Here is a 113,654-nt window from a genome sequence, read left to right as displayed (position 1 = left end):
TGATGCGCACGGTATCGCTGTCGTAAGTGAGGTAATAGGCGTCGGTCAGGTTCTGCACGGCCAGCGAAATCTCGCCGATCCCGGTGCGGTAACCGACATAGGCATCGACCAGCGTGTAGCCCTCGAAATCATTCGCCGGCGGCAAACTGTTGAACGTCCGCTGCAAATAGAACCGTCCCTGCACCCGCGCGCTCAGCGGGCCGCGGCGATAGTCCGCCGCCAGGTTGAGCCGATCGGGTGAGATATTGGCACCGTCGAGATCGTCGTCCACGCGGCCATCGCCATCGTCGTCGGTCTGACCGGTGAGGTGGCTGTAGGCCGTGCTGATGACGAGGCCCGGCACCGGCGTCTGCGCGGCGAGACTGACTTCCAGGCCCTCGATGTCGATCGGCTGGCGCGCAACGTCGAAAATGCCGTCCGAATTGAGAACCAGCAGCGAGCCGAGCTTGCTCGACGACCAGTAATAGCTGGCGCTGATTTCGAACGGGCCGCGGCGCATTTCGACGCCGACCTCGCGATTGTTCGAGATCACGGGCTCGAGCGACAGGAAATCGTCGATATCCACGCCGGGCTGGGTAATGCCGCGCAGGATGCGCCCGACATCGGCGATCGTGTAACCCTCGGCATAGCTGCCATAAGCGCGAATGCCCTCGATCGGCTCGACGATCACGCCGCCGTTCCACAAGACCTTGTCGAACGAGGGGCTGCCGCCCGAGACATCGACGGGACCGTAGTTGTAAAGCGTGCTGAAATCGCCGACCTTGAGCTTCACGTTTTCGTAGCGTGCCCCGCCGGCCAACCGCAGCGCGCCGCCCAGCAATGCGAGATTGCCCTGAGCGAAGGGCGCAAGACTGCGGAAATCCGTTTCGGGGACCCAGGCCCGACCGGTCTGGACGAGGGTTTGTTCCGTGCGATCGAACAGTGCGTCGAAGCCTACCGTGACAATCAGGTCCTCCAATCCCGGAACCGCCCGTTCGTAACTGAACTTGCCGCCCAGTTTGCGCGAGCGGTTGGCCGACTGATCGAACAGGGTTCCGGTCGGATCGATGCGCGGATCCTGAAACGTGGAGAACACGCCTCCACCGAAGACGTCGCGCGTGCGCGAGAAGAATCCCTGCAGCGAGAGCGTGCCTCCGGCGAGATCGCTTTCTACGAGCGAGGCGGACAGCAGTTCGGCCCGGTTCGAAGGCGGATCGCCGGGAGTCTCGCCCTTGACGCTCGTCGCCGGAACGCCCGTCGCACGGTTGCCCGGCACGATGACGTAGTTCGCGTTTCCCTTGAGCTCGAACCGATTGGCGATGAGTTCGAAGCGCGCGGTGTCGCTGAGCTGATAGCCGAGCCGGGCGAAGACGGACCAGCTGTCGCTGTCCTGGATCTCGCCTTGCGTGCCATCCACGCCGATGCGATTGCCGTGCCCATCGATGAAGGCGCCGCGCCGCTCGAATGCGGCGCCCACGGTCGCATCGAAAGCCGCGGCGCGATAGCCCAGATATCCGGCGACTTTGCCGCCGAGCGCCTCACCGTCGAAACCGTCGGCGGCACTTCCCTGCACGAGAAAGCGGCCGCCCAGGCCATCCGCTTGCGGAGCCCCCACCGTCACCTGATTGACCACACCGCCGGTCGCGCCGATCCCCTGGAGCGCGTTCGATCCGTAGATGACTTCCACTCTGTCGATGAAGAACGGATCGATGGTGTACCCGTCGCGCGACCCATCACGAACCGGGGTCGATTGCGGGATGCCGTTGATCGCGTAGAGCGGCGATCTGCCGCGCAGCGACTCCCCTGAACCGCTCAACTTCTCGCGTGTCGGTGAGAATGCGGGATAGCGCGCCGACACGGCATCGACAGTGGAGCCCGAAATCGAGATCTGTTCCTGCAGATCCTTCCCGCCCAGCACGTCGATGGTGAGCGGAAGCGCGCTTGCCGGCAATTCGCTGCGGGCTGCCGAGACGATGATCTCGTCGAAATCATCGAACTGTCGCGCCCCCGCGATATCTTGTGCAGCCACCGGCGTGGCCAATCCAAGACCGACGGCCAGCCCCAGGCTGGCAAGGCTCGCGGTCGACTGCAGGCGTTCGCGCAAATTCAATGCTTCCTCCCATGTTCGGGAGGCCCTAAGCATTAATGCGAATGCGTTGCAATAGCCAAGGTGCATAGACGGGTGGTTTCTGCGACCTGGGAGCGCGGTAAAATCCCGCGCGCGCCGCAGCGCACGCTATCTGAACCCACCGGCCTCTCGATAACGATAGCATCAAGGTATCAGAACGACGCCCACAAGGACTTAGAACTGTACTGCAATGTTGAATACAGTTCGATAAAGAAATATGAATCACAAAAAAATGGTGAAGAGGGGGATTAGGATGACGAAGGTGAAAAGCGCGCTGTTGAGAAGCTCAATTCTGGCGGCGGTGTTCGCCGCGCAGCCGGCGCATGGGCAAAATCTCGAGCAGTTGGGCGATTCCGAGGCCGGTCAATCCGCATCCTCAGGTCCGATTGTTGTGACCGGCACCCGCATTGGATCCTTCGATGCGCCGACCCCGGTCATTGCGGTTTCCGAAGTCGCACTCGATGAAAAGGCGGTTCGCTCCGTTTCGGAATTGATGGACGATGTCCCCGCATTGCGCACCAACCAGAACACCGGCCAGTCGAGCGAACCCGTGGGCGCCAGCAATCTCGATCTTCGTGCTCTGGGCCCTTCGCGTACGCTCGTGCTGCTGGACGGACGCCGCGTCGCCGCGACCGATCCGACAGGCGCGTTCGATACCAACGTGATTCCGGCGGTTCTCATCAAAAAGGTCGAAATCGTGACCGGCGGCGCATCGGCAGCCTACGGTTCCGACGCGGTCTCTGGCGTGGTGCAGATCTTTCTCGACGATCGTCTGGAAGGTCTGAAAGGCGATCTCCAGAAGGGCATTTCGACCTACGGCGATGTCGCCACGACTGGCGCGTCGCTGGCTGCCGGACATGGCTTTGCCGATGGGCGTTTTCACGTCGTGGGCGCCGTCGACTATTTCAAGAATGAAGGCCAGTTGTTCCAGTCCTCGCGCCCCTGGGGCCGGGACGACTACGCGCTGGTTTCCAATCCCGGCGAGGGCCCGGCGCGGCTCACGGCCGCGGACGCGCGCTTCTCGCAGCTAACGTATGGCGGCGTCACGGCGCTGAACAGCATTCCCGCGCTGCGCGGCATCCAATTCGGGCCGGGCGGCACCGTTCTGCCGTTCGAATATGGCACGGCCGTTGGAACGACCTTTATGATCGGAGGCGATGGCGACTCCCTTGCATCGCAGGCCAACATCTTTCCGGAGATCGAGCGTGTTACCGGCTTCGGCAAAGCCACATTCGACATTACCGAGACGACCAGCCTCTATGCCGATGTCCTGATCTCGCAGATCGACATCTTCTCCGACGGCACGAATGCAACGGATCGCGGCAACCTGACCATCCGGCGCGATAACGCGTTCCTGCCCCAAGAAATCTACGACATCCTCGTCGCCGAAAACCAGACGTCGTTCCGCATCGGACGTATCGGCGGAGAAGAAGGTGCCTTCACCAACTCGGTCGATAGCACGATGCGCCGCTATGGCTTCGGCGCGCGCGGTGAATTGGGAGGCAAGTTCAACTGGGACATCGGCGCGCAGTTCTTCCGCAACGACTACCATCGCGAAGATGGCAACAACCGGATCGTGCGTCGATACGCGCTAGGAGTCGACTCGATCCTGGTGAATGGCTCGCCGGTCTGCCGCGCAACCGCGGCCAATCCAAACAGCACCGATCCCGACATCGCCAATTGCGTTCCCATCAACGTGTTCGGTGCCGGATCGATCAGTCAGGAGGCGCTGGATTACTACGTCGGAACCGCAATCCTCGATTCCAAACAGAAAATGGACAATTACTACTTCAATTTCAGCGGTTCGCTGTTCGAAACGTGGGCGGGGCCGGTGGATTTCGCGGTCGGCGCGGAATATCGGAAGGATTCGATCGACGCGTCCTCCGATCCGATATCGCAAGACAGTGGCTTCATCACCGTAAACCCCAAACCGCTGAGCGGTTCGGTCGAGGTGAAAGAGGCCTATGCCGAAGTCGTCGTCCCGCTGCTGGACGACCAGCCGCTCGGTTATCTGCTCGACCTCAACGGTGCGGTGCGGTTCACCGATTATTCGACGAGCGGATCGGTCACCACCTGGAAGGTCGGAGCGAACTACTCACCGTTCCAGGATCTGCGCCTTCGCGCCACGTATTCCCGAGACATCCGCGCGCCCAGCGTGAACGAGCTGTTTTCCGGACAGAACCAGCTGATCCGCAATCTGATCGACCCGCGCGACGTGCCTCCCGAAATCAAGAACCCCACGGTTACCGAATTGACCGGCGGCAATCCTGACCTCACTCCGGAAACTTCGACCGCGTGGACGGCCGGTTTTGTCTATTCTCCCAACTGGGCGCCCACACTCAGGGCCTCATTCGATTACTATTCGTTCGATATCGAGGACGCCATCGTCTCGCTGTCGGGCGCGCAGATCGTCGATGGGTGCTACCTGCAGGGACAGACCAATCTCTGCGATGCGATTACCCTTGGCGATCAGAACCAGATCACGCGCGTTGCGGCCACCTTGGTCAACGCAGGCGCCTTGCAGACCGAGGGCTTCGACATAGCGCTGGAATACTCGCTGCCCCTCGGTAACGGGCAACTGCTCTTCACCAGCCTGGTGAACTACATCTCGAAGCTCGACATCGACGGGGAGGATTTCGCCGGACAAGTCGGCCGTTCGGGCGGGGTGCCGCACTGGCGCGGCAATCTCGGCGTGCGGTATCGCAGTGACGTGTTCGGAGCAGGTGTTCTGCTGCGCTACGTCGACAGCGGCACCTACCAGAACAACTACGTCGAAGGCGTCGATATCGACGACAACTCCATACCGTCGCGCACCTATGTCGATCTGAACTTGAGCGCCAAGGTCGGCGGCGGCTTCGAATTGTATGGCAAGGTCAACAACCTCTTCAACCTCGATCCGCCTCTGGCGCCGCTGCCGATCACCTCGCCATCCTATAACGGCTCCCCATTCCACGATCGAATTGGTCGCTATTTCAAAGCGGGCGTCCGCTTCGACTTCTGACGCACCGCGCGTTTTCGTAACCACCCTCTGGCCCCGCTTCACTACGAAGCGGGGCCCTTTTGGCGTCAGGCCTGTTTCGCACGTACCAGATCGGGGTAATGCCGCTGCGCGACATCCGGGTGGGACCGCAGGCGCGCCTTGAGGTGGTTGGCGCCAACTTCACGCAGCATCGGATTGTCGGGATCGGTGCTGACGCCGCGCGCAGACCGCTTCAGGTCTTCGGGCAGTTCGATCACGGGCACGGTTCCGTCGTGGCTGGCGCCCAGGAAGAACGGGATCGAGAAACGCTGCGTCCCTTCCGGCGGAACGTCGGCGGCATGCACATCGGCGCGAACGAAGCCGTCGGTCGCCATTTCGAGCAGTTCGCCGGTATTGACGATGAAGCTGCCGGCAACCGGCGGAGCCGGGATCCAGACACCATCATGACGCTGCACCCGCAACCCGGGCAGACCCTGAAGCAGGATCGTAATCAGACCGCCATCCTTGTGTGCGCCCACGCCTTGCGAAGAGGCCGTTTGCGTCAGCCCCGGATAGCGTAGGATCTTCATATGCTGACGCGGCCCCGACGAGAACATCGGGTCGAAGAAATCCTCGTCCTGACCGAGCGCCAGGGCGATCGCGCGGAGGAGATCGAGCGAGACGCGCGTCATCTCCTCCTGATACCGCGTGACGACATCGCGCAATTCGGGCATGGCCGAAGGCCACTGGTTCGGCCCCATCGTCCGCATCCATGCCGGTGAATCCGGCCCGATTTCCGGAGCCTCTTCCTCGCGATCAAAATCGACTTGTTCGCGCCAGTCCTGCTGCCCACCGGTCAATTCCATTCCGACCCGGTTGTAACCGCGGAACCGAGCGGACGAGATCATCGCGATCTCCATCTTGTCCTCTTCCGGCAAGGCGAAGAACTTGCGCGTCGCGGCGACCATTTCGTCGACCAGCGCCTTGCTGACGCCGTGATCGACCAGATAGAAGAATCCGTGATCATGGAGCGTCACGCGCAACTCGGCGATAAACGCTTCGCGCTCCTCGGCCGAACCGTGCAGCCGATTGAGACGGATCACCGGCAAGCCTTCGTCGGCAAGCTGAAAGACCGTTCTGCGTCCCGCGATCAGCTTTGCAACTTGGTCGGATGGCTGGCACAGTTCCATGATACGTCCTCTCTTCACACGGCGGTGCAGATCACCGCATTTGCGTATGATATTACCGACTTTGGTTCTGTATTGTACCATGAACCTCCCCACGCCACGCGTGGGCGGCTGCCCACTTATCAGCCGGAAATATCGGGGACGGGCATGGTCGGGAGGGTCTCGCGTCGCGCGGCCTGTACTGCGGCACTATCAGGCGAAACTTCCAGCATCCGGCTGACCTGAGGACGCCGCCCTCCGATCTGCAACGTGAGGATCCGTTCCTGCAATTCCATGTCAGCCTGAGTGCGGCGCAGATTATGGCGCGCGTACTCGGTCCATGTCGCCACGCGATAGGTTTCCAACCATGTTTCTGGTGACGCCAGATCGCGATAGAGTTGCCACCGCCGCGCGCCATCGCGCAGGCGCAGTCTACGCCAGTCGCGCATCTCTGCCAGAAACGCCGGGATGTCATCGTGCGCGACTTGGTAGGCGACGGAAACCGCGATCGGGCCGCTGCGCCCTTCGATCGCGATGGCGGGAGACGGCGCGCTCCAGTCCCCCGGGTCGAGATCCACGTCGGCGGCGTCGGCTACGGGCAGGATCCGTGCCGACGCCATGACGAGCAACTGCGCCGCGCTGCTGACAAGCAGAGCCGTGGTCACATCGAAACGCGTCGCAATGATCCCGAACAGGAAACTGCCCAGCGCCATGCCTCCAAAGAACCCGGTCTGCTGGATCGCGATCATCCGGGCGACCACCCAGCGCGGCGAGGCCAGCTGGACCGCCACGTTCATTGTCGACACACCCAGGATCCAGCCCCCGCCCGTGATGGCCAGCGAAACGCAAGTGAGCGCGAGAAATCCACTGGTCGCCGTCACAGCCGCGCCACACGCCACCGCGAGCGATGCCAGAAACAGGATCTGCTCTACGCGAAACCGAGCGCGCAGCCGCGTAACGGTAAAAGCGCCGGCCACGGCCCCTACCCCGAAAGCACCGAGGATGAGGCCATAGACCGTGGCTCCACCACCGAGCAATTCGCGGGCAATGATCGGCATCAGCGCGCCCGTCGCACTGGACGCCAGGCCAAATAGAAGGGAACGCAAGACGGTGCGAAAAATCTGCGGCGACATCGCAAAATAGCGCAACCCGTCGCCCATGCCCTGAAGCACGCCTTCTGCTGGAAGCTTGCGCTCGGGCACCTCACGCTTCCAGCGCAGCAAGACAGCCAGCAGCGCCGTATAGCTGACGGCATTCACCGCGAATGCCGCAGCCGAGCCCGCCGCGGCGACAAGCACGCCGCCGATCGCCGGCCCGCCGCTTCGCGCGACATTGAAGGCGATCGAATTGTAGGCGACGGCGGCGGGCAGGACCGGTTTGGGCACGATATCGCCGACATTCGCCTGCCAGGCCGGGTTGTTGATCGCCATCCCGCAACCGATCGCAAACGTGCAGGCCAGCAGCAACCACGGCGTAATCGCCTCGGCATAGGCGAGCAGGCATAGAACGATAGCCGTCGCGAACATGAAGATCTGCGCCGCGATCAGGATTTTGCGCCGGTCGAAACTGTCAGCCACCGCGCCGGAAAAGAATGCCAGCATCATCATCGGCAAGGTTATCGATGTCTGGACCAGCGCGACCATCTTGGGCGTGGGTGCGATCCGAGTCATCAACCAGGCCGCGCCCACCGACTGGATGACATAGCCAAGGTGCGAGCACAGGTTGGCGATCCAGAACGAACGATAGATCGATATCGAGAATGGAGAGGGCGGTGCCGTATCAGCCAATCCTCGCCCTCCCTGTCAGATCCGGGCCAACCGGCCGACGGCTCCGATCATTTGTCGCCGTACATCTCGTCCCAGTCCTCGTTCGTGCGACGGATCAGGTACGCATGGATCGCCTTGGCATCGGGGACGCTTATGATGTCGGCAAAGCTCGCCATGCCCTTTTCGCGCCGCGATCCCCCGATCACGATGTCCTGGAACTCGGCGTGAGTTTCACGGCTCATCATGCGAAGGTCCTTGACCCCGCCGCGAGCTCGCGCGCCATGGCAGGCGGCACAGTGGTCGGCAAACAGCGTTTCGCCGCGAGCGATGGTGGCGTCATCCACCTTGGTCGGTTCGGGGCGATAGGGCCCTTCATCCTTAGTTTCGACAGGCGGCAGTTTTTCGGTCGCACCGAGCCGGAACACGAGCAGGCGCGGCGATTTCGAGAACGGAAAGCCCAGGGATTCCGCCGTCGTCGAGTGAGCCAGCCCACCGCCCCACCCGGCGTTGACGGCGATATACTGTTCGCCATCGACGGAATAGGAAATGGCCGCCGCGATCGGCACCTGCTGGACCGGCATCTCCCAAACGAGCTTGCCGGCATCGGCGCTATAGGCGGCGAACGTGCCGCGCACCGTTCCCTGAAATACGAGGTTGCCGGCCGTCGCCAGCAGCCCGCCGCTGCCACGCACCGGGTACGGCACGCGCCAGCGCTCCTTTTGCGCCACCGGGTCCCATGCCGTCAGCCACGCCTTGTTGTGCTTTGCGGCATATTCCTGCGCCGCCTTGCGCGTGATGTCGTAGCCGGTGGTCGAAATGCCCAGCTGACTCATTTGACCGGGCGTCTGTTCGAAGTCCGGATTGACCGAGAACGCCATGTACATCTCGGTCACCGGAAAATACGCAAGCCCGGTCTGCGGACTGAAGGCCATGGGGTTCCAGTTATGCCCGCCGCCCGGTCCCGGCGTGACGATTACGGGAACCTCGCCATAACGCGCTTCGGGATTGACGATCGGCTTGCCGTTCGCGTCGATGCCGGTGGACCAGTTCATCGCCACGTAGGGTTCAGCGGAAATCAACTCGCCGGTCGCGCGGTCGATCACATAATAATACCCGTTTTTCGGCGCCTGCATCAGCACCTTGCGCGTCTTACCCTTGATGACGAGGTCGGCGAGGATGAGCGATTGAGTCGCTGTAAAGTCCCACTCGTCCCCAGGGGTCGTCTGGTAGTGCCAGACGTATTCACCTGTATCGCCCTTCAGCGCGACGATGGACGACAGGAACAGGTTATCGCCGCCTTGCGGACTGCGATAGCGCAGCGGCCAAGGCCCGCCGTTGCCGACACCGATATAAACCAGATCGAGATCGGGGTCATAGACGATGGAATCCCAGACGGTGCCGCCGCCGCCGCGTTTCCACCAGTCGCCGGTCCAGGTCTTGGCCGCCATGGCCATCGCATCGGATGTAAAGCCGTCCGCAGGATTGCCGGGGACGGTGTAAAACCGCCAGATTTGCTTGCCCGTTTCCACATCGTAGGCGGTGACATAGCCACGGGCGGCGCCCTCGGCGCCTGCGTTGCCGATCAGCACCTTGCCGTTATAGACGCGCGGCGCGCCCGTGATCGTATAGGGCCACACGGGATCGAAGGTTGCCGTGCTCCAGACCTGCTTGCCGGTTGCCGCATCGATCGCGATGAGCCTGCCGTCCAGAGTGGCGATGATGATCTTGCCGTTCCACGCCGCCAGGCCACGCGTGACGATGTCGCAGCAAGCATGGCGGCCCTTTTCCCGATCCACCTTGGGATCGAAACGCCATAGCTCCTTTCCGGTTTTCGCATCGTAGGCGACCGTGACGTTCCAGGGTTCGATGTTGTAGAGCACACCGTCGACGACAATCGGCGACGCTTCGACGCCGCGATCCACCGGAAGATCCGCGTACCAGGCGAGACCCAGGTTCGAGACGTTGTCCGCGGTTATCTGCGCCAAGGGACTATAGCGCTGCTCGCCATACGTACGGCCCGGCGCCATCCATTCGCCCGGTTCGCGATCGGCCGCGGTTAGGCGATCGTTATCGACCGCCGCAGGGCCGGCAATCGCCGCGGCGTGCAGTACGGCCATGCATGCAACCGCCCCGGTGAATTTCTTGAAACTTGCGAACATTCGATGCCTCATCTCGTTGACGGGCCGCTTGGTCCGGGGCCGCCATTCGGACGGGCAAGCGGAAACACTCGTATCAGCCGGGCGGAGCCAAACTGGGGTCTGCCCGCACTATACGCCGGTGCAGCGCGCGCAGATCCCGCGAATTGGCGACCCCCAACTTGCCGTAGGCGCGCCGGCGGTAGGTAATCACGGTTTCACGAGCGATCCTCTGGCGCTGCGCGATCTCTTCCTGCGTATGACCCAGCATCATCGCCGAAACGACCTGTGCCTCGCGTGCCGACAGGCGGAACGCGCTTCCCGCCAGTTGCCCGGCAAGGTGATCTTCGTCGGAGTAGCCAGCCATGCCGGCGCGCATGGCGCGGTCACGCTCGATCGCGGCGATCAGGATCGGCCCGATCGCCGTAAGGGCATCCGCCGCCTGCCCGCCGAAGCCGTCCCGCCCTTCGAACACGTAGGCATTGATGACGGTGATAGGATCGCGGCCATGCATCAGGCTCAGCCGCTCGGCGACGCCGGCCGTTTCGTAAAGCTCGCGTCGCCAGGATCCGAGCGGCAGATCCCCTGCCCGCCGGCGCACCACGCTGGGCGCGGATAAACCGCAGCTTGCCGCCCGGTTGATGTCTCTATCCGCACGCCAATAATCGCGCGCGTAAGCGAGCGAGGCGCGCATTGCGAACTCCGGCTTGTCAGGATGATCGCCGCATGCGTGCAGCAGGCTGATGCGCGCAGCGCCCGCGCCGCGCGCTGCCTCTCGCAGGAATACCGAAGATAAGTCGGCACCGGTCGTCTCTGCCAGGAGTCCGTGCAGAACCTGCGCGAATCCAGGCGTGCCGATCGCCGCGATCAGGCTGCCGACCGCCGCTGGGGCCAGACGTCCGTTCCGGGCGTCTTGGCAAGTCATCGCGAAAGCAAACCCTTGCGAACGCTCCAGTCGATCACCGTTTCGATGCATTGCGCCAGCAATTCGGGCTGACCCAGGTAGTAGTGCGTTGCCCCGTGCAAGGAGAGATATTCCTTGTCAGGAGTGGCCAGAGCGTTGCGGATGGCCGGGTTGTGCGTGGCCGGCACGGCCTCGTCGGCGGTGTTTTCGATCTGCAGAACCGGGGTCTTGCGGATCTTGGCCGCATTATGGGGCCCCCGCGCGTTCGAAAGATCGTAGCTCCACTGGCTGAGCCAGGAGCGCAGCGTAGAATACCGTGCAAGCCCCACCGGACCGACGTTCACGGCACGGGGATCACCCATGTACGTCCAGTTAGGACGACGTTCCGAAGGATCGATGGTAGGATCCAGCCAGCGAACGTCGCACATCGTCCGGTGCGTGACGAACGCGCGCTCCTGTTCCGGCGTGTCGAGCGCCTGTAGGCGTGCCAAGGTGTCCTGTACCCACTTCGTAATGCGGCGGTTCCGCGCCCGCTGGGCTTCGCGGAAGCGAGCGACGAATTCGGGCGAATAGGGCGGCTGATGCGGGCAGTCGGGCGAATAGATGTCGAACTCAGGATCGCGATCATCGGGATTCAATTCGTCCGTAACCGAAGGGTCGAGCCATTCGGTCAGGGTTTCCGCGCGCGACAAGTGCGCCGCGATGAAGATCACGCCATCCGCCGGCTGCAGGCCCGCCGCCGTCAGGTCGACCGGATCGCCCGCGGGCGTGTGCGTCACGTCGGGGTTTTCCGCTTGCGCCTGGTAGAACAGAGAAAGCGATCCACCGCCCGACCAGCCGACGAGCACCACTTTCTCGTAGCCCAACTCGTCGCGCGCGAAGGCCACCCATTTGCCGAGGTCGATGGCGACCTTCTCGAAAATCAGCGCCGTATCGTTGCGCGGGTAGCGGCTCGCCGCGCACAACACATCGAGCCCGGCATCCGCGAGCGCCGTCGGCATCGGCAGCAAATGCAATACCGACGTCGGGTGCATGAACAGATAGACGGTCTTGGCGCGGACATTCTCCTTGTGGAGGAGTTGCCCTTCCAGATTCACATGGCCGGAATTTCCCGCGAAACCATAAGTCTCCGTGAATTTCGGATTGTCCTTGAAGGATACGATCAGAGGTGTGCGAACCCATTCGGTCTTGTCGATGACAGTGCTCATGATCTGCGTTTCACCTGCCCGGCTCAATCAACGATTGCCGACGCGTCCAGTGGCACCGAGGTGGCGTCGTACTTGAACAGCCATTCGTACCGGTCGACGACCTTGGCGGGATCCCACTGCTCATCGACATAGCGCTGCGCTTGAGTGGCATCCGCGAGCAGCGGATTGTGAAACCTTTCGGTGTTGGCATAGGCCCCGTTCACGGCGGCCGTGGCGCGCGGAATTCGAACCCGCTGATACCTTTCCAGCGCTTCGTCGAGCGTGTCGAACTCATCGAACGCACGGGCCAGGATACAAGCGTCTTCCAGTGCCATGCCAGCGCCCTGGGCCAGAAACGGAAGCGATGGGTGGCACGCATCGCCCAATAACGCCACGCGACCGTTGACCCATTCCTGCATCGGCGGGCGCGCTATCAACGCCCATTTGAAAGGTTGCGGGATAGCCTCGATGTACGTGTGAACCTCTTCGTGCCAGCCCGGATAGTCCGCGTGATATTCGGCGTTGCTGCCAGCGCTTGACCAGGATTCCACCTTCCAGTCCTGTCGTTCGATCACGCTGGTGAAATTCATGAGTTCACCACCCCGGATCGGATAATGGATGACATGCCCCCCCGGCCCGATCCAGTTGGTACCCACCGGCTTGACCAAGTGGTCAGGCAGGTTTTCCGCCGGAATGACACCGCGCCAGGCAACGATGCCGGTAAACTCGACCGGGCCTGATCCGAACAGTTGCTCGCGAATATGCGAATGCACCCCGTCCGCCCCGATGACGACATCGGCGCGCACGGAAGGGTGATCGGCAAATTCGATCGTCACCCCATTGGCGTCCTGCTCGATCCCGGTCGATCGATGCGCGAGATGAACAGTCCCCGGCTTGATCGCTTCCACCGCCTTGAGCAGCGCCTGATGCAGATCGTTGCGATGCACGGTCAGATAGGGATAGCCGTACCGCTCGCGCGAAACGACGCCGAGGTCGAACAGTTTCCAGGTGTCGCCCGTATTCCACAGACGGATTTCCTTGCCCTGCGGCTCGAACGCCATGGCAAGCATTTCCGCTTCGAGACCGAGCGAGAAAAGGATGCGGATCCCGTTGGGGCTGATCTGCAGGCCGGCACCCACTTCCTGCAGTTCGGGTGCTTGTTCAAAGACCGATACGTCGTACCCGCGGCGCAGCAAGGCAAGCGCGGCCGTCAGTCCGCCGATCCCGCCCCCCACGACACCGACATGCACATTCTTATCCAAGTTCGGCCCCTCCGGTGATTCTGCTTTAGGCATAATCATAGCGAATGCTGTTCGTCAATAACATACGATATAAACGAACGGATGCCGACATAAACGAATCGGGAGACTCGCCCGCACTTTGTTCCGCTTGCGAGAAGGCGGAATTTCTGGTCAGAACAGCGCGATGGAGACGGATGTCACGCAGATCGGAGAGAGCAGCCGCAGGGTTCAGTCCATCGAGATGGGCTTCCGGATCCTGCGCGTCCTTCAGGCCAGCCGCACGGCACTGCCCTTGCGCGAAGTGGCAAAGCGCAGCCAGATGCCGCCAAGCAAGGTGCACTTGTACCTCGTCAGCTTTGCACACGATGGCGTGGTTCAGCAAAATCCCAAGACCGGGGCCTACGGGCTCGGATCCTTCGCGATCCAGCTGGGCCTTGCCGCAGTGCGCCAGCTCGATGTCGTCGAACTGGCGCGTGACGTCATGAGCGATCTGCGGACGCGGACGCATTGCGCCGTTTATCTGTCGCTTTGGGGGGAACGCGGTCCCTGCATCGTCAGCAAAGCCGACGGGACGATACAAGGCGCCTTTGCCGTTCGGCTAGGCTATGTCTTGCCGATGACGACGACGGCGACGGGATTGATCTTCCTGACCCACCTGTCTTCGACCGTGACGACACGCGCACTCGCGGCCCAGGCGAGTTTCGAAGGCACGACAGCCGGGCGCAAGCGCGACCTCGAAAAGCAGTGCCAAAAGGTTCGCGACGATGGGTACGCATCCACCATCGGAATGTTGCATCGAAATTTCGCCGGGCTGTCCGTACCCGTCATGGATTACAGCGGAGAGATAGCCGCCGCGCTGACCCTGCTGGCCCCGGCCGATCACATCAACGACACCCTGCACGACCAACTTGTCGGTGAATTGAAAGCGGCCGCCGCCGTCATCTCCAGGCGAATGGGTGCGCCGGCGGAAGATCCTGCAAATTCTGCCGTGGCCTGAACAAGCCCCTTCGGTCGCGACTGAAGCCGGCACCGCCAGGCGGGCCTGAGCGAATGACACTCCTATTCCTCTTGATGATCGCCGCTTCGCACGAAGTCCGGTGCCCGCAGTCCCTTGGCAGCGGCTTCAAGCCGAAAGCGTAAGGCTTCGGCTCTCTTTTCCGGCCCCAACCATGAGCGTTCGTGCCCCCACAAGCTAGGCCCGTCGACACATTCGAACGCTTGCCATGACTCCGGATCGATGGATCGCCCGCCCCACCCATATTCGATCAGGAAGTCCGATGGCGTGCGCATGTAGAAGGACGTCATGAAGTCGTTGGAGTGGCGGCCCAGCGTCACGGCGACGCGTCCTTCCTCCAATTGTGCGAGGTCATAGGCCTGACCGACATCGTCGAGGGAATCCAACTCGACCATCAGATGATGGAAGCCATCCTCGCCTGTCTCGATCATTGCCAGACTGTGGTGCCGGCTGTTGAGATGGAAAAACGCGGCGGCAAATGGCCGACGAGCATGATCGGACAGGCGAAAGCCCAACAGGTCGGTATAGAACGGTGCCACTGCCGCAATATCCGATACGGTCAGCACGGCGTGTCCGAGACCAAGCGGTCCAGTCCGGAAGCCGCTCAGCGAACGCCCCGGGGTAAACGGCGTCTCGGCGCACGCCGCTCCGTGGATCAGTTCGACGCAGGTGCCCGCAGGATCTTTCACACTGGCGATGCCTTCGACCTTGCGGTGGGCCGCCAGATCCCGCGATCCCACCGCCACCGCAAGACCCGATTCTCTCAGCCGATCGCACAGCTCTGCCCATGCAGCCACGTCAGCCATTTCCCAGCCCGTCGCGATCACCGCGTCGCGCTCCCCGGCGCTAACGAAGATGCGCGAGCAGCGTTCGTCCATACGAAGGGACAGCCCGCCGCGCCCATCGTCTTCGGGCTGCATCCCCAGCACCTTCGCCGCGAAATCCCGCCATTTCGCGACATGCTTCGTTTCGACGACAAGATAGGCGAGCGACCTCGGAGCGACACCGCTGCGTCTCATGGACGACAGACCGCTTTTGTCACGGCGACATCACCACGGACAACTCCAGAGGGCGCCGCACCCCAGCGCACTCACCGTCAATCCGAGACCGCTTCTTCTGCGTCGGGCGCGTTGGCCACCGGCGCGAGTGGATCATCCGCCACCACCGCGACACCGCCGCCCCGATCCGAGCGGAAATTCTGGTACTGCCCTGCTTCCTTTAGGCGCCGGCCAAAGCTCGTCACCGGCTCGATATCCGCTTCCGCAATCTCGGGCATGCGCGGCTTTCGGGCGAGCGCGGCTTCGATATAGGGGGCAAGGTCCGCAGCCTTGGCTGCCTCGCGCTCGGCCTCGCCGGCCTGGAGCCGGGGCATGACCTCGGTCCCGAAAAGGTTCAGCGATTCACATATATGGTCGTGATTGGCGGGGCCGGTTTGCTGCACGAAGATGATCTGATCCACTCCGACATCGGCATAGGCTTTGCAGTGCTCGTACACTTGGTCCGGCGTGCCGATGCCGCCATTGCCGTGATTGTCTGAGATCGTGTCTTCGGCCTTGAGAAAGCTTTCCCAGACCTCGGACCGGCCCGGACGCGTCTTGCCGAAGGAGGAGTAGAACCCCAGCGAGTAGCCGAAATACTTGAAGCCTTGCGACCCCCGATCGATCGCCTCCTGTTCGTCCTGGTTGACAGAGAGGGCGGTCACGATGGCGAAGTTGGCGTTTACCGCATGACCGATCGGCACGCATTCGTCGGACTTGATGATGTCGTAGTATTCCTTGACCCATTTGCCGGCCTGCTCGGGCGCGGCAAATCCGAATACGAGCGCCCCCATGCCGTTGCGGGCGGCCGCCAGGATCGTATCCCGCCGCGAACAGGCGACCCATAGCGGCGGATGCGGGCGCTGGATCGGCTTGGGCACGACATTGCGCGTCGGCATCGAGAAGTACTCGCCCTCGAAGCCAGGATAGGGCGTCATGGTCAGCATATTGGCGCATTGCTCGGTCGCCTCGCGCCACATCGCCTTCTTGTCGTCCACGTGGACGCCGAAGCCTTCGAGCTCCATCGCGGTGCCGGATTCGCCGGTCCCCCAGTCGATCCGTCCGCCCGACAGCAGATCGAGCGTCGCGATGCGTTCGGCGACGCGCGCCGGGTGATTGATCGCAGGCGGCATGACGCAAATGCCATGGCCCAAACGCATCTGCTTGGTTCGCTGCGTCAGCGCGGCGAGGAACACTTCCGGCGCGGAAGAATGCGAATATTCCTCCAGGAAGTGATGCTCCACCAACCACGCGTAGTCATAGCCGAGACCATCGGCCAGCTCGAGCTCGTCCAGCGCGCGGTTCATGATGTCCATGTCGCCTTCGGGGGTGAAGGGTGCGGGCGACTGGTGTTCGTAGAAAAGGCCGAATTTCATGATCGTCTCCTCTGAAAATTATGAAAGGTCAGGCGGGTAGATCGCCGCGCGGGACTGGAATGCCGGGGATGGAAAGGCGGATGCGGTGAAGGCTGCGGGCGCCGGTGAAATAGAGCGTGCGCCAGTCGTCATCGCCCCAGTTCAGGTTCGACGTCCGCCCCTCCAGGCAAATCGTGCCGAGATGCTTGCCGCCGGGATCCATGACCCAGATGCCGCCCGGACCGGTGCAATAGACATTGCCCTCGACATCGCACTTCATGCCGTCCGGCCCGCCCGGCAGATCGTGGCCGCGCATGTCGCAGAACAGGCGCGCGCTGCCGAGATCGAGCATCCCGTCCTTCTCGACATCGTAGGCCATGATCAGCATGCGATGGCGATTGCTGTCGTTGACGTAGAGAATGCTTTCGTCCGGCGAGAAGCACAGACCGTTGGGATTGATCAGGTCTCGCACCACCATATTGATCCGTTCGAGATCCGGGGAAACGCGATAGACCCCGGCAACGTCGATTTCCGGCGGATGGTCGACGGGCGTGAACGGAACCTTGGGCGGCGGGTCGGTAAAATAGATCGCACCGTCCGATTTCACCACGACATCGTTGGGCCGGTTGAGCTTCATGCCGCGATAAGTGTCGGCGATGATCGTCACGTTGCCGTCTTCGTCTTCACGATCGACGCAGCGGCTGAAATGGTGACACACGACCAGCCGCCCCTCGCGGTCGCGAGTCTGGCCATTGCCGTTCTGGGTGTTGTCCTTGTCCACGGTAACGCCGTCTGCGGGCGTCCATTTCATCCGGCGCGAGTTGTGAATGTCGCTGAAGAGCAGGTGTCCCTTCTCGGCAATCCACACCGGCCCCTCCGCCGGTCCGGTCGGTCCGCCATACCCTCTGCCCAGCTCCTCGCTGTCGACACCGGGCGCAACTATGGCATCGAACGCGGGCTCCAGCCTCTCGATCGCCAAAATGCCTCTCCTGCTTTTATAAGCCTTGCTGATAACAGCATAGCTGACACATCGAGCGACATTTGTAAAGTCTTATCAGGCAGGCTTACACCTAGGGGGATGGTCGCCAATCGACCAGTTTCATGCAGCTTTCCCCAAGAAGCGCGGCTTTTTCCGCATCGCTGAGCGTTTCGCCATGCAGGATCATATCGCGCGTTTCGCTGTAGAGGCGCCCGCGGTTCCGCAGCGACTCGCCAGTCTTTGCCAGTCGCAGGCGCGTATAGTCGCTGGCCCACATGAGACGTTCGACACCGAATGCCTCGATGAGCTGCCGCAATTTCAGCATCGTATCAGCATGCGGCCACTCTTCTACCGAGAGTAGCGGCAAGCCGCAGATCTTGACGTGGACACGCGGATACTTTGCCAGTACCAGCAGCCCGCCAAGACGGTCCCATGGGTCATCTCGGGGTGGCGATACCGGATGCTGGCTGACGCCAAGGTGATCGATGATGATAGCGAGGTCGGGGTAGCGCTGAAGGACCGGCTCCATGGCCGCCGCTTGCCCGTGCGTGGACAGGAACAGCGGCAGACCGACATCGCTCGCCGCGGCGAAGCCCGCTTCCATCGCCCCTTCGACGAAAGCATCGACCAATTCCAGATTGCGGAAATCGGTGACCATGAACCGCCCGGCCACGATCGCGGGATCATCGGCAGCCGCGCGGATGGCGTGGTCCAGGTCCTCTCCGCATTGTTGAAACACCTGCACTCCGGCAAATCGTCCGGGGTAGCGTGCAACACAGGCGTCGATGTAGGCGTTGTCGGCAACCAGCAGCGCGGCATCGACACCGACGCTGTCCATCGCCTCACGCGCCAGCTCGACGCTCAGCACCAGAGCATTTTCGTCACCGAAACTGTCGGGCAATCCCACTGGCGGCGACGGCTTGTGGATCTGCGCGTCGACAATCGGAAAGTCACCCGGCATGGCGACGACCTACCTTCGCGGTTCCGGGTGCGCGAAAGAGCACGCGTCCGCACTGCCCACAGGCGATGTCCTCTTGCGGCAAGTCGCGTTCGGCCATCCCTTCGTCATGGATAGCGGGATCACCGCCACAGCAGGCGCAGCTCGATGGCACCGTCGCTCGGTCGAGCGCGTCGAGCATGTCGGGTGTCCACGACGCATCGCAGAATGGGCAGGTAGCATCGGGCATCGAGAGTCCTTCGTATCAATGAAGCATGTTGCGACGGCAGATCGTGAAGACCTCGTCGTTGAACCAGAGCCCGCGGTGCTTTTGCAGAACCTTGCGCGTGGCCTCCAGGTAGGCATCGTTGGCCAGAGCGCGGGCAAGTCGGGCGTCGTCGATCTGCGCGACGTAATTGGCCGCGTTCCAAGCCCCGAACAGGGTGGACGTTCCGATGGGATTGGCCTCGTCGATCTCGGACGGCATCGTCCGCACGTTGAAGCGGAAACCGCCCGCCGGATCCTCCGACGAACCGAAATCGTAATTCGCAGCCGCCGGACCGAGCTGCTCTTTCAGCGCATCGACGATGCGGTCACGCCCGTCAACAAAAGGGTTTTCGTCCGGCCAGATGGTGCGGATGATTTCCATGCCCGGGTCATCGCCACGTGCCTGGACGATCATCAGTTTACCATTGGCCCGCAAGGACCTGGCCAGTGGCGCGATCACGCGCTCGATCTTGAACGACAGCGGCGCACGGGCGCGATAGGGCTGGGAGAGCAGCACGAAATCCATATCGGCCGTGGTCTTCCCCGGACGCGGCACGATCGGATCGAGCATGAACGCGTGATCCTTGCGGTACAGCACCAGCGCGCAGGGCGTTCGGTACATCGGGTTGCCCGATGCCGCGATGCGGGTCTGCCAGTGCTGGGTCAGGAAGGGTTCGAGGCTGGATATCTGTTCCTCGAATTCCCCCGCGGAGGTGCCTTCCAGCGGCATCTCCTTCCAGACCATCCGCGCGGCGTCGCGCTCGTCCAGCGGCTGCAGTCGGCCGGCTTCACTGTATTTGAGGTTGGTCAGGACGATGACCGAGGCCGAATGCTCGCGCAGCCGGTCGGGCATCTTTTCCAGAGTCAGCCGGACGTTCTCCATGCTGATTTCCTTAGCGACGACGTAGAAGGGCACCCAGGGATGCCGCCGATGCAGGCCACGCAGCATCCGGGCCAGCGCCGTCCCGTCGCCGGCGCCCGCATCGAGCATGCGAATGGCAGGCGGACTGGGCTGCGTCTTGCAGACTTCTTCCACTGCCCGATCGGCAATCATCTGTTTCTCGTTCGTCGTGTTGACGAACATCAGGTACTTGTGCCGGTTCTGATAGAACCGGAAGTTTTCCGCCAGCTGGGTCCCCGCGCCAAGCCGGCTGAGCCCGGTGCGCAAGTCGGCAACCGTGGCACCGCCCGATTCCTCGATGAAGCGGTGAACCCGTTCCACCGTCTGCAGCGTAACCTTCCCGCCTTGCTGAAGCCGCGTCACCAGCTTGCCATCGTTGACAGCCAGCCGACCAAACGTCGACGGCGCCATCTTCATACGCTGGCAAGCCAGTCCGATCTGCTCGAGAAGCGACTGCGCGTCCACCATGTCGGCAAGGCCAGGCTAGGCGCCCAGCGCGCTCACTTTGCCATAGCCACCGTTGAGATAAATCAGCGGATCGGGCGTTCCCGTCACGCGCACTTCGCTCACTTCGCCGATGACGATCGCGTGGGTCCCGAATTCCACCATGTCGCGGTATTCGCACACGAAACTCGCCTGTGATTCGCGAAGAAGGGGCGTCCCGCAGGCCGCGGAATCCCATTGCCCGAGGCGGAAGCGTTCCTCCCCCTTCGTCGCACCGAAGCAGCTTTGCGAAATTTCGGCCTGATTTGCGCTCAGGATATTCACACAGAAGTTCGATCCGGCCGACAGCGGTCCGTAAAGCGAAGCGGCCTTGTTCACGCAGACCAGCAGCGAGGGCGGATCCATGCTCAATTCGCTCACGGCCGTTGCCGTCATCGCCCAGCGCTGACCGTTGTACAACGCGGTGATGACGACCACGGCCTTGCCAAGCCTGCGCAGCCCGTCTCGCATCTGCTCGGCAATCGGGGCCTCGCAGAACAATTCGCTATTTGCCGTCATCGCTCAACCTCTCCCTTCCCGCAATCCGCAGACCGTATCCTTCGATACCCGACAGGCGCGCTTCGCTATCCGTCAGCAAAGTGATGTCCCGCACGCCAAGGTCGAGCAGGATCTGCGCGCCGACGCCGTAATCCCGGATCCGCTGGTCCCGTGTCGGCAAGGCTCCATTGATCCGCCGTTCCGACACGGCCTGTTTCGAAGGATCGCGGATGAAAACCATCACGCCGGGCTGCTCACTCTTGCCGATACGACTGAGCGCGCGACTGACGAATTCGCGGCGTGCGGTCGGCGGACCGAGCAAGTCGGACACCATGTCCATCCGGTGCATCCGGACCAAGGTGTTGCCTTCCGGCACGATCACACCGCGCACCAGCGCGATATGTTCCATTTCGTCGATCAGCGAGCGGAACACGGCCAGTCGGAAGCCGTCCCCGTAAATCGTCTCGAACGGCTCTTCATGAACCTTCACGATCGAGCGCTCGGTACGGCGGCGATAGCTGATGAGGTCGGCGATCGTGCCGATCGGCAGGCCATGTTCGCGCGCGAACCGGACGAGCTCCGGAAGGCGAGCCATCGTGCCGTCTTCGTTCAGGATCTCGCAAATGACCCCTGCCGGGATCACCCCGGCCAGGCGCGACACATCGACGGCCGCTTCGGTATGTCCGGCGCGGACCAGCACGCCGCCGGCCCTCGCGACGAGCGGAAAGACATGCCCCGGCGAGACGATATCGTCGCACCCTTTCGAGGGATCTATCGCCACGGCGATGGTCTGCGCGCGATCGTGCGCGGAAATACCGGTGGTCACCCCCTCGCGCGCCTCTATCGAAACGGTGAAGGCCGTCCGGTGGCCCGAGCGGTTTTCGGCGACCATCGGGGGCAAGCGCAGTTCCGCCGCGCGCTTGCCGGTCATCGCCAGACAGATCAGGCCGCGGGCATGGCGCGCCATGAAGTTGATCGCCTCGGGTGTGGCGAACTGGGCGGGGATAATCACATCGCCTTCGTTCTCGCGATCTTCCGCATCGACCAGGATATAAGGCTTTCCGTTGCGCGCCGCCTCGATCAGTTCCTCGGTCGGGGCGATCGCTTCGTGCAAGTCTTCCGGGGCCAGATCAGTACGCATTGGCCTCCTCCAGAGCCTGGCGCACGTGACGCCAGCTATCGGATACGGCAGGCAGCCCGTAGTAGACCGCCGCGTGAACCAGGATCTCGCGCAGCTCGTCCTTCGTGACGCCATTGGCCAGCGCGCCGACAACATGGTTCTTCAGCTGGTCGGGCTTGGCCTGGCCGATGATCATCGCGATCGTCAGCATGCTGCGGGTCTTACGATCGAGCCCTTCACGACTCCACACATCGCCGAAGCAGAAACGCGTCACCAGATCCTGCAAGGGTTCGGTGAAATCGTCCGCCGTGTCGATCGTGCGCACGCCGGGTTGGCCGAACATCTCCTCGCGCATGGCGCGGCCGCGTTCGTAAAGTTCGTCTTTTTTCATTATGTCCTCTCCAATCCCCGAGTTCAGGGACGTTTTTGTTGTTTTACCAGCGCCTCGCATGCAGCCTGAAGTTGTTCACGCGCTTCCGGCGAAGTGCCGCAAGCGCGCACGAAGCCGTGGATCATCCCAGGGGCGGTCTGCGTGGTGACCGCGACGCCGGCGCTTTTCAGGACCGACACGAGCCGGCGGCTGTCCGCAGCCAGGGGATCGAGCTCTGCCGCGACGACGTGGGTGGGCGGCAGTTGCGACATCGCCGCGTGCTCGAAAACGCTTCCCATCTCAGCGCCGCCGCCATCGCGAAACATGGTCGTGGTCGCGGCGATCCGATCTCTGGTCAGCAGCGGATCGCCTGTATGCTCATAGTCGATGTCAGCAAGGCCCATTGCATAGGCGCCGTAGAACAGCAGCAACCCCGAGGGGCCTTGGCCGACCGGAGCTTCGAGGGCCGTCAGCAATGCAAGAAACGCACCGACACTGTCACCCGACAGCACGGTCCTATCGGCCGCACAGTCGATCAGGTTGGCGTTGCGGACCATCCATTCGAAGACGCCGCGGCAATCCTCGCGCGTGCCTTCGAAGTCGCTATCGGGCAGACGCCGGTAGTTCGCGCTGACGACGGGAAAGCCGGTCAGTTCGCAAATTCGTGCCGTCGCGACGTCCAGCATGGCGACGCTGCCGAAAGCAAAGCCGCCGCCGTGGAAATAGCAGATAGCGCCCTCGCCCCGCCGCTGCGTGGGCGAGTGGATGCGGACCGGAACATCGTGGCCAGGCAGCGAGACGCTCGTGTCGAAATGTCGACCGCGCGGCGCGCCATCCGGCTCCAGCAAATGCGCACGGAGATCGGAATTCAGGCGCGTGGCCTCCAGCGTGTCGACGGGTGGGCGAGCGCGAAACAGTTCGACATACCGCGCAAGACCGGGGGCCATGCGTGCCGAACCGTCAGAGGCCGCCGCCCGCAGCATCAGCCGACAGCTTCGTACCGCACATCGTCCATCGGAACGTCCGACAATTCGGCGAGGCGCGGTGCGACTTCGCGTGCCATCAGGGTCAGGTTGTCGACCGTGTCCTCGTGATCCAGTTCCCCGGCCTGGCCCATCATGAGCAGATTGCCGAAGCCCCCGGTCTCGGTGTGGAACCGCTCCAGCTGGTCATAGACCTCGTCCGGCGTTCCCACGAACATCAGGCCGGCATCCATGTATTGTTCGATCGTGCCGTCGACCGGCACGGCGACACCGCTTCGCGTTTTGGGACGCATGGCATTGGCATCGGCGCGCAACATCCGCACGTTCGCCTCGACCGGGCTGAACCCGCGTGGATTGCGGTATTGCGGCTCCAGCCGGGCCGCGGTGGTGAAATAGCTCTTCATCTTTTCAGCCCGCCGGAACGCGGTCTCGCGGTCGCTCGCGCAGGCTATCAGAGCAAGGTAGGCCAGCTTGTCGCGATGCGGTTGAACGCCGAACTTTTCGGCATAGGCTTCGCGGTATCCAGCGAAGACCGAGCGAGCCACCGCGCCCGACAGGAAGGTCGCGCAAGTATAGCCCATTGCTCCGTACGTCCGCGAGCTCGAGGCGCTCGATGCGGTCATCCAGATCGGCGGGTGCGGCTGCTGCACCGGGCGCGGCCACATGCTGACCGTGCGATAGTGGAAATGCTCGCCTTCCCAGGAGAAATTGTCGCCTTCGTTGGCAAGGGCCGCCAGGATCAGGTCATGCGCTTCCCAGAACCGGTCCATGAAACCGGTAGGTTGGCGGTTCGACATGAACAGTTCGTAAGACGCGCCTTTGACCAGCCCGACTTCAAGGCGGCCGTTGGACAGCGCGTCGACCAGGGCGATTTCCTCCGCCACGCGCAGCGGGCTGGAACGATTGGCCAGGGGAATGCCGAGCGCTAGTAGACGTGCCTGCTTGGTCTGGCGTGCCAGAATGGCCAGGGTCGTCATGCAGGACGTCGACATGCAGGTCGCAGCGGCGTGATGCTCGTTGACCATGATGTTGAGGCCGAGTTCGTCAGCGAGCAGGTACTCATCGAGATAACGGTTCAACAAGTTGTGCGCGACATCGGGATCGCAGCAGTTCTGCGGCACAGTCACGCGCATCGAACCGGGTGTTTCGAACGCCGGATGATAAGCCTGCTCGGTAAATTGCCAGATTTTCATGCGACGCCCCCGTTCACTTCCTGTCTCGCTTCAACGCCCGCACGTCCGCCGGCGAACTCGCGCACGAGAGCGGCCAGCGCTTCGCTTTGATCGGTATGAATGCAGTGCCCGGCGTCCTCGACGACTTCCACCCGTGCCGACGGCAATGCCGCGGCGAACGTCTTGCGGTAGCCCGCGCGGATCAGCGCGTCGTCCTCGCCCCAGACGATCAGCGTGGGACATGCTATGCGGTGCATGCGCTCCGCGAGCTTTGGATTGCTCATATACGGCGTCCATCCGAAGAGGCTCAGCGCTTCGTCGCGGCGCATTTCGCGGCGCAGTTGGCTTTCGTCCATGTCCTTCGGCGGCAGAGCCTCGATGCTGGCAATCTGGTTGAACTGCTGCCGGGACAGCATGAATAGGTCTTCGACGTTCCGCTCCCGGCGATTCGCCGTCGGCAGGCCCAACGGAGATTCCAGCACCAGCGCTTGAGCGAGTTCGGGGCGCTTGGTCAGCAGTTCGGCGGCCACCCATGCGCCAAAGGACGAACCGACGACGACACACGCGTCGATGCCAAGTAGACCCAGCATATCGAGATAGAGATAGGCGATGTCGTCCACTCGATCGAAACGGGCCGGGCAATCCGACGCGCCGAAACCCGGATGCGAGGGCGCAATCACCGAAAAATTCTTGGCGAGCTCCCGGATGAAAGGAGCCGATCCCTCAATCGCGTCGATCCCGTGAAGATACAGGAGATTCGGGCCGGACCCGGCACGAAACAGCTCGATTTGCGAACCGAGCACGTCGAGGATTTCGCGATCGGCGAAGTCCAGGCCGGTTGGCGGCGCTGCTAACATTTTCCTCTCCATTCGACACTTTACGCTGCCATTCACCGCATTTCGAACCGATAGGTCCAATTCTTTGTATTTGAAGTTTTGATAACCAAACGGTATGCAAAGCGGATGGAACTGCGCCATCTTCGATATTTTCGGGCGATCGGCCGAGAGGAGCATTTCGGTCGCGCCGCGCTGCAGCTTGGCGTGGCCCAACCCGCACTTACGCGGCAGATCAGAGACCTCGAAACCGAACTCGGCGTAGAACTGTTCGAGCGGCTGCCACGCGGTGTGCGATTGTCCGATGCCGGTCGGATATTTCTGGAGGAGACCGAAGAACTCCTCTCCCGCGTCGACCGTGCGGTGGACCGCGCTCGCAGACTGGCAAGCGGTCACCTCGGCACGATCCGCGTTGGCCTCAGCGAAATCATCGCTGCGCATCATTTCATCTCAGAGGGATTGCGCGAATTCCGCGAAGCGGAACCGGCCGTCGAACTGGACATGCGCTCCATGAGTTCGCTGCAGCAGATCATGGCCATCAAGGACGGTCTGCTCGATGCCGGCATCGTCTACGACGTTCATGTCGACGATCGCGACGCGCCCATGCTCGACCTGCACCGTATCGGCGAGGGCAATACGATGGTGGCTGTTTGCGAGGGCCACCGCTTGGCGGATCGGGACGCGATCAGCCTGGCCGAACTCGAGCGGGAATCGGTGCTCTGGCCTATGCGCAAGTCGGCACCGCGGTATTACGAGCGCCTGATGGCGGCGTGTGCGGAAGCCGGCACTGCACCCCGGATCATCCAGGAATGCACCACGAACTCGATCATGCTCAGTCTCGTCGCGACCGGGATGGGCGTCGGGTTCGTAACCGCGACGCCGCCGCTGTCGTCGCTGCACAAGATTCGCCTGATCCCAATCAGCGATCTCAAGGTATCGTTCGAGGTCCTTCTGGTTTGTCGAGCCCGGGACAATTCCGCCGCGCTTCAGCGATTTATCGCCATGTTCGAGCGCCGCGATCGGGAAACAGGCGAAGACGGCCATGCCAGCGACGGACATGTCCCCCCCTTGGGGTGACATGCCGCCCTTTTGAGCGTGGTACATCGGAACGATCCGCGATCGAGCGCATCGATCGCTCGAAATGCTACGAGGATGTCATGCCCGAACCCCGCAAGCTGAAAGGCCTCTATCACTTCGCCTATCCGTGCCGCGACGCGGAAGAGACGCGTCGCTTCTACGAGGACATCCTGGGGCTTCCGCTGGTCAACTGCATGATGTGCGAACGCGTTCCCAGCACCGGGGAGGAACAACCCTACGTGCACTTTTTCTTCGAACTGGGTGACGGTTCCTATATCGCGTTCTTCGATCTTGGCGGCGATGAGCCCCCCGCTCCGTCCCCCAACACCCCCGATTGGGTCCAGCATTTCGCCATCGAGACCGACGATATCGAATCCGTCGACGCGATGCGACAGCGGCTGGAAGACCATGGCGTGAAAGTTACACCGCTGGTCGATCACGGCTTTGTCCGATCGGTCTATTTCTTTGATCCCAATGGTTTGCGGCTGGAAATTGCCGCGAGAACCGAAGAGCCCGGCTTTCTGGCCGAGGCGGCAGGCGAAGCCCACGAGATCCTGGCACAATGGAATCGGAGGAAACATCCCGCCGAAGCCTGATACTTCTATCCCTGCTGCAGCCCCCCGGGCCGTATGGACAAACGGGTGGGCATCCGCTTAGGATCGGGCTTTCTAATCGGGGCACGCTGCAAGTTATGGCGACCAAGGTGCAATCGCGCCGTCGGGTTCAATCGATAGAAGTTGGATTTCGCGTTCTCCGCGTCTTGCGGTTGGCCGATGGCCCCTTGCCGCTGCGCGAGATTGCCCAACGTGCCAGTATGCCGGCCAGCAAGGTCCACCTCTACCTCGTCAGCTTCATCCGCGAAGGCATGGCCTACCAGGATGCCAGGACGGGGTGCTATGGTCTCGGCGCCTTCGCGATCCAGCTTGCCCTCTCGGCGATCGGCCAGGTCGACGTGGTCGCAGGATCACAGCCCGTGCTGCGACGCCTGCGCGACGAGACCGAATGCGCGATCTATCTTTCCGTGTGGGGCGATATGGGGCCGTGCATCGTCGCGAAGGAAGATGGCAGTCATCAGGGCGCTTTCGAAATCCGCATAGGGTCGATCCTGCCCACCCAGACCACCGCCACCGGCCTGGTCTTTCTGGCTTATCTTCCGGCGGAGGAAACCGCGCCGGTCATCAAGGCGGAACGGTCCAGCCGGCCCGACCTCAGCATCCTTTCCGACAAGGAACGCGAGCTCGAGTTGAAGGCGATCCGCAAAGCGCGAATGGCGACCACGATCGGCAAGCTCAACGGCAATTTTTCAGGCGTCTCCGTTCCCGTCCTTGGCAGCGACGACAAGATCGTCGCCGCGCTGACCTTGCTGGGTTCGAACGACTTCGTTTCTGGCGAAAGGCGCGATGCGTTCGCGAAGCTCATGCACGATGCCGGACTGGAACTCAGCGGGTCCGTCCAGCAAAGTGCACTAGCAAGTTCGGATCAGTAGGAAATCGCGACCGACTTCGTTTCGGTATAGGCCTCCAGCCCCTCGCGTCCGTTTTCCCGTCCCCAGCCGGACTGCTTGAAACCTCCGAACGGAAGCGCCGGGTCGAGCCCGCCGCCGTTTACGCGAACGGTGCCTGCCTTCAGCTTGCGCGCAAGGCCGTGGGCTGCCGACAAGTTGCTGGTCCATACGACCGCACCGAGCCCGTAATCGCTGGCGTTCGCCTCTGCCGCAATGGCGTCGAGATCGTCCTCCGAGAAGGACATTGCGCACAAGACCGGACCGAAGATTTCCTCGCGCCGTACGGCCATTTCTGCGCTGGTCCCCGTCAGCACTGTCGGCGGGACGAAATTGCCCGTCCTTTCAAGCCGCTTGCCACCGGTACGAAGCGACGCCCCATCGGCAAGTCCGCCATCGATGTAATCATGGATGCGGTTGCGCTGGGCAGAGGAGATGACCGGTCCCATCTGCGTGTCCGGATCGAGCCCGCCACCCAGCTTGATGCCCTCGGCGATCTTCGCCACGCCGTCGACCACTTCCTCGAAATGGCGCTCATGCACGAAAAGCCGCGACCCGGCGTTGCAGATCTGGCCCGCGTTGGCGAAGATCGACATGGCCGCGCCCATCGTCGCCTTCGACACGTCGGCATCCGGCATGATTATGACCGGAGTCTTCCCGCCCAGTTCCAGCGTGACGCGCTTGAAGTTACCCGCTGCGGCTTTCAGGATATGCCGGCCAACCTCGGTCGAACCGGTGAAGGTCACCTTGTCTACCCCGGGATGCGCCGTCAGCGCGGCGCCGACTTCTTCGCCATATCCTGTGATCAAGTTGAAGACGCCATCGGGAAACCCGATTTCTGCGATGATTTCAGCCAGGCGCAGCGCGGTCAGCGACGTTTCCTCCGCCGGTTTCAGGATCACCGCGCACCCTGCCGCCAGAGCCGGAGCGATCTTCGCGCAGGCCATCGCCAGCGGCGCGTTCCACGGCACGATCTGCGCGACGACGCCGACCGGTTCCTTCAGCGTGAAGGCATGCCAGTTGCCCGGCCCGGACAGGGAGATCGTTTCGCCGGTCAGCTTGGTGGCCCAGCCCGCATTGTAGCGAACCGTCGCGATCGCATGCGGAAGATCGAAATTCCGCGCGTCGCGCAGCGATTTGCCGTTGTCGAGCGATTCCAGCACCCCCAGCTCGTCCATCGCGCTTTCCATGGCGTCGGCGAGCCGCTCCATCAGGCGTGCACGCTGCGCCGGTTTCATGTCGCGCCATGCCGGATCCTCCATCGCCTTGCGTGCAGCGGCGACGGCCCGGTCGACATCCACGTCACTGCCCCGCGGGATTTCGCCCAGCTTTTCGCCGGTTGCGGGATCGCTTGTCGCGAAGCCTTGTCCTTCTGCCGGATCGACCCAGTTACCGCCGATGAACAGCCGGTGTTTACGGCCCGCAAATGCCCTCGCTTCACGCAGCGACGGGATCGTCGGGGCACTCGTGGCGGAGATGGTGTTCATGGAAATCCTCTCAAGCTGGAAAGATGGTCCGAACCGCGTCGAGACGTTTGCGAATATCGAATAGTATTTGACATGACGCAACCCACATCGCACGCTTTTCACGATCAAGGCTCGCATTGTCGCCGGGTTCGATGCATCGTGGGAAGAGGCGGAGGCACGGCCGTGGCCGAGGAATTCGATTATATCGTGGTCGGCGCAGGGTCGGCCGGGTGCGTTCTCGCCAATCGTTTGAGCGAAAGCGGCAAGGATCGCGTCCTGCTCGTCGAAGCCGGCGGCAAGGATGACAGCTGGCTGCTGCGAATGCCACTGGGCTTCATGATGGCAGCCGGCAATCCGGAATTCGACTGGAAATACCAAAGCGAACCCGATGCCAAACTCGCCGGACGTTCGCTGCCCGTGCCGCGGGGACGGGTCTTGGGTGGTTCGTCCTCGGTCAACGGCATGATCTACATGCGCGGGCATTCACGCGATTACGACATCTGGCGCCAAAAGGGCTGCATCGGATGGAGTTACGACGATGTCCTGCCCTATTTTCGCAAGATGGAAACGAGTTGGCGCGGCGAAGGTCCCTATCACGGCGGCACCGGCCCCATGTCGGTCTCTCCGGTCGCCGACGAGCATTTGCAGGCAAGCGCCATCCGGGACGCGGTCAAAGCCGCGGGCTACCCCCTCACCGACGATTTCAGCGGCGAACGACAGGAAGGCTTTTCACGCTGCGAGGTGACGGTCAGCCCGCGCGGCCATCGGGCCAGCACGTCTGCCGCATACCTCAAACCTGCGTTGTCGCGCCCCAACCTGACGGTGATCGATCGTTCGCTTGCGTCGCGCATCCTCTTCGAAGACGATCGCGCCTCTGGCATAGAGGTGCATCGCGACGGCCAGTGCCTGACGTACCTTGCCCGCAAGGAAGTGATCCTGAGCGGAGGCGCCTACAATTCGCCCCAGTTGCTGATGCTGTCCGGAATCGGGCCAGCCGCCGATCTCGCAGAACTCGATATACCGGTTCGCGTCGATCGCCCCGCAGTTGGCCAAAACCTGTCCGAACATCCGCTGGTCTATATGTCTTATGCCGCGAGCGATGCCGACACGTTCCTTTCCGCGCTGAGGATCGACCGTGCGGGTCTGTCGGTCTTGCGTTGGCTACTGTTCGGGAAAGGGCCGTTCGCCAGTCAGATCACCAGCGGCATTCTGATGCTCAAGACTCGGCCCGAGCTGGACAGGCCGGATATCCAGTTGGTCTTCCTTCCGGTGCGGCTGGACGCGAAACTATGGGTGCCGGGACTGGGTAAGCGGCTCGATGATGTCTTTTCGATCATGGTGATGCAGCTTCATCCCGAGAGCCGCGGCACGGTCAGCCTGCGCTCTGCCGATCCCGAAGAGCGCCCGCGCATCGATCTCAACTTGCTCGATAGCGAGCAGGATTTTGCCGACATTCGGGGGGGCATCGCCGCCGTGCGCAAAATTTTTGCGCAACCTCCGCTTGCCGAGATGATCAGCAAGGAACGGTCACCCGGCGCCGAGGCGCAGGATGATGAGGCTCTCGACGAATTCATCCGCCAGAATCTGAAAATCACCCAGCATCCGGCGGGCACCTGCCGCATGGGGGAAGACGCGGAAGCCGTGGTGGACAGCCGGTTGCGGGTGCGCGGCATCAAGCAGCTGCGCGTCGCCGATGCCTCGGTGATGCCGGACATTCCCGGCGCCAATATCAACGCAGCCGTGATCATGCTGGCCGAAAAGGCCGCGGACATGATCCGCGAGGATGCCCAAGTCGGGCCCTAGTCCGGCTGGGCGTCGCGCTTTTTGACGACCTCGAGGAATATGCGCGACGCAGTGATGGACGCCGGCCACGAGGAATAGAACGCGAGATGCAGCAAGGCTTCGCCCATTTCCTCCCGCGTTACGCCGTGATCCAGCGCCAGCCCGATGTGAGCCTCGAGTTGCTGAAACCGGTTCGCCGTCATCAGCGAGGCAACGGTCAGCAGCGACCGGTCGCGCGGGGACAGGCCCTCGCGCTCCCACACTTCGCCATAAAGGACGCGATCGGTTAATTCGGTGAGGCCGGGGACGACTGCGCTGAGTTCGTCCCCCTTGGCTTTGCTCGGTCTCTTCATGATTGCTCGACTTCGCGCCTTTCGTAATGGCCGTGACCAGGCTTGAACGTCTTTTCGTCCAGAAACTGCTTCAAGCCCTGCTCGCGCCCTTTCTCGGGATCGACGAAGGTCGTCTGATCGACTTTGGCCTGCAGATATTCCGATGCCATTTCCCAATCCATCTCGCGCGCCCATTTGACCGCCATGCGGGCCTGACGCAGCACGGTCGGGTTCTTGTCGCGCAGGACCATCGCCAGTTCGCGCGTGCGCTCGCGAAGCTTGTCGGCGGGCACGGCCTCGTTGACCAATCCCAGCTCCTTGGCACGAGTGCCGTCGAACTTCTCGCCGGTCATCACGTAATACATCGCCTCACGGTCACCCATCAGCGTGGTGATGGCCTTGGAAACGACACCGCCGGGAATGATGCCCCAGTTGATTTCGGATAGGCCGAAGGTTGCGTCCTTGTCGGTGATCGCCAGGTCGCAGCAGATCAGCGGCGTGAACGCTCCGCCGAAACACCAGCCGTTCACCATCGCGATCGTCGGCTTCGCGTAATGAATCAGTGTGCGCCACTGCCATGCCCGCGTTTCGCGATAAGCGCGATGGCGGGCAACGTCCGTCACTTTGTCCGTTGCTCGGAAGAAGCCCTGCAGATCCATTCCGGCGGAAAACGCCTCGCCCTTGCCGCTGAGCACGATGACCTTGGCGCGATCGTCGATCTCCAAGGCATCGAACACGGCATTCATTTCGCGCGCCAATTCCACGCTCATCGCATTGCGCTTGTCGGGGCGATTCAAATAGACCCAGGCAATCCCGTCGTCGAATTCGACGAGCACGTCCTTGCCGCCCGGGATGTCATTCGTATCGCTCATCGTGCACTCTCCGTTGCTGTGTTCTGCCGCGTGACGACCAGCGCGTCGAGCGCGGTTGCGCCATGCCCCTCCTGGTGAACGACCAGAGGATTGATCTCGATCTGCTCGATATTGGTTCCGGCGCGGATGGCCGATCCCAGTTTGACGACTGCGTCGGCGATCGCATCGACATCGCGCGCAGCCTTGCCCCGGAATGCGCCGAAGAGGCTCGCTCCGCGCAGAGCCAGGATCTTGGTCTTTGCCTGTTCGTGCGTGGCATCGGCAGGGATCAAGGTAATGGCGGCCAACGCCTCGGTGAGCACGCCGCCCAGCCCCACCATCACCGATGCGCCCCATTCCTCGTCCATGCTTGCGCCAAGGATCATCTCGACGCCAGGCGAACTCATCTTTTCGACCAGCACCCCATCCAATGCCACCGCGCCGATGTTGGCGTGCAGCGTTTTCCAGGCGGCCGTCAGCGCGGCTTCGTCGGCGATGTTGAGTAGCACGCCGCCCACGTCACTCTTGTGCGCCAGCGTCGCGGCCTGCGCCTTGATGACGACGGGATACCCGATGCGTGCAGCAATCGCGTGCGCCTCGTCCACCGTGGTTGCCAACGCGCCTTCGGGCACTGGAATGCCGAGGGTCCGCAGCAGGTCCTTGCCGAGATATTCCGGCTGAACGCCCCCGCCCGCCGACGCGAAGTTGAGATCCGCGGCTGGACTACGCCGCTCCGCTTCACCCAGATCCGCGGCATAGCGATCCAGCGCGGCGAAGGCGCGGATCGCGCGTTCGGGCGAGCGGTACAGCGGAATGGCGTGTTGGTGCATCGTGCGAATGAATTCGGCATCCAAGTCCGAGCCATCGCCGACCACGACCATGGCGACGGGCTTCGTCGATCCCGTCAGCGGGATCAGGGCTTCCGCCTTGGCGCGCTGTTGCGCGGGGCCACCACCCGTGAGCGAAAGTAGAACGGCGCTTACGTCCGGGTCGGCCAACATGGCCTCGCTCGTACGCGTGAAGATCGAACCGTCGACGTAGCCTGCGGTCCCGATGTCCAGAGGATTGTCGATTTCGCTACCCGGCAGCATTTCGCCGAGGCGTGCTTTGGTCTCATCCGAAACCTGCGCGAGGTCGAGCCCCGCATCTTCCGCGAAGTCGAAGCTCATTCCCCGGATCGCTCCGGAATTGGTCACGATCGCAAGTTCGCCGGGCGACGGAACCGGATAGCGATGGATGAGCGCTGCGGTGTCGAGCAGTTCATCCAGCGTATCGACCACGACAACCGCTTCGCGCTCCAGCGCGCAGCGCATCAGCCCATGATTGCCCACCATCGAACCGGTGTGCGACTGCGCCGCCTCGCGTCCGCGCTGGCTGCGACCGGGGTGGAGGACGATGATCGGCACGCGCGCCGCGCGGGCACGGGCCGCCGATTGCAGGAACGCGGCAGGATTGCGGATCTGTTCGGCGTAAATGATGATGGCGTCGGTACCACCCTGCTCGACAACGAAATCGACGATGTCGCTCGTGGTCGTCACCGCCTCGTTGCCAGTGGCCACGGCGAGCGAAATGGCAATGCCGCGTCCCTGCATGGCGCCCCTGATCGCCGAAGACACCGCCCCGCTCTGCGCGATGACGGCAACGGTGCGGCGACCGGCAAGCGGACGCGGCGCCAGCGGTTCGAAACTGAGCCCGATCCCGCCCGCATAGTTCACATAACCAAGACAATTCGGGCCGAGCATCGCCATGCCGCTTTCGCCGCAGATCGACGCGAGTTCGTCTTGCAAGGCGGCCCCCTCGGGCCCCGCTTCGCCGAACCCCGCAGCGAAGACGACAACGCCGCCCACGCCTTGCCGGGCGCATTGCTCGGCCGCTTCGCGGATCGCGGCACGTGGTACATTCAAGACGACCGCATCAACGCCAGTGGGCAGATCCGCGGCGGACGCGATGCAATCACGCCCTCCGAGTTCCTTACGGGTCGGGCTGATCAGATGAATGTCGCCGGCAAATTCGAAACGCTCGCAATTGGCGAGGATGGCGCCACCCATCGTGGCAGGATCGGGATTTGCACCGGCAATCGCGATGGATCGGGGGCGCAGCATTCGGCTCAACCCGCTACGTCCACTCACACTTTCGCGCTCGATCGTCTGGCTCGCCTCGGCACCACTGGCCACATGTCTCTCCCGCTCCGGCTCGGTCCGGTCTTTTGGCGTTTTGCGGCGCGACAGTTGATAACGTCCAATGCCGAATTTCCCGCGTACACATAGCCATTCGGTATCGGAAAGAACTATCCCACGGCTTTGATGCCACGGAGGTATCGGCACGCCGCACGAACGCGATTGGACCCCCTTCGCCCGCACTCGTTACAAGCGAAGCCAATGATGCATGGCGCAGCGGCAGCGTGACGCCCTGCGAAAGAACGGACCGGGAGAAGGAAAGCGGATGTACGGTCGCAACGATTTGAGGGCCTCCCTCGCGACGGCAGAGTCCAAGCCCTCCCCTGAGAGCTTTCAGGGCGCCAGCTATGCCCGTTTCTATAAGCAGGACCCTCAGGAAGCGGCGGCGCACGCCAAAACCTGGCTAGTGCGCGGCCAGTCGATGATCGTTGCCTATTCCGAGGTCGAGCCTGGCGCCGAATTCGTCCGTTCCGGCCAACCCGACGAATATGCGATCGTGCTGCCGGAAGAAGGCTGCGCAGTCGAAATCGAAAGCGACGGGCAGACCTACCCGATGGAGGGCCGCGCGGTCGCCTTCGTTCCCGACGGCGACAGCATCGTGCGCGTGACAGGCGGCGGTCGAATGCTGCGCTTGTTCACAACCCAGTCTCAGGATCTGGTCGAGCAGTGCTCCAATGCCGCGGACTATCGAACGCCCGATCCGAACGTGGCCGAATTCCAGCCCTGGCCGGACCCCGTCGGTGGCCGCAAGGTGCGGATCTATTCGGGCAGCGTGCCGCCGGAACAGGGCCGCTTCGGCCGGCTCTATCGTGGCTCTACCATCATGGTGAATTTCGGCGACGGGCGCGAAGGCCCGCGCGCCGCGGACAATCTGTCGCCGCATCATCACGACGATTTCGAGCAGTACTCGATCGCGCTCAACGGCGACTATATCCACCATTTGCGCTGGCCCTGGATCAGCGATTCCAATCAATGGCGGGACGACGATCACGAACGCTGTGCTGCGCCCTCGGTCGCGGTCATCCCGCCGCCCGCGATCCACACGTCTCAGGGCATCGACCAAGGGCTGAACCGGCTGATCGACGCCTTCTGCCCACCGCGCTTGGATTTTTCGATGAAGCCGGGCTGGGTCCTCAACGCCGAGGACTACCCAATGCCGGAAACGGCCCGGATAACGGAGGACGCAGAATGAGCGACCGGATCGACAACCTGCTGAAAGGCGCCATCGACCTGCACTGCCACTCCGGCCCATCGGTCATGCCGAGACGGCTCAATCACGTCGAAGCGATCAAAGAGGGCGAAGAAGCCGGCCTGCGCGCGATCCTGTTCAAGGACCACTATTATTCGGTCACGCCCGTTGCCGCGCTGCTCGATGAAATCATGCCGGGCTCGGTGAAATTGCTGACCGGCGTGCCCCTGAACAACACCGTGGGCGGACTCAATCCCTATGCGGTGGAGCATGGCTTCAAGCTTGGTGCAAAGATCGTCTGGATGCCGACCTTCTCCGCGGCCAACCACATACGCCAGTCGCACCGCAAACAGTTCCTGCCGACCAAGGACAAGATGCTGGCCCCGACCATGCTCACTGTGGTGGACGAGCGCGGCGACTTGAAGGACGAAGTCAAACAGATCCTCGACCAGATCGCCGCCTACGACGCTGTCCTTTCCGCCGGGCACTTGCATATCAGCGAAATCTGGCCGCTTTTCGCAGAGGCGAAACGGCGCGGCGTGCAGCGCCTGCTCGTCAATCATCCGACGTTTCTCATCGGATGCAACGCTGCGGACATGGCCGAGCTGGCGAAAATGGGCGCCTTCCTGGAACACAGCTCGTGCATGTGGGCCGGTGTTCAGGGCAAGAATTACACGCTCGAAAGCCTGCGGGACTGTATCGAGGCGGGCGGCGTCGCCCAGACCATCATCGGATCGGATCTGGGACAAGTGGGCAATCCCACCCCGGTCGAGGGCCTGCGCCACGTGATCCAGATGCTGATCGACCTCGATTACACCGACACCGACATCCGCCAACTGATCGCCGGCAACGCGGCACGGCTGGTGGGTCTCGACGAAGTGGAAGCGACCGACCAGGCCGAGCGCGTCGCCGAGCGGCAGGGCGCAATCTGAATTCAGGAGCTGACGGGATGACCGAATACGCGATGCTGATCGACGGGGATCGCGTCCAGGGTGCAAGCACCTTTGGCGTGGTCAACCCGGCAACGGGACAAGTCTTTGCCCAGTGCCCCAAGGCCGACGAAGCGCAGCTCGAGCTTGCGGTCGGCGCGGCCCGCCGTGCGTTTCCGGGTTGGGCCGCCACTCCTATCGACGAGCGTAGCAGGCTGGTTGGCGAAGTCGCCAATGCCATGGAACGGCGGATCGATGAATTTGCGGCATCGTTGACGGCCGAGCAAGGCAAGCCGCTCGATCAGGCGCGCGGCGAGGTCATGGGTTCGATCGGCGTCATGCGCGCATTTGGCGCGATGCGGCAGGAACCGCGTAAGTTGATGGAAGAAGCCGGCAAGCGAGTGACCGAATATCGGCGCCCCCTAGGCGTGGTGGCTGCGATCGTCCCGTGGAACTTCCCGCTCATCCTGCTCGTGAACAAGTTCGCGCCGGCGCTGGTTTCGGGCAATACGATCGTGATCAAACCCGCGCCGACCACGCCGCTTACGGCGCTGCTGTTTGCGGAGGTCTGTAGCGATATAATTCCCGCCGGCGTGGTCAACGTGATCTGTGACGAAAACGAGCTGGGCGGCAAGCTGACCGCGCATCCCGAGGTCGACAAGATCTCCTTTACCGGGTCCACCGAGACCGGCCGTAAGGTCATGGCCTCTGCCGCGGCGGGCCTGAAACGCATCACACTCGAACTGGGCGGAAACGACGCTTCGATCGTGCTCGACGACGTCGACCCCAAGGAAGCGGCGGGACAGGTCTTTGCTGGCGCGATGCGCAACGCGGGCCAGATCTGTGTCGCGATCAAGCGCGCCTATGTTCCTGCAACGATCTACGATGAATTCTGCGAAGAGCTGGCGCGTCTCGCGAAGGAGGCCATCGTCGACGATGGTGCCAAACAGGGCGCGCAGATCGGGCCTTTGCAGAACCGGCAGCAGTTCGAAAAAGTCTCGGATCTTCTCGACCGGACGCGGGAGCACGGTCACATCATTGCAGGCGGATCCGCGCTCGATCGCGAAGGCTTTTTCATTCCGCCGACCATCGTGCGCGACATCGATGATGATGCCCCCCTGGTGCGCGAGGAACAGTTCGGTCCGGTCCTGCCGGTCTTGAAATATGATGATATCGACAGCCTGATCGAACGGGTCAATCGTTCCGAATACGGCCTGGGCGGCACCATCTGGAGCCGCGATATCGACCGTGCGACTGAAGTCGCCCTACGCATCGAAACGGGCACGATCTGGATCAACCAGCTGATGGCGATCGATCCTCGCATTCCGTTCCGCGGGACGAAGCAATCGGGCATCGGCGTGGAAGGCGGGCTGGAAGGCTTTCACGAATATACGCAGGCGCAAGTGATCAACGCCGCTGTGCCTGCGTGACGCACGCAGCCTAAAAGAAATAGAGTCTCAAGCCCGTATCGGAAATGGCGCGGCGCACGGCTGCGTCGGGCACGATGCGGTAGAATAGGGCCAGCGCCTTTCCGTAATCCATCGTGTCCTCGCACCCGACATAAGGCGCATCGCTGCCCCATAGCAGGCGTTCCGGACCGGCTTCCGCCAGAAGGCGGGCGGCATACCCAGGCAATTCATCTTGCGGCAGGCGAAACCCAGCGGACACCTTGATCCATGTCCGGCCATTCGCAAGAGAGGAAAGCGCCGCGCGAAACCCGGCGCCCTCCATGCCGTCCTCGGATCGCAGCAAGCCGAAGTGATCGACGACGATCTTTACCCCGCTCTTGGCCAGACTCGGGATCATCCGTGAGAGTTGGGGCCCCGACAGATTCAGTTCGAGATGCAGGTTCGCATCCGCAAGCCGCGTCACGAAGCGGCGAAACCGATAGCCCTCGAGATCCGGCAACTCCACCGAGGGTGCGATCTGGAACCGTACGCCGCGAACGCCCGCGGTATAGAGCCGCGCCATATCCTGCGGCGAAGTATCAAGATCGAGCATGACCGTGGCGCGGAGCCGGTCGTAGCGATCCAACACCGAAAGCGTATAGTCGTTATAGTCGCCATAAAGGCTTGCCGCAGTGATCACCCCGAAAGACACGCCATGCCTATCGAGGTCGGCGAGGTAGCGCTCTACCGGATATTCGTAATCCGGCCGAGCCCAGGCGTTATCCGTGAAGGGCATGGCACTGGTAAAGACGTGGCAGTGCGCATCGATGATCGGCGGCTCCGGGGACGACACTGTCACGCCTCCTCGCGCAGAAACATCGCGCGGCCATTTGTCGACAGCACCTTGTGCCGATCCCGTTCGGACAAGCGGGATGTGGCGGCCACGGCCTCTGCGACGAGCGCGGGAAATAGCATTTGCGTGTTGCCCACATCCGAACCCCACATGACCCGGTCCGGACCCACAAGATCGGTCAATCGGGTAAGATATTCCGATGGATCATAACCATTTGCGCGCCAGCGATTGATATTGATCTGAGTGAATTTCAACGAAATATTTTCTAGGGCGACAATGGCTTCCAACGGACGATCCTCCTGCGCCGTGCCGCTGCCCGCCCAGCCGCAGTGATCGATCGCGATCGGCACTTCGGGGAAGGTCTTGGCCAGCGTCACGATGGAGGCGATCGCGCGCGCGGTGACAGTGCCGGGCACGTACATCACGACCATCGCCATGCCCGCGTTCGCGACCGCGCGCCATGTCTCCAGCGCCGGTCCGGAGTCGAGCCAGGGGTAGGTTCCATCTGCGTCGGGCTGGCCGAACAATCGCAAGCCAGTGACATTGTGCGCCCTACCCAACCGGGCGATGTGATCGGGTGTGCCGGGATCGGCGGCGGGCAGCATCACCACGGTTCCGGTCATGTCGCGGTTCCGATCGCCCACCTCGATCGCATACCGGTTATCGGTCTTGTAGACCGAGTTGTACTGCACCGCGGCGCCGCCCGACACGCCGCATTCCCGCCAAAGCGCCAGCAGTGTCTCTTCGTCCAGAGGATCTGCTGCGATGCGCTTGCGAATGGCCTCCTCCCCTTCCCGCGCTCCCGTCACATCGATGGGATAGCGCGCGCAATCGGAAGAGAAGAAATGGGCGTGCGCGTCAAACAGCTCTGGCTGCGCGCTCGTCATCGGACACTCCTACTGCAGGGCCACCGCTGCTCAGATCGCGCAGCGCGATGCGGTTTGCCAAATGCATCGTGACTGCAGGAATGACGGCAATGGCAGAAAAGATAAAATACGTCGCCATGCGGTCGAAGCCGGCGCTCAGAAGGAAGCCTCCGATCATCGGCCCGATGATGGCGCCGATACGCCCGAAGCCGACGACGAAGCCCATTCCGGTATTCTGCACCGATGGCGGGTACATGATCACCGTGACGAGGAAGATCCCGGTATAGGCGCCCACGACGAAGAACGTCGTGATACCCGCCATAGCCAACAGAAAGATCGGGTTCGGGGGCTGAAGCCCGAATATCACCAAGGTCACCGCTGCGCAGGCGAAGAAGATCGCAGTCAACCGCCCCTCGCCTGCCTTGCGCGCCCATAGACCCATGGCGAGGTGACCGAGCGATCCGCAGGCACCGGTGATCATGCCGCTGGCCGCCGCCAGAGTGGGCGAGAGGCCGGCGTTGTTCAGGATCGTCGGCTTCCAGTTCATCAGGAAGTAGCCGACGATCGCATACGTCAGCGATGCGACCCACAGCAGGATCGTGCGTTGACGCAAGTCGCCGGCCAGCAGGAGCTTCATCTTGCCGCCGGCCTTCTCCGATGCGGATTGCGTTATCGGACTGACGAGTTCGGCAAGCGAGGGAATGCGCATCCGATCGCCGATACGGTTCAATTTTAGGAGATCCGATGGGCGCCGGCGGGTGGCGAGGAATACCGGCGACTCGCCCAGCAGGAAGATCGCCCCGAAAAACACCACGAAATTGAGGGCGCCGGCAGCGAAGAAGATCGAACGCCACCCGATCGTTTCCAACACAAGCGCGGCGATCCCGCTTCCGAGAATCATCCCCAGGGTAAAACCCATGTGCAGCACTGCCAGACAGATGTTGCGCCTCTCGCGACTGGCATATTCGGCCACTGTGGTGTTGAGGCAGACGACCAGCGTGCCGAGCGCAATTCCGGTGACGAACCGCAGAACCAGCAGCTGCCATATCGCCGTTGCAAGACCGGTTACCGTCAGCGTAAGCGCGAGGCAGGCAACGGCCCCGATCATGACAGGCCGACGTCCGATCCTATCTGCCTGCGGCGCGACGACGAAGGCGCCTACCGTCAGGCCAACCGCGGCCGCACTGAAAAGCGCCCCCATCATGGCGGGATCGATCGTCCACTCGCGCGACAGCACCGGAGCAGCCAGCGCCAGCGAGACGACGTCAAACCCGTCGGTCACATTAGCCAGGAAGCACAAGGCTATGACCATGTACTGATAGGGGCTCATGGTGTCGGGCGACCATGCGCCCTGATCTGGTTTCGGACCTGCCAATTTTATCTCTCCCAGCGCTGCTTAACGTGGACCACCCATCCGGCCCAATGTCAAATTCTATTCGTTTTTGTATAATCCCACTTGCAATAGACAAATGTGTGAAATAATCACCGGCCATTCGGGATTAGGCAACGCGAAGAACGCCCCTGACCTCGATCCGCACGGGCAAGGCAGTGATTGCGATCCTGTCCTGATCGTCTTTTTGCGGGCCTAGCCTAACGATGACCTGGGAGGTTTACGGGATGTCCATCGCTACAGAATCAATGGGTCTATCGATGGCGCGCTGGATGCGCCATGCAAGCGTGGCAGCCCTTGCGCTGGGTACGCTGGTCGCCGCGCCGGCAATCGCGCAGGAGACGGATCCGGCAATCGCCGAGGACGCAAATGCGGACACGACCGGCAATACGGCGCCGGCTTCTGCCGAAATCCTGGTAACGGGATCGCGGCTTGGCCAGGGCTTTACTGCGCCCACGCCGATCACGACGATCAGCGAACAGCAGATCGAAGACCGCGCATTTGGTGCGGTTGCAGAGCTGGCCGCCGACATTCCGCAACTTCGCATGAACTGGAATATCGGGCGCTCGTCGGAACCGGTGGGCCAGAACCAACCCGACCTTCGTGCGCTCGGCCGGGAAAAGACGCTCGTCCTGCTGGACGGGCGCCGCCTTGCCGCGACCAGCCCGTTCGGCGGAATCGACACCAATATCTTCCCCGTGGCCTTGTTGAACGGCGTCGAAGTCGTCACCGGCGGCGCCTCGGCGGCCTATGGCTCCGACGCCGTCGCCGGCGTGGTCAATTTCTCGCTCGACAAGAATTTCGACGGCTTGAAGATCGATGCCTCCTACGGCGAGTCCAAATATGGCGACTTCAAGCGGCCGATCCTGTCGGCCGCGTTCGGCAGTGGGTTGATGGACGATCGCCTACGCGTGACGGTATCGGGCGATTTCTATCGCAATACCGGACAGACTCGCGTCGATTCTCGGCCCTGGGGCCGCGGCCAATCCGTCTTGTTCACCAACCCCGCGGGTTGCTGCGATACGCTGCAGCAAATCGTCGATGGGGCGACCTTTTCGAAAATGACGTTCGGGGGTCTGATCGTCGAACCCGCCAGCAGCCCGCTCTACGGCATCCAGTTCGGACCCGGCGGCACACCGCAACCGTTCCAGTTCGGCGATCTGGTCGGCCCCGTTTTTCAACTGGGTGGCGATGGCGTGAACGTCGGCGACCTCAGCAACATCGGCGTTTATATCACCCGCTATTCCGGGTTTGGTCGCCTGTCGTTCGAGGCTTCGGACACGGTGAGCCTATGGGCCGACGTCCTGGTCAGCCACGTCGACGTGGAGTCCGATCTGGCCCCGAACTACGACAATGGCAATCTCACGATCAAACGCGATAACGCCTATCTGCCGCAATCGATCAGAGACATCATGGACGCGAACAATCTGTCGTCGTTCAAATTCGGCAGGATCCAGCTTTTCGACGACGGCGAAGCCGAGAACAATTCCAAGACCGATGTCAGCCGCTACGCGATCGGAGCGAAGGGCAGTTTCGGGGGCTGGGAGTGGGACGCTTACGGCCAGATCTCGCGCAATTCGTTTTACCAGGAATCGGTCAACAACCGCGTCGAAAGTCGCTGGTTCAACGCCGTGGATTCCGTCATCGATCCCAATACGGGCCAGCCGGTCTGCCGTATCAATGCCGATGCCAACCCGAATAACAATGATCCTGCGTGCCAACCGGCCAACGTCTTTGGCGTCGGATCGATCAGCAATGCTGCGCTCGATTACTATCGCGGCACTTCCTTCTACGATGCCGACATGGATCAGGATGTTGTCGGCCTGAACTTTCGCGGTGAGCCCTTGTCGACCTGGGCCGGCCCGGTAGCCGTGGCCTTTGGCGGCGAGATGCGCCGAGAAAAGATCGTCTCGGTCTCCGATCCGATTTCGGAAGCCCGGGGCTGGCGCTCGATCAATCAGCAGTCTTTCAGCGGCAAGATCAACGTCAAGGAAATCTATGGCGAAGTCCTTGTTCCGTTGCTGAAAGACAAGCCGTTTGCCGAGAACCTGGAAGTCAATGCCGCGGTCCGATACGCCGACTACAGCTCCAGCGGCGGTGTTGTGCCCTGGAAAATCGGCGTAAACTATTCGCCGGTGCGGGGCTTGCGCTTCCGCGGCGTCAAGTCGCGCGATATCCGGGCGGCAAACGTCTACGAACTGTTTTCGGGGCAGAACCAGGTTATTCGCGGCGAGAATGATCCCCGGTCGAACGGCACCAATGGGATCCCGCCATCCTACTTCATAACATCACTGACGGGAGGAAACCCCGATCTGGATCCGGAGAAGGCCGATACGCTGTCGTTCGGCGTGGTCTATCAGCCAGTCTTCGTGCCGGGATTGAACCTCTCGATCGACTACTACAAGATCAAGATCAAGGATGCGATCACCACGCTTCCTTCGGGGACGATCATCAGCAACTGCTTCGAGCAGAACATCCAAAGCTATTGCGATTTCATCACGCTGGGTTCGGATAACCTGATCCAATCGGTCCAGGCGACTTTGATCAACGCCAATGTCGCGGGTACCTCGGGTATCGATTTCGAAGCATCCTACCGCCGTGACATCGGCCCCGGGACGTTCGGAACGCGAGTGATCGTCAACTGGGTGGACAAGCTCTATCTCGGAACCGAGGGCGGCACGGTCGATTACGTCGGCGATCTTGCGACCGACTACGCCGGACAGCCGGAGTGGAAGGCGAACCTTGATCTCACTTACGATCTCGACCGCTTCAGGGCGGGGCTGTTCTTCCGCTATCTTGGCGGCGGCAAGTTTCGGTCCTTCTATGTCGACGACGTGAACCTGCCGGCGGATCAGAACAACATCGACGGCCGCCTCTACACGAACATCTCGGCAGCCTACAAAATCACCGACGCCGTCGAGCTATACGGCAAGATCGACAACCTGTTCGACGTCGATCCGCCGATAGCGCCCAACTTCATCGTGCAGCCCACGATCGCCAATTCGCAGATGTTCGACAAGATCGGCCGGTATTATGTCGGAGGAATCCGCGTCCGCTTCTGACTCTCGCTTTTCGCGGGCCGGGCAAGGGGGGCTTGGTCAACGATGGGGCATCGCCGCACTCACGTCGGCGATGCCCCTGTCGCTCCGATAACAGGACCCTTCGTTCGATGACTGCAAGCAATCCTGCGCAAACTTCTCCGGCCGAAGTGATTTTTGCCACCCGGATGAGTTTCTACCAGTACGCCGTCGTGGCTTTGTGCGTGCTGGTCTATGCCGCCGATGGCGTCGACGTCGTCACGCTGGCTTATGCAGGCCCCGTGATGATCGCGCAGTGGGGCATTTCGCCGGAAGCCTTCGGCGCTGCCTATACCGCGACGCCCGTGGGAATTGCGGTGGGTTCGGTCTTCCTGTCGCCGCTTGCCGATCGGATCGGGCGCAGGCCGATGATGATCGGAATTCTCGGGGCGCTATGCGCACTACTGCTGGCGACGGCCGTCGTGCCATCCTTTGCGGTGCTGTTGGTGTTGCGTTTCCTGACGGGCGTTTTGCTTGGCGCGCTGGTCGTGTTGCTGAATGTCACTGTCGCCGAATTCAGCGACGCGAAGAAGTCCAACCTGCTGGTGGGAATTCTGCATACCGGCTATTCGCTCGGCTCGATGATTTGCGGCGGCCTCGCCGCTGTCCTGATCGAGCCCTATGGCTGGCGCTCGATCTTCTTCGCCGCGGCTGCGCTGAACTCTCTCAGCTTCGTGCTCGCCTGCTTCATCATGCTGGAATCGCCTGGCTACCTCGTAGCGCGTCGCCCGAACAATGCGCTGGAGCGACTGAACGCGGTCTTCCGGCGGATGGGCAAACCGCAATTCGATGCGCTTCCCCCGCGACCGGAACAAACGGGTTCGCAAAAGCGCGGCGCCATCCCACGCGCGATGTGGATTTCGACTGGCTTGCTCTGCCTAGCCGGTTTCAGTTTCACGGTCAGCGGGGCCTTCATGGCCGCATTCAAGCCACAGATCCTGGAAATGGCCGGAATGGACATGACCCACATCGGGCTGACCGGCATGACCGCTTCTGCCGCGGGTATCCTCGCCCACATCTCGGTCGGTGCCTTGGCCCGCAAAGCAGGCGAAAGGCGGATCGCGAATATCTTTCTGCTGGCAACTGCAGCGGCGCTGATCGTGCTGGGCCTCGTACCGACCGGGGCGACGGCCGGGCTGATCGCCGCAGCCGCCGTGTGGGGTTTCTTCAACGTCGGCAGCTACACCGCGATCATCCTGGTGAACCTGAACCATTATCAGGCAGACCTGCGCAACACCGGACTTGGCGTGATGATGGGAGTCGCCAGGATCGGCGGCATCGTCGGGCCATTGCTCGGCGGCTTTGTGATCGGCGCCGGGTTCGATCGGCTTACGGTGCTTGTCCTGTTCGCCGCCGTGCTCGCCCCGCCTGTATTGGCGGTGGCGTTGCTTTCCTTTCTTTCTCCAAAACCGGAGCAGACCCGATGACGGGAGTAATAGGCGTGACGTCCAGACTGATACTGATTGCCGGCCTTGGTGGCTGCATGCTGACTGTAGCGTGCGCCGACCCTACGCCGGATAAAGGGACCGAACCTTTGGAAACATCGGCTTCCGGAGCCATTGTCCCGGCAGAGCCAGAGCCGATCGCAAGCGCCGTTCCCGCTGGGGAAGCCGGCGAAGATATCGCCGAGCCGTCGCCATCGCCATCGCCATCGCCATCACTAGTGTCATCGCCAGTGCCATCGCCCACACCTGCTCCGGCCGAGCGCATTCAGGTCGTGCAGGTCGATGTGAAGCCGATGGCCGCTCCACCAGCCTTCGCCACCTGCAAGGCCTGCCACTCGGTCGACAAGGGCGGTGCGGCCGGTGTCGGACCCAATCTGCATGGTGTGTTCGGTGCCAAGGCCGGGTCAAAGCCCGGCTACGCCTATTCCGATGCGATGGCGTCTTCCGGCCTCGTCTGGACGCGCGCCAATCTGGGCAAATATCTTGCCGATCCCGTCGGGACCGTACCAGGCACGAAAATGGGCATTCCGGGTATCAGCGACGCGGCCCAACGCACCCGTGTGATCGACTACCTGGAGAGCTTGAAATGAACATTCGGTCAGTCATTATCGGCACGGCCCTGCTCGCTACAGCTCACGCAGCGGTCGTAGCCCAGACGCTCCGCCCGGCGCTCGATTACGCCAGCGCCGCCACGATCCGCGAGACGTGCCTTGCGTGGGCCGGGGAGCGCGGCATGAAGGCCGCGATCGCGGTGCGCGATCCGCGCGGCATGTTGGTGGCTTACGCACATCTCGACGGAACGAGCACCGCAGCAGGGGAAGCCGCGCTTTGGAAGTCCGATTCCGCGTCTCGCTTCGGCGCCGCGACGGCAGATCTCGCGAAGTTAAACCCACCGGCCAATATGCCCGCCGTCGCCACGATCCGCGGCGGTGTTCCGATCTACACGAAAGACGGGGTTCTTCTGGGCGGGGTCGGCGTGTCGGGCATGAAAAGCGAAGACGATGCCGCCTGCGCCAGCGCCGGAATTGAGGCGGCGGGGCTCGTGCCCGCCCGCCCCTGACTGCGCATCAGTACGCGCCCATTTCCTTCAGCGCTTCCGAAGCCAGTGCCCAGCTTTCCACCCCGCCGGCAACGCCGATATAAAGCGTCGTCTGCAACAGCACTTCGCGGATGTCGTCTTTGGTCGCGCCGTTCTCGATGGCGCATTTCGTCATGCGCTTGACCGGAATCTGGCGATTGAGCGCGGCACAAACCGCCAGAGTGATCAGGCTGCGTTCGCGCAGGGTCAGCCCTTCGCGTGTCCAGGTCTCGCCGAAGCAGGCGGTGGTGACGAAGTTCTCCAGCGGCGCGGTGAAGTCGTCCGCCTGGTCCAGCCGCTCGATACTCGCATCGCCGAACAGTTCGCGGCGCATCTCACGGCCTTTCTGAAACGAAGGATTATCGGTGTTCAAGGTCATGAGCTGTGCTCCGTTGTCGCGATGGTGTTTCGAATAGCTTCTCCCAGCGCGCGCATTTCGCCGCGCGTGGGCTCGGAAAAGCGAAGGGCGCGCAGGAAGCCATGCGGCATCCTTGCAGCAGTCGCCGTATGCACAGGCACTCCGGCATCCGTCAGCCGCGCCGCAAATTCCACGCCTTGTTCGTAAAACGGGCAAGCCTCGGCGTGTAGCATGACGGTCGGCGGCAGCGCCGAAAGGTCCGGCGTGCGTAGTGGTGGCGGGCCATCGAGTGGGTCGCGCCTGTCGCATTCGGCGAAAGTCTCGAGAATGGCCTTCAGAACAGCGGGCGACAGAACCGAACCGGCCCCCAGCTCATCAGGCATGCTGGCGGGATCGCAATCGAACAGCCCATAGATCAGCGCGAGGCAAGCGATGGGCTGTGACCGAAGTGGACCCAGTGCAAGCATCGTGGCAATGAAAGCCCCGGCGCTATCTCCGGCTAACCCGAGACCATCCGCCTCGAAGCCCAGCAATTGGCAATTGCGCAAAGCCCATTCGAAAACCTTGGCGCCCTCTTCCACGATCTCTCGCGGCGAAGCCTCGGGCAAACGCCGATATCCCACGCTGATGATTAGCGTGCCGCTTGCCTCGGCCAAGCCCATCGCCAAGCAATCGAATGTCTCGATGCTGCCGGACGTAAAACCTCCGCCATGGAAATAGACCAGCCCCGCACCGCTTGCCGCTTGCGGACGATAGAGACGCACAGGCGTTTCCGCCCCGCCCCCCACCACATACGTATCGGTCACGCGCATGCCGGCCGGTCTCGCGATGCCGAGCCGCCACGCTTCCCGGTCTGCGACCAGCCGCTGGCCTTCGGGCGAAGATCCGCCGTCGGCGCGCATTGCCGCTACCGCATCGAGATACTCGGCAATCCCTTCCGGTAAGTCCGCCGCGTCGTTCACTTGTTCAATTCCAGAGGTTCCGGGAGGCAAGTTCCGCCCCTTCGACGAGAGCGGCAAGCTTCGCCCATTGCACCTCGGGATGCACGCGAGCCATGTTCCAGCCTTGCGAAAATCCGCAGTCGGTTCCCGCGATCACGTTCTCGCGCCCGACAACGCTCGCGTAATTGCTGATGCGCCAGGCGACCAATTCGGGGTGTTCGACGACATTGGTTTGATGGCTGATCACGCCGGGGACCAAGATCTTGCCGTCGGGCAGTTTCACGTCCTTCCAGACCATCCATTCGTGCTCGTGGCGCGGATTGGCTCCCTCGATCACATAGGCCTGTGCCTTGATCTTGAGGATGATGTCGATGACTTCGGTCAGCGGCACGTCGGTGGTGTGCGGGGTATTCATGCTGCCCCAGCACATATGGTAGCGCACCCGGTCTTCGGGGATGTCGCGCAAGGCATGGTTATAGGCTTCGACTTGCCGTTCCGAGGCGCGGCGAAGGTCGTCCGGCGTGGGATTGGGATTGCCGGGCAGGACCTGATTGCGCGCGGGCAGTCCGAGGTCGAGCTGCACGACGAACCCGGCGTCGACGATCGCCTTGTATTCCACGTGCATTGCATCGGCGAGGTCGTAGAGATAGGCGCTCTCGCTTTCGTACACCTCGCCCGCATCGGCATCGTCGCGCGCCGGCGTTGCGGACGGCATGAAGGCTTCGACGAAATCGTGCCCTTCAAGTGCGACCGCGTAATTGTCGAGATCGCGCTGAAGGTCGGCCTGGCCAACATACGTGATCGGTTCCACGACACGGCAACGCGGCAGCGGCGCGGCGGCGGCAGCGGCGGCCTTGTCCGGATCGAGTTCGGGCGGCATCCACATCGTTTTGTACATGGCGTTGTATTGCTGCATGAACCCGGGAAATTCGTCGCTCAGCTTGGCGTAGTACGCGCCGCGCTGCTCCGGCGGAACTTTCTCCAGCCCCCCGAGCCGTTCGATCACGTAATTATGAAAGCTCGGCTTCGAGATCTCGCCATCGCTGGGAATATCGATGCCGATCTCGGCCTGCTTAGCCACGACATCACGCACGCCCTGCGCCACGTCGGCGCGGAATTGCTCGCCGTCGATGTTCTCTCCGAGCGCGGCATGCATCATATGCTGCAATACGGGCAAGGGGCGGATCAGACTGCCAACATGCGTGGTCAGTATGCGGTCGGTGCTGCGCCTCACATCGTCTCCTGATATCGATTGTCTTACCAATGCTTCGGCAACCCGACAGAAGCCTTGGGAGGCCTCGGCATTAGTAGCTTGGCTTATAAAAATGTTTGTGCCATGTTGAATGGTGTTTGTAAATAGCGACTCCCGCCGACCTTCGCCGAGCAGCGAGGGCAGCTCTCAAGAAGGTCGCTAAAGGGAGATCGGAATGTTCGATTACTCGGTGAAGACGAAGCTCGAGGCAGGGCAAGTCGTCTTCGGAAGCTTCGTGAAACTCGACGCTCCGGCCGTCGCCGAAGTATACGGACTGTCGGGGTTCGATTTCACGATCATCGATGCCGAGCATGGCTGCTTCTCGCACCAGTCGATAGAAAACATGATCCGCGCCGGAGAGCGAGTCGGGATCAGCAGCGTGATCCGTACGCAGGACGCCGCAGAAGCCACGATCCTGCACGCGCTCGACAGCGGCGCGAGCGGGATCCAGGTGCCGTCCTTGAAAACCGCCGACGAAGTGGCTGAGGTCATTCGCATGGCCAAATACTGGCCCGAGGGCGAACGCGGTTCCGCCCGTGCCTGCCGCGCCGCCGGATACGGCACGTCCGGCCCGGACTACCAGGAAAAGGCCAATCGCCACACGCTGGTATGCGTCCACGTCGAGAACAAGGAAATGGTCGAACAGGTGGATGCTCTGTGCCAGCTGGATCAGCTTGACGTCTTGTTCATCGGACCGGGCGATCTTAGCGAGTCTCTGGGGCATCCCGGCAACGCCAGCCACCCGGACGTGGTCGCCGCGATCGATCGGGTGATCGAGGTCGCCGCCGGACGAAAGCACATCGGGACCGTGGTCGCCAGCGCCAAATCGGCGGAAGACTATATTGCTCGCGGCGTGAAATACCTCGCCTGGTTGTCGGATCTTGGCCTGCTACGCGGCGCGCTCAATGCCGCGTCCAGCCAATTCGAGGGGCTGCGCAAGGCCTGATCGTTCGCGGTCTGGCCAAGAAAAAGAATTTGAAGAGAGGGCTGATATGAAAAGACCGGCTGGCGGGCGCGGAAAGCAGTTGAAGGCGGTGGCACCGCTGCTCGACGAGCTGACCGAGGACATCCTCTACGGGAAAGTCTGGGAGCGGGAACAGCTTTCGCCCCGCGACCGCAGCCTCATCACCATAAGCTGCCTGATCGCGCTCGATCGCAGTCAGGTGAAGGGGCACCTCCAGTACGGGCTCGACAATGGCCTCACGGTCGAGGAACTGGGCGAGGCGATCGCGCACCTCGCGTTCTATGCCGGCTGGCCCTGCTCGGTTTCGGCGGCGCGCCAGCTGCTCGAAATCGTGGATGACGGCGATGCAGACGCCAAGGGCGCGTCGTGACCGACACGGCTCAACCGGGCACCGCTCCAGATATCGAGACCTTCCTCGACAACGTTCCCTTCTCGCGCTTCCATGTAAAAGTCATGGCGCTCGGTGCGCTGGCCATGCTGGTCGATGGTTTCGATCTCGGCGTGCTCAGCTGGGTCTTGCCGATGGTCTCAGACGATTTCGGGGTGAAGCGTGTGGACCTGACCTGGGTCATCTCGATGCAGATGATCGGTATGGCTCTCGGCGCCTATTTCATCGCGCCGCTGGCCGATCAGGTCGGGCGCAAGAAGCTCGTCATGATCGCCATGCTGGGCGTATCGGTCTGCTGCTTCGTGACGATCCTGACGCAGACCGTTTTGCAGCTGGCCATTGCGCGCCTCGTCACCGGCATGTTCGCCAGTGCCGTCATCGCCAACATGGTCGCCTTGTCGTCCGAACTCGCGCCTGCGCGCCAGCGATCCACCGTCGTCACGGTCGTTCTCGCCGGCGCAATGCCGGGAGCCATCCTCGGTTCTCTGATGCAGGCCTTCCTCCTCGAACCGTTCGGCTGGCATGTCGCATTCTGGCTTGGTGGCGTGATGCCGCTCCTGCTGCTTCCCCCCTTGCTGATGTTTCTGCCTGAATCGCCCAAGTTCCTTGCGACGCGCAACCCGGCTGACCCCCGGCTTCGCGCGATTGTCGCGTCGCTTTCGCCCGGCGGGTCTCCAGCAGCCTTCACCGTGCCGGACAAAGCGGAGGGCAGTGTCTCCAGCTTGCAACGCGTCCGGGAATTGTTCGCGCCCGGCCTGGCTTTGCCGACGACACTGCTCTGGCTCGGCTTTCTCGGCTCGTTCGGCTTCATCAGCGCGGCAACGTGGAAGACCACGGTGTTTCGCGATCTCGTCGGTCTCGGCTGGCAGAACGTGGGCATCACCACGGGTATCGGCGTTGTCGCCGGAGCGATCGGCATGGTCACCATCGGCGTGACGATCGATCGCTATGGGTTCAAGGCGATCGTGCCGACCTATTTCCTCATCGCCGCTGCGGCGGCGATCGGCATGGCACTGCTCGCGCCCGGATGGGGCATGTACGTGGCACTGGCGATCAACGCCCTCACCCAACATGCCGCGCACGCCGGACTCGCCTCGATCGCCTCGTCGCTTTACCCCACCCGCAATCGCGCGACCGGCGTCGGCCTGGCCTATGGCGCGGGTCGCGCCGTTTCGGTCATCGGGCCGTTTTACGGCGCCCTCGCACTGGAACATGGCTGGGGCGCGCTGGGCTATTTCTTCCTGCTCGCAGGCCCCCTCGCTTGCGCTGGCGTGATGCTGCTGATCCTCCTGACCGTGAGGCCGATCCAGGCGGCGGGCCGTGTCGCGGCGCACTGAGTACGCACGAACCGACCCGTCTCCCAGCTCAGACGCGCTGGACGCCTGACCGAGCGAACTCGCGGGAGAATTCGCCCTCTGCTTCGCCGAAATCGTCTTCAGCCATGTCTGAAAGGAGGCGCGAAAGAAGGTCGCGAAGGGTGGCTTGCTCCGTCTCGTCCAGTGAAGAAAGCACACTCGCCTCGACCGCACGCGATTGCCCACGGCACTCGGCGAGCACGCGTTTCCCCTCATCGGTCAGACGAAGTTCGAGAAGCTTGCGGTTCGTCTCACTGTTGCGGCGCTCGATCAGGCTCTTGCGCTCCAGCGTTGCGACCTGTTTGATCATGGTCTGCGGCTTGACGTCGTACAGCCGCGCCAGCTCGGCCGACGACATGCCGGGGCTGGTCGACAGCGTGGTCAGGATGCGAAACTGCACCGCCGTGATGCCAAGCGGCTGGAACACGTCCTCGAGCCGCAGATAAGCCTTGTACTGCACCTGTTTGACGAGGTGCAACAAGGACGGAGAAGATGCGGATGACGCTGCTTTGGCCGACATGGGCGCTTACTGTAGGATCACGCGCCCCAAGTCCAGCAGTCGCAGCGCTCGCGCTAAGCAGAGCTTAGCGGCCGGCTTTGAGCCTCTCGCTCGCGATCGCCGCACCATCGGCAAGGGCCGACAGTTTGGCCCAGACGATCTCGGGATGACCCACTCGGGAGCCGATGCCGCAATCGGTGGCGCCCTGGAGATTCTCCATGCCGACGATACGCCCGAAGTTCATCAGGCGCTCGGCCACGAGTTCGGGGTGCTCGACCAGGTCCGTGTGGTGCCCCACGACGCCCGGCGCGATGATCTTGCCATCGGGCAGCTTGTGCTCTTCGAACACGTGGTACTCGTGCGCGTGCCGCACGTTGCTTGCCTCGAAGGTGTAGCATTGCGCGTCGATCTTGAAGAGCAGATCGACGATGTGACGGAATTCGATGTCGTTGGTGTGCGGACGATGGCCCGAGCCCCAGCACATGTGAAACCGCACCAGTTCGGACGGCAGCCCCGCGATGGCGTGGTTGATCACCTCTACCGCAAACTCGAGGTAACGACGATAGTCTTCGACCGACCAGTCGGGATAGAACATCCACGTCGTGGCGAACTCGGGCTCGTCCAGCTGCACCACCAGCCCGGCGTCAGTGATCGCCTTGTATTCCTCGCGCATCGCTTCTGCGACCGCGAACATATAGTCCTCCTCGCTGTCGTAGAATTCATTGCGCGCACCGGCGCCGGCACTGAGCGGCCCCAGCGCGGCAATGAAGCCGTCGACGCCTTCACGCCCTTCGAGACCCTTCTTGAGCGCGGCGATATCGGCCGCGATCGCATCCTGCCCGACATATTCCAGCTTCGCGGTGCAGACCTTTTCGTTCGGTCGCGGTTGAGGCACTTTGCCCGGCGTCATAAAACCGGGGCGCACCGGCCCGCCGGCCCCGGCGAACCAGAGACCCGATTCAAAGAATCCGGGAAAATCGCGCTTGTCGCGCTCACCCGGCCCCGCGCGCTTGGGGGCGACGCCGGGCTGCTTGGCCCGCATCTCCCACCCTTTGACGCGCGCATCGATATACCCGGTGTAGCTGCCCATGTTGGCGGCCTTGACGTACTCGCCGTCGTTGATGACATCGAGGCCGCACTCGATCTGTTTCTCGACCACTTCGTTCACCGCCTTCGGAAGGCGTTCCTCGATCGCCGCGCCATTGCTATCGGCATCGACCAGAAGTTCGTCGAGATCGGCCGGGCGCGGCAGATTGCCGCCGTGCGTGGTCAGAATGTGGTCGGTCGAGCGGCGCATACGATGTCCTCTTTTTCCCTTGGAATATCACGCTGCTCAGTGGCGGCGCGTGAATTTCTGCAATTGATGGCTGGCGTGGCGCTCATCGATCCAGCCCGGACGAAGCGCGAAGCTGTAGGTCACCTCGGCGACATAGACGTCGCCGTGGCTGTCGACTGCAATGCCATGGGGCGCGATGAATTGTCCCTCGCAATGCCTGTTCTCCGACGATCCGCCCCAGCGGTCCATTAAACGACCATCGGCATCGAGCACTGTCACGCGCCCGGCCCGATCCTGCATCATCTCTCCATGCACGAAACTCTTCTTGCCCTTCGGCCGCCAGAGTTCGGCCACGTAGATCATGCCGTCGGCATCGATGGCCAGGTCGCACGGGCGCTGCACGTCGGTCCAGCATTCAAGGAAAGCGCCCTCGGGCGAAAAGACTTGGATACGATCGTTCTCGCGGTCGCAGACGAGCACCCGGCCGCTGGCGTCGCACGCAATCCCGTGCGGCAAATGGAACTCGCCGGGCCCTGTGCCAATCTCACCCCATGAGCGGATCAAATCTCCGTCGGCGGAGAAATGGTGGACGCGGCAATTGCGATAGCCGTCCGCAACATAAAGATCCCCATTCGGCGCGACCGCGACATTCGTGCAGCCGTTGAAAGGCCCGCCCGGGTAGCCGATACATTCGCAAGCGTGGATCTCGATTTGGTCCTTGCGCTCGTAACCCGTGTCCGAAGGCTGCCCGGGCACGCCGAGAGTCATGATCGGGTCGCCCTCCGCCGTAAAAACTCGGATCGAGTGGTCCATGTTATCGACGCAATAGACGCGGCCGTCCGGCCCGACAGTCAAGCCATGGGCCATGGTAAAAATGCCTTCGCCCCACGACCGGATAAACCGCCCGTCCGGGTGATAAATCATCACGAGATTCGGGTGGCGCGTGAAAAGATAGACGCGGTCGTCCGAGTCCACGGCGACGGCGGCCACATCCTTGTGCTCAAACCCGGCAGGTGTCTGTTCCCAGTGCAGGTCGGGATCGAAAGACGGCAATTGCACGACAGCCCCCAGCTTGCTCTCCTGTTTTTTCGCGTCATTCCGGATCGTCATCCCATCCGCCGCGCCGGCTATGCCAAATCCGATATTCGTTTGCAAATGTATAATGCCGTCTGTTAAAGGTGATCGAAACTAGAGCTGTTCACTCGCCTACTCCGGGCTTCGACAGCGGGCAGGAGAGGATTGGGATGACCGCACAGGATGCGAACCGGGTCAACGTCGACACCTTTCTCGACAATCTGCGGTTCAATCGCTTTCACCTGACTGTCCTGGTGCTCTGCACGTTCCTTGCCGCGATCGATGGATATGAGCTCTACATCGTCGGCTGGGTGCTTCCCGATCTTGCAGATGATTTCGGGGTCGCGCGCACGGACATCACTTCGGCGATGATCGCGCAGCAAGTCGGAATGCTGCTCGGCGCATTCGTGATCCCGCCCCTGGCCGACAAGTTTTCGCGCCCCAGGGTTCTTCTGGCGTGCTATGCCGGAATGGCGCTCAGCGCCTTTGCCATCATCCAAACCACCTCGCTCGTTCCCTTTACCGCGATGCGGTTCCTGGCTGGCCTGTGCGGAACGGCCATGATCCCGATCCTCGTGACCATCGTTTCCGAAACCGCGCCGACACGCCTGCGCGCGACGATGAGCACCATCACCGTATCGGGCACGATGATCGGCGCCTTGATGGGGGCGCTGATGCAGGGGTTCATCCTCGAACCGTTCGGCTGGCGCGGCGGGTTCTGGGTGGCGGTGATCCTTCCGACGCTGATGCTGCCTCTGATCTGGTTCTTCCTGCCGGAGTCGCTGCGTTCGCTGGCCGCGCGCAATCCCGATGATCCGGCGATCGATACGCTTGCGCAACGCATGGTGCCGATGGGCGCGCCCCCCGTCTCGGTCTATGCCGAGCCGCGCGATGTCACGAGCAAGCAGCGTGGCATCGTTTCCGATATCTTCGGCAAAGGCAAAACGCTCAAAACGCTTCTGATGTGGGCGGTGGCCATTTCCAGTTTCGTGTTCATCACGGCGGGGGTCTGGAAAACGACGATTTTCAAGGACGTGATCGGGCTCGATTGGCAGGCCGTGGCGGCGATCAACGCCACCAACACGATCGCGGGATTCATCGGCATGCTGACCATCGGCGCCTTTATCGACCGGTTCGGGTTTCGTACGGTAATGACCGGGACGTTCGCGATCGCGGCCGTCGGCGCTTCGATGATCGGGGTGCTAGCGCCGGGCATCGGCATGTATGTCGCCGTCGCGATCATGGCGATCTTCCAACACGGCGGCCAGGCGGGGATCGCAGCCATGGCGGCGGCGCTCTACCCGCCAAGCCACCGCGCGACCGGCGTCGGCTGGGCTTACGGCGCGGGTCGCATCGCCTCGATCTTTGCGCCTCTGTTCGGCAACGTCGTGCTGGACGGCAACTATGGGCCTGTCGGGATTTTTGCCCTGCTCGCCGTGCCGCTCGCTTCGGGCGCGCTGTTCTCATTTCTCCTGATGTCGTTGCCCAATGCGCCAAAGATCACGAGGGCCAATCTCAGGCATGGCTGATGCGAAGCCGGCATTGCGCGATGGTCCGCGCGTGGATACCCACGCCCACGTGTTCGACGCCGGCATGCCGTTCGCCGATGCGGCGCATTCCCGACCCGACTACGCTTATCCCGTCGAGGCTTGGCTGGCCGACATGGCGAGTCATGGCGTCAGCCACGGCGTGATCGCCGCCGCCAGCCTGTTCGACGATGACAACGCCTATACCCTTGGTGTCCTGGCTCGGCATGCCAACTTGCGCGGCACGGTCCTAACCGACCCCTCGATCGAGAAGGCCCGGCTTCGCACCATGGCGGAAGGCGGTGTGGTCGGCGTCCGGCTCGTCTGGCGTCGCCGCGACAGCTTTCCGGACCTCGCCAGCGATCCCTGGCGTAGTCATTTGCGCGCCTTGGCTGACTGCGGACTGCATGTCGAACTGCTTGCCGCCGTCGCCCGATTGCAGGACCTGTTGCCCGCACTGGCTGGCAGCGGTGTGCGGGTCGTCGTCGATCACTTCGGCGTTCCTACAGGCACGCCTGCCGAAATCGCCAAAGGCCTCGATGCGATGCTGACGGCGGGGCAAGGCGGCAATTGCTGGGTGAAGCTGTCTGCGGGTTTCCGGCTGGAGGAACAGGTGGCGCAGCAGGTCACCGATCGGCTGGTTGCGGAACTGGGTGCGGAGCGGCTGCTCTGGGGCAGCGACGCGCCCTTCATCAATCACGAAGCCGCCGTCGACTACGGCTCGGCCATCGCGCTTTATCGTCGCCTCGTCCCCAATGCCGAAACCCGCTCGGCGATCGACCTAACGGCGATGAAACTGTTTTTCGAAGGAGGGAAATCCGCATGAATCGCCGCGAACGGGCCATCGCCACGGCCGAGCTGGAAATGGGCCTCGCCGATTTCTGGCACGACGTCGATACCAATTGGGGGCGCCGCGCGGGCGAATATTACGCACCCGAAGGCGTCTACCGTTCCGGCAAGCTGAACCTGGAAGGCCGCGAAGCGATCGAGGGCTTCTATTCCTGGCGCGAGGATCGCGGCGAGCGCGTCGCCGTCCATGCCTTTTCGAATTTTCGCGCGGAATTCGGCGATGACGGCACGGCGACGGCGAATTGGTACATGCTGCTATGGGCAGAAGATGGCGCGGCCCCGCGAGAAAGCAGTGCACCCACGCGGATCAGCCGCGCGACCGAGAGGTTTCGTTGGGACGAGGAAGAGATGCGCTGGCTCTGCACCGAGCGCTTGCTGGAAAACCTCTACAAGGGCGGCGCGCAGCTGAATTTCAGCTCCTAGCGACCCTCGGCAGGTCCGCGGCGGGCGAACAACCGCGCTCCAGTGTCGTGCAGCACAGCGCGGCGCTGCGCTTCAGTCAATTCGGCCGTCGCAGCCTTGGCGCGCTCGACCATGCTTTCGAACGTTCCTTCGGTGTTGCCGAAATCCGATCCCCACATGATCCGGTCCGCACCGTAGAGTTCGACCAGGCGCTTCACGAAAGCGGGGGCCGGCACACCCGCATTTTCGAGCTGGTTGAGGTTGATCGTGGTGAGCTTGAAATAGATGTTGGCACGCGCGGCCAGGGCGCGATGGGCATCGCCCATGCCGTAGTCTGGAGCCCCTTGCGCAGCCGGCCAGCCGCAATGGTCGAGCACGATGGCAAGGCGGGGAAATCGATCCGCCAACTCGCCGATACGCCCCAGCGCGACCGCGCTCGGTTTGCGACCCGGCAAGTACATCAAGACGACGGCGATACCGAGCCGCTCTGCCGCGGACCACGTAGCCAGCGCGGCTTCGCTCTCAAAGTAAGGATACCGGCCTGCCTCATCGGGAAATCCCGTCATCCGTACGCCGCGAATACCATGCTCGCTCGCCATGTCGGCCAGCACTTGCGGCGTCGCGCTATCCTGCGGATCGAGAATGACGACCGCGCTGATCCGGTCCGGCGCCGCGTCGCTGACATCGAGAAGATACCGGTTATCGGTTTTGTAGGCGCTGTTGTACTGAACGCCCGCACCTCCGGCCACGCCGTTCACTGCCCAGCTGGCCAAGACCACGTCCGGGGTCGACGGCCTGTCCATGATGCGGCGGCGCAGCACATCCTCGCCCTCACGCGCGCCCGTGGTATCGATCGGGTAGGTCACAATGTCGTCGCTGAAGAAATGGGCGTGCGTATCGTACAGCATTACCGGGCTCCGGGATGACGTCGCGCAGCCACCCAGGGCCAGAACCGCGCCAAGAACAAGCGAGATAGGGGCCAACCGCGTTGCGCCGCCCCCGATGCAGCGGGCCCCCGGCTTTCCCCGAACCGCAGACTGGATCGGGAAAAGCCGCGAACGTCGCCGAGCAGGCACGCGATCAGAACTTCATCCGCGCGCCGATCGTAAAGTTACGTCCGACCTTGTCGTAGTACTGTCCGTTCACTGGGCCATTGAGAATGATGTAGGGTGTCGGCGGCGGATCCTTGTCGAGCAGGTTGTTGATCGCGTAGAAGAACTCGAAGTCCTTGTCCTCGCCCGCGAAGAATTTTCCGAAGAGATTAAAATACGTAACAGCCGGTACGGTGTTGTCGTTGATCGTGTTGGTGGGCAAAGTGTTGTAAGTGACGTCCTGCTTGCCCTTGGAGATGAAGATCGTCTGCAAGGTCACCTGAAAGTCGTCATTGCCGAGCGTCTGCGAAAGATTGCCTCGGAACCGTGGGATCGCGCCGAGGTTCGCCCAGCCGTTCTCTCCTGCCCGGTCGACCGGCGGCGCGCCCGTGCCGGAATCGACGAAGGCATGGAAGATGTAGGTTCCGCTCGCATTCACCGAATAACGGCCGCCCTCTCCCAGAAAGCCGATGCCGCTGCTGTAGTTCAGCGTCATGTCGACGCCTTCCTGCTCGAAAGCACCGACGTTCAGCGAGCCTGCGACCAGACCCGTTTGAATACGATCGTTGGGATCCGCCGTGGACGTATCGGGCCCATAAGAGAAAAGGTTGCAGAAGTACTGTTCACCCGAGCTGCACAAGCTGGCGATATTCACCGTCGAAAGGTTCGTGATCGCGTTCTTGATCTTGATATTATAGTAGTCGACCGAAAGGCCGAAGCCCGCCAGGCCGCCGCTGCCGCGATAGGCGAAGCCGGCCGTCAGCGTATCGGCGAATTCGGCCTCTGCGTCTGGATTGCCCGCGCTGGTATTCTGCGGAATAACGGCGTTCTTGGTCACCCCGTCCACCACCAGCGTGACGTTGTTCGTTACGTTGCTGCCCGGGCTGGCCAGTTCGTTGATGGCAGGCGCGCGAATGTCGCGCGAACGAGCGACGCGCAGGTTCAGGCCGTCAATCGGCTCGTACACGGCGCCAAGTTTCCAGGCGGTCAGACCACCGGCACTGCTGTAGTCCGCATAGCGGACGGCGCCGTTGAGATCCAAGTTGCGCGCGAACGGCATATCGGCGAGCAAAGGCACGGTCGCCTCGATATAGCCTTCCTTGACGTCGAATTCGCCCGAATAGGGCACGGCGTTGCCGGCGGTGAGGAAGCCATTGTTGGAAGCCACGTCATCGGCGGTGAGCTTCTGCGTTTCCTTGCGATATTCGCCGCCAAACGCGACGACGACCGGCCCCGCCCAGGTTGCGAACGGTTCACCGACGATATTGCCTGCGATAGAGAGTTGGTCGTATTTCACCTTGGCCTGGCCTACGCCCCAGATGTAGTCCACCGCGGCCTGATCGTAATTATATTCGCCGAAAAGGTTGAGCGGTACGCATCCGGCGGCATTGGGATTTCCCTGAGCGACGGCGCGGCAAACGATATTTCCGTTGGGTGTGCCGTTGAGGAACCGCCCTTCGTCGACGGCATCGAGAGCAAAGTTCAGGTTGTCTCGCACCGGATTCTTGAACGTGTTCGCCGTGTAGTAGTTGATCCCGTAGCTGGCATGGCCGTCCATTTTCCACTTGCCGCCCAGATCCGCCTCGAACCCGATGACGCCGTGCGGCGTCTCATTGATGATCTCATAGACATTGTTGGGAATGTCGTAGGCGATCCGGCTCATGTTGAAGCTGTTCGTCCCTGCAGGAAGGAGCGCCTGTACCTGGCTGGGAATGAACGCATTGTCCGAGCGGATCGCGAATGAGGACAGCCGGATGGGCACGCCATCCAGCGTGCCGACAGAGCGCGACCAGCCGCCCTCGATGAAGGCGGTGACGGAGTCGGTCAGTTCGTAGTAGAGCGAACCATAGGCAGTCAGGCGCTCGACGGCAGGAATAAGATCCGTGCGTTTGATGATGCTGGCACCCTCGCCACCGATCATCGTCGAACCGCCCGAAATTGAGCCCCTTTCGAAGGGACGCAGCGTTCCGTCCGGATTGAAGGTCTGACCCTGCAGGCCCGGAATCGCGCTGGTGATAACGCCCGCTTGGCCCAGATTGTTGTGCACGTTGCGGGCCAGAAGAAAGGCTTCGAGCCCATTCTGCGCACGCTGACCATTGCTGACGATCATCCATTCCTCACGGCCCCAACCACGCGAATAGATATCCGGCACGCCGTTATTGTCGGAATAATCGACGCTGACCACGAGATCGGCGCGGTCGTCCGCAAAACTCGTTCCGCCGATGAACCCGGCGCGCAAGGTGCGGTAGTCGCCCTGTTCGGAAATACCGCCCTGCACGGTGGCGTTGATGCCCTCGTACTTGCGCTTCATGATGATGTTCACGACGCCCGAAACCGCGTCCGATCCATAAAGTGCAGAAGCACCGCCGGTCACGACATCGACCCGATCGATCATCAAAGTCGGGAACAGGTTGAGGTCGGTCGTCGTCGGAACGCCGAGGTTACTGGCCGGTGCGAAAGGCACGACGCGCGACTGGTTAACAAGAACAAGTGTACGCTGTCCGCCCAGCGCACGCAGATCCGCCGTCGCTTGCGCGGGGCTCGAGGTATTCGTGGCGTTCGCGCCGGGCGAGCGGGTCGCCTTGAATGCCGGGTTCTGGTTCAGAACCTCCATCACCGTGGTTGCCGCCTGCCGCTCGATCACATCCGCGCTGACCACTTGGGTCGGCGTCGGCGCGAGCAGGCCGTCGGTCGTCGTGCGCGATGCGCTGACGATGATCTCGCCGACCTGACCGTCTTCCGCCTCCGCCGCTGCTGGGACCTGCTCGTCTTCCTCGACAACGTCCACCTGTGCGAGCACCGGGAGAGGTGACAAGGCGATGGCAGTCCCCGCAAGCAACCTTGCGCCGCACCAGGGTACACCGATTTTGCCCAACCTCTTGCTCATTTCCCATCCTCCCTCGTGAGCGGCATTGACACCGCCTTCGCTCTCAACCCGATTCGTTTGGTATTGTAGAACACGGTTTGCTTATACTGATTTTGAGCTTTGACAAGAGAATGCGAGAGCGCAGCATGACAAACAAAAAGGGCGCCTGTGACCTGCCACAGGCGCCCTTCGCTTAGTCGGCTGGATTTGCGAGATGGCTCACATGCGGATGCGGATCCCGGCCATGTAGTTGCGCCCGACCTTGTCGTAATACTGGCCATTCACCGGCGCATTCAGAATATAGTAGGGTGTGATCGCGGGATCCTTGTCGAACAGGTTGTTGATAGCCCAAAAGAATTCAAATCTTTTTCCTGAGCCGGCGAAAAACTTCCCGAAAGCGTTGAAGTAGGTGACGGACGGAACCGAATTGTCGTTGATCTTGCCCTCGAAAGCATAATCCTGGACGCCGGAGCTTATGTAAATCGTCTGCAGGGACACTTCGAAAGAATCATTGCCGAGCGTCTGGGTGATGTTGCCGCGAAAATCGGGAATGGCCCCCAGCGTATAGGGGTTGTGCGCGCCCGCATTGTCCTGCGCAACGGCACCGACCACCCCTGGGTCGACGATCGAATGCAACACGTAGGTTCCACTGCCACCGATGCTGTACCGACCGCTCGCACCAAGAAAGCCGACGTTTGTCCGATAGTTGAGGGTGATGTCGATACCCTCTTGCTCGAACGAGCCGAGGTTCAGCGTACCGGAAACGAGTGCGGTGTGAATTTGCTCGCCCGGATTCTCGGGATCGGGGCCATAGGTGAACTGATCGCAGAAGTATTGCTGACCGTCATCGCAAAGCTGTGCGACTTGCGCCGCCGAAGGGTTGGCGATCGCGTCGTTGATCTTGATGTTATAATAGTCGATCGAGGCACCGAAACCGGACAGCGCGCCCGATCCGCGATAGGCCAAACCGGCCGTCCAGGTATCGGCCTTTTCAGGTCCGACATCCGGATTACCCCGCGTGGAGTTCGCCGGAATGGCATTGACCTTCCCTTTTAGAGCGACCGTGGCGAACACATTGTTGCCGGGGCTGGCCAGTTCGTTGATCGCGGGCGCGCGAATGTCGCGCGAACGTGCCACGCGCAGATTGAGACCTTCGATGGGTGTGAAGACACCACCCAGCTTCCAGGTTACCTGCCCCCCTGCGGTGCTGTAATCGGCGTAACGGATCGCACCGTTCAGATCGAGCATCGAGAAGACCGGAACGGTCGCTTCGGTATAGCCCTCGATCACGTCGAACTTGCCAGAATAGGGAATGGCGTTGCCGGAACCGAGATAGCCGTTTTGCTGCGCGATCGGATCGGACGTGAGCTTTTGCGTTTCCTTCCGATACTCGCCGCCTACGGCGACCGTCACCGGACCGGCGGGAAGCGTAAAGACATCGCCCACGATATTGGCGGCGGCAGTAAATTGCGTGTATTTCACATCGGCGAAGTTCTCGCCGAACACGTACTCGCGCGCGGCCTCGGAGAAGTTGTTCCGGCCGAAGAAATTGAGCGGCGCACAGCCCGCCGCATCCGGATTTCCCGCGGCCACGGCGCGGCACACGATATTGCCGTTGGGCGCATTGTTCAGGAACGCGCCCTCATCCACCGCGTCGAGCGCGAAGGCCAGATTCTGGGTGATCGGCAACTGCGTGCCGCGCTGACGATAATAGTTGATGCCATACGTCGCATGGGCATCCCAGCGCCAGTTGTCGCCCAGCTCTCCCCGCAAGCCAATGGTACCGTGCGGCGTCTCGTTGGTGACCGCATACTGGTTCAGCCCGAAATCGTAGGCGTACTTGCTGATAAAGAGATCATTACCCCCCAACTCGGCCCGGACTGCGTCAGGGATATAAGGATTGTCGTTGGCGATCACTTGCCGCGTCAGACGGATCGGCACGCCTTCGAGGCTGCCGGTAGCCTTGGCCCAGCCGCCTTCGATGTAGCCCGTCACGCTGTCGGAGAAGTCGAAATAGATGCTGCCATAGGCGGTAAACCGCTCGACCGGCGGAACGAGCGACGTGCCCTTGATCAGCGACTGGCCCTCACCGCCCACCATGACGCGGCCTGCCGTCGGGCTCCCGCGATCGAACGGGCGAATGGAAAGATCGTCGTTGAAGGTATAGTCGATCAGCGCATCGGCGCCGCCGACGATCACGCCGCCGATGCCCAGCTGCTGTCGCACGTTATCGGTCAGCAGCTGGTTGCCGCCACCGATCGGAATGATCAGCTGTTCACGGCGCCCCCAGCCGCGGGTGTAGATATCGCCGACGCCGGTGTTGTCCGAGTAATCGGCGCTGATCACGACATTACCGCGACCATCGGCAAAGTCGCTGCCTGCCACAAAGCCGGCGCGAAAAGTCCTATAGTCCCCCCTCTCGGAGATGCCGGTTTGGACGCGCGCATCGATGCCGTCGTAACTTGTTTTCATGATCAGATTGACGACGCCGGATACGGCATCCGAACCGTAGAGCGCGGAGGCACCACCGGTCACCACGTCCACACGGTCGATCATCATAGTGGGGATGAGGTTGAGGTCGGTCGTCGTCGGCACCGATCGGTTCGAAGCCGGCGCGAAGGGGACGATCCTTGCGCCGTTGACGAGAACCAGCGTGCGTTGCCCGCCGAGCGCGCGCAAGTCTGCCGTTGCCTGACCGGGACTGGCGACATTGGTCGCGTTGGCACCCGGAGACCGCGTCGCCTTGAATGCCGGGTTCTGGTTCAGAACCTCCATCACAGTCGTGGCAGCCTGCCGATCCAGGACCTCACTGTCGACGATCTGCGTCGGCGTCGGCGCGTCGAGCCCGTTGCGCGCGGTGCGTGAGGCCGTGACCACAATCGAATTGTCGGCCTGATTATCGAGTTTAGCCGAGGCCTGTCCCGGCAGAACCGTTGGGGGGACGGCGGCTTCATCGCCCTCCTGAGCCCAGGCTGGAGGTGCCGCCAGAACGGCCAGTCCCAGTGCCGTAGTTGCCCTGAGACCCAAATGGAAACGGGCGTGCAGCCGGTTGCACTCCTTCATAGTGACATCCCCTCTTATCGTTGTGTTATAAAGGGGGTTTTATGTCATTAGCATTTTCAATTCAATATTGACGCACATATTTTTATCAGCTCGGCTGATTCATGCGCTTATATTTCGATACCAAGTAGACGATTTTCTGCGCCTTTTGAGCGCGTTGCCGCGAGCTACACGGATTAGCGCAAGGCCTCTTCAAGCACGCTGGAATCGATGAGTTTGGCAAGCTGCTCGCGAGATCGGGCTGGTCTTTCCGCTTGCTCTGCCAACCACTTCTCTTCTTCCACCATGACATCGAGAAGATCGTCCGGGAGACTTGCCGGGAACACCATATGCGACCACGCTCCGGACACTTCGGCAGGATCGAAACCGGTGACGTGCGTTGCAATCTGCTGGGCCCGTGCCGGGGCTCGCTTCATGTCGGCCGTTGCCGCGATTATCGCTCGCACGAGCTTGACCATCTCGGCGCGAAGAACCGGGTCCGCCAGCTTCTCCGCCGTGGTATTGAGGTTGAAAATTTCCCGATAGACGGCCCGATCCGAGAAACTCACCAGATCCTCACCGATGGCAACTGCTGCCCGCTCGCCATAAGGATCCCAGATTGCCACGGCATCGATCGTCTGGGCCGCAAGCTGCGGGGCCAGCTCTGCGATCGGGACTTTGACGATGTCGACGTCTTGGGGGGAAATGTTCGCCGACAACAGCATCCGGTTGAGAAAGTAGGCTGCCGAGGTTCCGGGCAAAGTGCCGATACGCTTGCCTTTCAGATCCGCTAGCGTGGCGATCCCTGCGGACTTGCGCGCGACAACCCGATAGTGCCCCTCGGTCACGGTCAGAATGATCCGTATCTCCGGGTTTTTCAGGGAATAGCGAAGCGCCTGCGTTTCGGCGTGCGTAGCGACATCTGCCGGGCCGGGCTCGAATACGCCGGGGATGTTCTCGGCCCCAACCAGATTGGGGATGGCGCCCCGCCTCACTTCGAGCCCGCCGGGGAAATAGTCTCGCGCCGCCAGCAGGATAGGTGCGGATTCGATGGCCCCGGTATTGGCGCGGAGCCGGAGTGGCGAGGTCGGTTCAGCTGGCGATGGGACAGTCGCACACCCTGTCAGGGCCATCGCTGCAAAGCTTATGAAAAGCCTTTTCACCAGATCCAGCATCATTTCCGCTCCCCCAAAACAATATCAATCTCGTTTGCAATTATACAATTCAGTGCGTTATTGGCAAATCGCGAGCAGCACGCATGAGCGATGCCTGCCGAGACGCGCAAAGGTGAAGTCAATGAGTGAGCGTTCCGCTCCAGAAAGTAGACCCGCTTTGTCGGGTGCCAGCGTCATTCGCACGCTGATCGAAACGGAGGCGACGGAAGTCCCTTTCGCATCGACGCCGATGATGAAAGCCCTCAACGCCGTGTTCATCCGCGGCCAGCAAGGCTCGGTCAGATTCCGCTTTACCGTGCCAGAGCAGGGTCGCCAGGGCGATGGCTTGATTCACGGCGGGATAGTGGCAACGATGCTGGATTGCGCGATGTCGATGGCTGCCTTGAGCGTGCTGTCACCCGAAGAGACGATCGCCAGCATCAATCTGAATATCAACTTCATGCGACCGGGCATCGCAAATCATTGCGAGGCAGAAGGCCAGATCGATAAAGTCGGACGCTCGGTTCTTTTCGCGAGGTCGAGTATTTACTCTGATCAAGGCAAATGCCTTGCGACTGCGATCTCCACATTCGCACGCATTCGATCGACTGCGGATTGAACGACATTTTCTCACACCCCAGCGACGGGGCGCGTCCATCGTTTCAGGCCGTTCACAATTGTTTCATCGTTGCGAAAGCGAACTGCCTCGGAAACTTAAAATTGCTGACATGACCTTCCCCCAATGGGCGCTCCGCAACAGCGATGCATCTCGGGGGGTCAAGTATGAGGAATTCTTGGATCAAGGCGTGCTGCCTGTTCGGTGTCAGCGCCGCAGCGTTTGCCACCGCCGGTAATGCAAGGGCGGACGATGAACCTATTGGCGATATCGTCGTCACGGGTCAGGCGACCACCTATAACAACTCCGCGCTCGACGAGACGCTCATTGACGACAAATCGGCGGTTTCGTCGGTCATCGACCTCATCGGCACTTTACCCGGCGTGCAGGTCAATCAGGGCGATGCCTACGGCTTCGACGACTGGTCTACCACACTATCGGTGCGCGGATACCAGACCAACCTCGACCAGCAGCAGGTCGGCTCGACGATCGACGGACTGCCTAACGGAGGTTCGGGTTACGGCGGCGGCTCGAAGGCGAACCGCTATGTCGACACCATGAACATCGACACGGTCGAAGTCTTCCAGGGCACCGCGGATATCGCCTCGCGCTCCAACGAGGCGCTGGGCGGAACGATCAATTTCGTCACCGCTAACCCGCTCGATATCTCGCGCGTACGGGTTTCGGCGTCGGGTGGCTCGTTCGGCGCCAAGCGCATCTACGGCCGGGTCGATACCGGGACTTTCGCGGCTGGTGCCGCCAAAGCTTGGTTCTCGTACTCTTACCAGCAAGCAAGCGACTGGATCGAACATTCGGCGCAGAACCACCGCGATCATGCCGCGGCCAAGATCACGGCCGATCTTCTTCCTGTACGGCTCACGGCGTACGCCTCCTACGACAACACGCAGGAAGACAACTACGACCAGATCTATTCAGCGGCGCAGTTCGCGGCTTTCCCCGATACGGACGGCCTCGTCGGTGTGTGGACTGGCATCCCCTACCAGGATCAGGCCTATCGCCGTGCGTGGTCCACGCTGCGCGAGAACTTCTTCAGTTATCTGAAAGCCGATGCTGAACTGGCGGATATGCTCAAGCTCGAAGGCTCGGTTTACTATCACGAGATGGGCGGTCGGGGCGACTGGGTGCCGCAGTACGTAGTCGATGTGACTGCGGACGGCGTCGGCAATCCGCAAAGCGAGCTTGACGGGTCGAGCACGGTCAACGGCGGCTCCCCGCTTGGCACGATCTATTTCGTCGATGCCGCGGGCCGCGCGCTTACGCCGATCGCGGGATGCTTGGGTAACATTCCCTATCCCTATGGCGGCACGACCGACCCCAACTATGATCCGGCTTGTTACGAAGCGGGCGCTATCGGTGCGCAGTCCTATCGCCACACGCACTATCGCAAGAAACGCCTTGGGTTCACGGGCGATGGCGCGCTCGCTCTAAACTTCGGCGATGTGGCCAATACACTCCGGGCGGGCTTCTGGTACGAAGACACGACCCGGCGCGAGTATCGCAACTGGCACAATGTCATCGACACGAAGATCGGTCCGAAATATGAGGAAATTCCTTACTGGACCCAGTACAGCCGGAAGTACCCACAAGATACGTTCAAGTGGTATGCGCAGGACGAAGTCACGTTTGGTCCGGTTACGGCGAACTTCGGGGTCAAGCAGTTCCTCACGCACATCGATCGTGAGGACCTGTTCGGCGAAACGCCCAACGATAGCATTCGATCCAAGTCAGACTTGCTCCTTTCCGGCGGCGTGCAGGTCAACCCGATCGCGGGCCTCAATTTCTTCGCGGGCTACTCGGAGAACTTCAAGGCGCTGACCGATGCTCTGCTAGAGTTCTCGAACGCCGACTTTTCCGAAATCAAACCCGAAACGGCCGAGAATTGGGAAGCGGGCGTGCGCTATAGCAGCGGCATCCTGAACGCATCGGCAACCTGGTTCAAAAGCAAGTTCTCCAACCAGGTCATCTTCGTGTCGAATTCGACGGGCGCCGGTAACGACTACCTGGGCGAAGGCGACGGCAAGTTCTTCAATGCGGGTGGCATCGATTCAGAAGGGCTCGAGATCCTCGCGAACGTACGGCCTTTGCCGGGGCTCAGCCTCTATGGTTCCTATACGTATATCGATGCAACGTATCGCGGCACGGGCAACCCGACCCTCGATACCGAGCAGGGCATAACGCCGGGCAATCGCGTCGCTGGCATTCCGGAGCATATGTGGGTGTTGTCGGGCACATATCAGGCCGGTCCGCTGACTTTCGGCGTGACGGGCAAGTATACCGGCGATCGCTTCGTTAACACGGCGAACACCTGGATCGCCGAGAACTTCTTCCTCACAGACATTTCGGTAGCGCTTAGAAGCGAGGACATCGACGATTCGATCCAGGGCCTCGAGCTTCGACTGAACATCACCAACGTAACGGACGAAAGCTATCTCGGCGGCATCGCGGCCAATTACGCCTGGATCGGTGCGCCGCGCACGGCGATCGTGACGCTCACGGCGGATTTCTGATCTCGCCGTCATGGTTCGACGAAAAGGGGATGCAGGCGCGAGTCTGCATCCCCGCGTCACACGACAGCGATAGTTCCCGGGCATGAGCGTTGCGACTTGAAGGAGCCCAATCGATGATCCGCACACCTTTGCCGAGCGAAGTATCCCGCCGCGCGCTTCTGGCCGGCTCTCTGAGCGCCGCTGTCCTTTTCGCGGGTCCGATCCGCACATTGGCGCGCCCTGCCCCCAATCCCATATTCCAGCACGGCGTTGCCAGCGGCGATCCCGACGCGACCAGCGTGGTCCTTTGGACCCGGCTCTCGCCCTCTAAGGAAACTGGTGAACAACCGAGCGAGGCTGTCTGGGAACTGAGCGAAACGCCCGATTTCCGAAAGGTCATACGCCAGGGTATCGCGCGCACCAGCGCGGCGCGCGACTTCACGGTAAAAGTCCTTGCCAACCGCCTCGCTGAGGGGGCGTTCGTTTACTACCGCTTCCGCGTCGGCGATGTCATCTCGGCTGTCGGGCGCGCGCGGACCTTGCCGACCGGCCAGGTGCAGCGCCTCGGCATCGCGCTTGCCTCTTGCTCGAATTACGCATTCGGCTTTTTCAACGCCTACGACGCCATTGCGCGCGATCCGGCGATCGACTTCGTCCTCCATACCGGGGATTACATCTACGAATATGGCGGCAAGGACAGCTGGGGGCAGAGCGTCGCTGAGAAAATTGGCCGTACCCATGCGCCCGCGCACGAAATTGTCAGCCTTGCCGACTATCGCGAGCGTCACGCGCAGTACAAGACCGATGCCGGTGCGCGCGCCATGCATGCCAATCACACGCTGCTGGCTTGCTGGGACGACCATGAATCCGCCAACAATCCCTGGATCGGCGGGGCGCAGAACCACCAGCCGGCGAGCGAAGGCCCCTGGCCGGCCCGTCGCGATGCTTCGATCCAGGCGTACTTCGAATGGATGCCGGTGCGCGAACCGGAATGGCTGACTCATCAGGGCCGCTCGCGCATGCAATTCTGGCGCGAATATTCGTTCGGCGACCTCGCCATGTTGCACACGCTGGAAACGCGCCACACCGCGCGCGCCGAGCAGATCGACTACATGCAGTATGCGACGCAAATAACCGATGCCGCGTCGGCGGAAAGATTCAAGAACGATGTGATAGGCGCGCCAAACCGCCCCATGCTTTCGCCTGAACTCGAGACCGACCTCGCCGCCGCACTGAAGGCTTCCGTCGAGGCCAGACAGCCATGGCGGATCATCGCGTCGCCCATGGTCATTGCACGGTTGCTGGTTCCGGACATGGTCGCGCTCGGCGTGTTGCCCGACCCACGCCCGGCGCTCGCCAACGCCAAGAGCCCGCAGGAACTGGCTGCGCTCACCTCCAAGGCGGAGGTCTCGCTTGCCTGGCGCGGCCTGTACAATCTGCCTGACTACACCGACGCGTGGACGGGCTATCCCTGGGCGCGGGAGCGGCTCTATGATCTAGCGGCAGAGGCCGGCGCGCGCGATCTGGTATTCCTCGTGGGGGACAGTCATAGCTTCTGGGCCAACAGCCTCGTCAACGATGCACGCGAGCCGGTTGGAATCGAATTTGGGACCGCCGGCATTTCCTCGCCGGGCGACTTCGTCGAAAGCGGTTTCTCGCCCGACAAGGCGCGTGAACTCGATGCGATCTATGCCGAGCATATTCCCGAAGTCCGCTGGACGGACAACATGCATCAGGGATATGTCCGAGTGGAATTCGGCCGACAGGAAGGCATCGCGACCTTCGTCGCGGTCGATACCGTCTTGCGGCCCGAGTATCGCACTTCGGTGTTGCGTCGCTTCACATTCGTGCCTGACAACGGCAGCCTTTCGCTGCGCGGTTAACTTCGGCGGTCGGCGATCTATTCATTAGGGAGGTGCGCCGGAGCCGTCCTGACGGCACCGGCTGCGCAGAGCGACTTTCAGGCCGCGCGCCTGGAACTGGACAAATGCCTGTAGCGCGCGAACAGTTCGTCGAAATGCGCATCCATGGTGCGAACGCTGGCCGCCGAAGCGATGCACCGCGCCCGCGCTTCGGGTATCGCACGGGTAGCTAGGATCTCGTGCAGTTTGACTGCGAGGTCTTCGCCGTCGCCGGACGCATACGTCCAGCCCATGCCGCCGCGCGCCTGATCGACCATGCCGCCGCGATCGGGGACGAGGAGTGGCAAGCCGCTTGCCCGCGCTTCGGCTCCGACCATGCCGAAGGATTCCGATTCGCTGCCATGGATCAGCGCATCGGCGCTGGCCATCAGCCGCGCCATCGCGTGTCTGTCACGCGTCGGCTCGAGCAGGCGCACGTGAGGGTTGCCGCCGATGGCCCGTTCAATGCGCGGGCGATCACGGCCTTCGCCGATGATCACCAGCCCCACGTCGTTCGCATATCCCGCCGCCGTCACTGCCTCGACGATGGTCGGCCACCGCTTTTCCGGTGAATGCCGGCCCACGCCGAGCAGCAAAGTCGCCTCGGAGCCGAGGTCGAGGCTACGCAGGAGATCGGCGCGGAAAGGCATGTCGCGCAAGCTTGGGGAGAATACGCCAGGCTCAACCCCCATCGGCTCCACGACGACGTTATCGACGCCACCCGCAGCGGTGCGCCGGCCGAGATCGTGATTGGCGCAGATCACGAGATCGAAGGCATTGCCGAACTGGCGCAGCCGTCGCCAGAACCATTCGAAGCCGCGATCGATCGAGCCCTCGTCCATGTAGCGGCCCAGCCAGCGATAAGGGTAGGTTGCGAAGACATCGAGATGCATGATCAGGGCCCGGGGCGCCGCGCCCCGCCACTGCGCCACCATCTTGGCGCTCGCCCAGGGCGTGCCGCATTCGACGAAGTCGGGCGCGAGCCGGTCGAGTTCGGCGTGAAGCCTCGCTTCATTCGAGAAATAGCGGTAGCGCGGATCGAGCGGGAACAGCGGGCCGCGTATGGTGCTGATGTAGCCGCGTTCGGCCACTTGCTCGAAGCTGTCGGTCTCGCCGGGAACGATCGCCACGATCTCGACCCCGAAGCGATCCGCCGCGCGCAACTTGCGATCGACGTACGTCCGCACGCCGCCGCCCCTCGTGGCGTAAAACGCGCAAACGTCGACTAGGCGCATCAGGCGGCGATCCCTAACTTGCTCATGCCGCTTCCCGGTTCAGGTTGTGAACAATCTCGATCCCTGACGTGACCGCGCCGACGATCAGGTGGGTCAGCAGAACGATTCCGGCAATGAGTGTCATCAGCGCCGGAATGGTGCCGTCGCCGCCGACGAAGAAGATGGCGAGGCTGGCAAAGATGACGTCCTTGTTCGGCACGAACGGCAAGCGTGACACCAACTGGCGAGTGAGCGACAGAATGGCCCACCACAGGAGCGCGACGAGCGGCAGCGCGAGATGCCACAGGGTTGCGAGAAGCAGGATGTTGAGAATCGCGCGCGCGCCATGCACCAGAAAAACGAAGCGCAACTCTTCCTTGGGCAAACTGAGCACGCGGCGCCGGAATACGAAGACGAGTAGCGAACTGAGCGCGATGAAGCCCGTCGAATAGGCGATGGCCTGCTGGCTCACGTCGAGATCAAGGCCTGCGACCAGTCCGAGTAGCCATGGCGCGGCAAAAAGAAGCATGGTCAGGGTGATCGCGTTTCCGGTCATCGCGGAAATGATGGTAACGTCCTTGATGGCGCCGAAAGGCGCCGCGACGAGATTGGCGTGCCGTCGCGCCCAGCTGTAGAAGTAGAGCTCACCCAGATACCCGAGCAGCAGTTCGTTGCTCACCTTCTTGCGTAGAAGGGGCACGATCCCGCTTGGGGGCAAGTTCCACAAACGCCGGAAAATGATCCACTCGCTGACGGGGCCGAGCAGGTAGTAGGCGGCATAGACCAACCAGAAGCGCGGATCCGAAGGGAGCAGCGCCTGAAGCGTCGACAACTCGATCCAATGCAGGTTGTACAACGCCGCGACCAGCACCGCGAAGGATATGATGGTGCCCAGCCATCGTGGCCAGCTGCGGCGACCGGCGGCGATGACCGGGCCTGGATCGACCGGGATCGACGAGGCCGTGAGCGCGGCGAACGGATCTTCCTTCACGGCTTTTGCCGCAGTCGCACTGCTCAAGACGATGACCTTTCCGTCTGCGGTTCGCGACTGAGAAGACGGCACGCCCTCGCGGCCACCGCAGTCCGAATATCGCTCGGGCCGGCGAAAAATTCCTGGTCGCGGGCCTGACAGGAGTTTCAGGATAAATTGCGCATCAAATCGATCCCGTGAACTGCGGTGCTTGCGCCGCCTTGCCGTCTTGCGGTCGGAATGGCTCGGGAAAAACCCTTCATTAAGGCAGCGGGGCTGCTGTGCCTGGTGACCGTCGCGGCGGTGCCGTCGGACAAGTCTTTATTCCCGGTTTCCGCGTCCGAAGTGGTGCCTAAAATGGTCGAGCCGCCACACGAGCCGCCCGCATCGATCCGGGTCATGACTTACAATGTCCACGGATTGCCCGCGTTGCTACGCAAAAGGGACACGGGTTCCCTGCAAGAGATTGGCCAGCGATTTCGTCACTTACGCATGCATGGTCGCCATCCCCATATTGTCGTTCTGCAAGAGGCCTTCACCGACGAAGCGAAGGCGATCGGGCGGATGGGCGGATACGCCTACGTGGTCGATGGTCCCTCGGCCCAAGATCCAGTCGGAGCGTCGCCGGGTAACGCCGCGAACCATTGGTGGGCCGGGGAGGGCTTGGGCAAACACGTCGGCAGCGGCCTGCAGGTGCTCTCGGATTTTCCTGTCGTGGCAACGGTTGGGAAAGCCTTTCCCGAAGCGGCCTGCGCGGGGTTCGATTGCCTTGCCAACAAGGGCATACTGTCGGTCTCGGTGCGCATTCCCGGCCAGTCCGAACCGCTCGATATCGTTACCACGCATTTCAACAGTCGCCGCGCATCGGGTGTCTCTCACACGCGCTCGAACGCGGCGTTCGAGCGCCAGACCACCGCGCTGGTGGAGTTCCTGCACCGGACGCGCGATCCTCGCAGACCGCGCATTCTTGCGGGCGATTTCAACATCGGACGAGACGCCGTGCGCCAGCGCCTGTTTCGCAAGGCGATCTCGGATCTGACCGAGCACGATCGCTTCGATGATGCGCTGCAGTTTCTGCACCGGCACGAACGTCGACCGTTACCCGAATGCGTGCGCGAGGCGAAGGAGCGTGGCAAGGATCTCGAATTGTGGTCCAATGGCAGCAGCTGGCGGCTAAAGCCGGTGCGCGCCGATGCTCCCTTCGGACATGAACCGGATGGAACGATGCTTTCCGACCATGTCGGATATCAAACCGAGTTTCGGATCATTCCCGGCGCGATCGGGCGCGTGCAATGATCGTTTTCGTCGCCTGCTGCTACGCTGTGCGGGCGCGCAGTCTCGGCGTCGCTTGGCCCGGAACAAACGGCAGCAACGCACGCATAGGCGTCCCGGTTTGCTTCCGATCGCTCGAGCCAGGCCGTGAAGCGGCTCCAGTCGACCCGATCGGTGTCGATCTGATGCTGCCAGAGCGTCGCTTCCAGAAGAACACTATCCTCCATCGAACGCGCATCATGGAACTGCAATATTGCAGTTCGAAGGCAGCGCGCGATCCGGTCGATTTACTCGACCAGCGAACGCCGCAGATGACGCATGGCCACGGACATGTGCTTTTCCACGCCGCTGCGGCTGATACCGAGCCGGCGGGCCACTTCGCTATGGCTATGACCGTCGATCTTGTGCAGATGGAGCACTCGTCGCGCGCCATCGGGGAGGCGCGATACAGTCTCCCGAAGTCGCGTTACTTCTTGCTGCAAAATCAGCCATTCTTCCGCGTTTTCGGTGGGATCGACCGCGTCCCGACGTGCAGGGATGAAATCGGTTCGCCAGTCCTGCCAGAGCCGGTCGCGGGACCGACGCCGCAGAACTTCGCGCTGCCGATCGATGATGATGTTGTTGGCCATCTTGAAGAGATAGGATCGCGGATTGGAGATCGTCTCCGGGCGGCGGGTCTCGATCTGCAACCAAAGGTCCTGGATGACGTCATCCGCTTCGGCCCAATCGCCGATCCGCGCCCGAACGAACCGCAGCAAGTCGCCGCGACATTCTCGATAAAGCGCATGCAGATTATCCGGCATGCTCGCTTGCGTCGTGTGCATAGGCCCCCCGCTGTCACCAAACTTTCGCGATGGGCCTCGCTTAAGCCGCGAATATTACCGCCGTTTCGAAGATTTATTGAGCTTCCAAGACAGTGCCGGTTTTCCTGGGGGAAACCCGCCGATCCGCGTCACTGGCGGAGGCGTCGCACGACCCGGTTTTCAAGCAGGAGAATTTCGTGACACGCTGGTCCGTTGTCGTACCCGTCTACAACGAGAAGGAATTTCTCCCCGACACGCTAAGATCGCTGGGCGCGCAAGCCGTGGACTTCGAATTGATCGTCGTGGACAACGGCTCGACCGACGGGGGTATCGAGGCCGCTCGGCGTCTTGTCGCCGAGCTGGGGATCAAAGCGCAATTCTTGAGCGAGCCGACGCCTGGCCAGGTTCATGCGCTGAAATGCGGGATCGCGGCGGCAAAAGGCGAATTCGTCGCCATTTGCGATGCGGACACATACTATCCGCCGGAATATCTCTTGGCCGCGCAAGCTCTGTTCGATCGCGGCGGGCCGGAATGCGTGGCGACTTCGGCGGTCTTGCTGCCGCCCGGAGCAAAGGGCGCGAAACGGCGTCTGGCCGAGTGGCATCGCCTCGGTGCGATGCGGCTGCTGTCGCGTCAGAACCATACGAGCGGCGCGGCTCAGTGCTTCCGCCGCGATGTGTTGTGCCGGGTCGGTGGATACGATGCCGCCATTTGGCCTTACGTGCTCAAGGATCACGAGCTCATGCATCGCGTGCTGCACGAAGGCAGGCAGGCCTGGAGTAAGGACTTGTGGTGCGTAACCTCGGATCGTCGCGCGAGCCGCAAAGCGGTTCGCTGGACGCTGGGCGAAAGGCTGGCGTACCATCTCGTGCCGTTCGGGTTGAAGACCCGCTTCTTCCATGGCTTCCTGGCGTCGCGATTCCGGAAGCGCGACCTTGGCGACGCCGTTCTGCGGCAACGGGCATGGGAAAATAGCAGCGCTTCGGGAGCCGCTGCGACGGGCGCGATCCTGGGCGGTCTGTTCATGGTGTCTTTGCTGGCGGTAACGAGCCCGCTCACCGCTTCCGTTCCCGTGCCACCGCGCGAGGAGCGCGGGCGCGATCAAGCCGATTGCCGCAGGCCCGAGCCAGGACCGGCCTTTCAGTTTGAAGTCCGCGGCCTCAAGGACCGGTCCGGCCGTCTTCAGCTCGAACTGTATCCCGCGCATGATCGTGACTTTCTTGCTCCCGACAAGCAACTTATCGCCGAGGGCAAACCGTTCAAACGAGTTCGGGTCAACATCCCGTCGCGCGGGATCCCTGTCATCTGCGTGAGGGCACCGGCGCCAGGTCGCTACGCCCTCGTCGTGCTGCACGATCGGGATGGCAATGGAAAGTTCGGTTACCTTCGCGATGGCGTCGCATTTCCCGGCGATCCGAGCATCCTGCGCAGCAAGCCGCCCGCGCAAAAGGCCAGCCTGTCCGTTTCGAACGGCGTCGTCGTGCGCCGGTCGGTGACGATGCAGTATCTGCGCGGATTGCGCTTCAAGCCGCTCGACTGAGCGCGACGATGGCGACGATTCCCGCTGCGCGCTTGCCGAACCGAGCGCCCGTCGATACCGGCTGGGGTTCGCTCGCCACGCCGCTGCTGGCTCTCGTCTTCGCTCTGCTCGGGTTCGTACTTCTGAAGCAGGGCACGGACTTCGTGGCCGACGAACGGCCAAAGCTCATTTTCGTCTGGTGCGAGATCATCGGCATGGTCGCGACAGCGCTGGCACCAGCGCGCTACCAGGCGCTGCCACGCTATGCCCGCACGCTTCTGCGGGCCTCGGGCACGTTCCTCGTGCTCTATTTCGCCCTCGAGCCTTTCGCCATTCCCTATGCCGCGCGCGACATGTCGGATCCTTCGGTCCTGTTCCATTCTCACGCGCGCTGGGTCGGGGCGGGGCTGGCTCTGCTGGGCCTGTGGCGCCCGGCCGGGCTCTTCGCCTCGGCGATGGTGCTGTGGATGATGCGCGAACTGCAGACAGGCCTTACGGGCTTCTATTTCTCGACGCTAGACATCCGTAACGTCGCCGAGGTCATCGCCTTCTGGTCGCTCGGCCTCGCATGGCTCGATGTCGCGTCACGCAGCGCCAGGTTATCGGAAATCACAGGGTTGGATCGAGCTGGCCGCGCGACATCCGCGCTGATGCTGTTCGCGGCGGGGGTGGGCGCGCATCTGGCAAACTACTTCTGGTCGGGGCTTGCCAAGCTCGCGCTCGATGGAGGGCCGCTGTCCTGGCTGTTCGACAACCGGCTCTATGAAGGAATTCCAGGCGCGCTCGAAAAGGGAACGCTACCTCTCGCGATCTGGCCGGTCGGGGTGGATATTCTCGAAACCGTCCTGCGAACTGTTGCCGTGCCGATCAACTTGGCGGCGTTTGCGGTCCAGATCTTCGCGGTGTTCGCACCGCTCCGTCGACGCTGGCTGATCCTGACGATCATCGGTTTCGATCTGTTCCATATCGCTGTCTGGTTCGCGCTCGGACTACTGTTCTGGAAGTGGATTGCGTTGAACACGATCCTGCTCCTCACGCTTTCGCGGATGAGCGATAGCGAGTGGCGGCCGCTGGCACAGCGCACGACCATGGTCTTCGTCGTTGCCGGAATGGCCATGTTCAAGACCGCGACGCTCGCCTGGTACGATTCGCCTGGCTTCGCGTCTCCTTACTTCGTGGCGGAAATGCGCGACGGCACGCGCTTCCGCATTCCGAGCGCCTATTTCCTGTCGTCTTCATATCAGGTTTCGCAGGGCCGGATCTGGCATCCGGGAGGACCCGATCATTTCAACCCCTCGATCTGGGGCTCGGTACTTCATCACCGCGATCTCTTGGCGGGTCGGGACTGCCGGATTGCTCCGGGGGCCGCAGGGCAGGACGAAGCCTTCGGGCAAAAGGACGCGATCGGCAGGTTCGTTCAGGCCCATCACAAGCGGATCACGGCGATGCTCGATGACCAGGGCCGCTTCAATTACTACCGCGTTCCGCACCACCACGTTCCCAGCCCGTTCCTCGCTGATCCCTTCGCCGCAACGGACAAAAGGCAGATTGCGCGGTACGTTTATGTGATGGACAGTGTCTGCCTTTCGCTCGACCACGGGCACCTCGTGCGCCGTGTCCTGAACCGGAGCGAAGTGCCAGTCTATGACGTCGTTAAGGACAGGCCGCTGTCATGAGCCCCGCCGGCAAGAGCGATCATGTTCAGATCGTGTATGACGGCGAGTGTCCGTTCTGCTCAGCCTACGTGAAGATGCTTCGTCTGAGGGCTGCCTTGGGGCCTGTCGAACTGATCGACGCGCGCAGCGGGCATCCGCAGGTGGAAAAGCTTAAAGCGAGAGGGGTCGATCTGAACGAGGGCATGGCCGTCATCGTCAGCGACCGGATCCATCACGGCGCCGAGGCCGTGCGCTGGCTGTCGCTGATGACGACTCCTTCCGCTTCGCTCAACGGGCTTGCCGCCTGGATCCTGCGCGGCCGGATACGCTCGCGTTTGCTCTATCCTGTCCTGCGATCGGGGCGGAACGCGGCGCTGCGCCTGCTGGGCCGCAGGCGGATCGGATCAACGTTCGACTAGAGAAGTGCTCCGCCGGTTACTCGACGACCGGCGGCACCCGGCTTGCGACAAGCTCCGAACTGACCCGGTCGATCGACCAGAGCACGCGCTCGCCCTGCCGCTCCCATGATATCGCTTGCCCGCCAGTCGAGGTCGCGATTGTCCCGACGTGATGCAGCACGCTCCCGTCGGTGGGAACCTTTATGGCATAGACTTCCTTGCGATCGTGTCCCGTCACGTAGAGCAGACCGTCGCTTCCCCACGAGCCTCCCGAAATGCTGCGCGGTGCGATGCGCGCGAGCACGGTATCAGGGAAAGTCCAAGTTCCCGTCTCGGCAAGATCGTTGTCGAGACGCACGAGCGTCGTGGCCTTGTGGTCCCGCCCCGGTTCGCCGCCCTTGCCGTCGTAATTGGCGTAGCAGAGCCACCAGGCATCGTCGTGACGCGCAACCCACGTCAGCGAGCCATGGCCATGCCCCAGGTCATGTTGGCGCAAAGGCGTCAATGTCGCCGCATCGAACCACAGGATCTCGCTGCGCATCGGCGTCGCAGGATAGTTTGATGCCGCGCAGACCAGTTCCTCGCCAACGCGCTCGCAGCTGTTGATGTGCGGATAGCGTTTTGGATCGCCTTCCCACTGCCGAAACGAGCGCCCGGTTTGGGGATCGTAGGCGGCAAGCTGATTGTTGCCGACGGCGTACACGACGCCGGGACCGGTCGCGACGCCTTGATGCGCCTCGGGCGCGACGATGCGCCGCAATTCGATGGCTGCCGCCGCCGCCCCGCTCGTCGGATCGTCCTGCGTGGCACTGACGGTCGCGGGAGCGATGGCCGTCATAAGAGCGAGGAGCACGAAATGTCTGGATCGATGTGTCACACGCGCACTTCTAAATCAGCCTCTTGTCATACTTGTGACGCTTCGCCGGGGACCGTCGCGAGGACGGAACGCCGGGCGGGTCGTCGAAGCCTCCTGACCTTACGCGATCGCGCTGATGCCGATCGGCATCAGCGCGAGCCTCTGTCCGGAAAGGTCGATGTTATTGTCGACGATCATCAACGCGCGGGTGTCGACGTACGCGAAGACGATCTGCGTTGTACTCAGCCCCACCGGGATGCGCACGAGAGCGTCGTCGCTTTCGAGGACCGCATTGGATCCTTCGCGAAGGACGGTGCAAGCCACCGCGCTAGCTTCGATTACGATCGTATCGCCGCCCTTGTTGAACGATGGGTCGAAGTTTCGTCTCACCATAGGTGAGCGAGAAATCTGGCTCTCAAGGGAAGGGAAGGCAACGAACGTCGATGGACGCAAATCAGACATAACATGCCGATTTTACAACGGTTTTATGGACCTTATCGGCCCTTACCGGAAGTCGTTGGAAAGTGGGATGGTAGCGGAGGAGGGATTCACACGAAAAACATAAGATACTGATTTATAACAACGTTCTTGATCGTCGTGCCGATAATTCCGCTCAATCCACCCCCAATTTTACCCCTTCGCGACAGGCCGTGCCGAAATATCGACAGGCCGACATGCGCGATCCCTGCTACGCCCGAGAACGCGGCTGTTTACAGTGTGATCGCAGAAAGGACCGCAGACTATCGACAAACACCACGGTTGCACGGCCGACCTTGGCTGCCTCGATGTCGCCGGAAGCGATGAGCTGGTAGATCTTGGATTTGCTGAGCCCCGTCATCCGTACTGCGTCGGGAATGCGAACGCTTATCGGCCCAATCGGGGGCGCGTCGTCGCCATTCGTTGCAGGCTGCCGGGCCGACATCGGACTATTTCTTACGTGCCCGGCTGAACGAGCGGTCGCTCGCCAGGAAGCCGCTAAGCATGAATGGAATGAGGTCCGGTACGGACTCGCGTCGGCCGTAGGCCGCCTCATAGGCCTCGGCGTAGTCGTTCAGCGCTTCGATGAGATCCGGCATGACGTTGATCGTGATCTTAGCCGGCGTCCGATCGGGCAGCCTTGGCAGCTTCAAATCAGCCATGACGGCCTCCCCAGGGTCCGGGCAATATGATGTCTTTGTGCACGACCACCCGTAGCGGCCAGCCGGGACGCACGCGCAAGGTCGGCTGGATATTGAGATTGCGCGTGACGAGCTGATCGCCGGCGCGCGCGCCGCTCTGCTGCGCTGACTCGCGGATCGCCCGGACAAGGTCGCTTTCGGTGCTGCCGAAGCTCAATTCAGTGCCGACGCCCAGCAGTGTCGACAGGGCGACGCCCTTCAGAAGTTGCCAAGTATGCCGGTCGATCCGGTCGGACAGACCCGCATAGCCCTGCGTATCGGTCGCCGGCACATTGTCGATACGAATCGACGAGCCGTCGGGCAGGATAATCCGCTGCCAGACGACCAGCGCACGGCTCTGCCCAAACGCTACAACGCTGTCGTAGCTGCCGATCAGCCGCGATCCTTGCGGAATGAGCAGACCGCGCCCGGTCACACTGTCATAGACGTTCTCCGTGATCTGCGCGGTGACGAGCCCGGGAAGATCCGAGTTGAGCCCGGTTATGAGGCTCGCGGCAATGATGCTGCCGGCCTGCAAGGTCCAAGGCGATACGGACTGCGCCAGCGCGTGCGGATTGATGTCGTCGTCGCGATTGGCGTGGCCGACCAATTCGTTCTTGCGCCCCTGGGCGTTAGGATCTCGGTCAGGGTCGAGGAGCGGCTTGGCAGTCTCGGCCGATGCTGGCGGAACACTTGCATCGGTAGTCACCGGTGCAGGGGCGGCGGCGCGACCGCCGCCCGCCAATTGCAGCATGACGCCAGACTCGCGTGCGGCCTTCTGCTCAGCGGCGATGCGCTGGCGCTCGGCTTCGGCTTCCTGCGCGGCCCGGCTCACCGCATCGGCAGCGGGGTCAGGGGGAACCATCCCGCCAAGCTGCCGCTGGCGCTCGAGGATCGGCCGCCCGAGATCACCGGGAAGCGGTAGCCCGAGCTTCGGCACGTCGCCATAGCTCGTCGGCGCGCCCGCGAGCGCATCAGGCGGCGCCTTCGCGCCAACCAGCTTTTCATCGCTTCGTGCGATCAGGCTCAGGGTCGCGGGCTTGAGCGCCAGCCAGGCGACGCCGATGATCGCGGTCGAGCCGGCGGCAGCGATGGCGACGATCGCACCGCGGCGAAAACGGGTGACGCGGCCCGGCGCCGCGCGCAGAACGAGCGTTTCGGGGTCGGCTTTGGGCGCCGCGATCGGCGCGGAAGAAGCGGTTGGATCGGTCACGCGCCCCTCCCGGCCTTGCGCTGCCGGCTCTTCGGCTGGGCGGCGGTGATACGGACAATCTGCTGTTTCTTGCCGCCAAGGCGCAGCTCGGCGACACCGAACAGGCGGTCGACCACATAATAGCGGCCGGCGACGCGATAGTTGACGAGCTGGGCCTCGCCATCCTCGCCAATCACGAACAGCGGGGGCGCCTCACCCACGGCGATCGCAGGCGAGAACTCGATGTAGGTCTGCCGCCCATCGTCGAACGCGCGCAGCGGCCGCCAGGCCGGCTTGTCGCCCGAGATCGCATAGTTGAAGTTGAGGCTTTCGACCGAGAGGCCCGACGCGATCGGCGTCGCCGCCACGGCTGCATCGCGCTGACGCCGGAGCGCGATCAGCTCGTCATGTGGATAGGTCCAGGAGATCGCCGCCATCGCGGTCGCGGGCGTGCTTTCGAGCTGGAGATGGTAGGTCCGGCGATCGGTAGCAATGACAAGGTTTGTGCGTAGGCCCGCCGAAAACGGCTTGACGAGGATGTGCACGCGCTTGCTTTCGCCGATGCCGCTGGTGGTATCGCCGACAGTCCAGCGCACGGTGTCGCCGGCGGCGACGGACACAATCGTTTCGCCCGGCTGCAAGGCAATGTCGGTGATGCGCTCGGGCGCGGCATAGAGCCGGTAGAGCACGCCTTCCGCCCAGGGATAGACCTGGACGGCATATATATATCCCGCGCTCGACGGCTCGCGCAGTGCCGCCCGGTTGGCGGCAGTGACGCGCGCGGTGGGTGACGCGGGTTCGCGGCTCTGCGCAGCGACGCCCATGGCAAGCGCCATCGCGCTCGCCGCCAGGATGAGGGCACGGATCATTGGTCGGTCCTTTCGGGGGATGGTGCGGCTGCGGGTTGAGCAAGGGTCGGATCGAGCGGCGAGCCCAGCGGAATGTCGGTGGGCGGCGCGACCGGGAGTGATTGTGCGGGATCGGGCACGGCCGATGGTTGCGGCGAAGGCGGCCGGTCCTGAGGCGTTTCCAGTTCGCGGCTCCAGTCGATCGCGTCAACATAGAGACCGAGCGGGTTTTTTCGGAGCACATCGGCCAAGCGCGGCGGCTTGATCTTCACCGTGAGCATCGCCGTCCAGCGTGACGTGCTGGCGAGGCTTCCCCGCTCATATTGCTGCTCGGTCCATTTGACCTGGAAGCTCGTATCCGACGCGCGGACGACGCTCGTCACCTGCACCGAAACCGTCTTGCGCCCGACATCGGCGAACGGATTGGAGGTGCGGGCATATTCGCCGAGGAACAGTGACGCACGTTCGGTCGCGAAATCATAGGCTGATAGCCAGTTTTCACGCATCAATACCGGATCGAGCGAGCGCGCTCGAACGCCGGTGATGAACCGGCCGAGGAACCATGCGATCTGCGGATCGGTCGGCCGATAGTCCTTGGCGGCAGGCGCGACGGCCTGTGCTTGCCCGAGTGCATCGACCTCGACCACATAGGGCACGACGCGGCTTTGCATCGATTGCCAGACCAGCGCGCCCGACAGACCAGTGGTCAGGAACAGGCCGCCGAAGGCCATCAGCCGCCAGTTCTTCGCCTGTGCGCGAGCCGAGCCGATACGCTCATCCCAAAGCTGGCCCGCTCGTTGGTAGGGTGTCTCGGGTTCGGGCGTTCGCCCATAGCGCTGCAATGCGCGTCGAAATTTCATCGCTCAGTCCCTTTCCTTGATGTCTGGAGTGGCGCCAGCGCCGCCGCGGTCGCCGCCCTGGATTGCGTGGATCGCCATCTGGCGGCGGTGGCGAGCATTCTGGCTGGCATGAAGCTTCTGCGCCCAGGCGGGTGTTCCTTCAGCTGCGCCTATCGGCGCGGCTGCGGGGGCGGCGCCGCCGGCACGGGTGCTTCCTGCTTCCCATGCGGCGCGCTGCCCACGATCGGCGGCAGCGCTAACGCCGAGACCGCCGCTCATCCGGTTGGCAGCCGCGCCGCGCATGGCGGTCGCAACGCCGCCGAGGCCCGCGCCGACGCTGGTCGAGCCCGAGGTTTCCTGCCCGAGCTTGTAGGCAGTGGATGCGGCAGACCCCATCGATGTACCGGCGCGGATCGCGCCGAGACCGGCCCCCGCGAGACCGCGTGCCGCGCCGACGGCGCCAGCGCCTGCCATCGCAAGACCTCCGCCGGCAAGCACGGTAGTGGCGATCACCGATCCGGCGCCGAGCTGCGGCGCGCCGGCGACGAGGCCGGATGCGATTCCCGGGCCGAAGATGGAGAGGCCAAAGATCGCGAGGCTCGCGAGCATCAGCGACACGGCCTGTTCGATCGACACCTCGTCGCCGGTGATCGCACTGGTGAAGTCGGCGAAATAGTTAGAGCCGATGCCGACGATGACCGCGAGCACCATGACCTTGATGCCCGAACTGACGACGTTCCCGAGCACCCGTTCGGCGAGGAACGACGTGCGGTTCCACAGCGCAAAGGGCACGAGCACGAAGCCGGCGAGCGAAGTAAGCTTGAATTCGAGGATTGTGATGAAAAGCTGGATCGCGAGGATGAAAAAGGCGGCGATGACGACGACCCAGGCGATCACCAGCACGGCGATCTCGATGAAATTGTCGAAGAAGGCGATCGGGCCAACCAACTCCTTCGCCTGCTCGAGGAGCGGCCATGCTGCCTCGAAGCCGGTCCCGGCCAGCTTGCCGGGTCGCAATAAATCGTCAGCCGTAATCGCGCTGCCCCCTGCGGTGAGGCCGAGGCCGGCGAAGCTGCGAAAGATGATATCGGACAGTGTCGAGAAGCTGTTGAGGATCAGGGCGAAGACGCCGACATAGAGGATCTTTTTGAGGAACTTGGCGATGACGTCGTCTTCGCCGCCGAGCGCCCAGAACAGCCCGGCGAGCGTGATGTCGATGCCGATCAGGATCGTGGTCAGGAAACCGACGTCACCGCCCAACAGGCCGAACCCGCTGTCGATGTAGGAGGCGAAGGCCTCCATGAACTGATCGATGACATTCAGGTCATCCATATGGGCGGGTTCCTGCTTGAAGTTGAAAGGTGTCGCGGGGACCGGCGGCCATGAGAGGGGCAAGCCCTACGGCCCCCGCGACGAGACAGGTTCGGACCCGGGGGGAGCTGGGGGCGCGGTCCTCGCCTGCCTCAGCTCATTGGCGTGGCGTGTAAGCCTTGCCGTCGCCGAGGAAGCGGCGCGTCGACTCGCGTGCCTCGCGCGCGATCTGGCCCCGCTGCGCCTGCTCGACCGATTCCGCCCGGAACTGCGCCGCCATCATTTGCTGAAGCTGGAGCTGCTGCTTGGCGGTGAGCGCGAGAAGCTGGTTCGTGGCCTGCTGCGCCTGAAGCGAGCCTTCCGCGCCCTGGCTGCGCGCGACGATGTCGGCGAGCGCCTGCGTGTCGCTCCGTACGTTGTCGACGATGCGGTTCTGGACCCCCATCGTCTGGCGAAACGCGGACATCGCGGTATCGAGTTGATCGCGTGCGCGAGCCACACGCTGATCGCGGCGGAACACCTGATCGAACTCCTGCGGGTAGAGCTGGCGGAAGCGCTCGTCGAGCTGATCGATGCGGAAGTCGACGCCCTGCGCCTGGCCCATGAGCTGGTCGATCTGCTGGAGGCGCTGGCGAAGCTCCTGAAGTTGCGGGAAATCGATCCGGGACAGGTTCTTGCCCTGGTTGATCAGCATCTGCGCTTCGTTCTGGAGACTCTGGATCTGGTTGTTGATCTGGGCAAGCGTGCGCGCGGCGGTGAGCAGGTTTTGCGAATAGTTCGATGGATCGAACACACTGAGCTGGGCCGCGACGGGCGTCGAGGTCAACGCGATGCCGATACCGAGCGAGCCGACGGCGCCGAGCGCGAGAGCGGAGAGGCACGCATATTTGCGGATAGGGATACGGGGCACGGGAAATTACTCCTTGTCTTCTGGGGGGCGGGCGGCAGGGTGACGCCCAAGCAGGTCGGCCGCCCAATCGAGGCCGGCTTGGGAGAGAAAGGTCGCGGCGAAGTCGGCCTGGCCCTTTTCGGCCAGCACCGCGTCTATGCGCTTCTGGCTGTCGGGATCGGACGCGCCGCACAACGCCAGCGCGATCGGGCCTAGCCCAAGCTCGAACAGCCGGTTGCCGCGCGCTGATTGCAGATAATATTGCCGCTTGGGCGTCGCGCGGCTGACCAGTTCGATCTGGCGCGCGTTGAGACCGAAGCGGACGTAGACCGTCTGGCCCTGCGGCTCGATCGCCCGATCATTGGGCAGCAAGATGCGCTGCGGACAGCTTTCGATGATGGCCGGCGCGATCGTGCTGTCGGCGATATCGGCTAGGCTCTGTGTCGCGAACACGACGCTGACGTTCTTCTTGCGCAGCACCTTCAGCCACTCACGGATGCGCGCGGCGAACAGCGGGTGGTCGAGGAACACCCAGGCTTCATCCAGTACGAGAAGCGTCGGCCGCCCGGTGAAGCGCTCCTCGAGACGATGGAACAGGTAGGTCAGCACGGGCGCAACGACGCCCGCCTGCCCCATCAGCGCTTCAGTCTCGAAGCACTGCACGTCGGCGATCGCTAGATCGTCTTCGGCGGCGTCGAGCAGGCGGCCGAACGATCCTTCGAGCGTATAGGGCGCGAGCGCCGATCGCAGCGGTGCCGATTGCAGCAGCAGCGACAGGCCGGTGAGCGTGCGTTCCTCGATCGGGGCGGTCGCGAGATTGGTGAGCGCCGACCAGACGGCCTCCTTGATCTCGGGTGTGACCAGTACTTTCTCATGGGCGAGCAGCGCGCCGATCCATTCGGTCGCCCAGGCGCGTGCGTTGGAGCGATCGATGTGGCGCAGCGGCTGGAAGGCGATCGTTCGCCCGCCCACGTCATCGGCATGACCGCTCTCACCGCCAAGCCCGAGCGCGTGATGCGCGCCGCCCATCGCCAGCACGGCCGCGCGCGCCGAAAATCCCTTGTCGAAGACATAGACCTGGGAGTCTGGATATCGCCGGAACTGAAGCGCGAGCATTGCGAGCAGCACCGACTTTCCGGCCCCGGTGGGTCCGACGATCAGCATATGACCGACGTCGCCGACATGCGTGCTGAGACGGAACGGCGTCGAGCCGCTGGTTTCCGCATAAAGCAGCGGCGGACCGTCGAGGTGCGGATTACGCGCCGGTCCTGCCCATACCGAGGACAGCGGCATGAGATGCGCGAGATTCAGGGTGTGGACGATCGGTTGCCGGACGTTCGCATAGACATGGCCCGGCAGGCTCGACAGCCACGCCTCGACCACATTCATGCCCTCGCGGATGCAGGTGAAGCCGAGCCCGTTGACGATGCGCTCGACCGCGCGGACCTTTTCCTCGACGCGGGCGCGGTCGATATCGGCAACGGTGATCGTCGTCGTCAGATAGCCGAACGCGACATGATCGCCGCCGAGCGCCTGCAAGGCGAGGTCGGCATCGACCACCTTGTTGTCGGCATCGCTGTCGAGAAGCTGGACCGGCTGGTTGTAGATGACTTCGCGCAGCAGCGCGGTGATCGACTTGCGCTTGTTGAACCACTGCCGCCGCAGGCGAGTGAGCGCTTTGGTTGCGTCGGTCTTGTCGAGCGCAATGAAGCGCGTCACCCAGCGATAGCCAAAATCCTCATGGTTGAGTCCGTCGAGGATGCCGGGACGGCTCGCGTTCGGAAATCCGAGGATGGTGAGCGTCCGCAGATGCTCGTCGCCGAGCATCGGTTCGAGCCCGCCGGTCAGCGGCGTGTCGGCGAGCAGCCCGTCCAGATAGATGGGCGTTTCGGGCACGGCGACGACATGGCGGCGCGCGGAGATCGCACCGTGGAGAAAGGTCAGCATTTCGCTGTCGCCGAGCGCGCGCACCTCGGGCATGAAGCCTCTGAACAGGTCAAGCGCACGATCCGTCTCGGCGATGAAGCCGGCAAGCGCTTGTCGCCAGTCGCGGCCCTTCGCGTCGTCGCTGCGCTCGATCAGCGCTCGGCCCGCCGTGTCCGCCTGATCGGGCGGAGGCAGGAGGGTGAGCGTCAGATAATAGCGGCTCTCGAAATGCGCGCCCGCGCTTTCGAACGCCGCGCGCCGTTCCTCATCGACCAGCCACGACGCCGCATCGGGAAAGCTGCTGTCGGGATAACCCAGCGCTTCGCGCCGCTCGGCCTCGAAATGGAGTGCCCAGCCCGAGCCGAAGCGCTTCAGGACATTGTTCGCCCGCGCGCAGGCGGCGACAAGCTCGGCTTCGGTGGCGGATTCTAGATCGGGGCCGCGGAACCTGAGGACGCGCAAAAAGCTGCCGTCCTTGTTGAGCACCACGCCGGGCGCGACAAGCGCCGCCCATGGAAGATGATCGGCGAGCCGGTCGGCCTTCTGACGGTATTCGCGCAGATTCAGCATGACAGATGCCCCTTCTGGCGAAGGTGGCGGACAAGGACCGGGGCGAAGTCGGGATCGCGCTTGGCGGCGAACACCGCGAGAGTGTGCCCGAACGCCCACATGGCCAGCCCGGCGATCCACTGCTGGAGACCGAGTCCGAGCGCGGCCGCGATCGTACCATTGACGATCGCGATCGCTCGCGGCGCCCCGCCAAGCAGGATCGGCTCGGCAAGCGCGCGGTGCATCGGCGCCTCGAACCCCTCGATATGGCTGGCGCCATAGGAATTTGGCGCGTTCACGAGATGAGCGCCCCGCCGCCGAAGCTGAAGAAGCTGAGGAAGAAGCTCGACGCCGCAAACGCGATCGACAGGCCGAAGATGATCTGGATGAGGCGCCGGAACCCGCCTGCCGTCTCGCCGAACGCGAGCGTCAAACCGGTGACGATGATGATGATCACCGCGACGATCTTGGCGACAGGACCCTGGACCGATTCGAGGACCTGCTGAAGCGGTTCCTCCCACGGCATGCCCGAGCCGGCGGCCTGCGCGGTGGCGGCGAGCGCAAGCCCGAGGCCGATGGCGGCGCCGGTGAGGAAGATGCTCCGACGATCGGGAATACGGGCAGGAATACGGGACAAGCGCATGGTCATTCTCCTTGGGGTTCGAGGGCGTGGTCGGGAGTAAGGTCGAGGACGGCGTAGCCGCCGTCGGGATCGAGGCCGGCGACGCGCGCGATCGTGTCGACGCGGCGCGCGAGGCCGCGCCCGGCGATGAACACGATCATGTCGATGGCGTCGGCGATCAGCCGGCGCGGAACGGTGACGACGCTTTCCTGCACGAGCTGCTCGAGCCGGTAGAGCGCCGACACTGCCGAATTGGCGTGGACGGTTGCGATGCCGCCCGGATGCCCGGTGTTCCAGGCTTTGAGCATGTCGAGCGCTTCGCGCCCGCGCACCTCGCCAACGACGATGCGATCGGGGCGGAGCCGCAATGTCGAGCGGACAAGATCAGCCATCGTGACGCCGCCGGCTCCGGCAGTGCCAATCGTACGCGTGCGCAGCCCCACCACGTCGGGCGCGGCGCATTGCAACTCACGCGTGTCTTCAATGATGATGACGCGTTCGTCGAGGTGCGCCATCTCGGCGAGCAGCGCGTTGGCAAGCGTCGTCTTGCCCGAACTGGTGCCACCCGCGACCAGGATGTTCTTGCGCTCGACCACGGCCATCGACAGCAGTCGCGCCGTGTCGGCGGGCATGATGCCGTCCCGCACATAGTCGAGCAAAGTGTAGATGCGCGCCGCGGGCTTGCGGATCGAGAAGCACGGCGCGAGGCTGACCGGCGGCAGGATACCCTCGAACCGCTCGCCCGCGCCTTCGCCGTGCGGTGGCAGCTCGGCTGACACGATCGGCGCATTGCCATGAACCTCTGTCCGTGCGTGGCTGGCAACCAGGCGGATGATCCGCTCGACCTGCGCGGGCTCATATTTGGTGCCGGTATCGATCCGGCCTTCGCCGAGTCGATCAAGGCGCAACACGCCGTCCGGGTTCACCATGATCTCGATGACCACCGGATCGGCCAGCGCTGCGGCGATGGTCGGCCCCATCGCGGTGCGCAGCATCGCGCGCCGACGCCCTGCGGAATTATCGGAGCCGAAAAGCGTGTCGCTCATCGCCCACCTCCATTGTCTTTCGCGGAGGCAGCAAGCGTGCGCTGGCCGCTGGCGAGCGCTTCGCCGACGCGGGCAATGAACGCCTCGAAGCGGTCTCGGCCGATCGCACGCGCCGCTTCGTCGGCTTCGGCCAAAGGGGCCTGCACCATCAGTTCATAGCGGATGAACAGCGCCAGGCTCTCGAGCAGCACATGCCCGTCACGCTCGACACGCCCCAGCGCGAGCGACATGCGATCGAGCCGCTGGCTGAACTTGTTCTCCAGCTCGCTCGCCGCCTGCCGGTTGAGCCAGGCGGTGAGCGCGTCGGTGAGGATCGCCGATTTGGACGCGCCGGGCTGGCTCGCCAGCGCCTCGAAGCGGTGGCTCAGATCTTCGGGCAGGAAGAGCTGGTAGCGGACGCGGTTGGGTTTGATCGCGGCCATTGTCAGAAGTCCGGCAGCATGTCGGCGCTGCGACCCTGATTGATCGCGTGAGCGCGGATCAGCGTGCCGGTGGCGCCGGCGCGGTCCATCGCGTGCTTGTCGGCGATCGTGTCGGTGTCGTCGCTGTCCAGGCCGAGCAGGTCGAGCTGCTTTGGCGGCTCGGGTTTTTTGGCGGGTTCTTCGCCGAGGCCGGGGTGGCGCTGCTGTTGCAAGCCGCCGTCCTCATCCGCCTTCGCATCGTCATCGGGCTTGCCGAGCCGGGTATCGGGCGCGCGGACCAGTCCGCTCCAGTCGTTGGGGCGTGCCTGCGGCCGGTCGGGATAGTCTCCGGGCGCGGGCTGCGGCGGCGGTGCGATCCGCTCGCGGAAATTGCGGTCCTCGTAATAGCGCAGCTTCCTCGCGCGGATCGGGGCCATGCCGGAGACAAGGACAAGCTCATCCTTGGGCGGGAGCTGCATCACCTCGCCGGTGGTCAGGAGTGGCCGGGCGGTCTCCTGCCGGCTGACCATGACGTGCGCCAGCCAGGGCGCGAGCCGGTGGCCGGCATAGTTGCGCATCGCGCGCTGTTCGGTGGCGATGCCGAGCGCGTCCGAAATCCGCCGCGCCGTGCGCTCGTCGTTGGTCGCAAACGCGACGCGGACATGGCAGTTGTCGAGGATCGAGTTGTGCTCGCCATAAGCCTTCTCGATCTGGTTCAAGGACTGCGCGATCAGGAAGGCGCGCACTCCATAGCCCGCGAGAAAGGCAAGACTGGTCTCGAAGAAGTCGAGCCGCCCCAATGCCGGGAACTCGTCGAGCATCATCAGGAGCTTGTGCTTGCCCGCCCTGGCGGGATCGGCATCGAGCTTTTCGGTGAGGCGGCGGCCGATCTGGTTGAGCACCAACCGCACCAGCGGCTTGGTGCGGCTGATGTCCGATGGCGGGATGACAAGGTAGAGCGAGACCGGATGGCCGGCCTCGACGAGATCGGCGATCCGCCAGTCGCAGCGCGATGTCACCGCGGCGACGGTCGGGTCGCGATAGAGCCCGAGAAACGACATTGCGGTGGAGAGGACGCCGCTGCGCTCGTTCTCGCTCTTGTTGAGCACCTCGCGCGCCGCCGAGGCGACGACGGGATGGATCTGCGGCGCATCCTTCGTGCCGAGGTGATTGGTGGTCATCATCCGCCGGAGCGTGGCGGTGAACGGCCGCTGCGGGTCCGACAGGAATGTGGCTACCCGTGCGAGCGTCTTTTCTTCCTCCGCATAAAGGACGTGGAGGATCGCGCCGACCAGGAGCGAATGGGAGGTTTTCTCCCAGTGGTTGCGCCGTTCGAGCGCGCCTTCGGGATCGACCAGGATGTCGGCGATGTTCTGGACGTCGCGGACCTCATGCTCGCCGCGCCGGACCTCCAGCAGCGGGTTGTATTTGGCGGAAGCGGGATCGGTCGGATTGAACAGCAGGACGTGGGAGAAGCGCGCGCGCCAGCCGGCGGTGAGCTGCCAGTTCTCGCCCTTGATGTCGTGAACCACGGCGCTGCCGGTCCAGCCAAGCAGTGTCGGTATGACCAGCCCGACGCCCTTGCCCGAACGGGTTGGCGCGAACGCCATGATATGTTCGGGGCCGTCATGCCGGAGATAGCGGCCGCGCGAGCGGCCCAGGAATACGCCGGCATCACCGTAAAGGCCGGCCCGCTCGATCTCGTTCGGCCTGGCCCAGCGCGCCGAACCATAGGTGGTGACGTGACGCGACTGCCGCGCGCGCCAGAGCGAGCCTGCGATCGCCGCGCCGCAGCCGATGAAACCGCTCGCGCCGGCGAGCGCGCCGGCCTTGTCGAAAACATGCGGCGCATAGGCATCGTAGTGATACCACCAGGGGAAGAGCGCCCAGGGACGATAGACCGGCGTGCTTCCAGCCATGAACCAGGCCGGACCAAGTTCGGGCTGGTAGGCGAGCATCGCCGCCGCCCATTGGGTCGCCGCCCAGAGGCCCGCGATCACGATTGCGAACACGACAAGGATCTGGCCGATGAGCAATTTGGTCGGGGTCACGTTGAAGCTCCCGCCCATACCGCCGGATGCGGTCGGGGCGCGGCTTCAAGACTCGGCTATGGGCCGCCCGAAATGAACGGAGCCGCTGGGGGCTGGTGGGTGACCGAAGGAGATCACTCGTCGGCGACTGACTCAATATTCCAGCTCTGTTCTTTTGATCGAGCTATGACCCGAGTTGATGATTCTGCCCTGTCGTTGTCCCTCGAGGTGGCACTGACCACCACACCGCACCGCCGATGACCCGCTACACCCTGCAAAAATCCGAGCTGCAAATTCGGGCTTGCGTGTCGGATTATCAGACATTATATCGCATTTAATGTAGTGAAATCGTGCGAGGCATGCATGGCGACAATCGCTCCTCCGCAGCCCGCGGCAACCGCGTTTCCCAAAGCCGACGCCATTAGGGCGTTGGTCGACGAACTGCTGCAAGTGGCCAGGGCTGAGGCACAGGTGCGCGGAATTGCCCTGCCTCCGGAAAACCCGAAGATCATCCAGGCGCCCGTGCCACTCGACTCCTTGTCCGTGGTCGACACGCTTTGCGCGGTGGAGCAGGTCCTCGACATCGAGCTTCGCGACAGCATCGTCCGCACCGGCGGCTACAATTCGATCGAGAAGGCGATTGACGACCTCCTCCCTAAGATCGAACGCGTCTGGGTTAAGAAGAAAGGGTCGAAGCCATGACCAATCTCGCACTCCGCCAGGAAGGCGACGAGCAGGAGCGGCGGCGCTTGGGCGACCGTCTGCGCGAAGCACGGAAATATCTCGGCCTCAAGCAGGAAGAAGTTGCTGCCTATCTCAAGATTCCCCGGACCGCGCTTACCGATATCGAGAATGGCCAGCGCCGCGTTGAAGCGATCGAACTGACGCGGCTTGCCCGTCTTTACCGCCAGTCGGTGGCCTATTTTACCGGCGAAGACGAGGCCTCCGCGAGCCTTCCCGCCGATGTCGCCCATCTGGCGCGACGCGTTGCGGCCTTGTCGACTGAGGACCGGGCCGAGCTGAGCCGGTTTGCCGAATATCTCCGCTCGCGGTCTGGCGGCGAACGGAGCTGATCGATGGCGTCGGATTATGCGAGCGCGGTTCGCGCTGGTACGATGGCAGCGGGCCGCCTGCATCGCGAACTCGATACGCGCGCACTGATCGAGACCCAAGGCGGCAGCGTCGATGTCTTCGGCGCGATCCATGCCGTGGGTCTACCCTTGCTGCTTCGTCCTCTGAAAGGCCTGCTCGGCGCCTATCTCAGCGCACCTGCTCCTGGCGTTCTCGTCACGACGGAACGACCGATGAGCATCCAGCGCTTCACGGCCGCGCACGAACTCGGGCATTTTTCGATGCGACACGAGCCGAGCCTCGACGATGAGAGCATCCTGCGCCGGATGCCGATGTCGCCCGAACCGGGAAACAACTTCGAGGAAACCGAAGCCGACGCCTTTGCGATCGCCTTCATGATGCCGAAATGGCTGGTGCTCGCGCACAGCGCGCGACAAGGATGGCAGATCGATCATTTCCGGCGCCCCAATGTCGTCTATCAGCTCTCGCTGCGGATCGGCGCCAGCTATGAGGCGACGTGCCGCACCCTGGTTCGCTACAATCTGATTTCGCCATCGGTGATGACCGACCTGCTCCGGACGCAGCCGCGCAGCCTGAAGGTCGATCTCCTCAAGGACTATCGGCCCGACAACTATCGCGGCGACGTCTGGCTGCTGACCGAGCGCGATGCCGGCTCGCGGATCGATGGCAGTCGCAATGATCTTTTCGTGCTGCAGCTCGAAGAACATAGCGGCGGTGGGTATCTCTGGGATCTCGACCAACTGATCGCCAGCGGCTTCGCCGTCGTTCGAGACGAGCGTGAGGCAATCGACGGCGATGGCATCGGTGGTCCCGTTGTCCGCCGTGTCACCGCGGCGCCCGATGCGCCGCGGCGCGGCCGCATGTCGCTCGACGAGCGGCGGCCGTGGCAGCCTGCGCCGGCCCTCACCAGCCTGACGCTCGATTTCGACCTCACCGGCCCGGAACAGACGGGCCTGTCGCGCGCCGAACGGCGGCACCTGCTCGAGGCCGCCTGACGCCCCATGATCGATATCGTCCGTGACCTTCGGCCGCTGTTCGGGCCTGCGCGCGATCAAGGCGCGCGGCCGACATGCCTCGCATTCGCCGCGAGCGACACCCACGCCGGGCTTCGCGACGGCTGGGCACCGCTGTCGTGTGAATTCGCCTTTTATGCCGCGCAGAAACGGGCGGGCAGACCGCCGACGAGCGGCGCACTGCTATCCACAATGCTGGACGCGCTACGGCTCGATGGCCAACCCGACGAGAAAGGCTGGCCGTATCTGGCAGCGGTTCCAGCCGATCATCGACTGTGGACGCCGCCGGCGACCGTTGGCCCGCTCTATGGCCGCAACGGACAGAGGGATGGAACCGACCTGTCATCCATCCTTGCCGCGCTGGATCGTGACACGCCGGTGCTCATGCTGACGATGCTGTCACGGTCTTTCTTCCAGCCGCGCGGTGATGGCGTCGTCGATCCGGCGAACGACGAACTCCCCGAGCCAGCGCAACGGCACGCGGTCGTCGCGGTCGGGCATGGAACCGTGGACGGCACCCCGGCCATTCTCATCCGCAACAGCTGGGGACCAGGTTGGGGCTTGGAAGGCCACGCCTGGCTTACTGAGCGCTTTCTAGCGCCGCGCCTTTTCGCCACGGCAAATTTGACGGAGGAAGTCGATGTATCTTCCCATACCGCCGCAGCCTGACTGCGTTGCTGGCTGGCGCGAGGCGGTCCGGCTCGTCGACCTCGCCACCGGACACCAGGCGCAGAATGTCGTCATCTCCGTGGCCGAGCCGACTGCGCGCGCAACACTCGCCGATCCCGTCGTGGCGGAAGTCGATGCCTTCCTTTCGGGCCATGGCAAGAAGCCCATCGAGACGGTCGCCAACACGATTTTTCCGGCAGCGCTGTACAGGCGCTACGGCGCGCCGCAATTCTTCGACCGGTTTCGCGACAACGTGCTGCCGAAGGTCCGGAGGTCGGGCGCTTGGTCGGGCTATTATTTCGAACGGATGATGGAATTGCCCCGCGCCGACGGCCAGCCAATCAATCAAATCTGGGGCATCGTCGAGCGCCTGCGCAACCCGAACGTCCGAGCGCTCAACAAATTCGAACTGCTGATCTTCGACCCCGCCCGCGACGTGAATGACTCGCCCTACGGCGGTCAGTGCCTGAGCTTTGCCAGTCTCAAGCTGATCGGCAAGGGCGACGATCGTCGCCTCGGCATGACCGCGCTCTACCGCAATCACTACTATATCGAAAAACTGCTCGGCAATCTGATCGGCCTCGGCCGTCTGCTCGAATTCATCGCCAAGGAAGGCGGGGTCGCGCTGGGTCCGCTCACGATCGTCTCGACCAACGCCACGGTCGACACCGCCAACTGGAACCGCGGCGATCTTAAGCAACTCTTTGAACGCTGCGATCAGGCGAGCGCACATCTCCGTGCTGCGGCGTGAGGCGCGCCCAACGGCAGTTCTAGCGGCTCATCGTTGTCATCCGCGACACCGTACAGGCTGAACATGCCCTCGATGAACTCGCGCTGCCCGCCGTAGCTCGGATGGCGGACCGCGGTGGTCGGAATGTCGAGACCGTCCAGCGCCAGGTGAGCGTCGCGCCCGATCGCGACGATCTGGCGGGGCCGGATCATTGACACGAGGGCTTGCAATATCGGCCAGGTCGCCTCGCGCTCGCTTCGCGTGTGGCATCGGTTCGACATCGGATCATCCGCTTCATGGGGATGGAACGGGAAAACGTTCCAGAGCATGACAGGCTGACCGATCCGCTCTAGCACACGCCAGACGATCGCCGCGGTGCGCTCCGCCACGGCGGGTCCCTGCGTCGCACGTTCAAATGCGATGCCGCCCATCAGCGTGCCGGCATGTCCGAGGTGAATTTCGTCGGTCAGCGGTACGCCCGTACGCCGCCCCCCGCGATAGCCGAGATCACGCGCGATCCAGATCGTTTCGACGCGATGATCAAGCGCCGCGGTGAGCAGCATTTCGAGATTGTCGCGGCGCCGGGCGGCGGCGTCGCTGCGGTCATGGACCGTGCAGCGATCGCGCCAGGGATTGAACACTGAGGGAAGTTCGGTCGCCGCCAGGGTGGACACAAAGGATTTCGGGGTCATGACGGCAATTCCTTGATACGCAGGCGGCGATTGGCGAAGTCGATCAGGACGCGGCCGCGCCGATGCTCCTGAAGGAAGCGGAAAGCCGTATAGCCCTGGAGGATCGCTTCCTCCCAAAGCCACAGCGGACAGCGTTCTGATTCGTAGCCGGCGACGAACTGGCGGACATGCTTCAGCATGTCCAGCGGAAGGCCACCGCGCTTCACGTTTTCAAAGTACCGGAGTTGCTGCGCTTGTCCGAAAATCCAGGAAGTTATGCCCTCTTCGATGAGAATCGCCCGAGCACCGTCTTCGGCGTCGTCGAGTTTCGGATCGCTCTTGCGCTTGAGACGGAGCAGCGCACGCAGCACTGGCGACCAGCCAAGCACCGCGACATAAGCGTAGTGAAAGACATCGTGGAAACGATAGTCGTCGGGTTCGAGCGCGTTGTCGGTGAGCCGGTCGCCGACATACACACCGCTTGAGCGTTGATACACGAATGTCTGCCCGCGAACGGTGCGTTCATAGACGTCGATCGCCATCCGCCGCGGCAATTGCTCTTCTGGGTCGAGCGCCGCATCGGTCGGCGCCGGATAGATGCGCTCGCGCGGCCAGCGATCGAAGATCTTGTGAAGATTCTTCACGGCGGCAGCCTCGATGGTAACACCGGATTCGTTTGCCGCCTGGATCAACCGGCGCATGACCGCGACCAGCCGGCCCGCGAGTGCTTCGCGGTCCTTCGCAAGACCGCCCGCCTGGAAATCGTTGATGAGCAGCCCAACGTCGCCTGCCAGCGCGAGCAGGCTATGCTCGAACTGCGGCATCGGTGCCTTGGCAAGCGGAATGTGCTGCGGCTGCAGCGCATGGAAACTGAGCGTTTCGTTGCCGCCCGTCTGCCATTGTCCGCCGTTTGTCGCCGCGGCGGCAGCGATGTCGCTGAGCGCCATGCGGCTGCGCCGTGCGATCGCCGCCAGATACCAAAGGACGTCACCAAGCTCTTCCGCGACGGCGTGAGCGTAACCCAGGTAGGAGGCATCGTCGCGCTGCTTTTTCTTGGCCTCACTGAGCAAGCTGCCGACTTCGCCGAAAAGGCCAAGCATCGAGAAGCCCAGTGCGCGGCCACCGCTGCGTTGATCAGTCCGCGCGGCCTGCTTCGCATAATCCGCAACAGTGAGAGCTTCGAAATCCTCGCTCATCGCCTGCCCTTCCGGCGATCCGATATCGCGTCTGCGGGGACGCTCACGCCATAGGCTTCAAGTGCCCGCAGTACGATCATCCGGATCGGCTCGCGGGAATCGAGCGACCGTTGACCGAGATCGCGTTTCGTAACGGCAGGAATCTGCACCTGAAGATGCTCGTCGCCGACATCGGTTTGCGCTGCGATATTTTTCATGAATCCATGAAAACATAATTTCATGAAAATAGAAAGCCCGAATCCTCCGGATCAGGAGACGCTCGGCCCGCTGCGCTGCCGCCCGAGTGTCCAGTTGATCCCGCCGTCGCGCATGATGCCCGAGACCGATTTACCGACATGGCGATCGAGAACAGAGCGCCACGGCACCAGCGTGAAATCGCGCGACCGTTCGATGAGCGCATGGCGACCACTCGTCATCTCGACTGCGCGCACGAGCCTGCCTTGAACAGCCTCCCCCTCTCTGGCCTCGGCGAACGGAACGCCTAACTTGTCGGAGAGCTGGCGGGCGACACGCAGCAATTCTCGCCGCTGGAGCGCGGCGAGCATCCCTCGCCGATAGACCGTCTGCCCATCCTGTTCGTCTGCAAGCTGTTCGGTGATCAGCCATTGCCGTCGCATCGCCTGCGCTGAACGAACCTCGTGCCCGAACCCAGCATCGCGCACTGGCACCGGCGCTTCGGCGACCAGCTCGCGATCGAGCCAGGTCGCGGCATCGGTTCCCGGTAATTTGTCGAGCGGGATCGCCGACAGGGTTTCAATGGCAACGGGGTGGTCGCGGAACTGCATGGCTTCGAACCTCTCGACCCTGGCGAGATGGTCCGGCGCGATGATCCAGCTTCCGTCGGGCTCGCGCTCGACGACGCCCGAGATTTTTCGCATCGCTTCAAGCCGCCGGACATGCGTTTCGGCGAAGCGTTCGCTGGCGGTCGGATCGTGCTTCAGATGGGCGTCGATCGAATAGCGCCCGCCGTTCGCCGCCGCGATCTCGTCGATCGTCCGATCGACGGCGCGAATGCCGCCCTCGCGTGGCGCGATCCGGACGATGGCATTTTCGGGGATCGTGTCGACCAGCTCGCCCTTGCCGATCTCGGCATAATGGGTGCGCCCGTCGATGCCGTCGACCAGCAGATAATGACGGTCTTCATGTTCGTCGGCGAGCCCGCGCATCACGACGCGGCCGATGATCGGCGTCGCCTCCTTCGCGACCGGGTCGTAGATGACGCGATCGACCGCAGCACGATCGAGCTTCCGCGCGGTCAGCTCGCGCTGCATGGTGCGGATGATGTCGCCGCGCTCGCCGATCTGGCGCAGTGTGTTCGCAAGGTCGGGCTCAAGCCGCCAGGTGCCGTTGCCGACATGCGAGGCGAGTCCCATGCGCCCGAGTTTCTGCAGGCGACCGACGCGAAGCGATTGCTGGAAGGGATCGCCATCGCTCGCGCTGACCAGCCGCGCGGTATCCATGTCGCGGATCAGCCGTCTGTCGATCGCGGTCAGCCGCTCGGCACCCGTATCGCTGCGAAGCCGCTCTTCGATTTCAAGGTCGGTGCGCGGCCCCAGGTCGAGGTTGACGATCTCGATCGCCCGCTGCCGGCTCCCGTGCGAGATATACTCGCGCGCGATCAGCAGATTCTCACCCCGATCGTTTACGCCGCGCACCACGATATGCGTGTGCGGATGGCCGGTATTGAAATGGTCGACCGCCACCCAATCGAGCTTTGTCCCAAGATCCTGCTCCATCTGCGTCATCAGCCGGCGCACGAACGGCTTCAAGTCGGGATACTGGTCGGCGTCCTCGGCCGACACGATGAACCGGAACTGGCGGCGGTCGCCGTCACACCGTTCGAGGAACGCCTTGCCATCGGCGACGTCGCTGTCGGGCGAGTAGAGCGCACCAGCCTCGCCCTCACGGGTCACGCCGTCGCGCTGAATATAGCGAAGGTGCGCCTTCGCACCGCCCATGCCTTTCCCGCCAAGGCCGACAGGCCGTATCTTGACGATCACGCGGCGCGACCGGAACGCGCCCAATCGGTCGCGCGATCTGAGCACCCGCGCAACACTCGCGCCGCGCCCGATCCGGCTGCCGTCGAAACGGCCGCGCCTGCCCGTTTTCATGCCGGCCCGCTTTGCCGCTTTCACGACGCGGCTCAGGTAGCGCTGCTCCTTGCCCCGGCCGCGCATCCGGCCCAGCTGCGGTTCGAACTCATCATCGCGCATAGCGGCGTCCTTCCATGCCGGAATGACGCTCCCCGCCGATAAGAATGGCGCGTCCTCGCCAGAGCGCAAGGAGTCTCGCGATTGGGATCGGAAAAGCCCAGAAAACCGCCACTCCTGGTAACCCTGTCTCGCACTCAAAGGGCGAGTCTCGCAAAAGCCTTCAAAAAACGATGTGCAGACAAACACTTACAAAATCGCGAGATTTTGCCTCTATCTTGCCATCGAGCCCGACTGCCACCTGCCGCCCCAGACGCCCGCTTTGCCTTCCCGCCTTCCCGATCAAAAAAGGGGAGCGGCGCCATGCGGCACCACTCCCGCGAACCTGCCCCTTCAACAGCGCATCGCCTTATTGCCAGCCTGCCTGTTCGGCCTGACGCAGCGCCCGATTGCACCGCTTCAGCCTCTTCTCAGCGGCCCTTAATTCGGCTTCGATCTGCCGCCGTTCTCCCGCGTCATCGCACCATGAAAGCTCCGCGCGAAGCTCCTCGATCTGTTGTTCAACCGACATCTCATCCTCCTGATACAAGCGAAAGATGAGCCATCGCCCGGCGGGGAGCGGGCGGGGTCAACCACCGCGCAGCGGCCGCGAAGCGGGCGACGGGGGAGCCGATTTTCTCGTCGCCGGAGTGGAGCGAAGCGGAACGCAGGTGGCGTGAAAATTGGGGGAACCGTCGATGGTTGAGGCGGTCCGTTCGCCGCCGGATACTCGGTGCTTGCTGAGCGGATTTCTTCCTCTCTGCAGGCCCGCAAGCGCGTTCCGGTGCAGGAAAAGGCCCACGCCAAGCCCTCAAGGCATGAGGAAAGCCCCGCGCCGGGTGACCGGCGCGGGGCCGATCCGGCTCAGTCGCCGGGGTTCCAGATAACGGCGAACGCGTCGTCGTCGTCCTGCCCGGCGGCGCGGCCGAGATTGGCGTAGAGGGTGCGGCCGCCAAGTTCGGGGGCCGACATGGCGAGGCGGACATATTCGCGCTGGCTCACCTCGCCGGTGCGGATCCAGCCGCCGCCCAGTTCGACGCCGTTCGACAGCACGCGGTAGTCGGGCTGGTCCCCGGTCTTACTGCGGTTGGGGATGATGGCGATCTCGGCATTGACCGAAAGCGTCTTCAAGGCGCCCCGGAACGAACCGTCGTTCTGGCGCTGGACATGACCGATTGAGGGCATTTCTCGTCTCCTTGCACATTCGCCCGACCCGATGCCGGGCGATGGGCGGACCGAAGGGACGGCCCTTGAGCGCGCTGCGAACCGCAGGCCGAAGCGAAGCGGAGGACCGGAAGCGCGGGGCTGATTTGGAGCGAAGCGGCCGCGAGGAGCGCCGCCAAAGCGGCGCGGGGAAATCAGTTCCGCGCGATGGTTTCGCGAGGCGCGCGGCCGTCCCAGGTCATGCGCCCAAGGAGCCGGCGACGGGTTGGTGAGACACGAAAGGACGAGATGCGCGCGCGGACAGGAAGCCCAGTCCGGCGTCTTTCCGGGAAGCCATGATTGCTTTCGCGGCCACGAGGCCGCGGCTATAGCCTCACGGCGATGAACGAAGGAACGACGATTGCGGGGCAGATCGAACGGCTGATCGTGCGGCTGGACGGCGCGGCGGTGTGCGATGCCTGCGTGACTGACCGGCTCAACCTGTCGGTTACCGCACAGGCCAATGTCGTCACCTGCGCGCTCGGCGGCACGCGCGGATTCGAGCGGCAGAAGGACGAATGCACGTTATGCGGAAGCGCCCGGACGGTGATCCGCCGCACCGCCCGGTAGGTCAGGCGGCAGGGGTTTTCGGCACGCGAGCGCGCAGTGCGGCGCGATTTGGGCTAGTTGCCGTCGCCCGCGAGCGCGCGCGACAGCGCCTCGTTGGTCGCGTCGATCTCGATGCGGTCTGCGAAAATCGCGCACCAGCCGCCACCGAACTCCCCGATGCGGGGCTTGGAACAGGTCATGGCCCATTCAAAGCCGATCGGCCCCTTGGCGAGCGTTTCGGGGCAACATCGCTGGATCACCACCGCGATGGCAGCGGCATCGAAATCGTCCATGCTGGCGAAACACACGATCCGCGCGGATGGATCGTCGGGGCAGGTTTCAGCGATGAAATCGGCTCCGATGGTGGGAAATTCGGGATCGTTGAACGCCTCGCGAAACCCGCTCCACCGCGCGTTCGCATCGTCCGGCGGAAAGGCTGCGAGCAGCGCCGCGCTCGGCGGATCGGGCGCGTCGTCATTCGCTAGCGCGTAGCCAGCGTTTGCGACTTCCTCGATCAGCGCGCACTCGGCGGCGGTGCAGCGAAAGGCGAAGCTGCCCTGAATCCAGATGTCAGCCATTGCTCGCCTCCTCCCGTTCGGGCGTGATGACAAGCGGGGGCACCGCGAAGTCGGCCGCATCGAAATGCGCGATGATCGCCGCATAGCTGCCCAATCGCTCGGCGGTGCAGCGCCCCATGAGGATATAGTCGTCCTCGTCGGCAGCGTAGCTTTGCGGTTCGCCGCTGCCGGTGAACACGGTGCGTTCCGCACCCCACTGGCAGGCATAGGCGCCCGACCAGCGCGCGAAGAAAAGCCCATGCGCGATGCAGAAGGCTTCGAGTCCCTCGAACCGCCCCCAGGCGACCTCGTGCGCCATGAGCGCCAAGGGCTCGCCCTCGGGCAGATCGCCGAGCGCGAAGGGTTCGCCGTCCCATTCGGTGGACAGCCCTTCGTTCGCGATGGCCTCGGCGAAGGCGGGAAGCTGGCTGGCGGGGAGCGTCCCGCCGATGGTGATGGATGCCGAAACACGGTCGGCCATGACAAGTCTCCTGTCTGAAATCCGCGCCGCGAGGGCCGCTTGCGGCCGAGCGGCGCGGCGATTTTATGGGGGACGGAACGGGCGGCGGGTGCGCCGCCGCCCGTCCAGTTTCATGCGGCTTCGCGCTCGGGCTGTTCCTGCGGCTCGGCCTTGGCAGGGGCCGGAAGCGCAATCACCGCGCCGGGGCCGGTCGGTTCCGGCTCGCGGTCGGGGCGCGCCGCGAGCACCTTGGCATGAGCCGCGACGGTGCCGACGCCGCCGCGCGCCGTATAGGTAGCGGGCGGGAACGCCATCCATTTCGGCACCCAACCCTCGACCTTGGGCCGCCCGTTCGCACCCTCCAGATGGTCGCGGACGATGCGCTTCAAGACCTTGCCCGGTTCCTTCGCATTGGCGGCGGCGACAGGTTCGCCCGCCACCTCGGCGACGATGCGGGTCAGCACCTCCTTGTCGCGGACACACTCGAAAAAGGCGTCGTCGGCCTGCCAGTAGCGGGCCATATCGACGCCGATCTCGCCGCCGACCGCCTCGATGGCGGCGCTGCCGCTGGCGAGCGTTTCGCCCATGACGATGACGATCACGTCCATTACGGCGCGGTCGGGCACGTCGAGCAAGCGCAGGAACACGCCGACCAGTCCGAAGTCGTCGCCGTTGCCGCCTGTGACGGTCGGTTCCTCGGGCGAGAAGCCGAGAAGGTCCAATACGGCGCGGCGCTTCGCGTCGAAGTCGGTTTCCGCGCGGCAAGTTTCGACGCTTTCGCGCACATCGTCGTTGCGCGCGGTCTGCGGCTCGGGCTTGACCGTCCACAGTGGCGACCCGACGATGACATGGGCGACCATCAAGCGCAGCGCGACCTTGGGATGACGGGTCAGCGAGGCGCGGACAGCGGCATGACGGTGCAGGTTGATATAGGTCTGCATCGTGCTCGTCACTTCGGGGCGCGGCACTTTGGGGCCGGTTTCGATTGCCTCGCCGCGTTCGAGCCGCTTGGCCTCCTTGCTCGTCACATAGCCTTCGTGGACCTCGACCTCGCCGCTTTCGCGCACATCTATATACACGCGCCCGCCCTTGCGCTTGGGTGCCTTGGCGAACTCATAGCGGTAGAAATATTCGCCGGGCGGGACGATCACCACGTCGAACCATCCGGCATCCAGATAGTCCTCCTTGCGCGCGTCGATTACGGCGTTCTGCGCGGTCCAGAACGCGTCGGCATCTGCAAAATAGCGGTCTTCGCCGAACAGATCGGCGACGATCGCAAGGCCGCTCGCATCGACGTCGAACAGGGCATGTTCGACCTTGATCGACTGCCCGCCGAACAGCCATGCCTTCAATTGCTGGCCGGTCGGGCAATAGGCGTCGTCATCGTCGTAGAGCGCCAGCCATGCCTTCTGCTGCTGCTTGCTCGCCAGCGTCAGATGCCGGACGGTCGCCGCGTTGATCTTCTCCTTGCGGTAAAGATCGCGGATGCGCGGAAGCAGGTTGCCGAGCGCTAGGATACGCTTCACGCCAAGCTCGGGAATGCCGAACGTCGCGGAGATATCCGCAATGTCGCGGCCCTCCTTGACCAGCCGTGCGAAGGTTTCCCATCGCGTCACCTCGTCGGGATCGAGCCGGGTGTTCTCGAGAAGCGATGCCTCGATGGCGTCGGCGTCGTCCCCGGCGTCGAGGATGGCGACGGGAAGCGGGCCGTGGTCGATGCCCTCGACAAGCGCGATGGCGTTCGCCGTCCAGCGCCGCCGCCCGGCGACGATTTCGTGGACGCCATTATCGTTGCCCGCCTGCGGGCGCACGATCAGCGGCACGATGACACCGCGCTTGCGGATCGAGGGCAGAATGTCGCCCACGTCCGGGGGCTTGGGTCCGTGCCGCATGTTCACCTTGGACGGAACCAGCTTGCTATGGTCGATAAAGTCGAGTTTCATTGGTCTGCTCCTTCTGGAGCGCCGGTCCCGTTTGTCTTGCTGGATGGGCGGGACCGGCACTCAATGCGGCGAAACGCGCCGCGCGTCATCCGGCCCCTCGATCATCAAGAGGCGGCGGAAGCTCGTTGCCGTTCCGGCTATCGGTGATGCGGCGAAGTTCGGCTTCGGCCAGAACGATTGCACCCATGCGCCGCGCGGTATCGGACCATAGCGAAAGCGGGGCCAGCGGCTCGAAATGCTCGTCGCGCTCGATGAACAGGCCGAAGGGCAAGCGGACGCCCGCAATCTCGGTAAGCGAGAACACGCCCATTTCCGGGCATCCGAACCCCAAGTCGGCGAGGCCGAACAGCGTGTCTCCATCGTCGTAAAGCTCGGTGGCGATCCACGTCGCCGCGCCGACCGGATTGAAGAATTTGACCACCGGGAACGGGTCGAACCGTTCGTCGCGCTGCTCGTGGAGGCGGCTGGCGCGCGCATTCGCGCGCAGCGCCGAAAGGATCGCATGGGGGAGCGTAATCATGCCGCTTCCCTCCCTTCGTCCTGCGTCTCGGCGTAGCGGGCAAGCAGCCAATCGGCGGCCTTGCTCGCCTGACTGGCCGCGCGAAAGATCGCGCGATTGTCCTCGCGCAGCACGTCGAGCCATGATGCCAGATAATCGGCGTGACGAACGGTCGGCACGATGCCGAGCGCGGCGCAAAGGAAGGCCGATCCCATCTCGGCGATCAATTCTTCGCGCGCATAGTCCTTGCTGCCGAACGCATTGCGCAGATTGCGATTGAGGCGCGACGGGTGGCCGCTGGCATGACAGAGTTCGTGCAGCGCCGTCCGGTAGAAATTGATCTGTTCGTGGAAGGCCGGTTGCGGGGGCACCTGCACATAGTCGGCGCTCGGGACATAGTAGGCCTTGTCCCCACCGATGCGGAAATCGACGCCCGATGCCGCAATGACCGCTTCGGCGATCGGCACGACTTGGCGTTCGGGAAGCGGTGCGGGGTCGGTGGCAAGGCCGGGGCGCAAGCCTTCGCACTGTGCGACGTTGAACACGGTGAAGCGTTTGAGGAACGGCACCGCGCGGGCTTCGCCGCCGGTCTGGCGCGCGCGTTCCTTCTCGGCTTCGGGGGTGAAGCGGTCGGCATAGACAACCCTTGTCCCGCGCTCGCCTTTCCTGACATTGCCGCCCGCCTCCAAGGCTTGGCGGAAGGTCAGCCACGATTGCGACGGATAGCCGTTCTCGATCACTGCTCCCCACAGGATCAGGACATTGACGCCGCTGTAATTGCGGCTGGTGAGCCCGTTGCGCGGGAGGCCGGGGGCGGCGGAGAAGCCTTGACCATTGGGGCGGCCCCAAGGCTGGACCCAAGGGAAGCGGCCCGCCTCAAGTTCGGAAACAATGCGGCCCGTCACCTCGTCGTAAAGATTGGCGCGCTCCGCCGGGGGCTGGCGTTTGCTGCCCTCTGCGCGCGCGCGTTGGCTGCCGGTCTGGTGCATGGCTATCCTCCAATGCCGCCCCAAAAACCCCAGGGCCTCCCCCGGAGCGGGGGTGGGCGGCGAATTGCGACCTGCCGGGCGCGGCCAGGAGGCGGTCCGCACCCGCAGGGCCGAAATGCAATGGAGGAGCCGGACCCGAGCGCAGTCGAAGGCCGGCTTGCGGGACGCCGGGCCGGGCCCAGAAGGGAGCGCCGCCCACCCGCGCGACGAGGGGAAGGCCCAACGAAAAATGCCGCCGCGCCGGTCAGGCGCGGCGACGACAGGCCGGAGCAAGGCTCCGGCATCCCGCCAGTCCGATCGTCACCTTTGGCCGGGACGCGCGAAGCGTGGCCCGGTGGAGCTTGGCGAACGGATGTGAGCCTAGCGGAATAGAGCGGCGGTCGCGCCGCAGGCGCGAGGCGCCTGAAAACCCGGATGCGTCAGGTCAGACCCTGCCGTCTTGAAGCACTCTCGTCGTGGTCGCCATGCGCGCGGTGACACGAGGAGCGAGCACTCGGCCCACTGGCCCCAACAGATCAACCGTGCAGCGGGGATCCGTTCGAACCGGTGCAAGCGGTCATCGCGGGCAACAGGCTCATCATGGCGGCACCGGCGATGATGATCGCGCCGACCGCCGCGGCGATGCCGGTCGCGGTCGGCCCCGCACCGCCGAGCTGCATCAGGCTGGAGACGACACTGCCGCCGGCGATCCCGGCGGGCACGGCGAAGAGAAGCGCGATCGCTCCGCGAAGCGGAACGGGCAACCGCGACGCGATGAGCATGCGTCCGATCAGCAAGACCGCGACGCCGACGACGAGGCCGAGAAGCAGACCGAGCAACGGCCCCAGTTCGCCACCCCCCGCCCACAGAAATGCGGCCGCACCGAGCCCGACCGGGAGTGCGAAGACGGCGAGCCGGAACATCGCCCAGGCGAAGAGGACGATGCCGGTGGCGGACAGGATCAGACCGAGCAACATCACGACCAACTCCATAGGCTCGGAACATAGCAGAAACACGATTCGGCATGAAGCCCCGATCGGCTCGCACTATGGGCGGTCTGGCGCGTTCTTCTCGGGCGACGTCGATCGCAGCGCGACGAACAGCGTGGCCGCACCGGCTTCGCTCCGGCCGGCAGGGGGCCGGTCGCCGATCGCGAAGAAGATGGCATTGACGGTACGCGGCGTTGCACTGGCGGCCGTGACAGCCGACCGGGAATTGACGGGCACTCCGGCGACGCTCGCGAGATAGGCGCGGGTCTCACCGGGCAGCGCGCGGCCGGTCCGCACGTGCTCGGCATAGCGTGCCGGTCCCGCGTTATAGGCTGCGAACAGTCCGGGATAACCGAAGCGGTCATACATCAGACGAAGATAGAGCGTCCCCGCCAATATGTTGTCGCGCGGGCTATGGGGATCACGTCCGAGCCCGAGCCGCGCGCGCATTTCGGACCAGGTGCCGGGCATGAGCTGCATCAGTCCCATCGCGCCGGCGTGGCTGGTAATCGGGCGCCCGTCCAGCACCGTGCGCCCGCCGCTCTCGGCGCGCATGACGCGCTCGATCCATTCTACCGGCACGCCGAAACGCGCCGAGGCTGCCTCGATATAGGGCCGCCAGTGAACGACCGACTGCGCGTCAGCCGGTGCCGCCGCCAGCAGCGCCAGGGCGGTGATGGCGACCCTCAGCCCAGCCACAGCAGTCGCACCTCGCCGATGACGTCGCCGCGCGATGTCGGTCCGAAATAACGCCCATCGAACGAATCCGGGCTGTCCATCAGCAGGAACAATGCGCCCGAACGCAACATCACGCAGCCATTCCACCACGGCATCGGACGGTCGCGGCCATCGGCTTCGCGGCGTTCGGCCACCGGGTGGCCGTTGACATAGATCTCCCGCCCGCGCGCACAGACGCGATCGCCGGGCGCGGCCGCGACGCGCTTGACCAGCGGGATATTGATCGGAATGTAGCGCCGCTCGGCGGCGAGCCGGCGCCAGCGGTCGGGCACCCGGACCAGCACCATGTCGCCCGATGCGATGTCCTGCCGTCCGCTGACGGCATAGAGACCGATCGGCGCGCTGGCCGATGCGTTCCAGACCAGCCACGGCGTTGGCGGCAGCGCGATCGTGGTCGCCAGCGCGGCCGCGCCGAGACCGATCAGCGCGGTGGGTTTAGCCGGCAGACGGGAGGGTAGCAGCCTAGCCATTGCCTCCCTCCCGCATGTTCGCGCGCGACCAGGCCTCGATATCGTCGATATGGTAGCGCCAGACGGTGCCATGCTTTCGGCACGGCGGGCCGCGCCGCTCCCGGCGCATCTTCTTGAGCGTGTCCCCCGCGAGACCGAGATGGAACGCGGCCTGCTTGGTTGTCAGAAACGGGCAATGCTCGCGTGCCCGCCGAGCGCGCTCCGCGGCCGACGACGCCGTGGCTCCACCGTCCACAGCGGATGAATCCGCCTCGATCCGTGTTCGCGCGCCGCCGCCTGCTTCGGGGTTTGGATCGTGTGTCATGAGTGCAGCGCCCGGTCCGACGAACCCGCGTTACCCGCCGATCAGGCCCGCACGCGCGGCTTCCTGTTCGGCGACATAGGCATCCAGCATGTCGGCCTGGCCGGGGAGCAGCGCGTCGATCGCAGGGAGGCCGTCGATATCGTCCCGGTGAAGCAGCACGGACGGGCACTGGCCTTCGACATTGCCGAGATTGGGGCGATGCTGGGCATAGCCGATGAGCGCGGCCAGATCGGGATCGAACGCTCGAGCGATGGCGGGCGGATAGACGAGATACTGATTCTCGAACGTCCGCAGCCATCCGAGGCAATAGGAGGTGATGACCGCGCGGCGCACATGATCGGACTGGTTAGCGCCGGCACCATGCAGGATCGATCCGAGGAACAGCAGCGCGGAGCCGGGTGGCATTTCGGCGGCGACCGGACGTGCATCGCCCGGTTGCGATGCCGCATCGTGATGGCTGCCCGGCCAGACCAGCGTCGCGCCACTCTCCAGCGTGAACGGATCGATCGGCCAGATGACGTTGATCTGATAGTGCATCCCGGTCTTGACGCCGCCCCAGAGATCCTGGTCGCGGTGCGGCACCTGCGCGAGCGCGCCGGGATGGATTTCGATCGCCTGGGTGAGGTTGAGAACGATACGATCGCACCATTCCCCGAGCACCGTTTCGGCGATACCGCGGATGATCGGGTGCAGCACAAGGCCGGCGATATGCCGTGAACGCCGCAACAACGCGCCAAAGCGCTTGGTGCGGGCTCCGTAGAATCCGCCTTCGCAAAAGGGCGTGGCGACGAAGCGCGGTGCGAGTTCGGCTTCGAGCGCGGTGATTAGCTCGGTCGGCACGGCGTTATCGACAATGACATAACCGTCGGCGAGCAGCATCGCGGCGAGGCGGGCGGGGTCGTGCATCGCCATTCCCTTCACGCGGCTCTTGCCGCCGCATCGGGAGTGATCGCACCCGGTACATAGATGCCGTTCGACGCCAGCAGCGCAGGCGTACCGGCGCAGATCTCGATGCGGAACGCTCCAAGGAACGCGCCATCGATGCGGCGCGCGGGGCCGAGCGGCGCTGCGCGCCAGCCCATCGCCAAAACCTCCTCGCGAAAAGCAGCGGTCACGACGCCGGTTAGCATGGTGATTCCGCTGCCGAGCGCATGATCGACCATCGCCGAGATGAGCCGGTTGCGGACACGCAGGCGTCCGGGGGCGCCCAATCGTTGCGGCAGGCAAAGTCGCGTAATCTCGCGAACCTGCTCCCCCCGGGGCGCATCGCACTCGCAGAGCGACGCGAAACGATCGGCGAGAAGATGTGCGCCCTCTGTCGATAGCAGCCGCATCGACCCCTGGTGAATGCAGCCATCGTCGGTGGCGATCAGATAGACCGCCTTGTCGCCGTCATAGCTGTCGATTTCATAGCGGCCGCCGACGACCGGAACATCCCAGCCCAGCAGATCGACGAACAGGGTCTTGCGGTCCTCGAACATCGAGGCGGCGCGCGCATCGGTAAGCGAGCACCCTTTGACAATATGGATCATGGCAGTAGCTCCCGTTCAAATTGAACAGTCGCGAAGGGAGCAGAGATGAAGGGCTCAAACAGTCGTCAATATTGAGGATGCGGCGATCCCGCTCAGAACCGCGGGACGATCTCCTCGATGCAGACGATTCCGCAGGCGAGCGCGATCGCCGGGAGCTGCGCGCGGGAATAGATTCCGAAATGTTCGCGCAGGTCACGCATGTAGGTGCGCACTGTCGTCGGGGCGATGTTCATCATGATCCCGATCTCGACGTCGCTCTTGCCCATCGCCGCCAAGCGAAAGCATTCGAGCCGCTTTGGGCTGAGATGGGGTAATTTCAGCGGGCGCGCCGGAAAGCCGTGCAAGCGCCGCGCCTCGGTAAACGCCTCGCTCGCCATCAGCGTCGCGATCCGGCAGATATGCGATGGCGGCAATTGCCCGTCGCGCGTTGCGAACGTACAGCATCCGGGCGGCTCGCCGGCGACGCCAATCGGAACGGTGAGGCCGTTGCGCAGGCCATGACGCGCGGCTTCGCGCACGATGCGCGCCTGTCGCCGCGTGAAGCCGCCCAGCAGTCGCTCCATTTCGTGCCAGCAGAACGCCCGGCTTGTCGAGCGCGCCGCGAGCAAGGCGGGATCGTCGCGGTAATAGCCTTCGGCGACGAAAACGTCGCCCCAGCTCTGGAAATTGTCCATGCGGAAATATCGCCCACCGGGCTGAAAGAAGGCCATGCTCTGGACGATCGCGAGCCATGGGAGGCCGAGCTGGCGTGCGGCGGCCTCGCTGCAACTGAACAGCTCGCGATCACTGTTCGCGCGCCTGGCCTGCTTAATATAGGCATCGAGGTCGCGAAACGGCACCGAGGGGCACTCCTTTCGACGCGCGCGTTGCGGGCGCGTCTATCGGGCGCGTGGTTCCAGCCCACGCGCGTGCAGCCCCCGATGATTTACTTGGTCTTGCTCGGCCGCCCCGTCGGCTTGTGCGGATGGCGCCGGAGCGTCACCGCCGGGCGCGCCAGTATCGCGCCGATTTCCAGTTCGTCGTCCGAAACGATCGAGATCGATATCCGGCCGGACAAGAGATAGACGGCATTAACGCCGAGTGCCTTCGCGAGCCGCTCCATTGCTTTCAGCGTCGGGCTCGACCGGCCATTTTCGATCGCACTCAGATAAGAGCTGCTCGTGCCCGCATCATGGGCGAGCGCTTCTTGCGTGATGCGCATCGCAAGCCGCAATTTCCTGAGATTCAAACTGAAGGACTTCGACGCATCCATAAGGGCGTAAGTTCACGCCCTGCGACCATTACTCCACACTGGATACAGGTTGGAGTTATTATCTATATTATTACGTTTTTACAAATATTTAAATGAGATTCCCGAACAACGCGCACTCAACTCTGATGCGGATTCTCAGGCGCGCCAAAAGACCGCATTCGGACGGTCGAATCGGTCGATGACCGAAGCCCTCACGCCAGGACATTGGCCGTGGACGCCGCAGTGGAAATCCCATCGGCGTCGTCACATCCGGGGCGAGCATTGATTTCAAGCGCCGAGCGAATCACGATGCGAACAACGTCCCGTGGACACGTCCGCAATCGCCGTTCCGGCGTGGCGTACAGGAATCATCGGATAGTTTGACGTGCCTGTGTGTCGTTGTCTCCTTTGATTTGAATGCAGCGCAGCGAAGCGGAGCGTCGCATTGGTTCATAGTTATGAAATCACCGTTCGTGTCGGGCCGCTGGCCGCCCACCATGCCAACCGACTACTCGCAACAGTCGGTTCTGGCGGTAATCCCGCAGCGGTCCGGTTTGCTCCAGCCCCGCCGAATTGTACTCGGATCTTCATGATGCAGCGGGATCGGTCCGGGGATCGGTAGTGACGAGCCCGAAAAACGTGGCGCCGGCATTGCCTGGAGGATATTGTCGATCTCCCGATAGACGCCTCGCGCTGCCATATGAGGATGGCGCGCCGCTTCGTCCGGATCAAGCACGGGGGCAAAGCAGGCATCGCTGCCTTCCAGCAGTGTGCGCCATTCTTCCCGTGTCCGCATGGCGAATATCTCGCTAAAACGCTGCTTGAGCTCGGGCCAGGCATCACGATCATAGCCGTCGTCAAAACTGCTATCGCCGGCCAACCCCAGCTTTTTGCAAAGCAGCGCATAGAACTTGGGCTCGAGTGATCCGACTGAGATGAAATTCCCGTCGGCGCACCGATAGGTCGAGTACCAGTGAGGGCCGTCAAGGATGCTGCAGCCGCGTATGCTGGCAACCTGGCCGGCGGCCTTCAGGCTCAGGAGCAAGTTCATCATGTGAGCGCTCCCATCGACGATCGCGGCGTCAACCACTTGCCCATTCCCGGTATCCCGCGCGTGCATTGCCGCTGCGAGGACGCCGATGGCCAAATAGAGCGCTCCACCCCCAATATCGCCTACCAGGCTTGGCGGCGCCATTGGCGGTTCACCGGGATGCCCAGCATACCAAAGGGCTCCTGACAGCGCGATATAGTTGATGTCATGGCCGGCCGCTTGGGCGAGAGGTCCCTGCTGCCCCCAACCCGTCATGCGACCGAATACAAGGCGGGGGTTACGCGCTAGGCAAACCTCGGGACCAAGGCCGAGCCTCTCCATCACCCCAGGCCGCATGCCTTCGATCAGTACATCGCCCCTTTGGACGAGATCCAGGACATGCGCGACGCCTTCGGGGGACTTCAGATCCAAGGCAATTACACGTTTCCCGCGGTTCACAATGGCGCCGCTGCCAAGATCGATATTTTCGGAGTTAGGGCTTACGCGTTCAATGACGACGACATCGGCGCCAAGGTCGGCCAACAGCATTCCGCAAAACGGCGCCGGGCCGATGCCCGCAATTTCGAGTATTTTGAGGCCTGCAAGCGGACCAGTTTTCGTCATTCAGGCATACCTGCGTCTGAGACCTTGGCGCTTTGATCCAGGCCGTTTCGCCGCTCCAGATTTCGAGACGGGTTGCAGTCGTGCTGGGCGGCAGTGTCGAAAGTAAGATTGGCAAAATGACCTTGATTCGCCTAATTCATTCTCTGGAGCAATTATTCCTGTGGGGCATGTCCATGCTCGATTCTCGCCTCAAGCATGCCGTCGCGGTTGGTCAGCTTCGTTCCTTCTCCAGGGCAGCGGATGCGGTTGGTGTCACGCAGTCGGCGGTGACCAAGAGTGTCGCTGAACTCGAACGGCATCTTGGCTATTCCCTTTTCCATCGGACCTCACGGGGCGCGATGCCGACAGAGGAGGGACGCGAATTTATTGATCGCGCAGCGCGCTTGCTTGCCGACGCAGCTGAACTACTCGGAGATACAGCCCGCCGCGCCGACGCCTATGCGGGCCCGCTTCGAATCGGACTGTTCCCAGGGTCAATCGACTGGTTGCTCACCCAACCTCTGGTTTCTTTGCTGCGGCGCCATCCGGCAGTGCGCGTCGAAGTCGTTTCGGGCAACAGCGAAAGGGGCGTGCGACTCCTGTCGCGCGGCGATATCGATGTCGCCTTTGGACTTGAAGCGGCCTT

107 protein-coding genes (2 of these 107 running past the window's edge) are annotated in these 113,654 nt (G+C 63.1%); 33 read left to right on the top strand and 74 right to left on the bottom strand.

Features of this window, described 5'->3' with window-relative positions; translation table 11 throughout:
- Positions 1-2,122: the 5' portion of a TonB-dependent receptor gene (locus GQO94_RS07910; RefSeq protein ID WP_156840591.1), read on the bottom strand. The gene continues 68 nt to the left of window position 1, outside the view; only the first 2,122 of its 2,190 coding nucleotides appear in the window; the start codon lies at positions 2,120-2,122; its stop codon lies off the left edge, out of view.
- Positions 2,123-2,360: 238 nt separating this feature from the next.
- Here GQO94_RS07910 and GQO94_RS07905 point away from each other — a divergent pair, with 238 nt between their 5' ends.
- On the top strand, positions 2,361-5,108 hold the full coding sequence (locus GQO94_RS07905) for a TonB-dependent receptor plug domain-containing protein (protein ID WP_198045874.1): 2,748 nt from the start codon (positions 2,361-2,363) through the stop codon (positions 5,106-5,108).
- A gap of 65 nt (positions 5,109-5,173) precedes the next feature.
- On the opposite strand, the gene GQO94_RS07900 is transcribed toward GQO94_RS07905, so the two are convergent.
- The 6 genes from GQO94_RS07900 to GQO94_RS07875 all read right to left on the bottom strand — a co-directional run bounded on the left by GQO94_RS07900 (position 5,174) and on the right by GQO94_RS07875 (position 13,486).
- Complete coding sequence (locus GQO94_RS07900; RefSeq protein WP_156840589.1) at positions 5,174-6,256, bottom strand: isopenicillin N synthase family dioxygenase; 1,083 nt, start codon at positions 6,254-6,256, stop codon at positions 5,174-5,176.
- Between the two features lie 119 nt (positions 6,257-6,375).
- Positions 6,376-8,019, bottom strand: coding sequence for an MFS transporter (locus tag GQO94_RS07895; RefSeq protein ID WP_156840588.1), 1,644 nt, complete (start codon positions 8,017-8,019; stop codon positions 6,376-6,378).
- Positions 8,020-8,066: 47 nt separating this feature from the next.
- Positions 8,067-10,115 (bottom strand): PQQ-dependent dehydrogenase, methanol/ethanol family, encoded by a 2,049-nt coding sequence (locus GQO94_RS07890; RefSeq protein WP_232332828.1) that lies wholly within the window; start codon positions 10,113-10,115, stop codon positions 8,067-8,069.
- 115 nt (positions 10,116-10,230) lie between these two features.
- Positions 10,231-11,058 (bottom strand): helix-turn-helix transcriptional regulator, encoded by an 828-nt coding sequence (locus tag GQO94_RS07885; protein ID WP_198045872.1) that lies wholly within the window; start codon positions 11,056-11,058, stop codon positions 10,231-10,233.
- Complete coding sequence (locus GQO94_RS07880) at positions 11,055-12,245, bottom strand: alpha/beta hydrolase family protein (RefSeq protein ID WP_156840585.1); 1,191 nt, start codon at positions 12,243-12,245, stop codon at positions 11,055-11,057. Before GQO94_RS07880 ends, GQO94_RS07885 begins: the two co-directional genes overlap by 4 nt.
- A gap of 23 nt (positions 12,246-12,268) precedes the next feature.
- Positions 12,269-13,486, bottom strand: coding sequence for an FAD-dependent monooxygenase (locus GQO94_RS07875; RefSeq protein WP_198045871.1), 1,218 nt, complete (start codon positions 13,484-13,486; stop codon positions 12,269-12,271).
- Between the two features lie 163 nt (positions 13,487-13,649).
- Here GQO94_RS07875 and GQO94_RS07870 point away from each other — a divergent pair, with 163 nt between their 5' ends.
- Positions 13,650-14,462, top strand: a complete 813-nt coding sequence (locus GQO94_RS07870) for an IclR family transcriptional regulator (protein ID WP_156840584.1) — start codon at positions 13,650-13,652, stop codon at positions 14,460-14,462.
- A gap of 62 nt (positions 14,463-14,524) precedes the next feature.
- Here GQO94_RS07870 and GQO94_RS07865 read toward each other — a convergent pair whose 3' ends face one another.
- From GQO94_RS07865 to GQO94_RS07810, 12 genes are all read right to left on the bottom strand, one after another.
- Positions 14,525-15,499: a VOC family protein gene (locus GQO94_RS07865; RefSeq protein WP_156840583.1), complete on the bottom strand. Its 975-nt coding sequence runs from the start codon at positions 15,497-15,499 to the stop codon at positions 14,525-14,527.
- A 77-nt stretch (positions 15,500-15,576) separates the two neighbouring features.
- A complete protein-coding gene (locus GQO94_RS07860) occupies positions 15,577-16,893 on the bottom strand; it encodes an LLM class flavin-dependent oxidoreductase (RefSeq protein ID WP_156840582.1) in 1,317 nt (438 codons plus the stop codon).
- A gap of 28 nt (positions 16,894-16,921) precedes the next feature.
- Complete coding sequence (locus tag GQO94_RS07855) at positions 16,922-17,851, bottom strand: SMP-30/gluconolactonase/LRE family protein (RefSeq protein WP_198045870.1); 930 nt, start codon at positions 17,849-17,851, stop codon at positions 16,922-16,924.
- A gap of 91 nt (positions 17,852-17,942) precedes the next feature.
- On the bottom strand, positions 17,943-18,812 hold the full coding sequence (locus tag GQO94_RS07850) for an amidohydrolase family protein (protein WP_156840580.1): 870 nt from the start codon (positions 18,810-18,812) through the stop codon (positions 17,943-17,945).
- Positions 18,802-19,038 (bottom strand): hypothetical protein, encoded by a 237-nt coding sequence (locus GQO94_RS07845; RefSeq protein ID WP_156840579.1) that lies wholly within the window; start codon positions 19,036-19,038, stop codon positions 18,802-18,804. Before GQO94_RS07845 ends, GQO94_RS07850 begins: the two co-directional genes overlap by 11 nt.
- 15 nt (positions 19,039-19,053) lie before the next feature.
- Positions 19,054-20,424, bottom strand: coding sequence for a hypothetical protein (locus GQO94_RS07840; RefSeq protein ID WP_198045869.1), 1,371 nt, complete (start codon positions 20,422-20,424; stop codon positions 19,054-19,056).
- Between the two features lie 15 nt (positions 20,425-20,439).
- Entirely contained in the window at positions 20,440-20,958 is a 519-nt protein-coding gene (locus GQO94_RS07835; protein WP_198045868.1) for a flavin reductase family protein, read from the bottom strand.
- Positions 20,945-22,078, bottom strand: a complete 1,134-nt coding sequence (gene ribB, locus GQO94_RS07830; RefSeq protein WP_156840578.1) for a 3,4-dihydroxy-2-butanone-4-phosphate synthase — start codon at positions 22,076-22,078, stop codon at positions 20,945-20,947. The genes GQO94_RS07835 and ribB overlap by 14 nt, the downstream gene beginning before the upstream one ends.
- Positions 22,068-22,448, bottom strand: a complete 381-nt coding sequence (locus GQO94_RS07825; RefSeq protein WP_156840577.1) for a carboxymuconolactone decarboxylase family protein — start codon at positions 22,446-22,448, stop codon at positions 22,068-22,070. The genes ribB and GQO94_RS07825 overlap by 11 nt, the downstream gene beginning before the upstream one ends.
- A 23-nt stretch (positions 22,449-22,471) precedes the next feature.
- Positions 22,472-23,410, bottom strand: coding sequence for an alpha/beta hydrolase (locus tag GQO94_RS07820; protein ID WP_156840576.1), 939 nt, complete (start codon positions 23,408-23,410; stop codon positions 22,472-22,474).
- A complete protein-coding gene (locus GQO94_RS07815) occupies positions 23,410-24,603 on the bottom strand; it encodes an LLM class flavin-dependent oxidoreductase (protein ID WP_156840575.1) in 1,194 nt (397 codons plus the stop codon). Before GQO94_RS07815 ends, GQO94_RS07820 begins: the two co-directional genes overlap by 1 nt.
- On the bottom strand, positions 24,600-25,439 hold the full coding sequence (locus GQO94_RS07810) for an alpha/beta fold hydrolase (protein WP_408636604.1): 840 nt from the start codon (positions 25,437-25,439) through the stop codon (positions 24,600-24,602). Before GQO94_RS07810 ends, GQO94_RS07815 begins: the two co-directional genes overlap by 4 nt.
- Before the next feature lie 105 nt (positions 25,440-25,544).
- Between GQO94_RS07810 and GQO94_RS07805 the strand changes: the two genes are divergently transcribed.
- From GQO94_RS07805 to GQO94_RS07795, 3 genes are all read left to right on the top strand, one after another.
- Positions 25,545-26,492 (top strand): LysR family transcriptional regulator, encoded by a 948-nt coding sequence (locus GQO94_RS07805; protein ID WP_156840573.1) that lies wholly within the window; start codon positions 25,545-25,547, stop codon positions 26,490-26,492.
- 80 nt (positions 26,493-26,572) lie between these two features.
- On the top strand, positions 26,573-27,088 hold the full coding sequence (locus GQO94_RS07800; RefSeq protein ID WP_156840572.1) for a VOC family protein: 516 nt from the start codon (positions 26,573-26,575) through the stop codon (positions 27,086-27,088).
- Entirely contained in the window at positions 27,055-27,978 is a 924-nt protein-coding gene (locus GQO94_RS07795) for an IclR family transcriptional regulator (protein WP_156840571.1), read from the top strand. The genes GQO94_RS07800 and GQO94_RS07795 overlap by 34 nt, the downstream gene beginning before the upstream one ends.
- Here GQO94_RS07795 and GQO94_RS07790 read toward each other — a convergent pair.
- Positions 27,972-29,480, bottom strand: coding sequence for an aldehyde dehydrogenase family protein (locus GQO94_RS07790; RefSeq protein ID WP_156840570.1), 1,509 nt, complete (start codon positions 29,478-29,480; stop codon positions 27,972-27,974). The two genes, GQO94_RS07795 and GQO94_RS07790, sit on opposite strands and share 7 nt — an antisense overlap.
- A 162-nt stretch (positions 29,481-29,642) precedes the next feature.
- On the opposite strand from GQO94_RS07790, the gene GQO94_RS07785 reads away from it, so the two are divergent.
- The gene (locus GQO94_RS07785; protein WP_156840569.1) at positions 29,643-31,262 is read left to right on the top strand and encodes a GMC family oxidoreductase; all 1,620 of its coding nucleotides are present in this window, start codon (positions 29,643-29,645) and stop codon (positions 31,260-31,262) included.
- Here GQO94_RS07785 and GQO94_RS07780 read toward each other — a convergent pair.
- Genes GQO94_RS07780 through GQO94_RS07770 form a run of 3 tightly spaced genes read right to left on the bottom strand, consistent with a single transcriptional unit; the run spans position 31,259 to position 34,598 of the window.
- A complete protein-coding gene (locus GQO94_RS07780) occupies positions 31,259-31,594 on the bottom strand; it encodes a carboxymuconolactone decarboxylase family protein (protein ID WP_156840568.1) in 336 nt (111 codons plus the stop codon). The genes GQO94_RS07785 and GQO94_RS07780 overlap by 4 nt on opposite strands.
- Positions 31,591-32,445 carry a p-hydroxycinnamoyl CoA hydratase/lyase gene (locus GQO94_RS07775; RefSeq protein ID WP_156840567.1) on the bottom strand — a complete coding sequence of 285 codons (855 nt, stop codon included), beginning with the start codon at positions 32,443-32,445 and terminating at the stop codon, positions 31,591-31,593. The genes GQO94_RS07780 and GQO94_RS07775 overlap by 4 nt, the downstream gene beginning before the upstream one ends.
- On the bottom strand, positions 32,442-34,598 hold the full coding sequence (locus tag GQO94_RS07770) for an acetate--CoA ligase family protein (protein ID WP_198045865.1): 2,157 nt from the start codon (positions 34,596-34,598) through the stop codon (positions 32,442-32,444). The genes GQO94_RS07775 and GQO94_RS07770 overlap by 4 nt, the downstream gene beginning before the upstream one ends.
- A gap of 268 nt (positions 34,599-34,866) precedes the next feature.
- On the opposite strand from GQO94_RS07770, the gene GQO94_RS07765 reads away from it, so the two are divergent.
- The 3 genes from GQO94_RS07765 to GQO94_RS07755 are packed head-to-tail and all read left to right on the top strand — an operon-like array spanning position 34,867 to position 38,149.
- The gene (locus GQO94_RS07765) at positions 34,867-35,793 is read left to right on the top strand and encodes a hypothetical protein (RefSeq protein ID WP_156840566.1); all 927 of its coding nucleotides are present in this window, start codon (positions 34,867-34,869) and stop codon (positions 35,791-35,793) included.
- Complete coding sequence (locus GQO94_RS07760) at positions 35,790-36,722, top strand: DUF6282 family protein (protein ID WP_156840565.1); 933 nt, start codon at positions 35,790-35,792, stop codon at positions 36,720-36,722. Before GQO94_RS07765 ends, GQO94_RS07760 begins: the two co-directional genes overlap by 4 nt.
- Positions 36,723-36,739: 17 nt before the next feature.
- On the top strand, positions 36,740-38,149 hold the full coding sequence (locus tag GQO94_RS07755) for an aldehyde dehydrogenase family protein (RefSeq protein ID WP_156840564.1): 1,410 nt from the start codon (positions 36,740-36,742) through the stop codon (positions 38,147-38,149).
- 10 nt (positions 38,150-38,159) lie between these two features.
- On the opposite strand, the gene GQO94_RS07750 is transcribed toward GQO94_RS07755, so the two are convergent.
- Genes GQO94_RS07750 through GQO94_RS07740 form a run of 3 tightly spaced genes read right to left on the bottom strand, consistent with a single transcriptional unit; the run spans position 38,160 to position 41,201 of the window.
- On the bottom strand, positions 38,160-38,960 hold the full coding sequence (locus GQO94_RS07750; protein ID WP_156840563.1) for an amidohydrolase family protein: 801 nt from the start codon (positions 38,958-38,960) through the stop codon (positions 38,160-38,162).
- Between the two features lie 2 nt (positions 38,961-38,962).
- Entirely contained in the window at positions 38,963-39,847 is an 885-nt protein-coding gene (locus GQO94_RS07745; RefSeq protein ID WP_156840562.1) for an amidohydrolase family protein, read from the bottom strand.
- Positions 39,819-41,201, bottom strand: a complete 1,383-nt coding sequence (locus tag GQO94_RS07740; protein ID WP_156840561.1) for an MFS transporter — start codon at positions 41,199-41,201, stop codon at positions 39,819-39,821. Before GQO94_RS07740 ends, GQO94_RS07745 begins: the two co-directional genes overlap by 29 nt.
- 275 nt (positions 41,202-41,476) lie before the next feature.
- Between GQO94_RS07740 and GQO94_RS07735 the strand changes: the two genes are divergently transcribed.
- From GQO94_RS07735 to GQO94_RS07720, 4 genes are all read left to right on the top strand, one after another.
- Positions 41,477-44,278: a TonB-dependent receptor domain-containing protein gene (locus GQO94_RS07735; protein ID WP_232332824.1), complete on the top strand. Its 2,802-nt coding sequence runs from the start codon at positions 41,477-41,479 to the stop codon at positions 44,276-44,278.
- 107 nt (positions 44,279-44,385) lie between these two features.
- Entirely contained in the window at positions 44,386-45,720 is a 1,335-nt protein-coding gene (locus GQO94_RS07730) for an MFS transporter (protein ID WP_156840560.1), read from the top strand.
- A 248-nt stretch (positions 45,721-45,968) separates the two neighbouring features.
- On the top strand, positions 45,969-46,328 hold the full coding sequence (locus tag GQO94_RS07725) for a c-type cytochrome (protein ID WP_232332823.1): 360 nt from the start codon (positions 45,969-45,971) through the stop codon (positions 46,326-46,328).
- Complete coding sequence (locus tag GQO94_RS07720) at positions 46,325-46,798, top strand: GlcG/HbpS family heme-binding protein (protein WP_156840559.1); 474 nt, start codon at positions 46,325-46,327, stop codon at positions 46,796-46,798. Before GQO94_RS07725 ends, GQO94_RS07720 begins: the two co-directional genes overlap by 4 nt.
- Positions 46,799-46,805: 7 nt before the next feature.
- On the opposite strand, the gene GQO94_RS07715 is transcribed toward GQO94_RS07720, so the two are convergent.
- The 3 genes from GQO94_RS07715 to GQO94_RS07705 are packed head-to-tail and all read right to left on the bottom strand — an operon-like array spanning position 46,806 to position 49,349.
- Positions 46,806-47,195 (bottom strand): carboxymuconolactone decarboxylase family protein, encoded by a 390-nt coding sequence (locus GQO94_RS07715; RefSeq protein WP_156840558.1) that lies wholly within the window; start codon positions 47,193-47,195, stop codon positions 46,806-46,808.
- Positions 47,192-48,136, bottom strand: coding sequence for an alpha/beta hydrolase (locus GQO94_RS07710; RefSeq protein WP_156840557.1), 945 nt, complete (start codon positions 48,134-48,136; stop codon positions 47,192-47,194). The genes GQO94_RS07715 and GQO94_RS07710 overlap by 4 nt, the downstream gene beginning before the upstream one ends.
- A gap of 4 nt (positions 48,137-48,140) precedes the next feature.
- The gene (locus tag GQO94_RS07705) at positions 48,141-49,349 is read right to left on the bottom strand and encodes a cobalamin-independent methionine synthase II family protein (protein ID WP_156840556.1); all 1,209 of its coding nucleotides are present in this window, start codon (positions 49,347-49,349) and stop codon (positions 48,141-48,143) included.
- Positions 49,350-49,542: 193 nt separating this feature from the next.
- Between GQO94_RS07705 and GQO94_RS07700 the strand changes: the two genes are divergently transcribed.
- The 3 genes from GQO94_RS07700 to GQO94_RS07690 are packed head-to-tail and all read left to right on the top strand — an operon-like array spanning position 49,543 to position 52,056.
- Positions 49,543-50,313, top strand: a complete 771-nt coding sequence (locus GQO94_RS07700; RefSeq protein WP_156840555.1) for an HpcH/HpaI aldolase family protein — start codon at positions 49,543-49,545, stop codon at positions 50,311-50,313.
- Between the two features lie 46 nt (positions 50,314-50,359).
- On the top strand, positions 50,360-50,701 hold the full coding sequence (locus GQO94_RS07695) for a carboxymuconolactone decarboxylase family protein (RefSeq protein ID WP_156840554.1): 342 nt from the start codon (positions 50,360-50,362) through the stop codon (positions 50,699-50,701).
- Positions 50,698-52,056 (top strand): MFS transporter, encoded by a 1,359-nt coding sequence (locus tag GQO94_RS07690; protein ID WP_156840553.1) that lies wholly within the window; start codon positions 50,698-50,700, stop codon positions 52,054-52,056. Before GQO94_RS07695 ends, GQO94_RS07690 begins: the two co-directional genes overlap by 4 nt.
- Positions 52,057-52,084: 28 nt before the next feature.
- On the opposite strand, the gene GQO94_RS07685 is transcribed toward GQO94_RS07690, so the two are convergent.
- The 3 genes from GQO94_RS07685 to GQO94_RS07675 form a co-directional block, all read right to left on the bottom strand.
- Positions 52,085-52,594, bottom strand: a complete 510-nt coding sequence (locus tag GQO94_RS07685; RefSeq protein WP_156840552.1) for a MarR family winged helix-turn-helix transcriptional regulator — start codon at positions 52,592-52,594, stop codon at positions 52,085-52,087.
- Positions 52,595-52,658: 64 nt separating this feature from the next.
- Positions 52,659-53,870 (bottom strand): cobalamin-independent methionine synthase II family protein, encoded by a 1,212-nt coding sequence (locus tag GQO94_RS07680; protein ID WP_156840551.1) that lies wholly within the window; start codon positions 53,868-53,870, stop codon positions 52,659-52,661.
- A gap of 36 nt (positions 53,871-53,906) precedes the next feature.
- Positions 53,907-55,004 carry a peptidyl-alpha-hydroxyglycine alpha-amidating lyase family protein gene (locus GQO94_RS07675; protein ID WP_156840550.1) on the bottom strand — a complete coding sequence of 366 codons (1,098 nt, stop codon included), beginning with the start codon at positions 55,002-55,004 and terminating at the stop codon, positions 53,907-53,909.
- An 89-nt stretch (positions 55,005-55,093) separates the two neighbouring features.
- On the opposite strand from GQO94_RS07675, the gene GQO94_RS07670 reads away from it, so the two are divergent.
- The 3 genes from GQO94_RS07670 to GQO94_RS07660 are packed head-to-tail and all read left to right on the top strand — an operon-like array spanning position 55,094 to position 57,721.
- The gene (locus tag GQO94_RS07670; protein ID WP_156840549.1) at positions 55,094-56,452 is read left to right on the top strand and encodes an MFS transporter; all 1,359 of its coding nucleotides are present in this window, start codon (positions 55,094-55,096) and stop codon (positions 56,450-56,452) included.
- On the top strand, positions 56,445-57,275 hold the full coding sequence (locus GQO94_RS07665) for an amidohydrolase family protein (RefSeq protein WP_198045864.1): 831 nt from the start codon (positions 56,445-56,447) through the stop codon (positions 57,273-57,275). The genes GQO94_RS07670 and GQO94_RS07665 overlap by 8 nt, the downstream gene beginning before the upstream one ends.
- Positions 57,272-57,721 carry a nuclear transport factor 2 family protein gene (locus tag GQO94_RS07660; protein WP_156840547.1) on the top strand — a complete coding sequence of 150 codons (450 nt, stop codon included), beginning with the start codon at positions 57,272-57,274 and terminating at the stop codon, positions 57,719-57,721. The genes GQO94_RS07665 and GQO94_RS07660 overlap by 4 nt, the downstream gene beginning before the upstream one ends.
- On the opposite strand, the gene GQO94_RS07655 is transcribed toward GQO94_RS07660, so the two are convergent.
- The 4 genes from GQO94_RS07655 to GQO94_RS07640 all read right to left on the bottom strand — a co-directional run bounded on the left by GQO94_RS07655 (position 57,718) and on the right by GQO94_RS07640 (position 65,874).
- Entirely contained in the window at positions 57,718-58,608 is an 891-nt protein-coding gene (locus tag GQO94_RS07655) for an amidohydrolase family protein (protein ID WP_156840546.1), read from the bottom strand. The two genes, GQO94_RS07660 and GQO94_RS07655, sit on opposite strands and share 4 nt — an antisense overlap.
- A 172-nt stretch (positions 58,609-58,780) precedes the next feature.
- Positions 58,781-61,678, bottom strand: coding sequence for a TonB-dependent receptor domain-containing protein (locus GQO94_RS07650; RefSeq protein WP_156840545.1), 2,898 nt, complete (start codon positions 61,676-61,678; stop codon positions 58,781-58,783).
- A 198-nt stretch (positions 61,679-61,876) separates the two neighbouring features.
- A complete protein-coding gene (locus GQO94_RS07645) occupies positions 61,877-64,720 on the bottom strand; it encodes a TonB-dependent receptor plug domain-containing protein (protein ID WP_156840544.1) in 2,844 nt (947 codons plus the stop codon).
- A gap of 173 nt (positions 64,721-64,893) precedes the next feature.
- Positions 64,894-65,874: an ABC transporter substrate-binding protein gene (locus tag GQO94_RS07640; protein WP_232332822.1), complete on the bottom strand. Its 981-nt coding sequence runs from the start codon at positions 65,872-65,874 to the stop codon at positions 64,894-64,896.
- A gap of 118 nt (positions 65,875-65,992) precedes the next feature.
- Between GQO94_RS07640 and GQO94_RS07635 the strand changes: the two genes are divergently transcribed.
- From GQO94_RS07635 to GQO94_RS07625, 3 genes are all read left to right on the top strand, one after another.
- A complete protein-coding gene (locus tag GQO94_RS07635) occupies positions 65,993-66,469 on the top strand; it encodes a PaaI family thioesterase (protein WP_198045863.1) in 477 nt (158 codons plus the stop codon).
- A 164-nt stretch (positions 66,470-66,633) separates the two neighbouring features.
- Positions 66,634-68,994, top strand: a complete 2,361-nt coding sequence (locus tag GQO94_RS07630) for a TonB-dependent receptor (RefSeq protein WP_156840541.1) — start codon at positions 66,634-66,636, stop codon at positions 68,992-68,994.
- Positions 68,995-69,107: 113 nt separating this feature from the next.
- The gene (locus GQO94_RS07625; protein WP_156840540.1) at positions 69,108-70,856 is read left to right on the top strand and encodes an alkaline phosphatase D family protein; all 1,749 of its coding nucleotides are present in this window, start codon (positions 69,108-69,110) and stop codon (positions 70,854-70,856) included.
- Between the two features lie 77 nt (positions 70,857-70,933).
- Here the strand turns inward: GQO94_RS07625 and GQO94_RS07620 are convergent, their stop codons facing one another.
- The 3 genes from GQO94_RS07620 to GQO94_RS07610 all read right to left on the bottom strand — a co-directional run bounded on the left by GQO94_RS07620 (position 70,934) and on the right by GQO94_RS07610 (position 73,459).
- Positions 70,934-72,061: a glycosyltransferase gene (locus GQO94_RS07620; protein WP_332310835.1), complete on the bottom strand. Its 1,128-nt coding sequence runs from the start codon at positions 72,059-72,061 to the stop codon at positions 70,934-70,936.
- Positions 72,062-72,131: 70 nt separating this feature from the next.
- Complete coding sequence (locus GQO94_RS07615) at positions 72,132-73,106, bottom strand: hypothetical protein (RefSeq protein WP_156840538.1); 975 nt, start codon at positions 73,104-73,106, stop codon at positions 72,132-72,134.
- Positions 73,107-73,225: 119 nt separating this feature from the next.
- Positions 73,226-73,459 (bottom strand): hypothetical protein, encoded by a 234-nt coding sequence (locus GQO94_RS07610; RefSeq protein WP_156840537.1) that lies wholly within the window; start codon positions 73,457-73,459, stop codon positions 73,226-73,228.
- Here GQO94_RS07610 and GQO94_RS07605 point away from each other — a divergent pair.
- Positions 73,416-74,354 (top strand): endonuclease/exonuclease/phosphatase family protein, encoded by a 939-nt coding sequence (locus GQO94_RS07605; protein WP_332310836.1) that lies wholly within the window; start codon positions 73,416-73,418, stop codon positions 74,352-74,354. The genes GQO94_RS07610 and GQO94_RS07605 overlap by 44 nt on opposite strands.
- A 263-nt stretch (positions 74,355-74,617) precedes the next feature.
- On the opposite strand, the gene GQO94_RS07600 is transcribed toward GQO94_RS07605, so the two are convergent.
- Complete coding sequence (locus tag GQO94_RS07600; RefSeq protein WP_156840535.1) at positions 74,618-75,133, bottom strand: RNA polymerase sigma factor; 516 nt, start codon at positions 75,131-75,133, stop codon at positions 74,618-74,620.
- 197 nt (positions 75,134-75,330) lie between these two features.
- Between GQO94_RS07600 and GQO94_RS07595 the strand changes: the two genes are divergently transcribed.
- The 3 genes from GQO94_RS07595 to GQO94_RS07585 are packed head-to-tail and all read left to right on the top strand — an operon-like array spanning position 75,331 to position 78,727.
- Complete coding sequence (locus tag GQO94_RS07595) at positions 75,331-76,674, top strand: glycosyltransferase (protein ID WP_198045861.1); 1,344 nt, start codon at positions 75,331-75,333, stop codon at positions 76,672-76,674.
- A gap of 8 nt (positions 76,675-76,682) precedes the next feature.
- Positions 76,683-78,329: a hypothetical protein gene (locus GQO94_RS07590; protein ID WP_156840533.1), complete on the top strand. Its 1,647-nt coding sequence runs from the start codon at positions 76,683-76,685 to the stop codon at positions 78,327-78,329.
- Entirely contained in the window at positions 78,326-78,727 is a 402-nt protein-coding gene (locus GQO94_RS07585) for a thiol-disulfide oxidoreductase DCC family protein (RefSeq protein WP_156840532.1), read from the top strand. Before GQO94_RS07590 ends, GQO94_RS07585 begins: the two co-directional genes overlap by 4 nt.
- 16 nt (positions 78,728-78,743) lie before the next feature.
- On the opposite strand, the gene GQO94_RS07580 is transcribed toward GQO94_RS07585, so the two are convergent.
- The 15 genes from GQO94_RS07580 to GQO94_RS07510 all read right to left on the bottom strand — a co-directional run bounded on the left by GQO94_RS07580 (position 78,744) and on the right by GQO94_RS07510 (position 92,393).
- Positions 78,744-79,559: a hypothetical protein gene (locus GQO94_RS07580; RefSeq protein ID WP_156840531.1), complete on the bottom strand. Its 816-nt coding sequence runs from the start codon at positions 79,557-79,559 to the stop codon at positions 78,744-78,746.
- 123 nt (positions 79,560-79,682) lie between these two features.
- Entirely contained in the window at positions 79,683-79,955 is a 273-nt protein-coding gene (locus tag GQO94_RS07575; protein WP_156840530.1) for a hypothetical protein, read from the bottom strand.
- Between the two features lie 295 nt (positions 79,956-80,250).
- On the bottom strand, positions 80,251-80,484 hold the full coding sequence (locus GQO94_RS21230) for a helix-turn-helix domain-containing protein (protein WP_051035681.1): 234 nt from the start codon (positions 80,482-80,484) through the stop codon (positions 80,251-80,253).
- Positions 80,485-80,488: 4 nt separating this feature from the next.
- Positions 80,489-80,701, bottom strand: a complete 213-nt coding sequence (locus GQO94_RS07565) for a DUF2274 domain-containing protein (RefSeq protein ID WP_017499928.1) — start codon at positions 80,699-80,701, stop codon at positions 80,489-80,491.
- Complete coding sequence (locus GQO94_RS07560) at positions 80,694-81,932, bottom strand: TrbI/VirB10 family protein (RefSeq protein WP_017499929.1); 1,239 nt, start codon at positions 81,930-81,932, stop codon at positions 80,694-80,696. Before GQO94_RS07560 ends, GQO94_RS07565 begins: the two co-directional genes overlap by 8 nt.
- The gene (gene trbG, locus GQO94_RS07555; protein ID WP_006635655.1) at positions 81,929-82,780 is read right to left on the bottom strand and encodes a P-type conjugative transfer protein TrbG; all 852 of its coding nucleotides are present in this window, start codon (positions 82,778-82,780) and stop codon (positions 81,929-81,931) included. The genes GQO94_RS07560 and trbG overlap by 4 nt, the downstream gene beginning before the upstream one ends.
- On the bottom strand, positions 82,777-83,619 hold the full coding sequence (trbF, locus tag GQO94_RS07550; protein ID WP_026108910.1) for a conjugal transfer protein TrbF: 843 nt from the start codon (positions 83,617-83,619) through the stop codon (positions 82,777-82,779). The genes trbG and trbF overlap by 4 nt, the downstream gene beginning before the upstream one ends.
- A 3-nt stretch (positions 83,620-83,622) precedes the next feature.
- A complete protein-coding gene (gene trbL / locus GQO94_RS07545) occupies positions 83,623-84,930 on the bottom strand; it encodes a P-type conjugative transfer protein TrbL (RefSeq protein ID WP_017499931.1) in 1,308 nt (435 codons plus the stop codon).
- Positions 84,931-85,066: 136 nt separating this feature from the next.
- A complete protein-coding gene (gene trbJ / locus GQO94_RS07540) occupies positions 85,067-85,819 on the bottom strand; it encodes a P-type conjugative transfer protein TrbJ (RefSeq protein WP_017499932.1) in 753 nt (250 codons plus the stop codon).
- Between the two features lie 6 nt (positions 85,820-85,825).
- Entirely contained in the window at positions 85,826-88,294 is a 2,469-nt protein-coding gene (gene trbE, locus GQO94_RS07535; protein WP_017499933.1) for a conjugal transfer protein TrbE, read from the bottom strand.
- Positions 88,288-88,518 carry a VirB3 family type IV secretion system protein gene (locus GQO94_RS07530; RefSeq protein ID WP_051035683.1) on the bottom strand — a complete coding sequence of 77 codons (231 nt, stop codon included), beginning with the start codon at positions 88,516-88,518 and terminating at the stop codon, positions 88,288-88,290. The genes trbE and GQO94_RS07530 overlap by 7 nt, the downstream gene beginning before the upstream one ends.
- Positions 88,519-88,568: 50 nt before the next feature.
- Positions 88,569-88,922 (bottom strand): TrbC/VirB2 family protein, encoded by a 354-nt coding sequence (locus tag GQO94_RS07525; protein ID WP_017499935.1) that lies wholly within the window; start codon positions 88,920-88,922, stop codon positions 88,569-88,571.
- Positions 88,919-89,941 (bottom strand): P-type conjugative transfer ATPase TrbB, encoded by a 1,023-nt coding sequence (gene trbB / locus GQO94_RS07520; protein ID WP_017499936.1) that lies wholly within the window; start codon positions 89,939-89,941, stop codon positions 88,919-88,921. Before trbB ends, GQO94_RS07525 begins: the two co-directional genes overlap by 4 nt.
- Complete coding sequence (locus GQO94_RS07515) at positions 89,938-90,363, bottom strand: hypothetical protein (RefSeq protein ID WP_017499937.1); 426 nt, start codon at positions 90,361-90,363, stop codon at positions 89,938-89,940. The genes trbB and GQO94_RS07515 overlap by 4 nt, the downstream gene beginning before the upstream one ends.
- A 2-nt stretch (positions 90,364-90,365) precedes the next feature.
- A complete protein-coding gene (locus tag GQO94_RS07510; RefSeq protein ID WP_038292469.1) occupies positions 90,366-92,393 on the bottom strand; it encodes a conjugal transfer protein TraG in 2,028 nt (675 codons plus the stop codon).
- 342 nt (positions 92,394-92,735) lie between these two features.
- Between GQO94_RS07510 and GQO94_RS07505 the strand changes: the two genes are divergently transcribed.
- Genes GQO94_RS07505 through GQO94_RS07485 form a run of 5 tightly spaced genes read left to right on the top strand, consistent with a single transcriptional unit; the run spans position 92,736 to position 95,897 of the window.
- A complete protein-coding gene (locus tag GQO94_RS07505; RefSeq protein WP_017499939.1) occupies positions 92,736-93,074 on the top strand; it encodes a hypothetical protein in 339 nt (112 codons plus the stop codon).
- On the top strand, positions 93,071-93,445 hold the full coding sequence (locus tag GQO94_RS07500; protein WP_017499940.1) for a helix-turn-helix domain-containing protein: 375 nt from the start codon (positions 93,071-93,073) through the stop codon (positions 93,443-93,445). Before GQO94_RS07505 ends, GQO94_RS07500 begins: the two co-directional genes overlap by 4 nt.
- A gap of 3 nt (positions 93,446-93,448) precedes the next feature.
- Entirely contained in the window at positions 93,449-94,459 is a 1,011-nt protein-coding gene (locus tag GQO94_RS07495; protein WP_017499941.1) for an ImmA/IrrE family metallo-endopeptidase, read from the top strand.
- 6 nt (positions 94,460-94,465) lie between these two features.
- Positions 94,466-95,146, top strand: coding sequence for a C1 family peptidase (locus tag GQO94_RS07490; protein WP_017499942.1), 681 nt, complete (start codon positions 94,466-94,468; stop codon positions 95,144-95,146).
- Positions 95,118-95,897 carry a thymidylate synthase family protein gene (locus GQO94_RS07485; RefSeq protein WP_017499943.1) on the top strand — a complete coding sequence of 260 codons (780 nt, stop codon included), beginning with the start codon at positions 95,118-95,120 and terminating at the stop codon, positions 95,895-95,897. Before GQO94_RS07490 ends, GQO94_RS07485 begins: the two co-directional genes overlap by 29 nt.
- Here GQO94_RS07485 and GQO94_RS07480 read toward each other — a convergent pair.
- The 5 genes from GQO94_RS07480 to GQO94_RS07460 all read right to left on the bottom strand — a co-directional run bounded on the left by GQO94_RS07480 (position 95,864) and on the right by GQO94_RS07460 (position 101,117).
- Entirely contained in the window at positions 95,864-96,568 is a 705-nt protein-coding gene (locus GQO94_RS07480; RefSeq protein WP_017499944.1) for a uracil-DNA glycosylase, read from the bottom strand. The genes GQO94_RS07485 and GQO94_RS07480 overlap by 34 nt on opposite strands.
- Positions 96,565-97,743 carry a nucleoside triphosphate pyrophosphohydrolase family protein gene (locus GQO94_RS07475; protein WP_017499945.1) on the bottom strand — a complete coding sequence of 393 codons (1,179 nt, stop codon included), beginning with the start codon at positions 97,741-97,743 and terminating at the stop codon, positions 96,565-96,567. Before GQO94_RS07475 ends, GQO94_RS07480 begins: the two co-directional genes overlap by 4 nt.
- A complete protein-coding gene (locus GQO94_RS07470) occupies positions 97,740-97,964 on the bottom strand; it encodes a hypothetical protein (protein ID WP_231726911.1) in 225 nt (74 codons plus the stop codon). The genes GQO94_RS07475 and GQO94_RS07470 overlap by 4 nt, the downstream gene beginning before the upstream one ends.
- Before the next feature lie 27 nt (positions 97,965-97,991).
- On the bottom strand, positions 97,992-99,956 hold the full coding sequence (rlxS, locus tag GQO94_RS07465; RefSeq protein ID WP_017499947.1) for a relaxase/mobilization nuclease RlxS: 1,965 nt from the start codon (positions 99,954-99,956) through the stop codon (positions 97,992-97,994).
- A gap of 840 nt (positions 99,957-100,796) precedes the next feature.
- Positions 100,797-101,117 (bottom strand): DUF736 domain-containing protein, encoded by a 321-nt coding sequence (locus GQO94_RS07460; protein WP_017499949.1) that lies wholly within the window; start codon positions 101,115-101,117, stop codon positions 100,797-100,799.
- Between the two features lie 360 nt (positions 101,118-101,477).
- Here GQO94_RS07460 and GQO94_RS07455 point away from each other — a divergent pair, with 360 nt between their 5' ends.
- Positions 101,478-101,705, top strand: coding sequence for a hypothetical protein (locus GQO94_RS07455; protein WP_017499950.1), 228 nt, complete (start codon positions 101,478-101,480; stop codon positions 101,703-101,705).
- A 53-nt stretch (positions 101,706-101,758) separates the two neighbouring features.
- On the opposite strand, the gene GQO94_RS07450 is transcribed toward GQO94_RS07455, so the two are convergent.
- The 14 genes from GQO94_RS07450 to GQO94_RS07385 form a co-directional block, all read right to left on the bottom strand.
- Positions 101,759-102,262, bottom strand: a complete 504-nt coding sequence (locus tag GQO94_RS07450) for a hypothetical protein (protein ID WP_017499951.1) — start codon at positions 102,260-102,262, stop codon at positions 101,759-101,761.
- Positions 102,255-102,722: a hypothetical protein gene (locus tag GQO94_RS07445; RefSeq protein ID WP_017499952.1), complete on the bottom strand. Its 468-nt coding sequence runs from the start codon at positions 102,720-102,722 to the stop codon at positions 102,255-102,257. Before GQO94_RS07445 ends, GQO94_RS07450 begins: the two co-directional genes overlap by 8 nt.
- 110 nt (positions 102,723-102,832) lie before the next feature.
- Complete coding sequence (locus GQO94_RS07440; RefSeq protein ID WP_017499953.1) at positions 102,833-104,644, bottom strand: ParB/RepB/Spo0J family partition protein; 1,812 nt, start codon at positions 104,642-104,644, stop codon at positions 102,833-102,835.
- Between the two features lie 85 nt (positions 104,645-104,729).
- Positions 104,730-105,164, bottom strand: coding sequence for a DUF2958 domain-containing protein (locus tag GQO94_RS07435; RefSeq protein WP_017499954.1), 435 nt, complete (start codon positions 105,162-105,164; stop codon positions 104,730-104,732).
- Positions 105,161-106,132, bottom strand: a complete 972-nt coding sequence (locus GQO94_RS07430; protein WP_017499955.1) for an ArdC family protein — start codon at positions 106,130-106,132, stop codon at positions 105,161-105,163. The genes GQO94_RS07435 and GQO94_RS07430 overlap by 4 nt, the downstream gene beginning before the upstream one ends.
- A gap of 515 nt (positions 106,133-106,647) precedes the next feature.
- Positions 106,648-107,091, bottom strand: coding sequence for a hypothetical protein (locus GQO94_RS07425; RefSeq protein ID WP_136175471.1), 444 nt, complete (start codon positions 107,089-107,091; stop codon positions 106,648-106,650).
- 66 nt (positions 107,092-107,157) lie between these two features.
- Entirely contained in the window at positions 107,158-107,799 is a 642-nt protein-coding gene (locus GQO94_RS07420) for a lytic transglycosylase domain-containing protein (protein WP_017499957.1), read from the bottom strand.
- A complete protein-coding gene (locus tag GQO94_RS07415) occupies positions 107,787-108,308 on the bottom strand; it encodes a S26 family signal peptidase (protein ID WP_017499958.1) in 522 nt (173 codons plus the stop codon). The genes GQO94_RS07420 and GQO94_RS07415 overlap by 13 nt, the downstream gene beginning before the upstream one ends.
- Positions 108,301-108,612, bottom strand: a complete 312-nt coding sequence (locus tag GQO94_RS07410) for a helix-turn-helix domain-containing protein (protein WP_081095412.1) — start codon at positions 108,610-108,612, stop codon at positions 108,301-108,303. Before GQO94_RS07410 ends, GQO94_RS07415 begins: the two co-directional genes overlap by 8 nt.
- Positions 108,613-108,642: 30 nt before the next feature.
- Positions 108,643-109,524: a phytanoyl-CoA dioxygenase family protein gene (locus tag GQO94_RS07405; protein ID WP_017499960.1), complete on the bottom strand. Its 882-nt coding sequence runs from the start codon at positions 109,522-109,524 to the stop codon at positions 108,643-108,645.
- A gap of 5 nt (positions 109,525-109,529) precedes the next feature.
- The gene (locus tag GQO94_RS07400; protein ID WP_017499961.1) at positions 109,530-110,144 is read right to left on the bottom strand and encodes an acyl-homoserine-lactone synthase; all 615 of its coding nucleotides are present in this window, start codon (positions 110,142-110,144) and stop codon (positions 109,530-109,532) included.
- 92 nt (positions 110,145-110,236) lie between these two features.
- Positions 110,237-110,983 (bottom strand): LuxR family transcriptional regulator, encoded by a 747-nt coding sequence (locus tag GQO94_RS07395; RefSeq protein WP_017499962.1) that lies wholly within the window; start codon positions 110,981-110,983, stop codon positions 110,237-110,239.
- An 86-nt stretch (positions 110,984-111,069) separates the two neighbouring features.
- Complete coding sequence (locus GQO94_RS07390) at positions 111,070-111,396, bottom strand: helix-turn-helix domain-containing protein (RefSeq protein WP_017499963.1); 327 nt, start codon at positions 111,394-111,396, stop codon at positions 111,070-111,072.
- Positions 111,397-111,883: 487 nt separating this feature from the next.
- On the bottom strand, positions 111,884-113,029 hold the full coding sequence (locus GQO94_RS07385) for a CaiB/BaiF CoA transferase family protein (protein ID WP_026108913.1): 1,146 nt from the start codon (positions 113,027-113,029) through the stop codon (positions 111,884-111,886).
- Between the two features lie 32 nt (positions 113,030-113,061).
- Here GQO94_RS07385 and GQO94_RS07380 point away from each other — a divergent pair, with 32 nt between their 5' ends.
- Positions 113,062-113,654: the 5' portion of a LysR family transcriptional regulator gene (locus tag GQO94_RS07380; protein WP_026108914.1), read on the top strand. It continues 457 nt past the right edge of the window; 593 of the gene's 1,050 nt are visible here — the first part of the coding sequence; the start codon lies at positions 113,062-113,064; its stop codon lies off the right edge, out of view.

It is taken from the genome of Novosphingobium aquimarinum, assembly GCF_009746585.1.
Lineage (GTDB): Bacteria > Pseudomonadota > Alphaproteobacteria > Sphingomonadales > Sphingomonadaceae > Novosphingobium > Novosphingobium aquimarinum.
Note: the sequence above shows the minus strand (reverse complement) of the source record. Positions and strands in the feature narration are given on the sequence as shown.

What these genes read in the sequence shown, in the direction of transcription:
- GQO94_RS07905 (WP_198045874.1), top strand. Translation starts at nt 2,361, where the DNA reads ATGACGAAGGTGAAAAGCGCGCTGTTGAGAAGCTCAATTCTGGCGGCG.
- GQO94_RS07900 (WP_156840589.1), bottom strand. Translation starts at nt 6,256, where the DNA reads ATGGAACTGTGCCAGCCATCCGACCAAGTTGCAAAGCTGATCGCGGGA.
- GQO94_RS07890 (WP_232332828.1), bottom strand. Translation starts at nt 10,115, where the DNA reads ATGGCCGTACTGCACGCCGCGGCGATTGCCGGCCCTGCGGCGGTCGAT.
- GQO94_RS07885 (WP_198045872.1), bottom strand. Translation starts at nt 11,058, where the DNA reads ATGACTTGCCAAGACGCCCGGAACGGACGTCTGGCCCCAGCGGCGGTC.
- GQO94_RS07880 (WP_156840585.1), bottom strand. Translation starts at nt 12,245, where the DNA reads ATGAGCACTGTCATCGACAAGACCGAATGGGTTCGCACACCTCTGATC.
- GQO94_RS07870 (WP_156840584.1), top strand. Translation starts at nt 13,650, where the DNA reads ATGGAGACGGATGTCACGCAGATCGGAGAGAGCAGCCGCAGGGTTCAG.
- GQO94_RS07865 (WP_156840583.1), bottom strand. Translation starts at nt 15,499, where the DNA reads ATGAGACGCAGCGGTGTCGCTCCGAGGTCGCTCGCCTATCTTGTCGTC.
- GQO94_RS07860 (WP_156840582.1), bottom strand. Translation starts at nt 16,893, where the DNA reads ATGAAATTCGGCCTTTTCTACGAACACCAGTCGCCCGCACCCTTCACC.
- GQO94_RS07850 (WP_156840580.1), bottom strand. Translation starts at nt 18,812, where the DNA reads ATGCCGGGTGACTTTCCGATTGTCGACGCGCAGATCCACAAGCCGTCG.
- GQO94_RS07845 (WP_156840579.1), bottom strand. Translation starts at nt 19,038, where the DNA reads ATGCCCGATGCTACCTGCCCATTCTGCGATGCGTCGTGGACACCCGAC.
- GQO94_RS07840 (WP_198045869.1), bottom strand. Translation starts at nt 20,424, where the DNA reads ATGGTGGACGCGCAGTCGCTTCTCGAGCAGATCGGACTGGCTTGCCAG.
- GQO94_RS07835 (WP_198045868.1), bottom strand. Translation starts at nt 20,958, where the DNA reads ATGACGGCAAATAGCGAATTGTTCTGCGAGGCCCCGATTGCCGAGCAG.
- ribB (WP_156840578.1), bottom strand. Translation starts at nt 22,078, where the DNA reads ATGCGTACTGATCTGGCCCCGGAAGACTTGCACGAAGCGATCGCCCCG.
- GQO94_RS07825 (WP_156840577.1), bottom strand. Translation starts at nt 22,448, where the DNA reads ATGAAAAAAGACGAACTTTACGAACGCGGCCGCGCCATGCGCGAGGAG.
- GQO94_RS07820 (WP_156840576.1), bottom strand. Translation starts at nt 23,410, where the DNA reads ATGCTGCGGGCGGCGGCCTCTGACGGTTCGGCACGCATGGCCCCCGGT.
- GQO94_RS07815 (WP_156840575.1), bottom strand. Translation starts at nt 24,603, where the DNA reads ATGAAAATCTGGCAATTTACCGAGCAGGCTTATCATCCGGCGTTCGAA.
- GQO94_RS07810 (WP_408636604.1), bottom strand. Translation starts at nt 25,439, where the DNA reads ATGTTAGCAGCGCCGCCAACCGGCCTGGACTTCGCCGATCGCGAAATC.
- GQO94_RS07805 (WP_156840573.1), top strand. Translation starts at nt 25,545, where the DNA reads ATGGAACTGCGCCATCTTCGATATTTTCGGGCGATCGGCCGAGAGGAG.
- GQO94_RS07800 (WP_156840572.1), top strand. Translation starts at nt 26,573, where the DNA reads ATGCCCGAACCCCGCAAGCTGAAAGGCCTCTATCACTTCGCCTATCCG.
- GQO94_RS07795 (WP_156840571.1), top strand. Translation starts at nt 27,055, where the DNA reads ATGGAATCGGAGGAAACATCCCGCCGAAGCCTGATACTTCTATCCCTG.
- GQO94_RS07790 (WP_156840570.1), bottom strand. Translation starts at nt 29,480, where the DNA reads ATGAACACCATCTCCGCCACGAGTGCCCCGACGATCCCGTCGCTGCGT.
- GQO94_RS07780 (WP_156840568.1), bottom strand. Translation starts at nt 31,594, where the DNA reads ATGAAGAGACCGAGCAAAGCCAAGGGGGACGAACTCAGCGCAGTCGTC.
- GQO94_RS07775 (WP_156840567.1), bottom strand. Translation starts at nt 32,445, where the DNA reads ATGAGCGATACGAATGACATCCCGGGCGGCAAGGACGTGCTCGTCGAA.
- GQO94_RS07765 (WP_156840566.1), top strand. Translation starts at nt 34,867, where the DNA reads ATGTACGGTCGCAACGATTTGAGGGCCTCCCTCGCGACGGCAGAGTCC.
- GQO94_RS07760 (WP_156840565.1), top strand. Translation starts at nt 35,790, where the DNA reads ATGAGCGACCGGATCGACAACCTGCTGAAAGGCGCCATCGACCTGCAC.
- GQO94_RS07755 (WP_156840564.1), top strand. Translation starts at nt 36,740, where the DNA reads ATGACCGAATACGCGATGCTGATCGACGGGGATCGCGTCCAGGGTGCA.
- GQO94_RS07745 (WP_156840562.1), bottom strand. Translation starts at nt 39,847, where the DNA reads ATGACGAGCGCGCAGCCAGAGCTGTTTGACGCGCACGCCCATTTCTTC.
- GQO94_RS07735 (WP_232332824.1), top strand. Translation starts at nt 41,477, where the DNA reads ATGGCGCGCTGGATGCGCCATGCAAGCGTGGCAGCCCTTGCGCTGGGT.
- GQO94_RS07730 (WP_156840560.1), top strand. Translation starts at nt 44,386, where the DNA reads ATGACTGCAAGCAATCCTGCGCAAACTTCTCCGGCCGAAGTGATTTTT.
- GQO94_RS07720 (WP_156840559.1), top strand. Translation starts at nt 46,325, where the DNA reads ATGAACATTCGGTCAGTCATTATCGGCACGGCCCTGCTCGCTACAGCT.
- GQO94_RS07715 (WP_156840558.1), bottom strand. Translation starts at nt 47,195, where the DNA reads ATGACCTTGAACACCGATAATCCTTCGTTTCAGAAAGGCCGTGAGATG.
- GQO94_RS07700 (WP_156840555.1), top strand. Translation starts at nt 49,543, where the DNA reads ATGTTCGATTACTCGGTGAAGACGAAGCTCGAGGCAGGGCAAGTCGTC.
- GQO94_RS07695 (WP_156840554.1), top strand. Translation starts at nt 50,360, where the DNA reads ATGAAAAGACCGGCTGGCGGGCGCGGAAAGCAGTTGAAGGCGGTGGCA.
- GQO94_RS07685 (WP_156840552.1), bottom strand. Translation starts at nt 52,594, where the DNA reads ATGTCGGCCAAAGCAGCGTCATCCGCATCTTCTCCGTCCTTGTTGCAC.
- GQO94_RS07680 (WP_156840551.1), bottom strand. Translation starts at nt 53,870, where the DNA reads ATGCGCCGCTCGACCGACCACATTCTGACCACGCACGGCGGCAATCTG.
- GQO94_RS07670 (WP_156840549.1), top strand. Translation starts at nt 55,094, where the DNA reads ATGACCGCACAGGATGCGAACCGGGTCAACGTCGACACCTTTCTCGAC.
- GQO94_RS07665 (WP_198045864.1), top strand. Translation starts at nt 56,445, where the DNA reads ATGGCTGATGCGAAGCCGGCATTGCGCGATGGTCCGCGCGTGGATACC.
- GQO94_RS07660 (WP_156840547.1), top strand. Translation starts at nt 57,272, where the DNA reads ATGAATCGCCGCGAACGGGCCATCGCCACGGCCGAGCTGGAAATGGGC.
- GQO94_RS07655 (WP_156840546.1), bottom strand. Translation starts at nt 58,608, where the DNA reads ATGCTGTACGATACGCACGCCCATTTCTTCAGCGACGACATTGTGACC.
- GQO94_RS07650 (WP_156840545.1), bottom strand. Translation starts at nt 61,678, where the DNA reads ATGAGCAAGAGGTTGGGCAAAATCGGTGTACCCTGGTGCGGCGCAAGG.
- GQO94_RS07645 (WP_156840544.1), bottom strand. Translation starts at nt 64,720, where the DNA reads ATGAAGGAGTGCAACCGGCTGCACGCCCGTTTCCATTTGGGTCTCAGG.
- GQO94_RS07640 (WP_232332822.1), bottom strand. Translation starts at nt 65,874, where the DNA reads ATGATGCTGGATCTGGTGAAAAGGCTTTTCATAAGCTTTGCAGCGATG.
- GQO94_RS07635 (WP_198045863.1), top strand. Translation starts at nt 65,993, where the DNA reads ATGAGTGAGCGTTCCGCTCCAGAAAGTAGACCCGCTTTGTCGGGTGCC.
- GQO94_RS07630 (WP_156840541.1), top strand. Translation starts at nt 66,634, where the DNA reads ATGAGGAATTCTTGGATCAAGGCGTGCTGCCTGTTCGGTGTCAGCGCC.
- GQO94_RS07625 (WP_156840540.1), top strand. Translation starts at nt 69,108, where the DNA reads ATGATCCGCACACCTTTGCCGAGCGAAGTATCCCGCCGCGCGCTTCTG.
- GQO94_RS07605 (WP_332310836.1), top strand. Translation starts at nt 73,416, where the DNA reads ATGGTCGAGCCGCCACACGAGCCGCCCGCATCGATCCGGGTCATGACT.
- GQO94_RS07610 (WP_156840537.1), bottom strand. Translation starts at nt 73,459, where the DNA reads ATGACCCGGATCGATGCGGGCGGCTCGTGTGGCGGCTCGACCATTTTA.
- GQO94_RS07600 (WP_156840535.1), bottom strand. Translation starts at nt 75,133, where the DNA reads ATGCCGGATAATCTGCATGCGCTTTATCGAGAATGTCGCGGCGACTTG.
- GQO94_RS07590 (WP_156840533.1), top strand. Translation starts at nt 76,683, where the DNA reads ATGGCGACGATTCCCGCTGCGCGCTTGCCGAACCGAGCGCCCGTCGAT.
- GQO94_RS07585 (WP_156840532.1), top strand. Translation starts at nt 78,326, where the DNA reads ATGAGCCCCGCCGGCAAGAGCGATCATGTTCAGATCGTGTATGACGGC.
- GQO94_RS07575 (WP_156840530.1), bottom strand. Translation starts at nt 79,955, where the DNA reads ATGGTGAGACGAAACTTCGACCCATCGTTCAACAAGGGCGGCGATACG.
- GQO94_RS21230 (WP_051035681.1), bottom strand. Translation starts at nt 80,484, where the DNA reads ATGTCGGCCCGGCAGCCTGCAACGAATGGCGACGACGCGCCCCCGATT.
- GQO94_RS07565 (WP_017499928.1), bottom strand. Translation starts at nt 80,701, where the DNA reads ATGGCTGATTTGAAGCTGCCAAGGCTGCCCGATCGGACGCCGGCTAAG.
- trbG (WP_006635655.1), bottom strand. Translation starts at nt 82,780, where the DNA reads ATGATCCGTGCCCTCATCCTGGCGGCGAGCGCGATGGCGCTTGCCATG.
- trbF (WP_026108910.1), bottom strand. Translation starts at nt 83,619, where the DNA reads ATGAAATTTCGACGCGCATTGCAGCGCTATGGGCGAACGCCCGAACCC.
- trbL (WP_017499931.1), bottom strand. Translation starts at nt 84,930, where the DNA reads ATGGATGACCTGAATGTCATCGATCAGTTCATGGAGGCCTTCGCCTCC.
- trbE (WP_017499933.1), bottom strand. Translation starts at nt 88,294, where the DNA reads ATGCTGAATCTGCGCGAATACCGTCAGAAGGCCGACCGGCTCGCCGAT.
- GQO94_RS07530 (WP_051035683.1), bottom strand. Translation starts at nt 88,518, where the DNA reads ATGCACCGCGCGCTTGCCGAGCCGATCCTGCTTGGCGGGGCGCCGCGA.
- GQO94_RS07525 (WP_017499935.1), bottom strand. Translation starts at nt 88,922, where the DNA reads ATGACCATGCGCTTGTCCCGTATTCCTGCCCGTATTCCCGATCGTCGG.
- trbB (WP_017499936.1), bottom strand. Translation starts at nt 89,941, where the DNA reads ATGAGCGACACGCTTTTCGGCTCCGATAATTCCGCAGGGCGTCGGCGC.
- GQO94_RS07515 (WP_017499937.1), bottom strand. Translation starts at nt 90,363, where the DNA reads ATGGCCGCGATCAAACCCAACCGCGTCCGCTACCAGCTCTTCCTGCCC.
- GQO94_RS07505 (WP_017499939.1), top strand. Translation starts at nt 92,736, where the DNA reads ATGGCGACAATCGCTCCTCCGCAGCCCGCGGCAACCGCGTTTCCCAAA.
- GQO94_RS07500 (WP_017499940.1), top strand. Translation starts at nt 93,071, where the DNA reads ATGACCAATCTCGCACTCCGCCAGGAAGGCGACGAGCAGGAGCGGCGG.
- GQO94_RS07495 (WP_017499941.1), top strand. Translation starts at nt 93,449, where the DNA reads ATGGCGTCGGATTATGCGAGCGCGGTTCGCGCTGGTACGATGGCAGCG.
- GQO94_RS07490 (WP_017499942.1), top strand. Translation starts at nt 94,466, where the DNA reads ATGATCGATATCGTCCGTGACCTTCGGCCGCTGTTCGGGCCTGCGCGC.
- GQO94_RS07485 (WP_017499943.1), top strand. Translation starts at nt 95,118, where the DNA reads ATGTATCTTCCCATACCGCCGCAGCCTGACTGCGTTGCTGGCTGGCGC.
- GQO94_RS07480 (WP_017499944.1), bottom strand. Translation starts at nt 96,568, where the DNA reads ATGACCCCGAAATCCTTTGTGTCCACCCTGGCGGCGACCGAACTTCCC.
- GQO94_RS07475 (WP_017499945.1), bottom strand. Translation starts at nt 97,743, where the DNA reads ATGAGCGAGGATTTCGAAGCTCTCACTGTTGCGGATTATGCGAAGCAG.
- GQO94_RS07470 (WP_231726911.1), bottom strand. Translation starts at nt 97,964, where the DNA reads ATGAAATTATGTTTTCATGGATTCATGAAAAATATCGCAGCGCAAACC.
- rlxS (WP_017499947.1), bottom strand. Translation starts at nt 99,956, where the DNA reads ATGCGCGATGATGAGTTCGAACCGCAGCTGGGCCGGATGCGCGGCCGG.
- GQO94_RS07460 (WP_017499949.1), bottom strand. Translation starts at nt 101,117, where the DNA reads ATGCCCTCAATCGGTCATGTCCAGCGCCAGAACGACGGTTCGTTCCGG.
- GQO94_RS07455 (WP_017499950.1), top strand. Translation starts at nt 101,478, where the DNA reads ATGAACGAAGGAACGACGATTGCGGGGCAGATCGAACGGCTGATCGTG.
- GQO94_RS07450 (WP_017499951.1), bottom strand. Translation starts at nt 102,262, where the DNA reads ATGGCTGACATCTGGATTCAGGGCAGCTTCGCCTTTCGCTGCACCGCC.
- GQO94_RS07445 (WP_017499952.1), bottom strand. Translation starts at nt 102,722, where the DNA reads ATGGCCGACCGTGTTTCGGCATCCATCACCATCGGCGGGACGCTCCCC.
- GQO94_RS07440 (WP_017499953.1), bottom strand. Translation starts at nt 104,644, where the DNA reads ATGAAACTCGACTTTATCGACCATAGCAAGCTGGTTCCGTCCAAGGTG.
- GQO94_RS07435 (WP_017499954.1), bottom strand. Translation starts at nt 105,164, where the DNA reads ATGATTACGCTCCCCCATGCGATCCTTTCGGCGCTGCGCGCGAATGCG.
- GQO94_RS07430 (WP_017499955.1), bottom strand. Translation starts at nt 106,132, where the DNA reads ATGCACCAGACCGGCAGCCAACGCGCGCGCGCAGAGGGCAGCAAACGC.
- GQO94_RS07415 (WP_017499958.1), bottom strand. Translation starts at nt 108,308, where the DNA reads ATGGCTAGGCTGCTACCCTCCCGTCTGCCGGCTAAACCCACCGCGCTG.
- GQO94_RS07410 (WP_081095412.1), bottom strand. Translation starts at nt 108,612, where the DNA reads ATGACACACGATCCAAACCCCGAAGCAGGCGGCGGCGCGCGAACACGG.
- GQO94_RS07405 (WP_017499960.1), bottom strand. Translation starts at nt 109,524, where the DNA reads ATGGCGATGCACGACCCCGCCCGCCTCGCCGCGATGCTGCTCGCCGAC.
- GQO94_RS07400 (WP_017499961.1), bottom strand. Translation starts at nt 110,144, where the DNA reads ATGATCCATATTGTCAAAGGGTGCTCGCTTACCGATGCGCGCGCCGCC.
- GQO94_RS07390 (WP_017499963.1), bottom strand. Translation starts at nt 111,396, where the DNA reads ATGGATGCGTCGAAGTCCTTCAGTTTGAATCTCAGGAAATTGCGGCTT.
- GQO94_RS07385 (WP_026108913.1), bottom strand. Translation starts at nt 113,029, where the DNA reads ATGACGAAAACTGGTCCGCTTGCAGGCCTCAAAATACTCGAAATTGCG.